The sequence below is a fragment of the Limnobacter sp. UBA3528 genome, from assembly GCF_002377005.1.
GTDB lineage: Bacteria > Pseudomonadota > Gammaproteobacteria > Burkholderiales > Burkholderiaceae_B > Limnobacter.
In genome coordinates, this window is sequence record NZ_DFOZ01000031.1 from 57672 (window position 1) to 173014 (window position 115343).

The 115343-nt window shown below is 52.0% G+C and carries 106 protein-coding genes and 1 tRNA gene (2 of these 107 cut by a window edge); 70 read left to right on the forward strand and 37 right to left on the reverse strand.

All coding sequences use genetic code 11. The features are described from left to right. The 7 genes from B4N58_RS08915 to B4N58_RS08945 form a co-directional block, all read right to left on the reverse strand. A protein-coding gene (locus B4N58_RS08915) for a cyclic nucleotide-binding domain-containing protein (protein WP_008251107.1) crosses the window boundary here: on the reverse strand, nt 1-2394 show its 5' portion. 69 nt of this gene lie to the left of the window's left edge; the window shows 2394 of its 2463 coding nt (coding positions 1-2394); its start codon is at nt 2392-2394; its stop codon lies off the left edge, out of view. 3 nt (nt 2395-2397) lie between these two features. Continuing rightward, a complete protein-coding gene (locus B4N58_RS08920; RefSeq protein WP_291748341.1) occupies nt 2398-3747 on the reverse strand; it encodes a multiheme c-type cytochrome in 1350 nt (449 codons plus the stop codon). Nucleotides 3748-3750: 3 nt separating this feature from the next. Beyond that, entirely contained in the window at nt 3751-7650 is a 3900-nt protein-coding gene (locus B4N58_RS08925) for a hypothetical protein (RefSeq protein ID WP_291748344.1), read from the reverse strand. Nucleotides 7651-7666: 16 nt separating this feature from the next. Beyond that, nucleotides 7667-9901, reverse strand: coding sequence for an SH3 domain-containing protein (locus B4N58_RS08930; protein WP_291748347.1), 2235 nt, complete (start codon nt 9899-9901; stop codon nt 7667-7669). Then, complete coding sequence (locus B4N58_RS08935) at nt 9898-11865, reverse strand: heme-binding protein (RefSeq protein ID WP_291748350.1); 1968 nt, start codon at nt 11863-11865, stop codon at nt 9898-9900. The genes B4N58_RS08930 and B4N58_RS08935 overlap by 4 nt, the downstream gene beginning before the upstream one ends. 104 nt (nt 11866-11969) lie before the next feature. Beyond that, nucleotides 11970-13436, reverse strand: coding sequence for a cytochrome c3 family protein (locus B4N58_RS08940; protein ID WP_291748353.1), 1467 nt, complete (start codon nt 13434-13436; stop codon nt 11970-11972). A gap of 6 nt (nt 13437-13442) precedes the next feature. Then, nucleotides 13443-14258, reverse strand: a complete 816-nt coding sequence (locus tag B4N58_RS08945) for a hypothetical protein (RefSeq protein ID WP_291748356.1) — start codon at nt 14256-14258, stop codon at nt 13443-13445. Nucleotides 14259-14387: 129 nt separating this feature from the next. On the opposite strand from B4N58_RS08945, the gene B4N58_RS08950 reads away from it, so the two are divergent. From B4N58_RS08950 to B4N58_RS08980, 7 genes are all read left to right on the forward strand, one after another. Continuing rightward, nucleotides 14388-15638, forward strand: coding sequence for a tetratricopeptide repeat protein (locus B4N58_RS08950; RefSeq protein ID WP_291748359.1), 1251 nt, complete (start codon nt 14388-14390; stop codon nt 15636-15638). After that, on the forward strand, nt 15635-16957 hold the full coding sequence (locus tag B4N58_RS08955) for a heme exporter protein CcmB (RefSeq protein WP_291748362.1): 1323 nt from the start codon (nt 15635-15637) through the stop codon (nt 16955-16957). Before B4N58_RS08950 ends, B4N58_RS08955 begins: the two co-directional genes overlap by 4 nt. Before the next feature lie 2 nt (nt 16958-16959). Next, nucleotides 16960-17652 (forward strand): heme ABC transporter permease CcmC, encoded by a 693-nt coding sequence (gene ccmC, locus B4N58_RS08960; protein ID WP_040513247.1) that lies wholly within the window; start codon nt 16960-16962, stop codon nt 17650-17652. A gap of 184 nt (nt 17653-17836) precedes the next feature. Beyond that, nucleotides 17837-18244 carry a cytochrome c maturation protein CcmE gene (gene ccmE, locus B4N58_RS08965; protein WP_291748367.1) on the forward strand — a complete coding sequence of 136 codons (408 nt, stop codon included), beginning with the start codon at nt 17837-17839 and terminating at the stop codon, nt 18242-18244. Further along, complete coding sequence (locus B4N58_RS08970) at nt 18241-20232, forward strand: heme lyase CcmF/NrfE family subunit (RefSeq protein ID WP_291748369.1); 1992 nt, start codon at nt 18241-18243, stop codon at nt 20230-20232. The genes ccmE and B4N58_RS08970 overlap by 4 nt, the downstream gene beginning before the upstream one ends. After that, the gene (locus B4N58_RS08975) at nt 20229-20798 is read left to right on the forward strand and encodes a DsbE family thiol:disulfide interchange protein (protein WP_291748371.1); all 570 of its coding nucleotides are present in this window, start codon (nt 20229-20231) and stop codon (nt 20796-20798) included. Before B4N58_RS08970 ends, B4N58_RS08975 begins: the two co-directional genes overlap by 4 nt. A gap of 2 nt (nt 20799-20800) precedes the next feature. Further along, nucleotides 20801-21211 carry a cytochrome c-type biogenesis protein gene (locus B4N58_RS08980; RefSeq protein WP_291748374.1) on the forward strand — a complete coding sequence of 137 codons (411 nt, stop codon included), beginning with the start codon at nt 20801-20803 and terminating at the stop codon, nt 21209-21211. A gap of 54 nt (nt 21212-21265) precedes the next feature. Here the strand turns inward: B4N58_RS08980 and ettA are convergent, their stop codons facing one another. Next, on the reverse strand, nt 21266-22927 hold the full coding sequence (ettA, locus tag B4N58_RS08985) for an energy-dependent translational throttle protein EttA (RefSeq protein ID WP_291748376.1): 1662 nt from the start codon (nt 22925-22927) through the stop codon (nt 21266-21268). 38 nt (nt 22928-22965) lie between these two features. Further along, complete coding sequence (locus tag B4N58_RS08990) at nt 22966-24108, reverse strand: NAD(P)/FAD-dependent oxidoreductase (protein ID WP_291748380.1); 1143 nt, start codon at nt 24106-24108, stop codon at nt 22966-22968. Nucleotides 24109-24369: 261 nt separating this feature from the next. Here B4N58_RS08990 and B4N58_RS08995 point away from each other — a divergent pair, with 261 nt between their 5' ends. Further along, a complete protein-coding gene (locus tag B4N58_RS08995; RefSeq protein WP_008251134.1) occupies nt 24370-25209 on the forward strand; it encodes an outer membrane protein assembly factor BamE in 840 nt (279 codons plus the stop codon). A gap of 76 nt (nt 25210-25285) precedes the next feature. Here the strand turns inward: B4N58_RS08995 and B4N58_RS09000 are convergent, their stop codons facing one another. Both B4N58_RS09000 and B4N58_RS09005 read right to left on the reverse strand, forming a co-directional pair. Beyond that, nucleotides 25286-26341: a saccharopine dehydrogenase family protein gene (locus tag B4N58_RS09000; RefSeq protein ID WP_040513248.1), complete on the reverse strand. Its 1056-nt coding sequence runs from the start codon at nt 26339-26341 to the stop codon at nt 25286-25288. Nucleotides 26342-26393: 52 nt separating this feature from the next. Beyond that, nucleotides 26394-26858, reverse strand: a complete 465-nt coding sequence (locus B4N58_RS09005; protein WP_008251138.1) for an SRPBCC family protein — start codon at nt 26856-26858, stop codon at nt 26394-26396. 387 nt (nt 26859-27245) lie between these two features. On the opposite strand from B4N58_RS09005, the gene B4N58_RS09010 reads away from it, so the two are divergent. The 6 genes from B4N58_RS09010 to B4N58_RS09035 all read left to right on the forward strand — a co-directional run bounded on the left by B4N58_RS09010 (nt 27246) and on the right by B4N58_RS09035 (nt 37548). Beyond that, complete coding sequence (locus B4N58_RS09010; RefSeq protein ID WP_008251140.1) at nt 27246-29741, forward strand: acyl-CoA dehydrogenase; 2496 nt, start codon at nt 27246-27248, stop codon at nt 29739-29741. 115 nt (nt 29742-29856) lie between these two features. Continuing rightward, nucleotides 29857-31656, forward strand: coding sequence for an MFS transporter (locus B4N58_RS09015; protein ID WP_291748393.1), 1800 nt, complete (start codon nt 29857-29859; stop codon nt 31654-31656). A gap of 199 nt (nt 31657-31855) precedes the next feature. Further along, nucleotides 31856-33820 carry a PrkA family serine protein kinase gene (locus B4N58_RS09020; protein WP_050771217.1) on the forward strand — a complete coding sequence of 655 codons (1965 nt, stop codon included), beginning with the start codon at nt 31856-31858 and terminating at the stop codon, nt 33818-33820. 27 nt (nt 33821-33847) lie between these two features. Further along, on the forward strand, nt 33848-35104 hold the full coding sequence (locus B4N58_RS09025) for a YeaH/YhbH family protein (protein ID WP_008251146.1): 1257 nt from the start codon (nt 33848-33850) through the stop codon (nt 35102-35104). A 10-nt stretch (nt 35105-35114) separates the two neighbouring features. Next, on the forward strand, nt 35115-36581 hold the full coding sequence (locus tag B4N58_RS09030; RefSeq protein WP_291748399.1) for a SpoVR family protein: 1467 nt from the start codon (nt 35115-35117) through the stop codon (nt 36579-36581). After that, nucleotides 36571-37548: an aminotransferase class I/II-fold pyridoxal phosphate-dependent enzyme gene (locus B4N58_RS09035; protein ID WP_008251151.1), complete on the forward strand. Its 978-nt coding sequence runs from the start codon at nt 36571-36573 to the stop codon at nt 37546-37548. Before B4N58_RS09030 ends, B4N58_RS09035 begins: the two co-directional genes overlap by 11 nt. Here B4N58_RS09035 and B4N58_RS09040 read toward each other — a convergent pair. The 5 genes from B4N58_RS09040 to B4N58_RS09060 all read right to left on the reverse strand — a co-directional run bounded on the left by B4N58_RS09040 (nt 37545) and on the right by B4N58_RS09060 (nt 39906). Continuing rightward, on the reverse strand, nt 37545-38012 hold the full coding sequence (locus B4N58_RS09040; RefSeq protein ID WP_040513249.1) for an RDD family protein: 468 nt from the start codon (nt 38010-38012) through the stop codon (nt 37545-37547). The genes B4N58_RS09035 and B4N58_RS09040 overlap by 4 nt on opposite strands. Before the next feature lie 49 nt (nt 38013-38061). Further along, complete coding sequence (locus B4N58_RS09045) at nt 38062-38472, reverse strand: DUF3106 domain-containing protein (RefSeq protein WP_198006844.1); 411 nt, start codon at nt 38470-38472, stop codon at nt 38062-38064. 26 nt (nt 38473-38498) lie between these two features. After that, entirely contained in the window at nt 38499-38999 is a 501-nt protein-coding gene (locus B4N58_RS09050) for a DUF3619 family protein (RefSeq protein ID WP_291748405.1), read from the reverse strand. Then, on the reverse strand, nt 38996-39556 hold the full coding sequence (locus B4N58_RS09055; RefSeq protein WP_008251156.1) for an RNA polymerase sigma factor: 561 nt from the start codon (nt 39554-39556) through the stop codon (nt 38996-38998). The genes B4N58_RS09050 and B4N58_RS09055 overlap by 4 nt, the downstream gene beginning before the upstream one ends. Nucleotides 39557-39774: 218 nt before the next feature. After that, nucleotides 39775-39906 carry a hypothetical protein gene (locus B4N58_RS09060; protein WP_291748408.1) on the reverse strand — a complete coding sequence of 44 codons (132 nt, stop codon included), beginning with the start codon at nt 39904-39906 and terminating at the stop codon, nt 39775-39777. A gap of 40 nt (nt 39907-39946) precedes the next feature. On the opposite strand from B4N58_RS09060, the gene B4N58_RS09065 reads away from it, so the two are divergent. The 28 genes from B4N58_RS09065 to B4N58_RS09200 all read left to right on the forward strand — a co-directional run bounded on the left by B4N58_RS09065 (nt 39947) and on the right by B4N58_RS09200 (nt 66900). Then, complete coding sequence (locus B4N58_RS09065; RefSeq protein ID WP_008251158.1) at nt 39947-41659, forward strand: acetolactate synthase 3 catalytic subunit; 1713 nt, start codon at nt 39947-39949, stop codon at nt 41657-41659. A gap of 14 nt (nt 41660-41673) precedes the next feature. Next, nucleotides 41674-42165, forward strand: a complete 492-nt coding sequence (ilvN, locus tag B4N58_RS09070) for an acetolactate synthase small subunit (RefSeq protein WP_008251159.1) — start codon at nt 41674-41676, stop codon at nt 42163-42165. A gap of 69 nt (nt 42166-42234) precedes the next feature. Continuing rightward, a complete protein-coding gene (gene ilvC, locus B4N58_RS09075; protein ID WP_008251161.1) occupies nt 42235-43251 on the forward strand; it encodes a ketol-acid reductoisomerase in 1017 nt (338 codons plus the stop codon). Nucleotides 43252-43426: 175 nt separating this feature from the next. Beyond that, the gene (locus B4N58_RS09080) at nt 43427-44071 is read left to right on the forward strand and encodes a phosphatidylserine decarboxylase (protein WP_291748415.1); all 645 of its coding nucleotides are present in this window, start codon (nt 43427-43429) and stop codon (nt 44069-44071) included. A gap of 2 nt (nt 44072-44073) precedes the next feature. Next, nucleotides 44074-44892, forward strand: coding sequence for a CDP-diacylglycerol--serine O-phosphatidyltransferase (gene pssA / locus B4N58_RS09085; RefSeq protein WP_291748418.1), 819 nt, complete (start codon nt 44074-44076; stop codon nt 44890-44892). Between the two features lie 69 nt (nt 44893-44961). Then, nucleotides 44962-46503, forward strand: a complete 1542-nt coding sequence (locus B4N58_RS09090; RefSeq protein WP_008251165.1) for a 2-isopropylmalate synthase — start codon at nt 44962-44964, stop codon at nt 46501-46503. A 134-nt stretch (nt 46504-46637) separates the two neighbouring features. Continuing rightward, nucleotides 46638-46901, forward strand: a complete 264-nt coding sequence (gene rpsO / locus B4N58_RS09095) for a 30S ribosomal protein S15 (protein WP_008251166.1) — start codon at nt 46638-46640, stop codon at nt 46899-46901. 132 nt (nt 46902-47033) lie between these two features. Then, the gene (gene pnp, locus B4N58_RS09100; RefSeq protein ID WP_008251168.1) at nt 47034-49178 is read left to right on the forward strand and encodes a polyribonucleotide nucleotidyltransferase; all 2145 of its coding nucleotides are present in this window, start codon (nt 47034-47036) and stop codon (nt 49176-49178) included. Further along, nucleotides 49178-50197 (forward strand): NAD(P)H-quinone oxidoreductase, encoded by a 1020-nt coding sequence (locus B4N58_RS09105; protein WP_291748424.1) that lies wholly within the window; start codon nt 49178-49180, stop codon nt 50195-50197. Before pnp ends, B4N58_RS09105 begins: the two co-directional genes overlap by 1 nt. 20 nt (nt 50198-50217) lie before the next feature. Continuing rightward, on the forward strand, nt 50218-51003 hold the full coding sequence (gene tpiA, locus B4N58_RS09110; protein WP_008251177.1) for a triose-phosphate isomerase: 786 nt from the start codon (nt 50218-50220) through the stop codon (nt 51001-51003). A gap of 8 nt (nt 51004-51011) precedes the next feature. Continuing rightward, nucleotides 51012-51374, forward strand: a complete 363-nt coding sequence (gene secG / locus B4N58_RS09115; protein WP_040513251.1) for a preprotein translocase subunit SecG — start codon at nt 51012-51014, stop codon at nt 51372-51374. A 34-nt stretch (nt 51375-51408) separates the two neighbouring features. Then, nucleotides 51409-51494, forward strand: a tRNA-Leu gene (locus B4N58_RS09120). A gap of 87 nt (nt 51495-51581) precedes the next feature. Beyond that, nucleotides 51582-51941 (forward strand): NADH-quinone oxidoreductase subunit A, encoded by a 360-nt coding sequence (locus tag B4N58_RS09125; protein ID WP_008251186.1) that lies wholly within the window; start codon nt 51582-51584, stop codon nt 51939-51941. A 75-nt stretch (nt 51942-52016) separates the two neighbouring features. Beyond that, nucleotides 52017-52493, forward strand: coding sequence for a NuoB/complex I 20 kDa subunit family protein (locus tag B4N58_RS09130; RefSeq protein ID WP_008251188.1), 477 nt, complete (start codon nt 52017-52019; stop codon nt 52491-52493). A 12-nt stretch (nt 52494-52505) separates the two neighbouring features. Beyond that, entirely contained in the window at nt 52506-53117 is a 612-nt protein-coding gene (locus tag B4N58_RS09135) for an NADH-quinone oxidoreductase subunit C (RefSeq protein WP_008251190.1), read from the forward strand. A 2-nt stretch (nt 53118-53119) separates the two neighbouring features. Next, nucleotides 53120-54373 (forward strand): NADH-quinone oxidoreductase subunit D, encoded by a 1254-nt coding sequence (locus tag B4N58_RS09140; RefSeq protein WP_008251193.1) that lies wholly within the window; start codon nt 53120-53122, stop codon nt 54371-54373. A 15-nt stretch (nt 54374-54388) separates the two neighbouring features. Next, nucleotides 54389-54868 carry an NADH-quinone oxidoreductase subunit NuoE gene (gene nuoE, locus B4N58_RS09145; RefSeq protein WP_008251195.1) on the forward strand — a complete coding sequence of 160 codons (480 nt, stop codon included), beginning with the start codon at nt 54389-54391 and terminating at the stop codon, nt 54866-54868. Next, nucleotides 54865-56160: an NADH-quinone oxidoreductase subunit NuoF gene (nuoF, locus tag B4N58_RS09150; RefSeq protein ID WP_040513254.1), complete on the forward strand. Its 1296-nt coding sequence runs from the start codon at nt 54865-54867 to the stop codon at nt 56158-56160. The genes nuoE and nuoF overlap by 4 nt, the downstream gene beginning before the upstream one ends. Before the next feature lie 20 nt (nt 56161-56180). After that, on the forward strand, nt 56181-58457 hold the full coding sequence (gene nuoG / locus B4N58_RS09155) for an NADH-quinone oxidoreductase subunit NuoG (RefSeq protein WP_291748435.1): 2277 nt from the start codon (nt 56181-56183) through the stop codon (nt 58455-58457). A 14-nt stretch (nt 58458-58471) separates the two neighbouring features. Next, the gene (gene nuoH / locus B4N58_RS09160; RefSeq protein ID WP_369746080.1) at nt 58472-59521 is read left to right on the forward strand and encodes an NADH-quinone oxidoreductase subunit NuoH; all 1050 of its coding nucleotides are present in this window, start codon (nt 58472-58474) and stop codon (nt 59519-59521) included. Nucleotides 59522-59534: 13 nt separating this feature from the next. Continuing rightward, the gene (nuoI, locus tag B4N58_RS09165) at nt 59535-60026 is read left to right on the forward strand and encodes an NADH-quinone oxidoreductase subunit NuoI (protein WP_008251211.1); all 492 of its coding nucleotides are present in this window, start codon (nt 59535-59537) and stop codon (nt 60024-60026) included. Between the two features lie 30 nt (nt 60027-60056). Next, nucleotides 60057-60689, forward strand: a complete 633-nt coding sequence (locus B4N58_RS09170) for an NADH-quinone oxidoreductase subunit J (protein WP_008251213.1) — start codon at nt 60057-60059, stop codon at nt 60687-60689. Nucleotides 60690-60705: 16 nt separating this feature from the next. Next, complete coding sequence (gene nuoK / locus B4N58_RS09175) at nt 60706-61011, forward strand: NADH-quinone oxidoreductase subunit NuoK (protein ID WP_008251215.1); 306 nt, start codon at nt 60706-60708, stop codon at nt 61009-61011. Between the two features lie 6 nt (nt 61012-61017). Beyond that, entirely contained in the window at nt 61018-63003 is a 1986-nt protein-coding gene (gene nuoL, locus B4N58_RS09180) for an NADH-quinone oxidoreductase subunit L (RefSeq protein WP_291748439.1), read from the forward strand. Nucleotides 63004-63042: 39 nt separating this feature from the next. Then, nucleotides 63043-64524 (forward strand): NADH-quinone oxidoreductase subunit M, encoded by a 1482-nt coding sequence (locus B4N58_RS09185; protein ID WP_008251220.1) that lies wholly within the window; start codon nt 63043-63045, stop codon nt 64522-64524. A 7-nt stretch (nt 64525-64531) separates the two neighbouring features. Next, nucleotides 64532-66028 carry an NADH-quinone oxidoreductase subunit NuoN gene (nuoN, locus tag B4N58_RS09190; protein ID WP_008251221.1) on the forward strand — a complete coding sequence of 499 codons (1497 nt, stop codon included), beginning with the start codon at nt 64532-64534 and terminating at the stop codon, nt 66026-66028. Between the two features lie 53 nt (nt 66029-66081). Beyond that, entirely contained in the window at nt 66082-66384 is a 303-nt protein-coding gene (locus B4N58_RS09195) for a DUF2818 family protein (RefSeq protein WP_040513257.1), read from the forward strand. Nucleotides 66385-66471: 87 nt separating this feature from the next. After that, nucleotides 66472-66900 (forward strand): hypothetical protein, encoded by a 429-nt coding sequence (locus B4N58_RS09200; RefSeq protein ID WP_291748443.1) that lies wholly within the window; start codon nt 66472-66474, stop codon nt 66898-66900. A 75-nt stretch (nt 66901-66975) separates the two neighbouring features. Here B4N58_RS09200 and B4N58_RS09205 read toward each other — a convergent pair whose 3' ends face one another. Beyond that, on the reverse strand, nt 66976-68628 hold the full coding sequence (locus tag B4N58_RS09205; protein WP_291748446.1) for an electron transfer flavoprotein-ubiquinone oxidoreductase: 1653 nt from the start codon (nt 68626-68628) through the stop codon (nt 66976-66978). A gap of 210 nt (nt 68629-68838) precedes the next feature. Here B4N58_RS09205 and B4N58_RS09210 point away from each other — a divergent pair, with 210 nt between their 5' ends. The 6 genes from B4N58_RS09210 (at nt 68839) to ftsB (ending at nt 74547) form a co-directional block, all read left to right on the forward strand. Further along, complete coding sequence (locus B4N58_RS09210; protein WP_291748702.1) at nt 68839-69543, forward strand: CoA transferase subunit A; 705 nt, start codon at nt 68839-68841, stop codon at nt 69541-69543. A gap of 12 nt (nt 69544-69555) precedes the next feature. After that, nucleotides 69556-70200 (forward strand): 3-oxoacid CoA-transferase subunit B, encoded by a 645-nt coding sequence (locus tag B4N58_RS09215; RefSeq protein WP_008253220.1) that lies wholly within the window; start codon nt 69556-69558, stop codon nt 70198-70200. A gap of 110 nt (nt 70201-70310) precedes the next feature. Continuing rightward, nucleotides 70311-71957 carry a CTP synthase gene (locus tag B4N58_RS09220; protein ID WP_008253221.1) on the forward strand — a complete coding sequence of 549 codons (1647 nt, stop codon included), beginning with the start codon at nt 70311-70313 and terminating at the stop codon, nt 71955-71957. Between the two features lie 25 nt (nt 71958-71982). After that, nucleotides 71983-72840 carry a 3-deoxy-8-phosphooctulonate synthase gene (gene kdsA, locus B4N58_RS09225; protein WP_008253223.1) on the forward strand — a complete coding sequence of 286 codons (858 nt, stop codon included), beginning with the start codon at nt 71983-71985 and terminating at the stop codon, nt 72838-72840. A 47-nt stretch (nt 72841-72887) separates the two neighbouring features. Beyond that, complete coding sequence (gene eno, locus B4N58_RS09230) at nt 72888-74171, forward strand: phosphopyruvate hydratase (protein WP_008253225.1); 1284 nt, start codon at nt 72888-72890, stop codon at nt 74169-74171. 46 nt (nt 74172-74217) lie between these two features. Further along, entirely contained in the window at nt 74218-74547 is a 330-nt protein-coding gene (ftsB, locus tag B4N58_RS09235) for a cell division protein FtsB (protein WP_008253228.1), read from the forward strand. On the opposite strand, the gene hslO is transcribed toward ftsB, so the two are convergent. Further along, nucleotides 74544-75473 (reverse strand): Hsp33 family molecular chaperone HslO, encoded by a 930-nt coding sequence (hslO, locus tag B4N58_RS09240; protein ID WP_291748458.1) that lies wholly within the window; start codon nt 75471-75473, stop codon nt 74544-74546. The genes ftsB and hslO overlap by 4 nt on opposite strands. Nucleotides 75474-75496: 23 nt before the next feature. Beyond that, nucleotides 75497-76021 carry a gamma carbonic anhydrase family protein gene (locus B4N58_RS09245; RefSeq protein WP_008253232.1) on the reverse strand — a complete coding sequence of 175 codons (525 nt, stop codon included), beginning with the start codon at nt 76019-76021 and terminating at the stop codon, nt 75497-75499. A gap of 79 nt (nt 76022-76100) precedes the next feature. On the opposite strand from B4N58_RS09245, the gene B4N58_RS09250 reads away from it, so the two are divergent. From B4N58_RS09250 to B4N58_RS09290, 9 genes are read left to right on the forward strand one after another with little or no spacing between them, the layout of a single operon-like run. Continuing rightward, entirely contained in the window at nt 76101-76910 is an 810-nt protein-coding gene (locus B4N58_RS09250) for a ferritin-like domain-containing protein (RefSeq protein WP_008253234.1), read from the forward strand. Nucleotides 76911-76925: 15 nt separating this feature from the next. Next, a complete protein-coding gene (locus tag B4N58_RS09255) occupies nt 76926-77825 on the forward strand; it encodes a 3',5'-nucleoside bisphosphate phosphatase (RefSeq protein WP_291748463.1) in 900 nt (299 codons plus the stop codon). Nucleotides 77826-77836: 11 nt separating this feature from the next. Then, nucleotides 77837-78493, forward strand: coding sequence for an L-threonylcarbamoyladenylate synthase (locus B4N58_RS09260; RefSeq protein WP_008253310.1), 657 nt, complete (start codon nt 77837-77839; stop codon nt 78491-78493). Then, nucleotides 78493-79149, forward strand: a complete 657-nt coding sequence (locus tag B4N58_RS09265; protein ID WP_008253312.1) for a site-2 protease family protein — start codon at nt 78493-78495, stop codon at nt 79147-79149. Before B4N58_RS09260 ends, B4N58_RS09265 begins: the two co-directional genes overlap by 1 nt. A gap of 6 nt (nt 79150-79155) precedes the next feature. After that, the gene (gene trpS, locus B4N58_RS09270) at nt 79156-80193 is read left to right on the forward strand and encodes a tryptophan--tRNA ligase (protein ID WP_008253314.1); all 1038 of its coding nucleotides are present in this window, start codon (nt 79156-79158) and stop codon (nt 80191-80193) included. A gap of 1 nt (nt 80194) precedes the next feature. Further along, entirely contained in the window at nt 80195-80782 is a 588-nt protein-coding gene (locus B4N58_RS09275) for a class I SAM-dependent methyltransferase (protein WP_083797237.1), read from the forward strand. After that, nucleotides 80783-81661 (forward strand): 4-hydroxy-tetrahydrodipicolinate synthase, encoded by an 879-nt coding sequence (dapA, locus tag B4N58_RS09280; RefSeq protein WP_291748471.1) that lies wholly within the window; start codon nt 80783-80785, stop codon nt 81659-81661. It abuts the gene before it with no gap. Between the two features lie 24 nt (nt 81662-81685). Then, nucleotides 81686-82843 carry an outer membrane protein assembly factor BamC gene (bamC, locus tag B4N58_RS09285; protein WP_291748474.1) on the forward strand — a complete coding sequence of 386 codons (1158 nt, stop codon included), beginning with the start codon at nt 81686-81688 and terminating at the stop codon, nt 82841-82843. 5 nt (nt 82844-82848) lie between these two features. After that, complete coding sequence (locus tag B4N58_RS09290; RefSeq protein ID WP_291748477.1) at nt 82849-83667, forward strand: MBL fold metallo-hydrolase; 819 nt, start codon at nt 82849-82851, stop codon at nt 83665-83667. 81 nt (nt 83668-83748) lie between these two features. On the opposite strand, the gene B4N58_RS09295 is transcribed toward B4N58_RS09290, so the two are convergent. Together B4N58_RS09295 and B4N58_RS09300 are read right to left on the reverse strand one after the other, a co-directional pair. Next, the gene (locus B4N58_RS09295; protein WP_008249814.1) at nt 83749-83973 is read right to left on the reverse strand and encodes a hypothetical protein; all 225 of its coding nucleotides are present in this window, start codon (nt 83971-83973) and stop codon (nt 83749-83751) included. A gap of 238 nt (nt 83974-84211) precedes the next feature. After that, nucleotides 84212-85363, reverse strand: coding sequence for a cupin domain-containing protein (locus B4N58_RS09300; protein ID WP_008249816.1), 1152 nt, complete (start codon nt 85361-85363; stop codon nt 84212-84214). A gap of 100 nt (nt 85364-85463) precedes the next feature. Between B4N58_RS09300 and B4N58_RS09305 the strand changes: the two genes are divergently transcribed. Then, nucleotides 85464-86012 carry an FKBP-type peptidyl-prolyl cis-trans isomerase gene (locus B4N58_RS09305; protein WP_008249819.1) on the forward strand — a complete coding sequence of 183 codons (549 nt, stop codon included), beginning with the start codon at nt 85464-85466 and terminating at the stop codon, nt 86010-86012. A 9-nt stretch (nt 86013-86021) separates the two neighbouring features. Here the strand turns inward: B4N58_RS09305 and B4N58_RS09310 are convergent, their stop codons facing one another. The 3 genes from B4N58_RS09310 to B4N58_RS09320 form a co-directional block, all read right to left on the reverse strand. Next, on the reverse strand, nt 86022-87029 hold the full coding sequence (locus tag B4N58_RS09310) for a metallophosphoesterase (RefSeq protein WP_291748484.1): 1008 nt from the start codon (nt 87027-87029) through the stop codon (nt 86022-86024). Then, nucleotides 87026-89602 carry a DNA mismatch repair protein MutS gene (gene mutS / locus B4N58_RS09315; protein WP_008249823.1) on the reverse strand — a complete coding sequence of 859 codons (2577 nt, stop codon included), beginning with the start codon at nt 89600-89602 and terminating at the stop codon, nt 87026-87028. Before mutS ends, B4N58_RS09310 begins: the two co-directional genes overlap by 4 nt. A 79-nt stretch (nt 89603-89681) precedes the next feature. Further along, entirely contained in the window at nt 89682-90449 is a 768-nt protein-coding gene (locus B4N58_RS09320; RefSeq protein ID WP_040512813.1) for an inositol monophosphatase family protein, read from the reverse strand. Between the two features lie 43 nt (nt 90450-90492). Between B4N58_RS09320 and B4N58_RS09325 the strand changes: the two genes are divergently transcribed. Next, entirely contained in the window at nt 90493-91302 is an 810-nt protein-coding gene (locus tag B4N58_RS09325) for an RNA methyltransferase (protein WP_008249827.1), read from the forward strand. Between the two features lie 70 nt (nt 91303-91372). Then, on the forward strand, nt 91373-92140 hold the full coding sequence (gene cysE, locus B4N58_RS09330; RefSeq protein ID WP_040512819.1) for a serine O-acetyltransferase: 768 nt from the start codon (nt 91373-91375) through the stop codon (nt 92138-92140). Between the two features lie 4 nt (nt 92141-92144). Here the strand turns inward: cysE and B4N58_RS09335 are convergent, their stop codons facing one another. From B4N58_RS09335 to B4N58_RS09350, 4 genes are all read right to left on the reverse strand, one after another. Beyond that, nucleotides 92145-92972 (reverse strand): UDP-2,3-diacylglucosamine diphosphatase, encoded by an 828-nt coding sequence (locus tag B4N58_RS09335; RefSeq protein WP_291748494.1) that lies wholly within the window; start codon nt 92970-92972, stop codon nt 92145-92147. Between the two features lie 66 nt (nt 92973-93038). Beyond that, nucleotides 93039-93530: a peptidylprolyl isomerase gene (locus B4N58_RS09340; protein WP_008249832.1), complete on the reverse strand. Its 492-nt coding sequence runs from the start codon at nt 93528-93530 to the stop codon at nt 93039-93041. A 122-nt stretch (nt 93531-93652) separates the two neighbouring features. After that, nucleotides 93653-94948, reverse strand: coding sequence for a L,D-transpeptidase family protein (locus B4N58_RS09345; RefSeq protein ID WP_291748499.1), 1296 nt, complete (start codon nt 94946-94948; stop codon nt 93653-93655). Further along, a complete protein-coding gene (locus B4N58_RS09350) occupies nt 94949-96046 on the reverse strand; it encodes a L,D-transpeptidase Cds6 family protein (RefSeq protein ID WP_291748502.1) in 1098 nt (365 codons plus the stop codon). Nucleotides 96047-96237: 191 nt separating this feature from the next. Here B4N58_RS09350 and cysS point away from each other — a divergent pair, with 191 nt between their 5' ends. Genes cysS through B4N58_RS09380 form a run of 6 tightly spaced genes read left to right on the forward strand, consistent with a single transcriptional unit; the run spans nt 96238 to nt 102843 of the window. After that, nucleotides 96238-97644, forward strand: a complete 1407-nt coding sequence (cysS, locus tag B4N58_RS09355) for a cysteine--tRNA ligase (protein WP_291748504.1) — start codon at nt 96238-96240, stop codon at nt 97642-97644. Continuing rightward, nucleotides 97629-98282, forward strand: a complete 654-nt coding sequence (locus B4N58_RS09360; protein ID WP_291748506.1) for a DNA-3-methyladenine glycosylase family protein — start codon at nt 97629-97631, stop codon at nt 98280-98282. Before cysS ends, B4N58_RS09360 begins: the two co-directional genes overlap by 16 nt. 9 nt (nt 98283-98291) lie before the next feature. Next, nucleotides 98292-99254: an acetyl-CoA carboxylase carboxyltransferase subunit alpha gene (locus tag B4N58_RS09365; protein ID WP_291748509.1), complete on the forward strand. Its 963-nt coding sequence runs from the start codon at nt 98292-98294 to the stop codon at nt 99252-99254. Further along, nucleotides 99255-100247 (forward strand): tRNA lysidine(34) synthetase TilS, encoded by a 993-nt coding sequence (tilS, locus tag B4N58_RS09370; protein ID WP_291748513.1) that lies wholly within the window; start codon nt 99255-99257, stop codon nt 100245-100247. After that, nucleotides 100234-101160 (forward strand): 3'-5' exonuclease, encoded by a 927-nt coding sequence (locus B4N58_RS09375; protein WP_291748516.1) that lies wholly within the window; start codon nt 100234-100236, stop codon nt 101158-101160. The genes tilS and B4N58_RS09375 overlap by 14 nt, the downstream gene beginning before the upstream one ends. Nucleotides 101161-101163: 3 nt before the next feature. Further along, nucleotides 101164-102843, forward strand: a complete 1680-nt coding sequence (locus B4N58_RS09380; protein WP_291748519.1) for an ATP-binding domain-containing protein — start codon at nt 101164-101166, stop codon at nt 102841-102843. Between the two features lie 2 nt (nt 102844-102845). On the opposite strand, the gene B4N58_RS09385 is transcribed toward B4N58_RS09380, so the two are convergent. After that, the gene (locus tag B4N58_RS09385; RefSeq protein ID WP_008249841.1) at nt 102846-103340 is read right to left on the reverse strand and encodes an acyl-CoA synthase; all 495 of its coding nucleotides are present in this window, start codon (nt 103338-103340) and stop codon (nt 102846-102848) included. A gap of 128 nt (nt 103341-103468) precedes the next feature. Here B4N58_RS09385 and B4N58_RS09390 point away from each other — a divergent pair, with 128 nt between their 5' ends. After that, on the forward strand, nt 103469-105238 hold the full coding sequence (locus B4N58_RS09390) for a long-chain-acyl-CoA synthetase (protein WP_291748524.1): 1770 nt from the start codon (nt 103469-103471) through the stop codon (nt 105236-105238). Here B4N58_RS09390 and B4N58_RS09395 read toward each other — a convergent pair. Both B4N58_RS09395 and B4N58_RS09400 read right to left on the reverse strand, forming a co-directional pair. After that, complete coding sequence (locus B4N58_RS09395; RefSeq protein ID WP_291748527.1) at nt 105230-106102, reverse strand: esterase/lipase family protein; 873 nt, start codon at nt 106100-106102, stop codon at nt 105230-105232. The genes B4N58_RS09390 and B4N58_RS09395 overlap by 9 nt on opposite strands. A gap of 34 nt (nt 106103-106136) precedes the next feature. Next, the gene (locus B4N58_RS09400) at nt 106137-106601 is read right to left on the reverse strand and encodes a hypothetical protein (protein WP_291748529.1); all 465 of its coding nucleotides are present in this window, start codon (nt 106599-106601) and stop codon (nt 106137-106139) included. A gap of 122 nt (nt 106602-106723) precedes the next feature. Here B4N58_RS09400 and B4N58_RS09405 point away from each other — a divergent pair, with 122 nt between their 5' ends. Continuing rightward, the gene (locus B4N58_RS09405; RefSeq protein WP_255411427.1) at nt 106724-106849 is read left to right on the forward strand and encodes a hypothetical protein; all 126 of its coding nucleotides are present in this window, start codon (nt 106724-106726) and stop codon (nt 106847-106849) included. A gap of 98 nt (nt 106850-106947) precedes the next feature. Here the strand turns inward: B4N58_RS09405 and B4N58_RS09410 are convergent, their stop codons facing one another. The 3 genes from B4N58_RS09410 to B4N58_RS09420 form a co-directional block, all read right to left on the reverse strand. Continuing rightward, on the reverse strand, nt 106948-107523 hold the full coding sequence (locus B4N58_RS09410) for a hypothetical protein (RefSeq protein WP_291748533.1): 576 nt from the start codon (nt 107521-107523) through the stop codon (nt 106948-106950). Between the two features lie 137 nt (nt 107524-107660). After that, entirely contained in the window at nt 107661-109850 is a 2190-nt protein-coding gene (locus B4N58_RS09415) for a TRAP transporter permease (protein WP_291748536.1), read from the reverse strand. A gap of 99 nt (nt 109851-109949) precedes the next feature. Continuing rightward, a complete protein-coding gene (locus B4N58_RS09420; protein ID WP_291748539.1) occupies nt 109950-110930 on the reverse strand; it encodes a TAXI family TRAP transporter solute-binding subunit in 981 nt (326 codons plus the stop codon). Nucleotides 110931-111185: 255 nt separating this feature from the next. Between B4N58_RS09420 and B4N58_RS09425 the strand changes: the two genes are divergently transcribed. Next, nucleotides 111186-112787 (forward strand): peptide chain release factor 3, encoded by a 1602-nt coding sequence (locus tag B4N58_RS09425; RefSeq protein WP_040512842.1) that lies wholly within the window; start codon nt 111186-111188, stop codon nt 112785-112787. A 66-nt stretch (nt 112788-112853) separates the two neighbouring features. Beyond that, the gene (locus B4N58_RS09430) at nt 112854-113198 is read left to right on the forward strand and encodes an ArsR/SmtB family transcription factor (RefSeq protein WP_171098628.1); all 345 of its coding nucleotides are present in this window, start codon (nt 112854-112856) and stop codon (nt 113196-113198) included. Nucleotides 113199-113248: 50 nt separating this feature from the next. On the opposite strand, the gene B4N58_RS09435 is transcribed toward B4N58_RS09430, so the two are convergent. The 3 genes from B4N58_RS09435 to B4N58_RS09445 all read right to left on the reverse strand — a co-directional run. Further along, nucleotides 113249-113503 (reverse strand): acyl-CoA-binding protein, encoded by a 255-nt coding sequence (locus B4N58_RS09435; RefSeq protein WP_008249852.1) that lies wholly within the window; start codon nt 113501-113503, stop codon nt 113249-113251. 18 nt (nt 113504-113521) lie between these two features. Beyond that, complete coding sequence (locus tag B4N58_RS09440) at nt 113522-114190, reverse strand: TetR/AcrR family transcriptional regulator (protein ID WP_040512784.1); 669 nt, start codon at nt 114188-114190, stop codon at nt 113522-113524. A 153-nt stretch (nt 114191-114343) separates the two neighbouring features. Next, nucleotides 114344-115343, reverse strand: partial view of a patatin family protein gene (locus B4N58_RS09445; protein WP_008249860.1) — the 3' portion only. 254 nt of this gene lie beyond the right edge of the window; only the last 1000 of its 1254 coding nucleotides appear in the window; its start codon lies beyond the right edge, outside the window; it ends in the stop codon at nt 114344-114346.

The following is a 115343-nucleotide window of genomic DNA, read 5'->3' on the forward strand; positions in this document are numbered from 1 at the left end:
TGCACGAACACAAGCTGGGCCGCCATCTTTGCCGTGGCATAAGTCACACTTGTAGGCTTTTTTGATGGAATTCGCGTCGTATTTCACTGGACGTTCACCCAGGGGACCGCCCGAGCCAAACAGCAACCAAGACAACAAGCCAGTTTTTCTGGGGGGTGGTTTTACCCGCAATTCAATGGCGTTGTAGGGGCAGTTTTTGGCGCAATTACCGCAGCCAATACAGGTGTCCGCAATCATCACCTCGCCCTTTTCATTGCGGCGAATGGCATCGGGTGGGCAGTCTTTCATGCAATGTGGTTGTTCACAATGTCGACAGGAATGCGCCAGGTGAATGTTCTGGAAGGTGGGGCCAGCGTCTCGATCCAGGCGAGGTATCCCGTCGTGTGTTTCTGCACATGCACGTTCGCAATTGTCACAATGCACACACAAATTCTCATCGATAATCAAGGCGTTGGTTGCATCTCCCAAGCCTTGCTTCATCAGAAAATGAATCAAATCGCTTTCACGTTTCGCTGTACTTTCCCGGAAAATCGCATCATGAACGCGTTTGCCAATCTTGGCTTGCAGGGCTTTTTTCCAGTTGCTGTTTTTGCTCAACACGTCGATGACCGCGTCTGCTTGAATCAACAGCACTTCGGTGAGTACCGTCGCGGTACATGTCGTTTGGCGATCCGTACCATTCACCAAATCAATTTCACCCACATAGCTGCCTGCGGATACATACGACAGTACGGAGTCTTGATCATCAATCAACTTGGATACAGACACTGACCCGCGCCGAATCAGGTGCAAGCCGTCAGTTTTGTCGCCTTCACTGAACAGTTTTTCACCTCGCACGTAGCGGGTCACACTGATGCCTGATGCGATCAGTTGTTCGATTTCCTGGGGTTCTAGCTGCGGGGCAAGGTGTGTAGACAAGGCTCTGCGCACAAACGTTTCGTCGATGGTTCGTCGCACTGCATCCACTGAGGCAATTAGCTTCAACATGGCTTTGCGAGGCGTTTCAATCAATACGCAGTTTTCTCCCGCGTAAACCGTGGCTGTGCGGCGTCGCCCGGAGATCAGACCCATCTCGCCAAAATAGTTGCCTTTGTCGAGATTAAGAATGAATGGTTTGCCTTCCTTGTTCACCAATTCAATGCCCACGCCACCCTGCACAATCGCAAAGAAAGTGCTGGTGTAGTCACCTTTGTGGAAAATGACAGAACCTTTCTTGGGTTGGTGAAGTGTTGATTCCAGCATGAATTCCCGCAGCTGAAGGCGAGTCATCTGGTTGAACAGAGGAACGTTTTCCAGAATCATGTCCAGCACGGTCGAGACTGAAACATCGCCCAAGGGTTTGAATTTCTCAGCCAGCAATGGTTCGTCTGCGGGAACCACCGGCAAGCCCATGATGGAGTCAACGACTTCATGGCCCTGGTTCATCGCCTGCTTGATCAAAGGGTAGCCGCCCAGCGCACCTACGATGAACAGGCCCGGCACATTGGACTCATAAGTTTCACTCAGTGCGGGCACTGCGTTTGGATCACTGTTGGGAAATGTCACCCCGAAGCTTTCTACCAGGCCGCGGGGTGGTGTCGCCCCCAAACGGGCAATAATTCGGTGAACTGGCATGGCCTGCTCACCTTCGGGGCCTTTATAGCGGTAGTTGAGCGAGGGCTCTCCCTCTTTGGCCTCTGGGATTTCTTCTACTGCACTCGTACTGGTGTTGTAGAAGATACGCAAATCTTCATTCCTGTCTGCCGCAAGAATCTGATTCAGATTGCCTTCTTTACAGCGGGCAAATTCATCTTTGCGGTTGATCAATACCACCTTGTTGTTCTTCATCAAGGCCAGGGCGTTTTCAATGGCGGCATCACCCGCGCCAATTACAATAATCGTTTCATTGTTGAATTCGTCAGGGTCAGCCAGGGTGTATTGAACATTCGGAAGGTCGTCACCAGCGGTTCCAATCTTTCGTATATTGCCCTGCAAACCAATCCCCAGAATCACAGTTCGGGCAGTGGTTGTGCTTCCGTCCTCACAGGTCAGCTCAAATGGCCCGGCGCCATCATTGAGTTTGATTATTTTGCTAACTGTTTTCTTGTACTGAATATTGATTTTTTGATTGAGCAACTGAGAATCCCAGGTACCCAAAATACTTTCCCGTTTTCCAGCTTCGAATGACATGCCACTGCGAAGGGGCAGAAAGCCGGGCTCGGCCATGACATGCTTGCCCTTTTGGTACTTGTAAATTGTGTCCGATGCGTGGTTCTCTGATTCAAACAACACATACTTACAACCCAGTTGCTGCGCCCGTGCAGCAGCGGATAAACCTGCCGGTCCGGAACCTACAATGGCGACATCAAGTTCTGCTTGTATTTCGGCGAACATGGGTTTGAGATTGTCTTGCATGGTTTACGCTCCCACCGCGGCTTTCAGGGCCAGCAGTTCGGATTGGAATGCTTCGCGATCGTAGGCCTCATCATTGCTGAGTAATTTCAGCAAACGGTCCATTTTTGAATTCACGGTTTGCGCAATGCGCGAATTTCCTTTGCGGGCCAGGCCGTTGGCCACGCTGCTGATCGACATGTAGGCTTGCTCGGCCCCTGCGAAATCAGCGTACTGATTGTTGGCTGCCATGTTCACCAGGTCCTTCAGGATTTTTTCCAGTACCTGCTCCGTAAACGGCACGGTGGCCACCACTTTGCGCACTGTGTTGAGTTGGGCGTGAAGTACATTCGCGGCACGTTCAACTTCGTTGAAGTTGGCGGCTGGCGATGTACTTGCAATGTGCAACTGGTTCACCAGTTTTCCGATATCGCTGCTGTGTTGTGGCGCAGCCGCACGAATAATTGCTTGAACCATGATGAGGCTTGAGTTGTTAATACGTGCTTGCCCGGGGCTGCGCGCCAGGTCTTTGGACCAGTCTTTTTTGCTCATGGGTGAATGGCAGGCGTGGCAGTCGAACATCATGAGCTCGGGCATGATGCCCTGGCGGTTCCGCTTGGTGTCTGCAATCAATTCCAGCAAATTGGCGCTGCTGGCGAATTGCCCCATTGCCCAAATTTTACCGGCATCGTAAACGCCTTTGCGCTGCACCCAATCGTTGTCAATTTTGTAGTGAGGTGGCTCCAGGGCCATGAAGGTTTCTACTTCAATGGAAATGCGTGGGTGACCCGCACCCATAATTTGGTGGGTAATGGGGCGGCTTGAATCACCCACATGGCAACTGGTGCACAGCTTGGCAGCAGCATAGGGATCACTGGTGGGGTACAAGCCATTTTCAATGTTTTTTGCATGGCTTGCTTTGGGTTCAATATGGGTTTTAATCCATTTTTCGGCTGGGCCATGGCAGGCCTCGCAGTTCACGCCGTCGCTTTTGTCAAACCGCGGGCCTTGCTTGCTGGCCGGCACATTGTGGCTGTGGCAATCAAGGCAAACTTTGGCTTCATGGGCTGGTTGGGCAAGCCCCAGGTTTTTTGCAATGCGTTGCGATTGTGCGTTTTTTAGTACGGCATAGGCTTGTGTGTGAGGGTCTTCACGTAGCCATGTGGTGTATTCGTTTTGCAAAACAGGTGTCGCCGTGCGTTCAGCAATGCTGCCGTGGCAGGTGCTGCTTGCACAGTTCACTGTGCCCACCGATTGGTGTTGCGACTGGTGTGGCATGGTTTGGGCCATACCGCCTGTGGGCGCAGCCAGCAGCACGCTTGTGCCCAGCGCAAGCAACAGGCGATTGAAGCATCGATTCAAGACGTTTGCTTTCATGGCTTAATCCTTTCTGAAAGCCACTGAATTGACTTTGGGCTTGGGCAAGTAGTTTTCCTTTTCAACCTTGTCGGTCACAGTCCACAATCTGCCATCGGGGCGCAGGTAAAACGCTTCCATTTCCTTGCGGGTAAATGGGCGCGAACCAATGCGGCCAAACACGGCAATTTGCCCACCTGTTTCATCCACGGCACGATCGCGGTCCAAACCTTTCGACACCGACAAAGCCGCGCTTGGGGTTTTACGCCATGCAATCAATTCCGGCATGGGCGCAGGCGAGAAGCCGTAAAATTTGGGCTGCGTGTCGGGCGATGTCAGTTGCAACACTTTCAAACCATTCACACCGTCGGCCACATACGCAAACAGCGATGCATTGGTAGAACCCACCACCACATCATGCGCGTCATTCAGTTGCCCGTCAGCAGTAAATTGTTGATACACCACGGGCTTGCGCGGGCGTTCGATGTCTACGATGACCAAGCCCTGTTTTTTTGCAGCCACGTAGGCGTAGGTACGCGCCAAATAAACCCGTTGCGCATCGGCCAATGGCACCACTGCGCCGGTGTGCTCGGGTTTCTCGGGGTGGGTAATGTCGATCACTTCCAGCCCTTTGGCCGTGGTGGCAAACAGGTAGCGGAATTGAACCGCTGTGGCGCGTGCATCCTGCAAGGGCAGGGTAGTGATGTGGCGCGGCTTCAAGGGGTTGTTGATGTCGACAAACACCAGGCCCTTGGGCGTGGTGATGTAGGCATAGTGTCCACCCAGGGTAATGTGGCTGGCGCCGTTCAATACGCCGTTTTCATTCCACGTTACAGCTCGCTCGAAAAAGTTGTTGCGTGGTTCACCGTCGGCCAGGGTGTTTACATTCACAGCAATCAAGCCCTCTTCGCTGTCGGTGATGAAGGCATAGTTGTAAATGGGGTGGAAGGGCTGTTCCATATTGGTGATGCGCATCAAGTCACCCTGGTTTTTCTCGGGGTTGATGGGCTGGTTGGTGGGCAAGGCCATGCAGGTGGCGTTTTTTGTGGCCACATGGGTGTCGTGACCTAGCGGGCTAAAGGGCGCAGTAATTACGCGCTGGCCAAAGCCTTTGTTGGCCACACTGGCTGCATCATAGGCGCGAAAGCCTCCTTTGCCTTCAGCCACAAACACATATTCGCCGCGCAGTTGCAGGCAGCTGGCAACGCCCTTGGTGGTGTGGTCCATCAGCGCTGGCACAACGGTATCGGCCAGTTCTCGGTTGCGATTCAAGTGGTTCTGGTAATAGTCGGGGTAGGCATACTTGTGCAGGTAACTGCCCAACACGGCCTGGGGTTCGTCCCACTCTGTCACAGTAACTGCGGCAATGTGTTCGCTGCCACCCAGCCAGGCATTGAAGCCAATGAAGTTCACGAAGTTGGTGCCCTGTAACAGCAACTGCGCCATGATGGCGTTGTTGTCATCTTCACGTGACAAATGGCAATCGCTGCAGGTTTTGGTTTCTTCCTTGCGCTCGGTGTGCGGGTAGTGTGGTGCAAAAGCCTGCGAGGAAAAACCACTGGCGGCAATCGGTGGCTGCTGAATGTATATACGCTCGCGGTTCGCGTTCATGGACGACAGAATCAAAGCCGAGCTTGAACGAATTGGCGCTATGCGGTTGCCTTTCACCGGGCCATGTACGCCCAGCTGGAACATGTCGTCGCGTGCCACTTGCGGGTTGTAGGTGGCGTAATTCCGGGTTTCTCCACCCTCATAGTGCAGGCGTTCAGTTTTCCAGTTGGCTTGAATGGGCAAGTGGCAACCCGCGCAGCTGGTGGTCCAGCTTAAGTGACAGGTAAAGCAGGTCATCTTGTCGTTGTCGTGCGCCAGTTCTTTTACGCCCGGGCCCCATTTGCCATCCTGACCCTCTGCGCCTGCACCCATTAATTTGGCGCGTGCTGCTTTGGCGTTGTACTCAGGGTGGGCCGGGTTCATGTTGTCTTTGACCAGGCTCATTTCCCATTCTTTGTTGGGGTCCAGTGCCGCGCGCTGGTATAGCTTTCCATCGCGCCACTCGAAACGCTTACGCCCGTCTTGCGTTCGCAATTGGGTCAAATCGCTGCCGCGGGGTGGTGCGGCCGGCCCGCTTGTGCGCAAGGTGGGGTATTTGGTGGCAGTGCCATGGCAATCGGCACAATCCACTTCAACTGCAGCAGCCACTTCGCCGTAAATGTGGCCATTGCCGTGCATGTCTTGCGCAAAGTGGCAGTCCACGCAGTGCATACCCACGTCCAGGTGAATGGAGCTTAGGTGTACTGCCTTGTCGAATTTTTTTGGGTCGTCGTCGGCAACAATATTGCCCTCGGCATCCAGCAAAGCACCTTTGCGGTTGCGCTTGAACACGGCGCGGAAGTTCCAGCCGTGGCCATGGTAATCAGCAAACTGGGTGTCTTTCAATTTGCTGTTCAGTGTGGACACGTTTTTAAGAAACTCAGGGTCGCTCCACTTGCCACGCACCGCCGCTTCTTCGGGGTTGCGGTCCAGAATTTCACGCATTTCCGAGTCGGTGGGGTAGCGTTGCTTTTCCGGCCACATGTGCGGCGCATCGCTTTCGTAGTCCCACATGATGTAGCCGTAATAGCTGTTCACAAACACGTTGGGCTGGTGCATGTGGCACACCATGCACTGCGAACTTGGAATGGCGCGGGTGAATTCATGTTTCACCGGGTGGCCGCTTTCATTTTTTGCAATGGTTGGGTCAATGGTTTGTGTGGTGCCATCGTGACCAAACTTGGCGTAGGGGCCTGCGTGCTTTGGGTCGCGGTCGTTGGTGTAAATGGTGTGGCAACCTGTACAGCCGGATGAACGGTAATCGCCCGGTTGCTCATTGGTACCCAAGAACCACAGGTGCGGGTCGTTCAAACGGGTTTTGGTCACGTTAATCAAAGGCACTGCAATTCGCTGGCCCGTACCAGGACCCCGGTTAGATTGTTTGATGTCGGGCCGCCCCGGTTCATCCAGGCGCTGAATTTGACCCAGCACGTTGGGCAAGCCCACTTCCGGGAATATGCTGTTGATTACTTTTCCGCCGCGTTCAAACACACGGAACACGTCGCCGGGGGGCGTGGTTTCCCAGGCGGGCAAGGGTGCCAGTTCATTCAGAATACCCTTGTGCACAAACAGGTCATTGCTCGCTTCCACCGGATTTTTCAGCAAACCAGGCTGGCCATCTTGCGTGTAAGCCTCGCCAAGAATGTAGCGCTTGTAAGGCAAGATTCCGTTGTTATAAGACGCACCGCCCCACAGCATGGCCGAGGTGCTCATCAGGCTTCGTTCCTGGGCTTGAATGACCGGCAAATGACATGCACCACAGGCCTCTCGTGCAACACGCAAATCGCCCGGGTTGATGAAACGAATGTAAGCAGGGTGCTCTTTGTTCAGCTTGGCATATGAACGTTTTGGGTTGGCCGAGGAAGGGTAGTTCCAGAATTTCTCGTTGCGTGGCGCAATGTGCGCTTTGTCCAGCGCAGCACGGTATTCGGGTGCAAAGCCTTTTTCACGCGCAGCGCGGGTGTGGTCGTATGCCAATGAGCCTTGCTTGTCTTCTTTGCCGTTCCATTTCACGGTGGCATCGCCACCATGGCAATCGGTGCAGCCCAATACCACGCCAGGGTTGGCATGCATGGTGTGTTCATCGGTTTGTGTGTGGCAGGTCATGCAGCCTTCGGTTTTTGCAAAGGCCTGTTGCGCCGTTTGGCGTTCAGGCGCTGCAGGCGCCATGGTGTAACTCTTTTCAGGCAGCTTTTCACTGGCGGCATGAGCCACCGGGGCGATACCCGGAGTGGAAACAGCAGCCACTGCGAAACCCAATGCAAACAGCCAGCCCTGCCAGCGATTGTTGCTGGCGGGCTTTGTTGGAGGAGCAATGGCGGTATTCAAATTCATCAACAAACAACCTGCTTTAGAAACTCAAAATCACGTTAAACAGAAAGGAGTAAGGGTCCTTGTCTTCCGGAAACAATTCTTTGTAGCCCTTACCCGGCAAGAGTTTGGCGAACGACCCGTTCACCACAATATTTTGTGAGAAGAATGGTCGGTACTGAAAACCCACTGACGCATCAATGCCCAGGTCGGTGGAGGGAGGGCGCTGTTGTCGCAATGTGCCCAGCACATTGGTGTTGTCGAACTCAAGCTTGTTCAGGTTGGCCACCAAACGCAACTCGGGCAATACATCAATATCGGCACCAATACCCACTAACAACAGCCCTGGGTTGATGAAATTCGATTGTCCCTGTTCTTTGCTTGAACGCAGGGAGGGCAACACGCCGTTTCGGCCTGACAAAGCCACTCCACCGCCGCCGATCAAAGGAATATTTTGACGGATGAAAAAGCTGGTGTCGGCCCCTGCAAATTGGGGGTTCTCAAAAATTGCATCGAAACCTTCGGCTTTGCCATCAAAGGGATCTTCATCACCCGATGCATACAGGAAACTGCCACGCAAGCGGAACCAGTCAAAGTCGCGCGACAATTCCGTGGCATGAAAGAATGCATCAATGTCTTGCTCGCGCTGGGCGAGCGGGTGTCGATCCGTTTTACCTGTGGCGTAATAAGTTGACGTGGTAATGTTCATGCGGCCGTAATGGCCGTCACCGCTGAAACCAAAATAGTCCACGTGGTAGCCAAACGGTTTTTGATCGCCAAGCGATGAAGGGCGCGCCAGAAATCCGTTCGCATCAAAGTAACGCTCACCGTCTTCATCATTGCGGTTGTGAATGTAGGAAACCTGGCTGGTGAAACCCAAAAACGGGAAGTCTTGCCGATACAGGTTGGCCACGAAAAAATCATCGTCGCGCAAGTCTTGCCGAATGTCGTTCAAACCGCTGTTGGTGTCTTTTTCAACCCGCTTGAAGTAGCCAATGTTGTACTGGTAAATGTTGTTGTTGCGGTTGCCGAACAGGCGGATACCCATGGGCAAATCCTGAAACAGGAAACCACGGAAATCGCTGATGAATGGCTGAATACCCACACGCAAACTGTCGAAATCGTAACGATCGGATACGTTGCGCAGGTGTACATCGACAAATGCTTCCTGAATGCCCACAAACCCTTCACGGCGAACATCGCCGGAAGAGGATGCAATTTTCAGCAAGCGGTCTTCATTCACCCGCACATCGGTGTAGTTGAATACCGGTGTTAAACGGAACTCGTAGTCTGGTGGTTTGAACGTGGTGTTGCCTTTGGTCAGCGACAAACTCACGATCAGGTTGTGGGCAAATATGGATTGTTCACCATCACCAAAAATATTGGCTTGCCCAGGGGTACTCGATGTGGCCGGTGGCACAGGCACCGGGAAGTTGCGTTGCTCGTACAGCGTGTCGGCAATAATACCCAGGTTGAAAAACCAGTCGGGGCCGAGTGTGTTTTGCAACACGGGCAGGTCGCCCTTGATCACGTTCTGGTTGTAAGGGTCAAACAAGGGAAACTTGAAACCCAGTGACTGCATGATGCGCCAGCGATCCGGCACTGCCACGGTTTCACGGGGCAGGTTGGGCAAAGGCGGGGGCACTTGGCTGGGGTCGATCACTGGTATTGCAATGTCGCGCGGCACGATTGGTGTGTCTCGGCCCGGAATGGCACGTTGTACCTGCGGTGTTTGAGGAACCAGGCCAGGTGTTGCAGTGCTCGAAGGGCGAATGCCAGTGCCTGGCTGGTCTTGCAGCACATCGGCGGAAAAAGCGCGGGGCGCGAATACGCCCAGGGATTGCTCGCCGAATTGGCCGGTACCCTGTTGAACCCAGCCGTCGGTGCTGCCTAAGAAGCCACCCAAGAGGCTGTCTTGAATACGAACCCGGTACCAGCCGTCTTTCTCTTCATACGCATCCACCAATTGGCCCTTGAAAAACTCGCCGATTGCGCGAGATTCCTTGTTGGGCTTTGCATGCACAATGCTGCGGTTGTCGAAAACCTGCAGTAACACCAGTGGGCGTTCGGCGTTTTCAAGTTCTGCCATGTCCGGTATGCCCGCTACTTTTCGGGTGACCTTCTCAACAGTGTCCGTGACCTGGGTAACCAAATTGGGCTTTGTTTCGCCTCGAATATCTGCCCGAATTTGTGCCATTGCGGGCAGGGGCAACAAACCGGCCAAGATAAGCCCCACGGCCAAGGGTTTCAAACGCATGATGTTGTTCTTGTTCATGGTGTTGGGCACACGTTTTGTTCACTGCTGTTGTTGAACGGAGTTTGCGGGCACTGCACATACTTCAAAAATTCGCCTGAATTGGACAATTCATTCGCGGTCAGCAAGGTTGAGGGGAACGGCCGCATGGTACTGCCCACAGCTGCTGCGCCATTGATCACGCCCAGGTAGCCCACCATGTCATCCTGGTCCACGCCATCACCGGATACGCCGACCGCACCCACCAGTGCATCGCCCTTGTAAATCGGGAAACCCCCCGGGAATATTTGCATGCCATTTGCAAAGCGGTTTTGTCGACCTGCCGGAATATTCGCGTCGTCTACACAGGTGAGCGCTGCTGGTGGTGAAAATTGATTGGCTGCGCGTGTAGTGGCGGTGAGGGTACCCAGCACCTTGTTGGTCACAATGTTCAGTTGAAAGCCAACGTTGAATGGGCTCCACTGTGCGATCGGGGAGGAGAGCGGTCCTGTTGGGGTACCCACTTCACCGTCTGGAAAGTAGGGGCGGTGCACGTTGCCAATTGCCCGCGCTGAGTAGGCCGCAGAGCCGTTCAAGGCTGTTGTCGTTTGCGTGAAAAACGTATTCATTGCGTTGGCAAATGCCGCATGGTTACCTGCATCAATTGCATTGAAGTCAGTCAATGCTTCAGCTGAACTGAATGTGAGCGCAGAGCGCGCTTTTTGTACTGACACATCGGTGCCAAATATCGGTGCATCGGATGAACGAACCAAACCCAAAACCTGACCAGTGGTGTCAACCACGCTGACGGTAACTTGTGCGGCGGCGCCTAGCGGTATGCGAATTTGTGCACGGGCCCGGTTGGCAATCTTCATGCCTTCAACCAGAATATTTTGAACCTCAGTTTGGGTCAGATTGCCGCCTGCACTTGGAGGAAAACGTACCGATGTGTTGTCCGCGGGGTTGGTGATCAGGGTAAATGTATCCAAGCCGTTGAAGGCCGGGGCGGTGGTTGCCACGTAGCCTGATTGACTGGTCCCGTAAGAGGTGCCCGCGATTACATCCGCAACTTCTTTGTAGCCGGTAACCGCTACAAAATTTCCATTCCCAGCCAGCGCCGCGGCGCCAGCCATTGCGGGTGTGGTGTTGGAAAACTGAAAGGTCTGACCGTTTGCAGTAATACGATTTGCGCGAATTTGAGCGGGCGCCCGGAAGGCCTCAGGCAATGCGGCAAACGCGATTTCTTCTTCCAGGTCGACTTCATTGGTGAGGATGTCACGGTCCAGGCCGTACACGCCTTGGGTACCGGCATCGGTTGATGCAATCACGCCAATGCCACCCACCACCCGGCCTTCCTGATAAATCGGGAATCCGCCCGGATCGGCCGACAATCCCAATGGCGATCGTTTCGGTCCAATAGTCGCATTCTGGGAAAGCCACACATTAAGGTCCGAGCAGGGCAGTTGGCTGAACTGCACGCCATAAAGTGGGCCGCTTGGCTGACCTGTTTCCCCTGGCTGAAAAAATTCCTGAACAATTTGGCTGGCCGTACGGGTGCTAAATGCATTGCCGGTCGAAGACAAGTAGGCTCCGGTAATTGCTTTCGCAATCGCAGCCAATTCGCTGGGCACGGGTGTGAATCCGTCGAGGCCTCTGCCATTGGCACCGCTCAATCCGCTAGTGATGATGACCGTCGGGCTGGAGTTTGTCATCCGATAGACAGCCAACACATTGCCAACCCGGTCTGTAATTGCAATGGTTGATTGCACGTCGCGGGAGATCGAAGCCTGCACCGCGCGGGCCACAATATCGTTCACCTCCGGGATGGACAGGCTTTGTGTTCCCAAAGGTTCGATATTGAAATTAGTCTCGGACGAGCTTCCACCGCCACCCCCGCCACCGCAAGACACCAAGATGAATGGTGTTGCAAGGCATACGGCCACTCCCATGGCCATTCTTTTTAATTGGGTTGCTGTGCCTGTCATGGCATTTGTGCGTTTGCGCATCGACTTCTAACTCGCTCATCTTTGTTTTTCAATGGACTTGCTTGCCTGCAAAGTCCCCAGTTCACTGCTGGTCTGTCTACTCAAGCTACTGCGTCGAATGGCGATTACTTCACTGCCACTTCTTTTTTATGTATATGGTATTCGTGGCACACGCCACAGTCTGACTGAACTTTGTTGAGCACGGGTTTACTGCCCGCATGACAAGTTTGACAACCTTCAATTGCGGGCATCAGTACATCACTGGCTTCTTCGGATTTGGCCGCTTTGTGACAACTGTCACAACTTTCAAAGGCGTGTGCCTGGTGGTCGAATTTGGCCATGGGCATCCACGGGTGGGCAGGATTGATCTCGGCAATCTCGTACTGTGGCATTCTGGAGCCAGAGGTTTTCGTATTGCCCAGACCATCCACGGCTTTTACTTCGTGACATACCGAACATGCGGTGTTCTCAAACAACTCCACTGTGGCAAAAGCAGCCTGCGCACGTGGGTTTCCGCTCAGGTTTCGCAGGTTGGATCGATTCGGGTCTTTCTCGCCAGGGCGCGCCCGTAAAACAGCGCGTTGCGCATTTACCCTGTTCCGTTCTTCAGGGTGAAGTGCCAGATAACTGTAAAACTCTTCAACGGTGCTCAGCACTGCATCGACTGGGCCGTGGGGAACCTGTCGATCAGGCAAAGCAGGCTCAAAACTCAGCTTGTGACATTCCTGGCAGTGGCTTTCCATGCTGAGTGTTTTAAACCCTGTAGCTGTGTCCGCTGGCTCGTGACAGTTGGCGCATTCCATCACAACCTTCTTGCTTGGGCTGTCAATGCCCTTGGGGTCGAGATGAATGTCGTGGGGGAATTTCAGGCTGGTTTTCTCGGTAATGGGTGTGTTTGCCACCATCCGAATTCGGCGCAAATCACTGGGTTCCGGACCAGTAGCCACTGTGATTCTGAATGCCGGGTGTTTGTCTGCGGCAAAGTCGTTGACTGCCAATGTTTCAGTTTTGGGTGCCACAGTTTTAATATCTGCATGGCAAGCCGCACAGTCGGTGCCCACAAAATGTTTGTTTTGTTCTGCAAGGCTTTCGCGCCCTTTGTGGTCTCGATGGCAGCTTGCGCAGCGGCCCTCCTCAAATGAGGTGTCGGGCAGCGTTTGCTCGGTCACATGCAGACCCATATTGCTGTGGCACACCAAGCAGCTTTCGTCTTTCACTCTTGAGAAATTACCGGTATGACAAGCTTGGCAGTCGCCTTCCAGATTCGAGTGCGCTGAGGCCAACGGGCCCGGGTTCCAGATTGAATCGAGTGCCAGTGCCGTCATGTTTCTCGTGCTTGAAACCTGGGTACTTTGAAGGCTTGGGTGCGCATTTACCGGCAATTGGTCGGCAGGCACAGTTTGCGTTTTTTCGTCAGAGCCTTTGGACTCAAAGCCAAACAGCTCAGGTGCTTGCATGGCCACTAAAGGCAAAACAAAGAACGCAAAGAGAATGGGTACGAAAAATATCCAGGACAGGGGGCGCTTTAGCCCCAAGGGTTTTTGTAATGCCTGTTGCTCACGTTGAAGCGGGCTTTTTTCTTGTTCGGCCATGTTCGCTTACCAGTAAATAAAAACAGACAGCACGTGCGTAATCAACGCCGCCAGAAGGCCAAATGACAATGGAACGTGGATGGATAGCCACAGCTCAAGCCAGTACCGTAAGTGGTAATAACGGCGCAATTGTTTCAAGGCGCGCAATCGCTGCACCTGGTTTCTGTACAGGTCAGAGAGGTTGTCAGCCTGCGTCATTTCCCGCTGCAGATAATTGACAGCATTCTCGGTGGCGCAGTCTTTAACATTCCCCCTGCGTTGGCTTTTGCGGTTGGGGTAAATGCTTTGTTTGTGTGAAGCAGCGATAACACGCCCGACCATATCAGCTACATTCTTAAGCTGTTTTTGTGCCTCGCGGTCGAGGGTTTGAATTTGTTCCACTATTTGTTCGGGACTTTGGCGATTCAGAACGTTCGACATTTCAGTGGGATAACGCAAATAAAAACTGAGTCCCCAAACACCTGTGCCAATGGTTGCCATGGTCAGCACATATGCCAACGAATGCACGTTCCAGCCAATCTGAAAGCCGGTGTGCAATGTTGCTACCACCGACAGAGCCAAGCCCAAATAAATATGTGCGGATACCCAGCCGCGTAGGTTGCCTGTTTCGTTGGCGTACTGGCGCTTGCGTACACCAAACCACATCAGCCAAACAATGAGTAGGGCACCAATGGTTCCCAGGGTATAGCCCAGCCAGGTTCCGCCATTGGCATTGATTCTTGGTTGATCGAAAAGGTAGGCAAACGATGAAATGAGCGTCAGCAGCAAGGCCCATTTCAGGAAAACAAATCGTTTGTAGTTGAACAGGTTGTCCTGAATCATGTGTTCAGCGCCTAGGCGAATGGTCAGAGGTAATGCTGCTCAGGGTTTACGCTTAATTCTGTATAGCCGTTAATGTTACGTGATCATTGGTGATGTTAGTATCCCTACTTCATGTCTGGGGGTTAACAATTGAGTCTTGACGTGGCCTTTGTCGGCTTTATCTTCCTGTTTTTCCTAGTATTTTGCCTGTATTTTGCGTGGAAAGGATTTTTTTTCTCCAATGATCAAAAAACCACGAATGAGGTAGGGTCTCTGGAAGAAAGCCCTGAGTGGCGGGCTTTTTTGAACCGGCGCCAGGAAATCGAAACAGACCCCACGCTCGACACTTCCAGTAAACAGGTATTGATCGACAATTGGCTAACCATGGCCAGCGAGAGCAAGCCGCACATGGCTTCGGCCGCAGTTGTTTCTCCCCTTCGTCCGTCTTGGGCGCGACCAAATACCATGTCATGGTTGATCGTGGCCAGTTTGGGGTTTGCGGTTTTGTTTACCTACCTCATTGGTGCAATACATCCCGGTGTGTTGAAATGGCCTGAAGCGAACTCTGTGAATGCGCTTGCGCCCAGTGTTGATCAATCAGTGGTTGCTTCCGCCGGGCATCCTGGCGATGGTGCCAGTCTCGAGGACCGGCTTGCGGGCTTGCAAGCAAGGCTTGCGCAGCAGCCTGATGATTTGCGTGGTTGGGTACTGCTGGCACGAACACATGCCTCCATGTCCAATTACCTTGAAAGTGCGAATGCTTTGAAAAAAGCGCTGGAATTAACGCCAGGGCATCCAGACATTCTTGCGGATCTTGCTGACATGACCGCGATGGCACAGGGCAGGCAACTGGCAGGTGAGCCTGAAACTTACATTGCAGCTGCGCTGCAAAGCGATCCCCGCCATGAAAAGGCGCTTGCCTTGGCTGCAAGTGCAGCGGAGCAAGCCGGTGACAATGACAAAGCGCAGGTGTACTGGCAATTGCTTAGCCAGGTTCAGCAAGCCAGTTTGAAAAATTCAAACCCAAGGCCCGAGGACATTCTCACTTCCGTGAACGTCACTATTCCCGAGGCAGCCTTAAGTAGATTGAAAGAAAACTCTGCACTGTTTGTTTTCTTAAAGGCGCAGCCTGGCCCTGGCATGCCCTTGGCTGTGGTTCGTGTACCCGCATCTCAATTGACGGTGGGTGAACAGGCTGTGCGAATAGGGCCAGGTGACTTTATCCAGGAGGGTGGCGTTGCAGCCATGCCCGACACGGTTCATATTCAAGCACGTTTGTCGATTCAAGGCATGGCCCAAACTGGTATGGGTGATATCGAGTCAAGTTGGCAAACGCTTTCCCGCAATCAACTCGCTTCAGGTGTGGATTTAAGTTTGCCGGAACTTACGGCCAATCGATGATGCATATTTCACTCTCCGCCACTCGCCTGCAAGTTAGAACGCAGGCACTGGAAGCAGCTGGTGTGGTGTTGTCTGGCCCAATCGGATTTGAATTAATGCCGGGTGAGATCAATGTGATTCGTGGTGGAAACGGCGTTGGAAAGTCGACCTTGCTGAGGTTGATGAGTAATGCGTTGCCGGGCCAGTGTGTTTTGTTCAAGCCCGAGTTTGGCCTGCGCGATGAATTGTTGGTCCACACACATCTGCAGATTGTGTTGGATCATTTGGGCGTTGACAGTGCCCAAATTGAACCGTTGCTTGACAGGGTAGGGTTGGCCAATTGGCAATACGAGCGAATTGGAACCCTGTCCTCAGGGCAACGTGCACGTTTGGGTCTGTGTACCTTGATGGCTGGGCAGTTCAGGGTGTGGTTGCTCGATGAGCCTTTGAATGCACTGGACCACCAAGGCGTTGCAACATTGGCCAGGGTGTTGGCCGCGCATTTACAGCGGGGTGGCATTGTACTGATGGCCACACATGTGGATGCATCGGTATTAACACAGCACTTGGCGGGCGTCTCCGTGAAAGAAGGCAGGATTGACCAGGGTGCCTTGATCGGAGATTTCTCAACGGATGCTGGCGTGGGTGATGCTCGTACTCAAGCAATCGAGCAGGCCGCAAAAGTCAATTTGCGTGCATTGCTCAAACGCGATTGGGCGGTGGCTTTGGGCAATCCACAAGCCCTGTTGTGGGGTGCTTTGTTTCACTGGATGGTGTTGAGTTTTTTTGGAATCGGGCTTGGAAAGCCAAGCGCCGAATTTGCACAGGTGGCCGTGTGGGTCAGCTTGTTGCTCGCATTGATGTTGGGTGCCAAAGACTGGTTTGCAGAAGATCACCGCACAGCTTGGCTTGGTTTTGTATCAGGCCTTAATCCCGATAATATCGCTTTGTATTGGTTGGTGAGGGTTATATTTTTGGTGCTGTGCCAAGTGACCGTGCTGGTACCTGTTACTGGTCTGGTGGCGTTACAACTGGGTTTGCACGCCACGCAAACCTTCGACTTGGCCTTGGCTTTGAGCCTGGGTATTTGGGCTGTGGCACCTGTATTGGGATTGATTGCCCTGTTGGTGATGTTGACCCGCGGTGGTGCAGTTCTGGTCTATTTGTTGGCTTTGCCATTGTTGGTCCCGGTTTTAATTTTTGGGCTTGAGGCCAGTCAGGCCAATGGCTTGGGTCGCAGTGCAATTGCGCCGCTCGCTGTGCTTGCGAGTGTGGGAATGTTGGGTTGTTTGCTGGGGCCATTCGTGGCCAAGCGCCTTGTTGGTTTAATACAGGAATAGTGATGTTTGCACAGTTGGCTTCACCCCCCAAATTCCACGCCCTGGCCAGTTGGCTTTGGGTGTGGCTGCTCGCAGCGGGCGTGCTGCTGCTGGGGTTTGGTTTGTACACGGGTTTGTTTCTGGCTCCTGTCGATGGGCAGCAAGGCGAGGTGTATCGGGCCATTTATGTGCATGTTCCAGCCGCCTGGATGTCGATGTTCCTGTATTTGGTGGCCTGTGCCTATGCAGGTTTGAATTGGGTGTATCGCAGTGATGTATCTGCAGTGATGATGCGGGCTTTGTTGCCTACCGGTGCTTGGATGACTGTGTTGGCCCTGGTCACTGGTGCGCTATGGGGCAAACCCACATGGGGTACCTACTGGGTTTGGGATGCCCGGATGACTTCCGAGCTTTTGCTGTTGTTCATTTATCTGGGTCTCATTGCTTTGGGCCAACTGACCACCAACCCGGCCAAGGCTGATCGTGTATTGGCTGTTGGGCTGTTGATTGGTGCTGTGAACATTCCCTTGATTTACCTCTCGGTGGTTTTCTGGAATACGCTTCATCAGGGTTACAGCGTGTCGATGAGTGGCAGCCGAATTCACCCTGACATTGCCATGGGCATGTGGCTCAGCGTGTTGGGGTTCTGGTTGATTTGTGCCAGCTCGGTGTTGAACCGAGCGCGGCGTTTGTTGGTACAAAGGCGTTGGGTGTAAAGGGCAGAAGGCAAAACAATGATTCTTGATGCATGGCAAACAATTTGGGCTTGCGTAGGTTTAAGCCTCTTGATTCTGGTTGTGGATGGTGTGTTGGCTGGCCGAGCAGGCCCCAGCAAAACCGATCTGGTTCGTCAAAAAAAGAGAGATGACCGAATGGTTGGGCTCGGTAAAGGGGTAGGCAATGAGTAATGCACGCGCGCATCGCGCGGCTTGGCTGGCAGCCATTGTTGTGGTGGCTTTGGGTTTTGGTATTGCCTTGGTTAAAGTGTTTAACGAGAACCTGGTTTTTTTCTACACCCCCACTCAAATACTGGGTGGCGAAGTGCCCACAGGTGAAAAAACCTATCGCCTGGGTGGCATGGTCGAGGTGGGCAGCGTTCAACGCGAGGCCGACTCATTGAAAGTTCGTTTCGTGGTCAGCGACCTGAACAACAAAGTGCCGGTTGAGTTCAATGGCATTGTTCCGGATTTATTCAAGGAAGGCACAGGCGTTGTCGCAGATGGCCAATGGGACGGCACCACATTCAAAGCCTCTGAGGTGTTGGCCAAACACGATGAGGACTACATGCCACCTGGAGTTCAAGAGTGATCGCTCTCATCTCGCAGTTTAGCCTGGCCCTGGCCACTGTCTTGGCCCTGTTTGGTGCGGTAGCGGGGTTCGCCGCAGTGCGCGGCGTGTACAACCATAATCCAGCAGTTCCTTTGTTGAAATCGATTCAACGCAATGTGTTGCTGGTCTCTGGGCTGGTCAGTATTGCCTTTGTTGGTTTGGTCTATTCCTTTGTGATCAGCGATTTTTCAGTTCGCAACGTGGCTGAAAATTCCAACCTGGCTCTGCCGGTTTTTTACAAAGTGGCCGCAAGCTGGGGTTCTCATGAAGGCTCATTTTTGCTTTGGGTGCTCATGTTTGCGGGTTGGACTCAAGCAGTGGCATGGGCCAAATTCGAGGTGTCTGCCTGTTTCAAAGTGCGCGTACTGGCCACCTTGCAATTGGTGCTGGTGGGTTTTCTGCTTTATTTGTTAATTGCCAGCAACCCCTTTGAATACCTGTACCCCACACCTGTAGATGGACGAGACCTTAACCCGCTGCTGCAAGACATTGGCATGATCATTCATCCGCCCCTGTTGTACATGGGTTATGTAGGTTTCGCAGTGACTTTTGCTTTCGCAGTGGCAGGTTTGCTCGAGGGGCGCTTCGACATGACCTGGGCACGCTGGAGCCGCCCCTGGACCAATGTGGCCTGGGCCTTTTTGACCATGGGTATTGCATTGGGCAGCTGGTGGGCTTATCGCGAACTGGGCTGGGGTGGTTGGTGGTTTTGGGACCCCGTTGAAAACGCATCCTTGATGCCATGGCTGGCGGGTACAGCATTGATCCACTCTTTGGCCGTGTCTGAAAAAAGGGGTGCCTTGCGCAGTTGGACTTTGCTGCTGGCGCTCACCACGTTTGCTCTGTCGCTGTTGGGTACATTTCTGGTTCGCTCGGGTGTGCTTACCTCGGTGCATGCTTTCGCAACAGACCCTGAACGTGGCGTGTTCATTCTTGCCTTGTTGTTTCTTGTGGTGGGTTCTTCCTACATTCTGTATGCCCTTAAAACAGGCGAGGTGGGGCAGGGTGGTAACTTCAAGGCCACTGGGCGCGAGTCGCTGCTGTTGTCCAACAACGTGCTGATGAGTGCTGCTTTGGTGGCTGTGATGTTGGGCACCCTTTACCCTTTGGTCGTCGAGGTGATTGGTGGTCGAAAAATGTCGGTGGGGCAACCTTACTTCGAGGCCATGTTTGCGCCTATTTTGTTGCCTGCGGTCTTACTGATGGCATTGGGCCCTGATTCACGCTGGCGCGAAACGCGTTTGGCGCAATATATCAAGCCGGGGGCGGTGGCTTTTGCTGTGGCTGTGCTGGTGTTGTTGGGCGCAGCGCTATTCAATGGTTATTTCAGCCTGTTGTGGGCTGTTGGTGTGGTGTGTGCGGTGTTCATGGCGGTGGCCACGCTGGCCCACGCAGCGGTGGCCACACGCAAAGCAGGGGCCAACATTCCCGAAAGCGGTTTGCTGTATCGCATACGCCGTTTGTCCTTGTCCTATTGGGGCATGGTGCTTGCGCATTTGGGAGTGGCGGTGTTTGTGGTGGGTGTCAGCTGGGTAAAAACCTTCGAGACTGAAACTGATTCTGTGCTTAAGCCAGGAGAAACCTCTGAAATTGGCCCATGGCGTGTCACTTTCATTGGCGTTGATTCCGTACAGAGGCAAAACCATGTGGCTGCTCTGGGCGTGTTCGAGTTAACGCGTGGCGATGGCACCTTGATCCACTTGCTGGAACCGGAGAAACGTCGCTATCAAAGTTCAGAGCAAATCATGACTGAAGCGGCCATTCACAGCGATTGGTTTTCCGACGTGTACATCGGCCTCGGCGATGCCGTTCAAAGCAGTGAAAACGCCGGGGCGTGGGGCGTGCGCCTGTATTACAAGCCATTGATCAACCTGATTTGGTGGGGTTGTGCTTTGATGGCACTGGGTGGTTTGCTTACCGTGTTTGATCGCCGTTACCGGCCCAGAAAGAATGCGGTGGCGGCATGATCAAGAAACGCTTGCGCCTGTATTTGCCAATTTTGGTCTTGTTGTTTTTGGGTGTGTTTTTGCTCCGTGGTTTGTGGCTTGACCCCAAGAAATTACCCTCCGCATTGATTGGTAAGCCCGCGCCTGCGGTAGTGCTTCCCGTGCTCAGCTTTAACGGGCCAGAGGCTGATGCAGTGCAAATTGCCGACATTCAAACCCTTCAAAACATCGATGAATTGAAAGGCCAGCCGTGGGTACTGAATGTGTTCGCATCGTGGTGCCAGGCTTGCTTGGTGGAGCACCCGCATTTCATTGCTTTGGCAAAACAGAACAAAATCAAGCTGGTGGGCTTGGCTTACAAAGACGACCTGGCCAACACCCGCCGTTGGCTGGCGCAATACGGTAATCCTTATGACTTGATCCTGGTAGACCAGCAAGGTCAGTACGGCATTGAATTGGGTGTGTATGGCGTGCCCGAAACTTTTTTAATGAGCGCCAACAACACGATCATTCACAAGCAGGTGGGGCCAATTCCCGCTGATTATTTCGACAGCATGGCACTGCCCGCAATAGAGGCTTCCCGATGAATATGAATGATCTAAATGCAGCTGAGAAAGAACAGTACAAGGAAGTGGCCAGTGAGTTGCGTTGCTTGGTGTGCCAGAACCAGTCGCTGGCTGATTCTCATGCTTCTTTGGCCGTCGATTTGAAAGACAAAATTGCCGAGCAAATTCGTGCTGGCAAAACCAACGAAGAAATTAAAAGCTATATGCAAGATCGCTATGGCGAGTTTGTGATCTACAAGCCCGCGTATAGCATGGAAAATGCGGTGTTGTGGTTGGGACCTTTTGTGGTGTTGGTAATTGCGGTGGTGTTGGCGCGCAAAGTGGGCAAGGGTTACAAAATACCAAAAGATGAAATGCCCCCCACCATGGCCGGCGACAGTGACTGGGCAGAAAAACTTTACGACGACGCAAAAAAACGCGAAGCGAAGAAATAAAAAAACCGAACCGTGATTGCTCAGGGTTCGGTTTTTTTGTATCAAACAACAGCTTTACTTCAATGGCTTATAGCGCACTCGCTTCGGGCGAGCACCTTCTTCACCAAGTCGCTTGATTTTGTCGGCTTCGTATTCCTGAAAGTTGCCATCAAAGAACACCCACTGGGAATCGCCTTCACAGGAAAGAATGTGTGTGGCAATGCGGTCCAGGAACCAGCGGTCGTGCGATGTCACCAGCACAGTGCCCGCAAATTCCAGCAGCGCGTCTTCCAGCGAACGCAGTGTTTCCACATCCAGATCGTTTGATGGTTCGTCCAGCAGCAACACGTTGCCGCCAGAAATCAAGGTTTTGGCCAAATGCAAACGGCCACGTTCACCACCGGACAAATTGCCGATCAATTTTTGCTGGTCGCCGCCCTTGAAGTTGAAGCGGCCCAGGTAAGCACGTGAAGGCATCTCGAACTTGCCCACTGTCAGAATGTCTGCGCCATCGGCCACGCCATCGAACACGGTTTTGTCGTTCGGCAAGGAATCACGCGTTTGGTCAACCACAGCCATGCGCACGGTTGAACCTATTTTGATGTTGCCGCTTGTGGGTTGTTCAGTGCCCGCCAGCATTTTGAACAGGGTAGATTTACCCGCACCGTTGGGGCCGATCACACCCACAATTGCGCCGGGTGGAATCTTGAAGCTCAGGTTGTCAATCAGCAAGCGATCGCCAAAGGCTTTGCTCACATTTTCAAATTCGATGACTTCATTGCCCAAACGCTCTGCCACAGGAATGAAAATTTCCTGTGTCTCGTTACGCTTCTGGTATTCATGGCTCGACAATTCCTCAAAGCGTGCAATACGCGCCTTTGACTTGGCTTGTCTGCCTTTTGGGTTTTGACGAACCCATTCCAATTCTTTCTTCAAGGCTTTCTGGCGAGCGCTTTCGCTGCTTTCTTCCTGCTTCAGGCGATCCTGTTTCTGGTCCAGCCAGGAACTGTAGTTGCCTTTCCATGGAATGCCAGATCCACGGTCCAGTTCCAGAATCCATTCCGCAGCGTTGTCCAGGAAGTAGCGGTCGTGGGTTACAGCAACCACAGTGCCGGGGAACTTGTGCAGGAACTGTTCAAGCCAGTGCACTGATTCAGCGTCCAGGTGGTTGGTGGGCTCGTCGAGCAGCAACATGTCCGGTTTGCTCATCAACAGGCGACACAAAGCCACCCGGCGTTTTTCACCACCGGACAAATTGGCCACATTGGCTTCCCAGGGTGGCAGGCGCAGTGAATCGGCTGCAATTTCCATCAAGTGTTCTGCATCATTGCCTGCGGCAGAAATGACCGCTTCCCACTTGGCTTGTTCTTCAGCCAGCTTGTCAAAGTCGGCTTCCGGGTCGGCATAGGCAGCGTAAATTTCTTCCAGTTTTTGCTGGGCCATGCCCAGTTCGCCCAGGCCTTCTTCAACAGCTTGGCGCACAGTGTGTTCCGGGTTCAGTTCAGGTTCCTGGCTCAAATACCCAATGTTCAAATTGGGCATGGGCACGGCTTCGCCTTCGATGTCTTTGTCCACACCCGCCATAATTTTCAGCAAGGTGGATTTGCCAGAGCCGTTCAAGCCCAGCACACCAATTTTCGCGCCGGGGAAAAAGCTCAGCGAAATGTTTTTCAAGATCTGGCGCTTGGGGGGAACAATTTTCCCCACGCGGTTCATGCTGTAGACGTACTGGGCCATTCGGTTTCCAATTCAATAGGTTTAACGTTGCCGCAATTTTAAATCATCGCAGGCAGTTGGGGGGTTAAAGCTTGGCGTTCTTTGCTGGCCTCACCCAGCAAGGCCATGCCAAGCAGGGCGCCGTCCTTGCCCTTGAACAAGGCTTTCACACCGTTCTCGTCCGCTGTAATTTCCCATTCGCCTTCATGTTCAGGCAAAGGTGGGTTGACCACTGCCGGGCAATCGGGCGTTTTGATGCTGACCGGCATGGCCGGGAATTTGATCTCGGTGGGCTTGCCTGCCAGTGTTTGCGCCATGGCGCGTGCGGCTTGCATCACTGGCATGATGTAGGGCAGAACGAACTTGCCCAGGTATTCTGCGCAATCACCCAAGGCATAAATGTTTTTGTTGCTGGTCTGTCCAAGGTTGTTCACCACGATGCCGCGCGACACATCAAGATTCGCATGTTTCGCAAGTTCAGTACGTGGCTTCAAGCCGACGGCTGATAACACCAAATCAGCTTGGGTTGTTTCGCCTGTGGAATCAGTGAGTGTGTAGCCTGCCCCGTTCTTTACAACGGAACTCACTGTGCGACCCAGTTTCCAGCTCACGCCTTTCTCGGCCAGTTTGTTTTGCATGAAGGAACTGGCTTGTTCGGGCAACAGTCGAGCCAAAGGACGATCGGCCAAGTCAAACACGGTGGTGTGAATGTCAGCTTTCAACAAATCGTTGGCAAATTCACAACCAATCAAACCCGCACCCAGCACTGCGACTTCTTTCTTGCCGTCCAGCAGTTTTCTGAATTCCGCATAATCATTCAGGTCGTTCACGCTCACCACATCGCCAGCACCAGCACCTTCAATCGGCAGTTTGATGGTGTCGGCACCCAGAGCCAATACCAGGTTGTCGTAGCTGAACTCGCCTGCGCTGCTGGCCAATTTGCGCGTTGATGCATCGATCGAGCTCACGTTTGTATTGGCGACCAGTTCAACTTTTTGCTGGTCTGCAAATTTGGCTGCTGGTGTCATCACCAGGCTTTCGGCTGTCTTGCCGCTGGCCAGTGCATTGCTCAACATAGGCTTGGAATAAAAGTCACCGCTGTCCGCGGTAATCAGGCGAATTTCCGCCTCGGGGTCTGCTTTGCGGAGTTCTCGTACCAAAGTCCAAGCGGCCACGCCGCTGCCAATGATGGTGGTGTTCATAGTTTTAATCCTGTGTGTTGCACTTGAATTTCAATAGTCAATTTCTATAGTTGGTGTTTACCAATCGCCAATCGCTATCGTAAACGCTGAGTACTGGCATTGTAAGCGCAATCCAAATGTATACGGGTGTTTACCAAACAGAGTGGCATTGGTTAAGATGCGCGTAGACATTCGGTTTTCAAGCCATATTCTCAGTTAGGCTTGCTACATTCCTTTATTATCAAACGACTTTTACACAATACACATCAAAGGGAGACAACTTTGAGTACATTTGATCGCGTCGGCACTTCTCGTTTTATCAAAACCGCAGCCTTGGCTTTGTCAGTGACTGTTTTGGCCGCTTGCGGATCAATTACAGGCATCAAAGACATTCCTGAGTATCTGGATTCCGATTTCGAACACGTGGGTCCGCGTGATTTCATCACGAATATCGATTTGGCCCGAATCAAGCTGGGCATGTCGCCGCTTCAGGTGCAAAACCGTTTGGGTATGCCCATGTTGAGCGCGAAAGATCAGGACGATCGCTGGGACTATGTGTTGAAAAAAGGACAGGGAGCCAGCGAAGAATTCGTACCCTATGCTGTTTACTTTAAAGACCAAAAAGTGGTGCGCTTGGCACCGTTAACCCCACCGCCAGCCCCTGTGGCTGAAGCCCCTGCCGAGGCGCCGGCAGTTGATGCGTCTGCTGTTGCAGCGCCCGAAGCCAGCGCAGGCGAAGTGATGGCTCCAGAACCCAGTTTGGCTGTTGGTGCCGATGTGGGCGATGCTGCGGCAATCAACGATATGTTGAGCAACTGGGCCGCAGCCTGGTCTTCCAAAGACGTTCAAGGCTATTTGGGTTTCTATGCAGATACTTTTGAACACGGTAAAAAGTCTCGCGCTGCATGGGAAGGTCAGCGTCGCGCACGCTTGTCTGACAAAGAAACCATTTCTGTCAGCGTGTCTGATGTACAAATTGATGTGCAGTCCGAGGCCTTGGCCACCGTCAAGTTCAAACAAGACTATTCATCGAATCGCTACAATGACTCAGGTATTAAGGTACTAACTTTGTCCAAGGCCAGTGGTGCCTGGAAAATTCAACGCGAAGAATTTCAGAAGTAATTCTTGGCCTGAATGAAAAACCCCTTGCTGAATCAAACAGCAAGGGGTTTTTTTTTATGGTGATTGCTTGGAGAATTTACTGTTCGAAAATCTGAATTTTTCCACAGCCATCGAGACGCTCAACCAGATCACTGCCCATCAGTTTTGATGGAGTGTATGCGCCACCTGCCACATTCTTCTCCATCAAAATAAAGCTGGCCACTGCCAGTGATCCCATCACTGTCAAAGAATATCCGTTGGCCGTTTTTACACGCGCCACCACTTTTTTGCCCTCGGCATTCGTTGCCTCACCCCACACATAAGCTGGCATCTTGGCACGTTGTTCTTCGTTGGGCCCTTCCACTTTCGCAGCCTGTTTTTTCAGAATGCCTTGAATCAGAGACATGCCTAGAATAGGGCGGGCCAGGTTTGCAGCGCGCATCATCCGTACCGATTTAGGTGAGGAAGGAATGTACACCTCAATATTCCGAATCCCAGTGCTGTGGAATGCCGTGGATACATCGCCCCAAGGAATCGTGACTGCAAATTTGGTGCCATTGCCAAAGTTGATTTCACGGGTACTGTAACCCAAGCCTACCGCCTTGATTTCACCATCTTCTCGCACCCGTCCACCCAGCTTCATGGCTTCGACTGTTGTTTTGGCGGTGCCAGCCGACAGTCCGCTTCGGGAATCAAATCCCAATGCCAGGTGTGTTGCATCAGGCAACAATTCATGCAGGCGGGAAGCCACGCAATCTGTGGGAATCACGTCGAACCCTACGCCAGGACACAGCACAATTTTTTGTTTGCGCGCCTTGCCGCTCAGTGACTGGGCCAACTCGAACACTGAAATTTCACCAGTGATGTCCAGGTAGTGTGTTTTGGTCTGCAGGCAAGCCATCATCATTGGCTCGGCTGTCTCTGAAAACGGGCCTGCACAATGCAAAACCAGATCAACCTCATTCAAACCTTCAAGCACCGCAGCTTCATCATTCAATGAAAAGACACGGCTAGGCAAACTCAATTTGTTGGCCAAGGCCGTCACTGCTGCCTCGTTGCGACCTGCCAGAATGGGGCGCATGCCGCGTTTGGCGGCTTCACGTGCAATCATTTCACCGGTGTAACCATTGGCACCGTAAATCATCCAGGGCATTGCGTCTCCTAAAGCGCTTTGGAGCCCGTGTAGGGCTCCCTTGTTGTTTTGTTCAAGATTCCAGTTTGGCTTTTACGCGATCGAGAAACGTACCGACCTGTGCGTCGAATTCAGATTTCACAATGCCTTCTGCAATTCCTTTCATCAGTCTGGGCACAGGCATTTCGAACTCGCCGGTGGAGCGGAACGAGATTGTACATGCCTTGGGGCTGTCTTCCTTAATCACCCAGCCGCCCGACACGGTGGCATTGCCTTCGCCAGGAACCGGATTCCAGTCGATTTTCGATTTGCCGTCGTTTGTGTATTTCACTGCGTACTTCACTTGATGAGAAATACCTGCTGCACCAATCTTCGCCATTTCCCAGCGCCACACCGCATCGCCAAGATCAACAATTTTGTCCAGTTTGGGAAACAGGGCCACGGTGTCTGCAACATCTGCCAACTGGTCGAATGCTTTCTTGGCACTGCATGCCACTTTGAACGATTTTTCGATTTTCACATTCACGTTAACTGCCATATGTCCCTCGCTTTTTATTGTGGATGTTGTACTGCATGGGTTGAAGTGTATCGGTTAATTGGCGCGCTTGTTAGCCCGATGAGGCAACTGGGTGGCGCTTGATCGGGGGCTTGTGAAATCTCGTGAAATACCGGGTTCAACCAAAAACAGCTGTGTTGCGGTGCACTCGAGTGATTGTGTGTTCAAACCGTTGCCCAGATTGATTCTCTTCTATTGAGCCGAGAGATTATGCTGCGCTGCAATGTAAATCATTGATTTTTTTCGAATTGAGGCTCTAGAAAAGTCGCTGTTTTTTTGGTGCAATGAGGTTGACAGTTGTTCACTGAAAGCGCATGTTACGCCTAAGTAACTTAGAAGTAACTTTGATGACATTCAAGGGGTATAAACATGTCAAATTCTCTTTTCGCCGTTTTCTCAGCAGTTGTGCTGATCGGCCTCGTCTACAGCGGTGCGAACCTGCTGACCTTCACCGCCGCAATCGGCGCGTCTGCTTTGGGCTTCTATGCTTTGGGTGGTCTCGGTGAGTTTGGCCTCATTGTTTTTGCTGCAATTTATCTGCCCATCGCCGTGGTGCTGAATGTATCCAGCCTGCGCCGCGGTGTGCTGACTGCACCAATTTTCAAGGCTTTCAGCAAGGCCCTGCCAGCCATGAGCCCCACTGAAAAGGACGCGCTTGAAGCAGGTGACACTTGGTGGGAAGCCGAAATGTTCGGTGGCAAGCCAGATTGGTCCAAGCTGATGAACGTGAAGTACACCGAGCTGACTGCCGATGAAAAGTCTTATCTCGAGAATGAGACCGAAGAGCTGTGCAAAATGCTCGACGACTGGAAGATCACTTTCGAATTGAAAGACCTGCCGCAAGAAGTGTGGGATTTCATGGGCAAGAAGAAATTCTTTGCCATGTTGATCGCCAAGGAACACGGCGGTTTGGGTTTCTCCCCTTACGCACAAAGCTGTGTGGTCGCGAAGATTGCAACGCGTTCGCTGACCGCGTCAGTGACCGTGATGGTTCCCAACTCCTTGGGCCCAGGCGAGCTGATCATGCACTATGGTACGCAAGAGCAGAAAGATTACTGGCTACCACGCTTGGTAGATGGTCGCGAAATTCCATGTTTCGGTTTGACCGGTCCTGAAGTGGGCTCCGATGCCTCAGCAATCCCTGACACTGGTGTTGTTGTGAAGCGCGTGGTGAATGGCAAAGAAGAACTGGGCATTGTGCTGAACTTCAGCAAACGTTATATCACCTTGGCCCCAGTGGCCACTGTGGTTGGTTTGGCATTCAAGTTGAAAGACCCTGAAGGGTTGCTGGGTGACAAAAACAAGGTCGACTACGGCATTACCTGTGCCTTGTTGCCTGCCGACACTCCCAATGTTCAAATTGGTCGCCGCCACTTCCCAGGTGCGGTGTTCATGAACGGCCCAATCATTGGTAACGACGTTTACATCCCACTGACCTCCATCATTGGTGGCCGCGAAATGGCTGGCAAAGGCTGGAGAATGCTGGTTGAGTGTTTGTCAGCAGGCCGTGGTATTTCATTGCCAGCTTTGTCTGCAGCCTCCGGTTGGGGCATGTACCTTGCCACCGGCGCTTACGCACGCATTCGTCGCCAGTTCAAAATGCCGATCGGCCGTTTTGAAGGTGTTCAGGAAGCAACCGGTAAAATCGGTGGCCTGACATACAAACTTGAAGCGTCGCGTGTATTGACCGCAACTGCCTGTGCAGAATGCGCACCTTCAGTAGTTACTGCCATGATGAAGTACCACATGACCGAAATGATGCGTGAAATCATTCTGCGCTCCATGGACGTACACGGTGGCCGCACCGTTATTCTTGGCCCACGCAACTACTTGGGTCAGGCTTACCAGGCCATGCCAGTTGCCATTACAGTTGAAGGCGCGAACATCATGACACGTAACCTGATCGTATTTGGTCAGGGTGCAATCCGTTGTCATCCTTGGGTCCTGAAAGAAATGCAGGCTGCCCAGAACCCCAACAAAGAAGAAGGTCTGCGTGATTTCGACACTGCATTCTTTGGTCACTTGGGTCATATTTTCAACCGCGCCATGCGTGCCTTGGTTCTGGGTTTGACAGGCAACCGCCTGGCGAAAAGCCCGGTCAGCGGCCCCATGGCCGACTATGCAAAAGCCATTGAGCGCCGTTCTGCTGCACTGGCATTCACCGCCGACGTGGCCATGGGCGTACTGGGTGGCGAACTGAAGCGCCGTGAACGCCTGTCCGCCCGCCTGGGTGACGTGTTGAGCCACCTGTACATGGCCACAGCGGTGCTGAAGTACTTTGAAACCAACGGTCGGTTGGCCGATGAGCTGCCACATGCACAATGGGCGATTGAAGACTCTTTGTTCGAAATCGACAAGGCATTCACCGAGTTCAACCGCAACTTCCCCAACAAGGCTGTTGGCAAGCTGCTGAGTTTCGTGGCTTACCCATTGGGCATGGGCAAAACCAAGGGTCCAAGCGACAAGGTGAATGCTGAAGTGGCTGAACTCTTGATGACTCGCAATGCTTTCGCCAATCGCTTGCTTGACAAGGTGTTCGTGGGTGAAGGTTTGTCTGACCCGACAGGGCGCATTCTGGAAGCTGCCGACAAGCTGTTGTCCATCGAGCCTGGTTACAGCAACTTCCTGAAAGCAGTGTCTTCAGGCAAGGTGGTGGGTGAAGGTCTGGAAGCCCAGTTGAAAGACGCTGTGGCCAAAAACGTCATCAGCCCAGATCTGGCCCAAGGCATCCGCGAGTACGAGCCAATTCGTTTCGATGCGATCCTGACAGACGACTTCAGCAAAGACTATTTGCGTACCAATGGTCAAATTCCTGACGAGATCATTGAAGCCAAGCCTGTCACTGAGTACAAGGCAGCTGCTTGATTTTAAAGGGCAAGTTTTTCGACAATATTTTGTTGTAGTGAAAACATCGAAAGGCCTCGCGAAAGCGGGGCCTTTTTTGTTACTCGTTCAGAATTTTTTGCGCTATGCTGAATACATGGCAATTGAATTGATTCGTGACAATCGTTTTGGTGCATTTTTCTGGACGCAGTTTCTTGGCGCGTTCAATGACAACCTTTTGAAGTTCGCGGTGACCCTCGCGGTGACCTACAACGATGCGCTTCGTGGCAGTTTTTCTCCTGGCCTGCTCATTAATCTGATCGCAGCACTGTTCATTCTTCCCTTCGTGATTTTTTCAGCCACCAGCGGGCAACTTGCCGACAAGTTCGACAAAACCAAGGTCATGCGTTTGGCCAAGTGGCTAGAGCCGCCTATTGTCTTGATTACCGCTGCTGGATTTCTCCTGAATTCAGTTGAACTACTTGTGCTTGGCGTATTTTTGCTGGGTACGCAATCTGCATTTTTCGGTCCTGCAAAATATGCCTATTTGCCTGAACAACTCAAGTCGAGCGAGTTGATGATGGGCAATGCTTTGGTCGAATCCGCAACCTTTATGGCAATTTTGTTGGGCACAATTGCCGCGGGTAGTTTGATGAGTCAAGAAACCGGCAATCTAGCGGTCTACATCGTTTGCGGGTTTGGATTTCTGGTGGCCCTGTTGGGTGTGTATCAAGCGCAGCGCATGCCGTTGACGCCCTCTCATTCGCCTGATCTGAAGGTGAATTGGAACCTGTTCACAGAAACATGGCGCAATGTTAGTCTGGCAACCAATTTGCCCAAGGTTTGGCCTGCTTTGCTCGGAATTTCCTGGCTTTGGTTTGTAGGGGCAACCTATTTGACCCAGTTTCCGCTGTTGTCTAAAACCTTACTCAATGCCAGCCCGGGCGTGGCCACCGTCTTGCTGTTTGCCTTTACCGTAGGTTTGGGTATTGGTGCGTTTTTGTGCGAGAAATGGTCGCGCAAGCGAATTGAAATGGGTTTGGTGCTGTGGGGCCTGCTTGTCATGATAGTGGCGGGTGTGTTGCTGCATTGGGTGTTGGTGACCTATCAAACCAATCCCGATCAACAAACTGTAGTCGAGTTTTTTAGTCAGTTGAATAATCTGGCTGTTCTAGGGCTTTTTGTGTTGATTAGCATTGGCGTTGGTTTGTACAGCGTGCCCCTATACGCCACCATGCAAGCTTTTGCACCCAAGGAGAGTCGCTCGCGGGTGGTGTCAGCCAACAACATTGTCAATTCTTTTTTCATGGTTGTTTCTGCCGGGTTTGCAATCGCTATTTTGCTGGCCATGAAAGGCGAGGTGTTGTGGGTGTTTACTGCAGTCACCGCAATCAATGTGGTGGTTTTGGTCCTGTGGTTGTTCAAGCAGCCTTATGTGGTGCTTCGCGCTCAACTGCTGCTTAAGGTGCCAGGTAAATACTTGCCACGTATTGAAAACATGGATCACCTCGGTGATTCGGGTGGCAACCTCATTGTGTTCCCAACTTTGCTTCATGAAAATTACCTTCAACGCATGGCGGGTTTGCCCATCGAGATGACAGTGGTGCTTTCGGGGCGGTTAAAACAATCCAGGTTTGTGAATCGCTTGCGCAAACACGGCTTTGTGCTCGAATTCAGCAAACTTTCTGAGACTGATACCCAAAAGGAATTAATCAAGGCGATCGCGTCACATATTCAGCAGAACCGGTCTATTGCTATTGATAAACCCATGTTTGAGCTTCTGCGTAAACAGTATCGTCTTGATGACATGCCCGGCGTGTTGGCCAAAAAGGGTGTAGTGATGAATGTGCTGGAATTTATGGAAGAGCAGGGACAACAAAAAGCTGAAAAAAATGCAATTTCTCAAACAGTCTGGCGTCTAAACAAAAGAGAAGCTCTAACCGTTTCAGGGGTTTGATACCCCACTTGGCAGGGAGATAGTGGTAACAGCATAGTTAATTCGAAAGTGTTGCAAGCACCAAAACAGCACAAAAATGTAAACAAACAAGCTGGCCTGTTTTTTGCAACTTTTTCGAGAGATGAAAGTGATTGCTTTGGGCGCGAAATAGGTTCACGGCCGAAGTAAAAGGCAAAGAAGCGTTGTGCAGGAGGACATCATGAACACAGAGCTTGAACCGCGTGATTTGAATTCCAGCGATTCTGACATTTTCGGTCAGTTTCAGTCTCGTTTTGCAGCTTTGCAGCAAACCGAGATGAGCCTCGAAGAATACCTCGACCTGTGCAAAGCCGACCCCCTCACATACGCCAGCGCGGCTGAGCGCATGCTTCATGCCATTGGCGAACCCGAAGTCATCAACACCCGGCACGATCCCCGTTTGTCTCGTATTTTTGCCAACCGTGTAGTGCGTCGTTACCCCTCATTCAAAGAGTTCTATGGCATGGAGGAGGTGATTGAAAACATTGTTGCCTATTTCCGCCACGCCGCGCAGGGTCTTGAGGAGCGTAAACAGGTGCTTTACCTGCTTGGGCCTGTCGGTAGCGCAAAGTCCTCATTGGCTGAACGTTTGAAAGCCTTGATGGAGCAGCAACCCATCTATGCCTTGAAGGGCTCACCTATTAACGAGTCGCCATTGGGCTTGTTCGATCCGGCCCAGTTTGGTGCTTCGCTTGAAGACAAATACGGCATTCCCCGCCGCTATTTGACGGGTATTGCCAGCCCCTGGGCCACCAAGCGTCTGGCTGAGTTTGGTGGTGACTTGCGCAAGTTCCGGGTGGTTCGCTTAATGCCTTCAACTTTGAATCAAATTGCGATTGCCAAAACCGAACCGGGTGACGAGAACAACCAGGATATTTCAGCCTTGGTGGGAAAGGTCGACATTCGCATGTTGAACCAGTTCAGCCAGGACGATCCCGATGCTTACAGCTTCAGCGGTGGCCTGTGCCTGGCCAACCAGGGTTTGCTCGAATTCGTGGAAATGTTCAAGGCACCCATCAAAATGCTGCATCCTTTGCTCACAGCCACCCAAGAACGCAACTTCAAGGGCACGGAAGGCTTTGGCTCCATTCCATTTGACGGCATTATTCTGGCGCACAGCAACGAGTCGGAATGGCAACAGTTCCGCAACAACAAAACCAATGAGGCGTTCCTGGACCGTGTGTACATCGTGAAGGTGCCTTACTGCCTGCGCGTGTCCGAAGAGGTAAAAATCTACGAGAAATTGCTTGAGCATTCATCATTAAACAAGGCGTCTTGCGCGCCTGGAACCCTGAACATGATGGCGCAGTTCAGTGTTCTGACCCGCTTGAAAGAACCGGCGAACAGCAATCTGTTTAGCAAAATGCGGGTGTACGACGGTGAAAACCTCAAGGATGTGGATCCCCATGCCAAGCCAATTCAGGAGTACCGTGACCAGTCCGGACCCGATGAGGGCATGAACGGTTCGTCCACACGTTGGGCCTACAAAGTATTGTCCAAAGTATTCAACTTCGACCACCATGAAGTGGCAGCCAACCCAGTGCATTTGTTGTATGTGCTTGAGCAGCAGGTGATTAAAGACAACCTGCCCGAGGAACAAACCCGGAAGTATCTTGATTTCATCAAGAGCTACCTGACGCCCAAGTACGCAGAATTCGTGGCCAAGGAAATTCAAACCGCTTACCTGGAAAGCTATAGCGAGTACGGTCAAAACCTGTTCGAGCGTTACATACAGTTTGCTGACAAATGGATTCAAAACGAGGAGTTCCGCGACCCCGCTACAGGGCAAATTTTTGATCGCGACTCGCTGAACGAGGAATTGAATCGGATTGAAAAACCCGCGGGTATTGCCAATCCAAAAGATTTCCGCAATGAAGTGGTTAACTTTGTGTTGCGTGCACAGGCCAGCAATTCCGGCACCATGCCTGCATGGACCAGCTACGAAAAGTTGCGCGAAGTCATCGAGCGCAGCATGTTCTCGAAAACCGAAGACCTGTTGCCTGTTATTTCTTTCGATCACAAAGGTTCGAAAGAAAGCCAGGAAAAGCACGAGAATTTTGTCGATCGCATGGTGGCCAAGGGCTACACCGAAAAACAGGTTCGTTTGTTGGTGGAATGGCATTTGCGCGTGAAAAAGGCGTCTTGATCACGCAAAACGCATAGGGAGTTTGCCATGGGCGATTCAACCATTATTGATCGCAGGCTCAACGGCAAAAACAGAAGCTTGCCCAACCGCGAGCGCTTTATTCGGCGTTACAAAACGCAATTGAAAAAAGCGGTCGCGGATGTGGCTGGTGAGTCGTCAATTTCTGATGTCAGCGGTGATGGGCGGGTGAAAGTGCGCATTCCCACCCGTGAAGTATCCGAGCCGACATTCATTTTTGGCCAGGGTGGTGATGTTGAGCATGTGGTTCCAGGTAACCGCGACTTTGTGCCGGGCGACCGAGTCCCACGTCCTGGCGGCGGTGGCGAAGGGCAGGGCGGAGGAAAGCCCGGTAAAGGCGAAGGTGAGGACGGATTTACCTTTGTGTTGTCGCGCGAAGAGTTCTTGAACCTTTATTTCGATGATCTTGAATTGCCAGAACTCCTGAAACGCGAAATTTCATCGGTGAAACGCATGAAAAGTCGCAACGCAGGTTATTCCCGCACCGGCGCGCCCACTTCGCTTTCTGTACTTAGAACCATGAAGGCTTCGCTCATGCGTCGCGTTGCACTCGAGCCTAGAGGCGAGGATGAAGACGATGATGAGGAAGAAAAGGGTCAACTTGATCTCCTTGACGATGTCAAAAAGAAGCCCTATGTGCCGTTTCTCGACGAAGTCGACCTGCGCTATCGCAACCGTGTCACTTATCCCGAGCCCTCCACCAACGCAGTTATCTTTTGCCTGATGGATGTCTCAGCTTCGATGGACGAAGCCAAAAAAGACTTGGCCAAACGTTTCTATACACTGCTTTATCTTTTCCTGACCCGCAAGTACGAGGAAGTCAAGCTGGTTTTTATTCGCCATACCGATGAAGCGGAAGAAGTGACCGAGGAGGATTTTTTCTACGGCAAAAAAAGTGGTGGCACAGAAATCATGCCAGCCATGGAGTTGATGCACCACATTATCGAGACCCGCTATCCTGGTAGTGCATGGAATGTGTATGTCGCACAGGCATCAGATGGCGATGCCACCTCGCGCGATGCGCGAGCCAGCGCGGAGTACCTCTCTTCCAAAATCATGCCGCATGTGCGTTACTACGCTTATGTGGAAACCATGCCCACACCCATGTTTGGCATGGCTCGTGCATCCGATTTGTGGGAAAGTTTTGAACGTCTGGAAGACAGCTTCGCGGGGCATTTTGCCATGCGCAAGCTGTTTAACCGCCGTGATATTTATCCGGTATTTCGTGGTTTGTTTGAGAAGAAAGAAGTCGCCTTTGGGCGCTAGGAGTAGCAACATGGCCCAGCAACTCGACCTGGCTGGCAATGAGTGGACGTTCGATCTGCTGCGTGACATTGACACGCAGCTTCACGACATTGCAGCCAACAAATTCAAACTCGATACTTTCCCCAATCAAATTGAAGTGATCAGCGCTGAGCAAATGCTGGACGCATACTCCAGCGGGGCGATGCCCGTCATGTATCCGCACTGGAGCTACGGCAAATCTTTTTCTGTCAACGAACATCTCTACGAGACGGGACAACAGAACCTGGCCTATGAGGTGGTGATCAATTCCAACCCCTGCATTTCCTACCTCATGGAAGAGAACACCATGACAATGCAGACACTCGTGATTGCGCACGCCTGTTACGGACACAATTCCTTTTTCAAAGGCAACTATCTGTTTCGGCAATGGACGCAGGCCGACGCAATTATCGATTACCTGGTTTTCGCCAAAAAGTACGTCATGGAATGTGAAGAAAAATATGGCATCGATGCGGTCGAGGAAGTACTCGATGCAGCCCATGCCATACAGCATTTCGGGGTTGATCGCTATAAAAGACGCTTCGAATCTGAAGCATCGTTGAAGGTGAAGCGTGATGATCTGGCTGAAGAGAAGCGACGTCAGTACGATGAAATCATGGCCAAGGTGTCACCAGTCGAGGCTGCTCAAATAGAGCGTCGTCAAGACAACTACCCCCGTGAGCCGGTTGAAAACATCCTTTACTTTATCGAAAAGGAAGCTCCAAAACTGCGAGATTGGGAACGAGAACTGGTGCGCATAGTTCGCAAAATGTCTCAGTACTTTTATCCTCAGGGGCAAACCAAGGTCATGAACGAAGGGTGGGCGAGTTTCTGGCATTACACCTTGCTCAATACCCTGTATGACGAGAAGCTGGTATCCGATGGTTTCATGCTTGAATTTCTGACTTCTCACACCAATGTCGTTTTCCAGCCAGATTCGCGCGATGGGCGGTTCCGGGCCTTGAATCCCTATGCTTTGGGCTTTGCCATATTCAGTGACATTCGCCGCATGTGTGAAAAACCCACTGAGGAAGACAAGCGTTGGTTTCCCGAACTTGCTGGAAGTGGTAACTGGTTGAAAGCCGTTGATTTTGCCATGCGCAATTTCAAGGACGAATCATTCATTCGTCAGTTTTTGTCACCCAAGGTCATTCGCGATTTCCGCTTGTTTGCAATCGCAGATCATAAAACGGAAAGCGAGTTGTTCATCGACAGTATCCACAATGACGAGGGCTACAAGCGCATTCGCACCCTGTTGGCCAACCAGTACTCTCGTGAAAGTATGGTGCCCGACATTCAGGTGACATCGTATGCTCGAATGACAGACCGCTCACTCACCCTGACTCACATGAGTCGTCGCGGCAGACCGCTGAATGTAGACGAAGCCGAGAAAACACTCGCCCAGGTCGAACGCTTGTGGGGCTTTCCGGTACATCTGGAAACATCGGATGCGCATTGAAACCCAAGTCATACAGCAGGCCAAACTAGATCTTTCCGGTTCGGTCGCGCCTTTTGAGTTGAGCCTGCCTGACATGCCCGCTTCGGTGTGGGCCAGCCCAGACCTGCTTCGTTCTCGCTTTCATCTCGAGGCAGCCCGTTTTTTCGAATGCGAATCCGTGTTGGCGGTCACTGGCATAGAAAGCGGTATTTCTGCGCTCGCACGTTTGTTTCAAACCTGGTACGGCTCAATGCGGGTTGTCCTGGCTGAGCCCAGTTTCGATCAGTGGGACAAACGGTTTCGAAGGGCCAATCACGTTGTGCTGGACTGGCCTGTGGAACTTATACTGGAGGGGGAAATTCCAGAGTGCGATGTAGTGGTGCTAGGTCGTCCGGTCAATCCCACTTGCCAAATGATCGGCATCCAGCAAATCAAGCCTCTGGCCCGAAAGCTTCGTGAGCAGGGGGGGTGGCTAATTCTCGACGAGGCTTATCTGGATTGGACTGGAGAGGAGTCTTACGCCTCTTTTATTGAAGCCGAGCCTGCCATTGTGCTTCGCTCCGTGGCGCCCTTTTGTGGTTTGGCTGGCGCGAATCTGGCCTTTGTCTGTGCCCCCAAGGCGGTTTGCACAGCATTGCTCAACGAAGTAGGTACACAAGCAGTTTCTTCACCGCAATGGTGGCTGGCGCTACAGTATTTTGCGGCAGAGCAATGGAGAGCCAAGCAGTTCGTCAGGCTTGAGGCGGTGTGTGAACGGCTTGCTTCACTTTGGCGCGTTCGACTGGGCGAGCATATTCCAATTCACAAAGGTGGTTACTTCATCAGCTTTGCTCACCCGAACAATGAACGGTGGGCTGTTGATCTGGAGAATATGGGTATTCTGGTGCGTGCCTATCCTGCGGAGTACATCATTTTGCGTTGTGGCGCGCCGAAGTCAGAGGCAGATTGGTTTCGCCTGCAGAATGCGGTTAATGCGCTGAGCGATTAATCGTGACGCATCACTTCTTCGATACCTCGTTCTCTTGGTTTGGTTGAAACCAGCAGGGTTTTTGCCAAACGGTCTTGAGGAAATTGCCCGTTTTTATCAAAAAAAGAGTAGATGAAGGCGATGCCAGTCAAATTGAAAAGCCAACAGAGCACATAACGCAGCAGCGCCTGAGTAAGTCCAACGCGCTCCCCGTTCTCTTTCACTAATCGAATATGCCAGGTTTTCATGGCAAGGGTTTGGCCTCCATGGCGCCAAAACCACACAAAATACAGCCCCAATACGGCAAAGAACCACCACTGGCGTGCCTCTCTAAGATATAGGGCATGTCGGCTTTGGGTGAGTGTGTCGAAAAAGTAGCCTGCAATGAACAAAACGCCGAACAGCAGCATACTTTCGTACAGCATGCTTGCAAATCGGCGTTTTCTGCTGGGACTGATGAGCCCGTTGTCTAGTAGTCGTTCCATTTCACTATTTTATCGCTGGCGCGCTTTCGAAATGGAGCGGGGAATTAATTCAGCGAAGGTTTGTTGCTTTTCCCTTGAATTCATCGCGTTGCTTTTGGTCAAGGCTTTGATAGCTGTTCCAGCTCGAATTTCGCTCGCCTTGACGCTTTTCTTTCAGGGCTTTGTAGTTTTCGCGGGCAGCAGCTTTCTCCCTTGGGCTTAATTCGCTCCAGGTACTCACGCGCTCACGCATGATCGCCTGACGTTCAGGGGGCTCGCTTTCGTATTTTCTACCCACTTTGAGCCAGCGTTCTTGCTGGGCATTGTTCATGGAGTTCCAGTCGTCTTTCAGTGGGGCAAGCAGTTCTTGCTGTTTGTCTGACAACTCTGACCAGTCGGTCGCGGCGAAAGCATTGTCACTCTGAATGCACAGCACCAGGACCAAGCCCAAAGTCATCAATCCGGAAAAGAGTCTAGTCATGATCATGCCCCTCAATCCTTAAAATACTAGATCGACGTGGTGAAGTCGGCGGGTAATGAGTCCATCCATTGCTCAATTCCGTCCTCAGCTGGAATTGCATTGTTTTTCTGCAACTCAGTGGCGTAATTGATAAATCCTGGATCCAGGTAAGCATCGGGTGGCAAATCGTCCGACAAAATGGCCGCATCAAGATCTGCTGTTTCAGAAATTCGTGCGTCTGAATTTTCCAGACCAAACTGCGCCACACCAAATGCTGCACCGGCAATGAACAGCGCACTCACAGCCATCGACAAGGCCGGGCGGTTGAACCACTCAGAAAATTGATGAAACAGGCCGCCTGTCGAGCCATGATTGGGCCCATCCTTGATGTGCTTCGTTTTGCCTTGAATGCTGTGTTTCTCAGCATGAAGTTGCACCGATTTGGCGATGGCGAGGTTAAGGCGATCTTGAATGTGGGGCGGAACTTGATCTGCCGACTCATCAAGTAGCCTTTTTACTACATTTGCGGTTAGCCGATCTTCATTCATTCCCGAAACCCCTGTTGCCTCAATACCTGTGCCAATGCCTTTGTTGCTCTGGAACAGTGCGTTTTTACACTGCCCTCTGAGCATCCCATGATCTCTGCTGTTTCTGCCAAGTCCATCTCTTCCCAATAACGCAAGATGAATGCCTGGCGTTGACGTTCTGGCAAATTTGCGATGGCCTCTTCGATGGCGGCCATGTTTTGTGACTGCTCAATTTCATCCTGGGCGCTCGCGTTCTGAGATTCATCTTGTGCGAGAAGGTTCTCAAGCACATCGTAATCTTCTTCATCTTTCTTCTGAAAACTTGAAAACAGCGTTGTCCAGGTGTTTCTAACCTTCTGACGGCGGTGGTAGTCCAAAATTGTGTTCTGCAAGATGCGTGTAAACAGCATCGGCAGTTCTTCTTTGGGTTTGTCGCCATATTTGTCAGAAAGCTTCATCATGCTTTCCTGCACCAGGTCCATGGCACTTTCTTCGTTCTTGACGGCAAAAAATGCTTGGCGATAAGCCCGGTGCGACACCTCTCTCAAAAAATCCTCTAATTCTCGCGTGCTGGCCATAAATGTATTTGTCGAGGTGGTGTCAGAGGGTTTTTGGGTCGAGGCGAGAATGATTCGCAATATTTAACAATACGGCATGATATCAAAGCCGCAAGCTTTTTTCTTGACCCACAGCGGGCTTCGCACTAAGATCTCGTTCTACCCTGTTTTTGTCTCTAGTTAATCAGCATACCCTTGTTGTTTTAGCGAAAGACGCGCTAGGGCGCTGAACCTGTGGTTCAGAAGCCCATGGCCAACCTGCCCGACATAATCGGGTTGCGATCGCCAGCGCTTTGCGACATGTCCACACCCACAAGGTTGTTCATTTTCAAAAAGCCTGAGCCCCACGGCAATGCGATCCAGGACGGCATCCGACCAATGTCCCGTGGATTTTGTCAGGATTTTTTTAAAATGGAATATACCGGCGCGGAAATCGTTGTCAAATGTCTGGAAGAAGAAGGCGTCAAGCACGTTTTCGGTTACCCAGGCGGAGCAGTTCTTTACATCTACGATGCCATCTTCAAGCAAGACGGTTTCGAACATATTCTGGTACGTCACGAACAAGCTGCAGTGCATGCGGCCGATGCCTACTCGCGTTCAAGCGACAAGGTGGGTGTCTGTCTCGTTACTTCAGGCCCAGGTTTGACCAATGCCGTTACCGGCATTGCAACTGCCTACATGGATTCAATTCCCATGGTGATTTTGTCTGGTCAGGTGCCCACGCACGCGATCGGTCAGGATGCATTCCAGGAATGCGACACCGTGGGTATTACACGCCCTTGCGTCAAGCACAACTTCCTCGTGAAAGATGTGAAAGACCTTGCGCGTGTCATGAAAGAAGCGTTTTACATCGCCCGCACAGGTCGTCCAGGCCCGGTGTTGGTCGATATCCCCAAAGACATCACCATTCACAAAACCACGTTTGATTACTCCGAGCCCGTGAAAATGCGCTCATACAATCCCGTGGTCAAAGGCCATCAGGGTCAAATCAAGAAAGCCGTGCAAATGATTCTGGAAGCCGAGCGCCCCATGATCTATTCCGGCGGTGGCGTGATCCTGGGCGATGCATCGGCTGAGTTGACCCGCTTGGTCGAATGGGTTGGTGCGCCTTGTACCAATACCCTGATGGGTTTGGGTGCATTCAAAGCCAGCGACAAGAAGTTCATGGGCATGCCTGGCATGCACGGCACTTACGAAGCCAACCTGGCGATGCAAAACTGCGACGTGCTGATTGCAGTGGGTGCCCGTTTCGACGACCGAGTGATCGGAAACCCGAAAGATTTCGCGTCCATTCCACGCAAAATCATTCACATTGATATCGATCCATCCTCTATTTCTAAGCGCGTGAAAGTGGATGTGCCCATTGTTGGCAACATCAAAGACGTGCTGGTTGATTTGATCCAGCTACTGGAAGAAAGCGGCAAGCGCGTTGATCAGGGCAAGCTGCAAGGCTGGTGGGAACAGGTTGAGAAATGGCGTGGCCGCAAGTGCCTCGATTACGCCAAGTCCGATGAATTGATCAAGCCCCAGTTTGTGGTTGAAAAGTTGTGGGAAGTCACCAACGGTGATGCATTCATTACCTCCGATGTTGGTCAGCACCAAATGTGGGCTGCCCAGTACTATCGGTTTGACAAACCACGCCGCTGGATCAACTCCGGTGGTTTGGGCACCATGGGCGTGGGCTTGCCTTATGCCATGGGTGTTCAAATGGCCAACCCTGACGCCCAAGTCGCCTGTATCACCGGTGAAGCATCCATCCAGATGAACATCCAGGAATTGTCGACCTGCTTCCAGTATCATTTCACGCCGAAAATCGTGAACTTGAACAATCGCTACCTCGGCATGGTTCGCCAGTGGCAACAGCTGGATTACGGCTCACGTTATTCCGAAAGTTACATGGATGCGCTGCCTGATTTCGTGAAGCTGGTGGAAGCCTACGGCCACATTGGCATGCAAATCACCAAGCCATCGGATGTAGAACCCGCATTGCGCGAAGCCTTCGGCAAGTACAAAGACCGCTTGGTGTTCATGGACTTCATCACTGATCGCACAGAAAACGTGTGGCCCATGGTGAAAGCTGGCAAGGGATTGTCTGAAATGCTGCTGGGTTCGGAAGAACTGTAAAGGAGATGGCAAATATGAGACACATTATTTCCGTTCTCCTTGAGAACGAACCGGGTGCCTTGTCCCGCGTGGTAGGCCTTTTTTCTGCCCGTGGTTACAACATCGAAACGCTGACAGTGGCCCCCACTGAAGATGAAACCATGTCCCGCATGACCATCGTCACTGTGGGTTCAGACGACATCATCGAGCAAATCACGAAACACCTCAATCGCTTGATTGAGGTGGTAAAAGTGGTTGATCTAAGTGATGGTGCGCATATTGAACGCGAACTGATGCTGGTAAAATTGCGCGCAGTGGGCAAAGAGCGTGAAGAGCTGAAGCGTACTGCGGACATTTTCCGTGGCCGCATCATTGATGTCACCGAGAAAAGCTACACCATTGAATTGACTGGCAACAAATCCAAGCTGGATGCATTTCTGGAGTCGATTGATCGCACAGCCATTCTGGAAACAGTCCGTACGGGCAGCTCTGGCATTGGTCGCGGCGAGCGTATTCTGCGCGTCTAAAAGGTGGGCCCGGTTTTGCAACCGGATTCCCGAAAATGAATTAAATACCTGAATCAAAAGGAAAATGACATGAAAGTTTATTACGACAAAGACGCGGATCTGTCCCTGATCCAGAAAAAGAAAGTATCCATTATCGGTTACGGTTCACAAGGCCATGCTCACGCGCAAAACCTGCGCGATTCTGGCGTTGAAGTCGTTGTTGGCTTGCGCAAGGGTGGTGCATCCTGGTCCAAAGCTGAAGGCGCTGGCCTGAAAGTAAAAGAAGTGGCGGACGCTGTAAAAGAAGCCGACGTGGTCATGATTTTGTTGCCCGACGAAAACATTCCCGACGTTTACAACAAAGAAGTAGCCCCCAATATCAAGGCTGGCGCTGCTTTGGCATTTGCCCATGGCTTTAACGTGCATTACAACCAGGTTGTTCCCCGCGCCGACATCGACGTCATCATGATCGCCCCCAAGGGTCCTGGCCACACAGTTCGTTCTGAATACCTGAAAGGTGGTGGTGTACCCTCACTGATCGCGATTTACCAAGATACAACTGGCAACGCCCACGACATCGCTTTGGCCTATGCTGCTGCAAACGGCGGTACAAAAGGTGGCGTGATCGAAACCAACTTCCGCGAAGAAACAGAAACAGACTTGTTCGGTGAGCAGGCTGTATTGTGCGGTGGTGCAGTTGAGCTGGTAAAAGCCGGTTTCGAGACATTGGTAGAAGCTGGCTACGCGCCAGAGATGGCTTACTTCGAATGCCTGCACGAGCTGAAGTTGATTGTTGACCTGATGTATGAAGGCGGCATTGCCAACATGAACTATTCCATTTCCAACAACGCGGAATATGGTGAGTACGTAACCGGCCAGCGTGTAATCGCCGACCAGGCTCGTGCTGCCATGAAAGAATGCCTGACCAACATCCAGAACGGTGAGTACGCCAAACGTTTCATCTTGGAAGGCAAAACCAACTATCCAGAAATGACAGCACGTCGCCGTTTGAACGCACAGCATCCCATCGAAATCGTGGGCGCCCAGCTGCGCGGCATGATGCCCTGGATCAGCAAAAACAAGCTGGTTGATCAGTCCAAGAATTAATCGACTGCTTTACCGCTTTATCAGAAACCCACAGTGCGAAAGTGCTGTGGGTTTTTGCTTTCTGCTCAATTGGGGGTACTCTTCGGATTCTTATTGAGCAATTCGCACGAAAGTTACCGCGCTTGACCTTTTTGGCTTATAAAATCGGTCTCATAATCATTCACAACACTGAACTATGAACTATCCACATCCCATCATTGCCCGCGAGGGTTGGCCTTTTCTTGCAATCGTCGCGATTCTTGCGCTTGCACTTCAGTCGTTTGGTCTCACATTCTTGTCGGTCCTGGCCTGGATTCTGTTCATTTTTGTATTGCAGTTTTTCCGTGATCCTCCCCGTTACATTCCCGCCCAGAAGAATGCGGTCGTGTCACCTGCCGACGGACGTATCGTGGCAGTAGAGCGCGTGGAAGATCCCTATGCCCAGCGTGAAGCGCTGAAAATTTCCGTGTTCATGAATGTATTCAATGTGCATTCCAATCGCATTCCAATCGGTGGCGAAATCAAGTCGGTGGATTATTTCCCCGGATTGTTTGTAAACGCCGATCTTGACAAAGCCAGCACCCAAAACGAGCGCAATGCGATTGTTATTCACACCGAAAGCGGCGCAACAGTAACTGCTGTGCAAGTGGCTGGTTTGATCGCACGCCGAATTCTCTGCTATGTGAAACCGAGCGAGATCGTTGAAAAGGGTCAACGCTATGGTTTCATTCGTTTTGGCTCACGTGTCGATGTGTATTTGCCAACTGACTCGGTTCCCAAAGTTGCAATCGGAGACAAAGTGTCTGCGTCCTCGACAGTATTGGCTGAGCTGGTGTCCTGATCATGCGATTCAAGCGGAACAAAAACCGTTTTGGCGCGCCCCGCTCATTTTCGGGTGGTGCAGCCCGTCCGGCGGGTAAGCCTCACAAGGGCGTTTATTTGTTGCCCAACCTGTTTACCACCGCGGCCTTGTTTTGCGGTTTTTACGGCATTGTGATGGCGATGGGGCAGCAGTTCACCACTGCGGCCGTGGCCATTTTCGCGGCCCTGGTGCTTGATAGCCTGGATGGCCGTGTTGCCCGAATGACCAACACTCAAAGTGCCTTTGGTGCTGAGTATGACAGTTTGGCCGATATGGTGTCCTTCGGTGCGGCACCGGCTCTTATCATTTACGAATGGTCGCTAAGTGGTATGGGCAAGCTGGGCTGGGTTGCCGCTTTCGTATACCTGGCAGGCGCAGCCCTGCGCCTGGCACGATTCAACACCAATGCAGCCGTGGTTGATAAAGCCTGGTTTCAGGGCTTGCCCAGCCCTGCAGCAGCGGCCTTGGTGACCGGGTTTGTGTGGGTAATGGACGATGCCAAAATGGCCGGAGCCGAACTGGACTGGCTGGCATGGGGCATTACCTTCTACGCCGGCATCACCATGGTGTCCAACGTTCCTTTTTTCAGCGGCAAAGATTTCCATTTTCGCCGAAGCGTCCCGTTTCTGGTGCTTGCCTTGATTCCTCTGGTATTCGCACTGGTCTCTCAAGATCCACCCAAAGTTCTTTTTGGGGTTTTTGTGTTGTATGGTCTGTCGGGATACGTGGTCTATGTTGTTCGCAAAGTACGCGGGCAGGGGTTGAAGGGGCTCGACATCGAAAGGGATGAACATTTCTAAGTCGGGTTCCCCGCAATACCGCTGCCAGCCTGCATTGCTGTATCCTTAGCGCATAATCAGGAGAACAGCATGTCAGACCGCCTCATCATATTCGACACCACCTTGCGCGACGGCGAGCAAAGCCCTGGCGCATCCATGACCCGCGAAGAGAAAATCCGCATCGCCAAGCAGCTGGAAAAGCTGAAGGTCGATGTGATCGAAGCTGGTTTCGCCGCTTCGAGCAATGGCGATTTCGAGGCCATCAAATCCATTGCGTCGGTCATCAAAGATTCCACGGTGTGCTCACTGGCCCGTGCCAACGACAAAGACATCACGCGAGCAGGTGATGCGCTCGCACCAGCCGAACGTCGCCGCATTCACACCTTTATTGCCACTTCGCCTCTTCACATGGAAGTCAAGCTTCGAATGACGCCCGATCAGGTTCTGGAGCAGGCGGTGAAAGCCGTGAAGCTGGCTTTGCAGTACACCGATGACGTGGAGTTCTCCGCTGAAGACGGTTATCGTTCTGAGTTGCCTTTCCTAGCCAAAGTCTGCGAGGCGGTCATCAAGGCGGGCGCCAAAACAATCAATATTCCCGACACGGTGGGGTACGCCGTGCCCTCGTTGTATGGCGAGTTCATGCGCGACTTGCGCACCCTGACGCCCAACAGTGACAAAGCCGTTTGGTCGGTACACTGCCACAACGATTTGGGTATGGCTGTGGCCAATTCCCTGGCTGGTGTGGCCATTGGTGGTGCGCGCCAGGTGGAATGCACAATCAACGGACTGGGTGAACGCGCAGGCAACTGTTCGCTCGAAGAGATTGTGATGGCGGTCAAGACCCGTCGGGATTTCTTCGACCTGGATGTCGGCATTGACACCACTCAAATCGTGTCTGCCAGCCGCCTGGTCAGCAACATTACCGGTTTTGTGGTTCAACCCAACAAGGCCATTGTCGGGGCCAATGCTTTTGCTCATGCCTCCGGTATTCACCAGGATGGTGTGCTGAAGGCGCGCCAAACCTATGAAATCATGACTGCTGAGGATGTAGGTTGGTCCGCCAATAAGATTGTTCTGGGCAAGTTGTCCGGTCGCAACGCTTTCAAGCAGCGTCTTGAGGCCCTGGGCATCGAGATGGAAAGCGAACAGGCCTTAAACGACACGTTTCAGCGATTCAAGGATTTGGCGGATCGAAAAGCCGAAATTTTTGATGAAGACATTCATGCCTTGGTCTCTGGTGATGGTTCGGGTGGCGAGTCCGAGCATTATCGTTATGTGTCTTTGGTTCAGCATTCGGAGACAGGCGAGCGTCCCAAGGCGCGCGTGGTGTTCTCGATCGATGGCCGCGAGGTGGTCTCTGAAAGTCAGGGCAACGGGCCTGTGGATGCAACCGTCAAGGCCATTGAAGCCGAAGTGCAAAGCGGCGCTGAATTGTTGCTGTTCTCGGTCAACGGCATTACGTCGGGCACTACTGAATCGCAAGGAGAGGTGACCATGCGCTTGCAAAAGGGTGGTCGAATCGTTAACGGTGTGGGTGCAGATCCAGATATTGTGGTCGCATCGGCCAAGGCCTACCTGTCTGCGTTGAACAAATTGCAGTCAAAACATGAAAAGTTGAATCCGCAGGTTTGATTTATTTTCAATTTCCCCTACAATAGCGGGTTCAGGTGATCGCCTTTTGAATCGAGGCGATCTTTTTACACGGAACTGCGGTCACCATTTGTTCAAAAATCGGGCTGCAAGTTCACGCAAGTGGAGTAATAAAGATGTCAGAAATCAATAAAGCGGCAATTCTTGCCGAATATCAACGCGCCAAGGGCGACACAGGTTCTCCCGAGGTTCAAGTGGCATTGTTGACAGCCCGAATCAACTCGTTGACCGATCACTTCAAGGCCAACGCCAAAGACCATCACTCACGCCGCGGTTTGCTGCGCATGGTGTCTCGTCGTCGTAAGCTGCTTGATTACCTCAAGCGCAAAAACGCAGATGCTTACCGCAACCTGATCAGCAGCTTGGGTCTACGCAAGTAATTGGTCGCTGCTACAAGCCGTTGATTTGACTCAAATGCCTGCAACCCCGGTTGTGGGCATTTGTGTTTTAAAACTGACGGGCTCTCGCATCCGGGTATTGGCCCGGCGAGATTACTAAAAGGAAAAGACAAAGTGTTTGAAATTCATAAAGAAACGTTCCAGTACGGTCAACACACAGTGACCCTGGAAACCGGTGAAATTGCCCGTCAAGCGGGTGGCTCTGTAATCGTTACTGTAGACGACACCGTTGTATTGGCCACTGTAGTGGCCGCCAAGTCGGCGAAGCCTGGGCAAGATTTTTTCCCGTTGACAGTTGATTACGTTGAAAAATTCTATGCTGCCGGCCGTATCCCCGGCGGCTTCTTCAAGCGCGAAGGCAAGGGCACTGAGCAAGAAACCCTGAATGCACGTTTGATTGACCGCCCACTGCGGCCCCTGTTTCCTGAAGGCTTCTTCAATGAAGTGCAGGTGACATTGACCGTCATGTCGATCAACCCAGAAGTCAATCCAGACATTCCAGCCATGCTGGGTGCATCTGCTGCGCTGTCAATCGCCGGCATTCCATTCAACGGCCCCGTGGGCGGTGCACGCGTGGGTTACATCAATGACCAGTACGTGTTGAACCCCACAGCCACGCAGCTCAAAGACAGCAAAATGGACCTGATTGTTGCAGGAACCGAAGCCGCTGTGCTGATGGTTGAATCCGAAGCCCATGAGCTGTCTGAAGAAATCATGTTGGGCGGCATCATGTTCGGTCACGAACAAATGCAAGCGGCAATCAATGCGATCCACGCGCTGACAGCCAAAGCTGGCAAGCCAGAATGGGACTGGAAGCCAGCCCCGGTGAACGAGCCCCTGTTGGCTGCAGTGACTGAATTGGCCGGTGAAAAGCTTGCCGCAGCTTACAAAATGACTGAAAAGCAGGCACGTAGCCAGCGTTTGAAGGAAATTTCAGCTGAAGTCGCAGCAGAACTGCCAGCCAAGTTGACTGAAGAGCAGCGTGCGGGCATTACCAATGCCGACGTTGGCGACATCATGTTTGGTCTGGAAGCGAAGATTGTTCGTGGCCAGATCCTGAATGGCGAACCTCGTATTGATGGTCGCGACACACGCACCGTTCGTCCAATTACCGTTCGCACTGGTGTTTTGCCACGCGCACACGGTTCAGCCCTTTTCACCCGCGGTGAAACACAGGCTTTGGTAGTTACCACCCTGGGTACCGGCCGTGACGAGCAAATGATTGATGCAGTCGCTGGTGAATACCGCGACCGTTTCATGTTCCACTACAACATGCCCCCGTACGCCACCGGCGAATGTGGCCGCATGGGAGCACCAAAGCGTCGCGAAATCGGCCATGGCCGCTTGGCACGCCGCGCAGTGGAAATGATGTTGCCCGCGCCTGAAGACTTCCAGTACACCATGCGCGTGGTGTCTGAAATTACCGAATCCAATGGTTCAAGCTCCATGGCCTCCGTGTGCGGTGGCGCATTGTCACTGATGGATGCCGGTGTTCCTCTGAAACAGCTGGTGGCCGGTATTGCCATGGGTCTGATCAAGGAAGAGAACAAGTTTGCGGTGCTGACCGATATTCTGGGTGACGAAGACCACCTGGGTGACATGGACTTCAAGGTCGCAGGTACTGAAAATGGTGTGACTGCGCTGCAGATGGACATCAAGATTCAGGGCATCACCAAAGAAATCATGCAGGTTGCACTGGCACAGGCCCGTGAAGGCCGCATGCACATTCTGGGTATCATGAAAGAAGCCACAGGCGGTAATGTGGGCGAATTGTCAGCCTACGCGCCACGCATGATCACCATGAAAATCAACCCGGAAAAAATCCGCGATGTAATTGGCAAGGGTGGTGCAACCATTCGCGGCATTACCGAGCAAACCGGTGCAAGCATCGACATCAAGGAAGATGGCTCCATTACCATCGCCTCTGTTGACGGTGATGCAGGCGAGCGAGCCAAGAAGCTGATCGAAGACATCACCGCTGAAGTTGAAGTGGGTGCGGTTTATGAAGGCACCGTGCTGAAGTTGCTTGATTTCGGCGCAATCGTTAGCGTATTGCCTGGTAAAGATGGTCTGTTGCACATCTCCCAAATTGCCAACGAACGCGTGAACACCGTGGGCGATTTCCTGAAAGAAGGCCAGGTTGTGAAAGTGAAAGTGTTGGAGGCCGATGAAAAAGGTCGTCTGCGCTTGTCCATGAAGGCCTTGTTGGCCCCCGAAGCGCCTGCCGAGCAGGCGTCTGAAGGTTCCAGCGAAGGCTGATGAGTACAGTGCTTGCACAACAGCTGCCTGTCACGATGAAGGCAGTGGGTGTGAAGGCTCCCGGTGGTGCAGATCAGCTTGAACTGATTGAGCTGCCGGTTCCCTTACCCAAGCCCGGTGAGGTACTTGTTCAGGTGAGGGCAGCAGGGGTTAATCGCCCCGATGTTCTTCAGCGCCTGGGTTTGTACCCGCCCCCTCCTGATGCCAATCCCAATCTTGGGTTGGAAGTGTCAGGAGTGGTCGTGGCCGTGGGGCAGGGTGTCTCTGAAAGCATGTTGGGTACTCCTGTCATGGCTTTGTGCAATGGTGGCGGGTACGCGGAATATGCGTGCGCGCCAGCAGGGCAATGCATGCAAATACCAGAAGGTTTGAGTTTCACCGAGGCGGCCAGTCTTCCTGAGGTGTACATGACCGTTTGGCAAAACCTGTTCATGAAGGGTGGCGCCAAATCGGGTCAAACAGTATTGATTCACGGTGGAAGCAGCGGCATTGGCACCGCTGCGATCCAGTTGTGCACAAAACACGGATTGCGCACTTTTGTCACCGTGGGCAATCAGGAAAAAGCTGACTTTTGTCTGGGTTTGGGTGCTGAAAAAGCCTACCTGTACAAAACCCAGGACTGGGAGCAGCTGGTATTGCAGGATACGCAGCAGCAGGGTGTCGATTTGATTCTCGACATGGTGGCAGGCGAATACCTGAACAAGGATTTAAGTTGTGTGAGACCGCAAGGCATGGTGATCGTAATCGCCTTGCTGGGTGGGCGCTTTGCAAATATTGATGCTGCAAAACTAATGACCAAGCAGGTAGTGCTCACTGGCACCACACTGCGCCCGCGCTCTGCTGAATTCAAGGCAGAATTGGCGCGGCAGGTTGGGCATGAATTAAAAGAGGGTTTTTCTTCTGGGGTGCTGAAATCGCTGGTTCAGGCCACTTTCGCACTTGATGATGTTGCCAAGGCGCACCTTTTGATGGAGTCGGGCAACTCATTGGGAAAAATTGTGCTCTGTATTGAGAATTAAGGAAGGGAATCAGGACAAACATGAGCGAGACAAACAAACAAAATCCAAGAAAAAAGTTGGTAGCAGGCAACTGGAAAATGAACGGTAACTTCGATTCGAATGAGGCCCTTATTCTGGGTTTTCTGACCGAAGTTGATGATCAGGTTGATGTGTCCGTATTTTGTCCTTTTCCCTACCTGTCTCAGGTTGGCAAACTATTGGAAGATCAAAGCGTTGTTTTCGGTGCGCAAGACGTATCGGCAAAAGCCAGTGGCGCCTACACCGGTGAAGTTTCGGTAGATATGTTGAAAGAGTTTGGTGTGAAGCAGGTGCTGGTGGGGCATTCCGAGCGTCGTCAGTACCATGCGGAAAGCAGTGTTACAGTGGCTGAAAAGGCTGTAGCAGCCATTCAGGGCGGTATTACCCCAATCGTTTGTGTGGGTGAAACGCTTGCAGAACGAGAGGCGGGGAAGGTTGAGGCGGTGATTGCCTCTCAGCTCGATCCGGTTATTGAGCGTTGTTCAAAGTTTGTCGAAAACGGCATCTGGAACCTCGTGATTGCCTACGAACCTGTCTGGGCGATCGGCACTGGCGTCACGGCCAGTCCGGAGCAGGCCCAAGAAGTGCACGCCATGATACGTGCCCGATTGAATGCCATGTTGGGGCCGGAAGTGGCTCAGAACACACGAATTTTGTACGGTGGAAGTGTAAAACCGGGCAATGCAAGCGAGATTTTTGCAAAAGTTGATATTGATGGTGGCCTAATTGGCGGTGCCGCTTTGTCTTCTGATGATTTCTCTGGAATAATACGCGCCGCGAGAGGTTAAATAAATTTATGAGCATTTTCAATACATTCTTAGTCGTGATGCAGATCATCTCTGCAATCGCTGTAATCGTTCTTGTTTTGCTGCAGCACGGCAAAGGCGCAGACATGGGCGCAGCCTTCGGTAGCGGCTCATCCGGTAGCCTGTTTGGTGCAACCGGATCGGCGAATTTCTTGAGCCGGGCCACTGGCTTTTGTGCTACAATCTTTCTGCTTTGCACACTGGGTTTGGCCTTTTATTCAAGGGCTGGCGTTGAAGCAGAATCTGGCGGTGTGATGGAGTCTATTCAGGCTAATCCTGCAGAGGGAACGGCAACCCCTGTTGAGACCAAGCCAGCCGAGCCAAAAACGCCGGTGCAAGACATTCCAAAATAATTTGTTGCCCGGCTTGATTGCCGGGTAGCAACACGCCGACGTGGTGGAATTGGTAGACACGCTATCTTGAGGGGGTAGTGGCCACAGGCTGTACGAGTTCGAGTCTCGTCGTCGGCACCAAGATATAAATTAAAGCCGGTCATATGCAAAACGACCGGCTTTTTTTCGGACTAATCGAAGGCTATTAGGGTTTACACGGGAGTCACAGTGAATTTAGAGTCTTACTTTCCAGTGTTGATGTTCATCCTTGTGGGGATCGGTGTAGGCGGTGGCGCCATGCTGGTCGGACGTGTGTTAGCCCCCCACCGCCCCGACGGGCAAAAACTTTCTCCATACGAGTGTGGTTTCGAGGCGTTCGAAGACGCCCGCATGCAATTTGACGTGCGCTACTACCTCGTTGCAATCCTCTTTATTTTGTTTGACCTGGAAATCGCCTTTCTTTTCCCATGGGCTGTGGCCTATCGTGAAATTGGTCCGGTGGGTTTCTGGGCCATGATGATTTTCCTGGGTGTGTTGGTTGTTGGTTTCATTTACGAATGGACCCGTGGTGCACTGGACTGGGAATAAATTGGCTGACAAGCGGGCTATTTATGGGCAATCGACCTGAAATGGTTTGCCCCACTTTCGTGAAGGTAGTAAGCAATGGGTATTGACGGCGTTTTAAACGAAGGCTTTATCACCACCACGGCTGATAAATTGATCAATTGGGGCCGCACCGGTTCGTTGTGGCCAATGACATTCGGCCTGGCGTGTTGCGCGGTTGAAATGATGCACGCAGGTGCCAGTCGTTATGATCTGGACCGTTTCGGTATTATTTTCCGACCAAGCCCGCGTCAATCCGACCTCATGATTGTGGCAGGTACGCTGTGCAACAAAATGGCTCCGGCATTGCGCAAGGTCTACGACCAAATGGCCGAGCCACGCTGGGTTTTGTCCATGGGTTCCTGCGCCAACGGCGGCGGCTACTATCACTATTCTTATTCGGTGGTTCGTGGTTGTGATCGCATCGTGCCGGTTGATGTGTACGTGCCCGGTTGCCCACCTACCGCAGAAGCGCTGATGTACGGTCTGCTCCAATTGCAGAACAAGATCAAAACCACTTCTACCATCGCTCGATAAGGGGTTCTATTCATGACGCAGAACCAATCATTGAGCTTGGAAAAGTTAAGCGCCGATCTGGTCGCAGCGCTTGGCGATCGCATTGTCGAATGCAAACTGGCCTTCGGTGAAGTCAATCTGACCGTGAAAGCTGATTCCTACATGGAATCCTGTCTGATTCTTCGTGATCATGAAGATCTGCAATTTGAGCAGTTGATCGACCTGTGTGGCCTTGACCGCAGCGAGTACGGCAATGAATTGAACGAATCCCAACGTTTCTGGGTGGTATGCCAATTGTTGTCGGTGTCCAAAAACATGCGCGTGCGCCTGAAGGTCTGTTGTCCCGATGACGATTTGCCCACAGTGGCTTCAGTCATCGACGTTTGGTCTTCAGCCAACTGGTACGAGCGTGAAGCGTTCGATCTGTACGGCATCGTGTTTGAAGGGCACCCTGATTTGCGTCGTATTTTGACCGACTACGGTTTTGTGGGTCATCCGTTCCGCAAAGACTTCCCCTTGTCGGGTCACGTTGAAATGCGTTACGACCCTGAATTGGGTCGTGTGGTGTACCAGCCGGTCACCATCGAGCCGCGTGAAATTACACCTCGCATCATTCGCGAACCTCAATACGGTGGAGCGAAATAATCATGGCTGAAATTAAAAATTACACCCTGAACTTTGGTCCCCAGCACCCCGCGGCACACGGCGTATTGCGCCTGGTGCTTGAACTGGATGGTGAGGTAGTACAACGGGCCGATCCGCACATTGGTTTGCTGCACCGTGGTACTGAAAAGCTGGCAGAGCACAAAACCTTTATTCAATCGCTGCCTTACATGGATCGTCTCGATTACGTGTCCATGATGTGCAACGAGCATGCCTACTGCATGGCCATCGAAAAGCTGTTGAACATCGAAGTGCCGGTTCGTGCTCAATACATTCGCGTGATGTTTGATGAAATCACCCGAATTCTGAACCACCTGCTGTGGCTCGGTGCGCACGGCCTTGATGTGGGTGCGATGGCGGTATTTCTGTACGCCTTCCGTGAACGTGAAGACCTGATGGACTGCTATGAGGCGGTTTCAGGTGCCCGTCTGCACGCTGCGTATTTCCGCCCTGGTGGTGTGTACCGTGACCTGCCAGACCGCATGCCCCAGTACAAGCCTTCCAAGGTTCGTTCTGCCAAAAAGGTAGACGCGTTGAACAAGAACCGGCAAGGTTCCCTGCTTGATTTTCTGGATGACTTCACACAGCGCTTCCCCAAGTACGTGGATGAATACGAAACGCTGCTGACTGACAACCGCATCTGGAAACAGCGCTTGGTGGGTGTTGGTGTGGTTACACCGGAGCGCGCCTTGTCCATGGGTTTCACTGGCCCAATGTTGCGTGGCTCTGGCATTGCCTGGGATTTGCGCAAGAAGCAGCCTTATGAAGTGTACGACCGTCTGGATTTCGACATTCCGGTGGGTAAGAACGGTGACTGCTACGACCGCTATTTGGTGCGCGTGGAAGAAATGCGCCAGTCGAACAAAATCATCAAGCAGTGTATTGACTGGTTGCGTGTCAACCCGGGTCCGGTGATGAGTGACAACCACAAGGTAACGCCACCGAAGCGCGTGGACATGAAAACCAATATGGAAGAACTGATCCACCACTTCAAATTGTTCACGGAAGGCATGCATGTGCCCGAAGGTGAATCGTATGCGGCGGTAGAGCACCCCAAGGGTGAATTCGGCATTTACCTGGTTGCAGACGGTGCAAACAAACCCTATCGCCTGAAGATTCGTGCGCCTGGTTTCGCGCACCTGCAAGGTTTGGACGAGATGTCCCGTGGCCACATGCTGGCCGACGTAGTGACCATTATTGGTACCCAAGACATTGTGTTCGGTGAAATTGATCGCTAAGGATTGAATTGAATCATGAAGTTGAGCGAAAACGCCTATCGTTTGATAGACAAAGAATTAACGAAGTACCCCGCCGACCAGAAAATCTCTGCCGTGATGGCGGCTCTTCGTATTGCGCAAGTTGAATTGGGTTGGCTTCCCAGTGAAGCCATCGAAGCTGTGGCCGAATATCTGGAAATCCAACCGATCGCAGCCTATGAAGTGGCCACGTTTTACAACATGTACGACACCAAGAAAGTGGGCAAGTCGAAAATTGTTGTTTGCACAAACCTGCCTTGCGCCTTGTCCGGTGGTACAGATGCCGCTGAATATTTGAAGAAAAAACTGGGTATCGATTACAACGAAACCACCAAGGACGGCCTGTTCACTCTGAAAGAAGGTGAGTGTATGGGCGCCTGTGGTGATTCCCCAGTCATGTTGGTGAACAATCACCGCATGTGCAGTTTCATGAGCAACGAGAAAATCGATGCGCTGGTAGAGGAGTTGAAGTCATGACTTGTTTGCACGGACGACATATTAACCCGGTGATTCTGGCTGGTCTCGATGGCAGCAACTGGGACCTGAAAGGTTACGAAGCACGTGGTGGTTACAAAGCCCTGCGCAAAATCCTGACTGAGGGTATTTCTCAAGAAGATGTGATTGCGGAAGTGAAGAAATCGGCGCTGCGCGGTCGCGGTGGTGCAGGTTTTCCAACTGGCTTGAAGTGGAGCTTCATGCCTCGCCAGTTTCCGGGTCAAAAGTATTTGGCCTGTAATTCCGATGAAGGTGAACCCGGTACATTCAAAGACCGTGACATTCTGCGTTACAACCCGCATTCCGTGATTGAAGGCATGGCGATTGCTGCCTACGCCATGGGCATTTCTGTGGGTTACAACTACATTCACGGCGAGATCTGGGAAACCTATGAACGCTTTGAAGAAGCATTGGAACAGGCTCGCGCTGCAGGTTACCTGGGCGATAACATCATGGGTTCGAAGTTCAGCTTCCAACTGCATGCGCACCAAGGTTATGGCGCTTACATTTGCGGTGAAGAAACCGCGCTGATTGAGTCGATCGAAGGCAAGAAGGGCCAGCCTCGTTTCAAGCCACCGTTTCCGGCTTCCTACGGCATTTACGGCAAGCCCACCACAATCAACAACACTGAAACATTTGCAGCGGTGCCGTTCATCATTCAAAACGGTGGCGACTGGTTCCTGGAATTGGGCAAGCCCAACAACGGCGGCACGAAGATTTTCTCGATTTCCGGCGATGTTGAGAAACCAGGGAACTACGAAATTCCATTGGGAACACCCTTCGCAACCTTGCTTGAAATGGCGGGTGGTATGAAGGGTGGCCGCAAGATCAAGGCTGTGATCCCTGGTGGTTCATCCATGCCTGTTTTGCCTGGCGATGTGATGATGGCCACTGACATGGACTACGACTCGATTGCGAAAGCAGGTTCCATGCTGGGCTCGGGCGCGGTGATTGTAATGGATGAAACCCGCTGCATGGTAAAAAGCCTGTTGCGCCTGTCTTACTTCTATTACGAGGAAAGCTGTGGTCAATGTACACCGTGCCGTGAAGGCACCGGCTGGTTGTATCGAATCATCAATCGCATTGAACACGGGGAAGGGCGTCCTGAAGATCTGGACATGTTGAACTCGATTGCAGACAACATTCAGGGTCGCACCATCTGCGCGCTGGGTGATGCTGCGGCCATGCCGGTTCGCGCTTTCCTGAAACATTTCCATGAAGAATTTGAGCATCACATCACACACAAGTCGTGCATCGTGCCGGCTTACGTTTGATTCCCTGCGGGTAGATACAAATGGTTGAACTAGAGATTGATGGCGTAAAAGTTGAAGTGGCCGAAGGCAGTATGCTGATGGATGCCGCTGAAAAAGCTGGCAGCTATGTGCCTCACTTTTGCTATCACAAAAAATTGTCGATTGCGGCCAATTGCCGCATGTGTCTGGTCGATGTGGAAAAGGCTCCCAAGCCTTTGCCTGCGTGTGCCACGCCTGTGTCGCCCGGCATGATTGTTCGCACAAAAAGCGAAAAAGCGGTGAACGCCCAAAAAAGCGTGATGGAGTTTTTGCTGATCAACCACCCATTGGATTGCCCGATTTGCGACCAAGGTGGCGAATGCCAGTTGCAAGACATTGCCGTGGGTTATGGCGGTGTGTCATCCCGCTACCAGGAAGAAAAGCGCGTGGTGTTCTTCAAGGACATCGGCCCGCTGGTTTCCGCTCAAGAGATGAGCCGTTGCATTCACTGCACACGTTGCGTGCGTTTTGGTCAGGAAGTGGCCGGCGTGATGGAACTGGGCATGGCTAATCGCGGTGAGCATTCGGAAATTCTGAGTTTTGTGGGCAATTCCGTTGATTCCGAACTGTCGGGCAACATGATCGATCTGTGCCCAGTGGGTGCACTAACATCCAAGCCTTTCCGTTACAACGCCCGAACTTGGGAAATGGCGCGGCGCAAGTCAGTTGCTGCACACGACAGCCTGGGTTCGAATGTGGTTGTGCAAGTGAAAGCCGACAAGGTGATGCGCATCGTTCCGCAAGAAAACGACAGCGTCAACGAGTGCTGGATTTCTGATCGCGACCGTTTCAGCTATGAAGGTTTGCAGGCTGCTGATCGTTTGACTGAACCAATGATCAAAAAGAATGGTCAGTGGGTCACAACGGATTGGCAAACCGCACTGAACGCGGCCTTTGAAGGATTGAAAAAGGCCCGCCGTGAATCGACGGACCTGAACAGTATTGCAATGCTGGTTTCACCGAACAGCACCTTCGAGGAAATGGCGCTGGCCAAAGCCTTGATGACAGGCATTGGTTCAACAAGTATTGATGCAGGTTTGCGCCACAGCGCAAACTTGAACCTGAGTGGTGCAACGCCTTGGTTGGGTGCTTCCGTTCAGGAATTGGCTGACGCTGAGTCCATCGTTGTTGTGGGCGCAGACCCCCGCAACGATCAGCCTTTGCTGACCCAGCGTATTCGCCAGGCCGCAAAGCAGGGTGCCCGCGTGGTGCTTGTGAATGCGGGTGGATTGGATCCCTTGATGCCCAAAGCCGTGTGGCTGAAGGTTGCACCATCGAAATGGGCTGACACTTTGGGCCATGATGCTGTAGCCAATGCGTTGAGTGCTCCAGAGGGCGGCAAATTCGTATTAATCGGCCAGCAGGTTTTGATGAGCCCGTTTGCAGGCCAGGTGTTGGCCAAGGCCGTCGAGTTGGCCAAGTCCACAGGCGCCACCCTGGGCTTCCTGGGTGATGGTGCCAACTGGCTGGGATCTTTCGTGGCCGGTATTCAAGCCGGTGCCCACGGTGGCAAGAACGCCCATGCCATGTTGGAAGGCAAGGCCAAAGCAGCCATTGTTTTCGGCGCTGAACCAGATCTGGACAGTGTACAAGGGCAAAAAATCGTTCGCGGTTTGATCGATGCCGAGTTTGTGGTGCAAGCCAGTGCTTTTGTTGGCAACGCCAAGCAGTATGCGGATGTATTGTTGCCCATCGCGCCAAGCACTGAAACATCAGGCACTTTCATCAACATTGCGGGTATGGCACAAACCTTCAAAGCGGCAGTTCGTCCTTTGGGTGAAACCCGTCCGGGCTGGAAGGTGTTGCGTGTATTGGGCAACCTGTTGGGCCTGGATGGTTTTGAGTTCAATAGTTCCGAAGAAGTGCTGAAGACATTCATGCCAGCCAATCTGGCTGCTTTGTTGAGCAACACCATTCCTGAACAAACGGTTGCTGGTGTGGCCTTGAGTGGTCAACTTGAACTGGCTGCCTTTGCGCCTATTTATGACACCGATGCATTGGTTCGCCGTGCAGATTCATTGCGCAAAACCAAGGCTGCTAAACCGGCACTGGTACAAATCAGTGTGCAAACAGCTGAGTCGTTGGGTGTGAAGTCCGGTGACAAAGTTCAATTGACAGACTCTGAGGGCGGCACGTTGCGGGCTGCAGTTCTAGTGAATAAAACAATTGCTGAAAATACCGTGTTGGTACCGATGGGTCGTGCTGATTCGCAGAGCCTGCGTGCTGTCTTCGGTGGTGTAACGGTTGAGGCGGTGGTGGCCAGCGAGGTGCAGGCATGAGTTCACCAGTTGAAATGATCACCACGTTTGGTTCTGATTTGCTGGGCCCAGCTTGGACGCCAGTCTGGACACTGATCAAAATTTTGTGTGTCACCTTGCCCCTGTTGGGTTGCGTTGCCTACCTAACCTATTGGGAACGCAAAATGATTGGTCGCATGCACATTCGCATGGGCCCAAGCTATGTTGGCCCCATGGGTTTGCTTCAGCCAATCGCTGATGCGGTCAAGATGATGTTCAAAGAAATCATCGTGCCGATGAACGCCAACAAAGGCTTGTTCATCATTGCGCCGATTATGACCATCATGCCGGCTTTGGCTGCATGGGCTGTGATTCCCTTCGGTCCGGAAACTGTTCTGGCCAATGTGAATGCGGGCTTGCTTTACCTCATGGCGATTACGTCGCTTGAAGTGTATGGCGTGATCATTGCCGGCTGGGCATCCAACTCCAAGTACGCCTTCCTTGCGGCCATGCGCGCCTCTGCGCAAATGGTTTCCTATGAACTGGCAATTGGTTTTGTGTTGGTCACTGTGCTGTTGGTGGCGGGTAGCCTGAACATGACAGACATCGTGATGACTCAAACCACTGGTCAGTTCGCTGACATGGGCTTGAATTTCCTGTCATGGAACTGGTTGCCTCTGTTGCCATTGCTGGTGATCTACATGATTTCAGCGGTTGCGGAAACCAACCGTCACCCATTCGATGTGGTGGAAGGCGAATCGGAAATTGTGGCTGGTCACATGGTGGAATATTCCGGCATGACATTCGCCATTTTCTTCCTGGCTGAATACGCCAACATGATTTTGCTGTCCTGTTTGGCCGCGATTATGTTCTTCGGCGGTTGGGATGCACCGGTTGCTTTCCTCAGCTTCATACCAGGCTGGATCTGGCTGGGCATTAAAACTTTCCTGCTGGTGTCCATGTTCATCTGGTTCCGCGCATCATTCCCGCGTTACCGCTATGACCAAATCATGCGTCTGGGCTGGAAGGTGTTCATTCCGCTGACCTTGGTGTGGCTGGTGGTCGTTGCTGCTTGGATGCAGACTCCCTGGAACATCTGGAATTAATTGAGAGCGAACCATGTTTCAAGTTGTTAAAGAGTTTTTGAACAGTTTGTTGTTGCGCGAAATGCTCAAGGGCATGGCATTGACAATGGGTTATATGTTCACCCAGCCGATCACCGTGCTGTATCCCATGGAGAAAACGCCGATGTCGCCGCGTTTTCGTGGATTGCACGCTTTGCGTCGCTATGAAAATGGCGAGGAGCGCTGTATTGCTTGCAAATTGTGTGAAGCCGTGTGTCCGGCCATGGCAATTACGATTGAATCCGAACAGCGCGAGGACGGCACACGCCGTACCAGCCGTTACGACATTGATTTGACCAAGTGTATTTTCTGCGGCTTCTGCGAAGAATCGTGTCCAGTTGATTCAATTGTAGAAACCCACATTCACGAATATCACGGTGAGAAGCGTGGTGATTTGTATTTCACCAAAGAAATGCTGCTGGCTGTGGGCGATCGCTATGAGGCTGAAATTGCAGCCAATCGCGAAGCCGACGCAGCCTACCGTTAAACCGATACAAAACTTAAAAGATTAAATGCAATGGATGCAATAACCGGTTTCTTTTATGTGTTCGCCGCCATTTTGGTGTTCGCCGCGGTGCGCGTAATCACAGCCAGCAATGCTGTACACGCAGCGTTGTACCTTGTGCTTTCGTTCTTTTCTGCATCTGCCCTGTGGATGTTGCTTGAAGCGGAATTCTTGGCCATTTCTCTGGTGCTGGTTTATGTGGGTGCGGTGATGGTGCTGTTCCTGTTCGTCGTGATGATGGTGGATGTGAACATGGACAAAGTACGTGCTGGTTTCTGGAAAAATCTGCCAGTGGCTGCAATCGTTGGCTCCTTGATCGCCTTCCAAATGTCAGTGGTCTTGTTGCGTGGTTTCTGGGACCCCAACCTGGAAACGCCCGAACAGGCTGCCAACAACACAGAAGCCCTTGGCAAGCTGCTTTACACCGAATACCTGTACCCATTTGAAGTGGCTGCCTTGATTTTGCTGGTGGCGATGGTTGCTGCGATCGCACTGACCCTGCGCAAGCGCAAGGACACGAAAGGTCAGGTGCCTTCAGACCAGGTTCGTGTGAAGTCCACCGACCGCGTGAAGCTGGTCAGCATGCCTGCAGATCTTGACCGCAAACAAACAAAAAGCGAGACCCCCAGTGGTCCCAAAGCCTGAACGGGAATAGACAACAATGATTTCTTTATCTCATTACCTCGTGCTGGGCGCGATTTTGTTTTCGATCAGCGTGATCGGCATATTTTTGAACCGCAAGAACCTGATCGTGATTTTGATGGCCATTGAACTGATGCTTCTGGCTGTGAACATGAACTTCGTCGCGTTTTCTCACTTCCTGGGCGATTTGTCCGGGCAGTTATTCGTTTTCTTCATTCTCACAGTGGCTGCCGCCGAGTCTGCAATTGGCCTGGCAATTTTGGTGGTCCTTTTCCGTAACATGAATTCAATCAATGTCGAAGACCTCGACCAGCTGAAGGGGTAAGCGCGAATGAATCCCTTGTATTTGATCGTTCCGTTCGCTCCGCTGGTCGGTGCCATTCTTGCCGGTTTCTTCGGCAAGCAGATTGGTCGCACGGGTGCGCACACAGTGACCATTGCTGGTGTTGCGATTTCCCTGATTGCCTCCATCATGGTGTTTATGGATGTCATGGAAGGCAACACTTTCAATGGCACCCTGTATGAATGGGCCGCTGTGGGCACCTTGGTCTTCGAGGTGGGTTTTCTGATTGACACGCTGACCGCCACAATGATGCTGGTGGTGACCAGTGTTTCATTGATGGTGCACATTTACACCATCGGATACATGGAAGAAGACGATGGTTATCAGCGTTTCTTCTCCTACATTTCCCTGTTTACCTTTTCCATGTTGATGCTCGTGATGAGCAACAACTTCCTGCAGCTGTTTTTCGGCTGGGAAGCGGTAGGCCTGGTGTCTTACTTGCTGATCGGTTTCTGGTACAAAAAGCAAAGCGCGATTTATGCAAACCTGAAAGCATTTTTGGTCAACCGTGTTGGTGACTTCGGTTTCATTTTGGGCATTGGTTTGGTCATGGCGGCGACTGGCTCCATGAATTACGCCGAAGTATTCGCGCAGGCGGACAGCCTGGTGGGGCAGACCATGCCTGGCACGGATTGGCCTTTGTTGGCTGTGGCTTGTATCTGCTTGTTTATCGGTGCAATGGGCAAGTCAGCCCAATTCCCTTTGCACGTGTGGCTGCCTGATTCCATGGAAGGTCCAACACCGATTTCCGCCCTGATTCACGCGGCGACCATGGTGACTGCTGGCATTTTCATGGTCAGTCGCATGTCGCCGCTGTTCGAACTCAGCAACATCGCCTTGAATTTCGTGTTGGTGATCGGTTCCATCACCGCCTTGTTCATGGGTTTTCTGGGCATCATTCAAAACGACATCAAACGCGTGGTTGCCTATTCAACCTTGTCGCAGTTGGGCTATATGACTGTTGCGCTGGGTGTGTCGGCCTATCCTGTGGCGATTTTCCACTTGATGACCCACGCGTTTTTCAAAGCCTTGTTGTTCCTTGGCGCGGGTTCCGTGATCATTGGTATGCATCACAATCAGGACATCCGCCACATGGGCGGCCTGTGGAAGTACATGCCAATTACCTGGATTACCTCACTGCTGGGATCACTGGCCTTGATCGGTACGCCGTTTTTCTCGGGCTTCTATTCGAAAGACAGCATCATCGAAGCAGTACATTTCAGCAATCTGCCCGCAGCCGATTTCGCGTATTTCGCAGTGGTGGCTGGTGTGTTCATCACCGCCTTCTACAGCTTCCGAATGTATTTCCTGGTGTTCCATGGCAAAGAGCGTTTCCATGATATTCAACACCATGACGACCATGGTGACGACGATCACCACGCGCACCACGGACCGGTACAGCCTCATGAGTCCCGTTGGGTGGTAACGCTGCCTTTGATCCTGTTGGCGATTCCATCGGTCATCATTGGTTACATTGCAGTGGAGCCCATGTTGCACGGTACTTTCTTTGAAGGTGTGATCACCATTAATCCTGAACACGGTGCCATGGCAGGTCTTAGCAGCATTTTCCACGGCGCTGCAGCCATGGGTGTGCATTCTTTGCAAACCGCACCTTTCTGGCTCGCCTTGGCTGGTGTGGTTGCTGCCGCGGTGTGCTACCTGTGGGTGCCTGCCATTCCGGCGGCCTTCATGAAAGCATTGAAGCCAGTGCACACATTGCTGGACAACAAGTACTACATGGACAAATTCAATGAAGTGGTTTTTGCAGGCGGCGCACGCGGCTTGGGTGAAGCACTTTGGAAGTTTGGCGACCGCATGTTGATCGATGGTTTGTTGGTCAATGGCAGCGCCAAACTGGTGGGTTTGATCTCGGGTGTGGTTCGATTTGCGCAAAGCGGTTTTATTTACCACTATGCGTTCGCGATGATCCTCGGCGTTTTGGCCATGATCATTACTTTCATCACACTCAAATAAACAGGGCGGAACCTCGGTTCTTACGATTGGAAAATATCAATGTCTAACAATATTCCTTATCTGAGTTTGGCGATCTGGCTGCCAATCGCCTTTGGTGTCTTGATCATGGCCCTGGGCAATGACAAGAACGCAGGTGCAGTTCGGGGTGCGTCCCTGATTGCTGCACTGATCAGTTTTGTCGTGACCCTGCCTTTGTATTTTGGTTTTGACACCAGCACAGCCCAACTGCAGTTTGTTGAGAAACTGCCCTGGATCGAGGCCTTCGGCGCGTCTTACGGCTTGGGTGTTGATGGCTTGTCTGTCTGGTTTGTTATTTTGACTGCCTTGATCACTGTTTTCGTGGTGGTCGCGGCTTGGGAAGTCATCACCGAGAAAGTGGCGCAATACATGGCCGCATTCTTGATTTTGTCAGGTTTGATGGTGGGCGTATTCACGGCGACAGATGGTTTGCTGTTTTACGTGTTCTTCGAAGCAACGCTGATCCCGATGTACATCATCGTGGGTGTGTGGGGTGGCCCAAACCGCATTTATGCAGCTTTCAAGTTCTTCTTGTACACGCTGTTGGGTTCGTTGCTCACGTTGGTCGCGATTATTTACCTACAGTTTCAATCAGGTACTTTCGAAATCGCGGCGTGGCACAAACTGCCTCTGGACATGACCGAGCAAATCCTGATTTTCCTGGCTTTCCTCATGGCCTTTGCTGTGAAAGTACCAATGTGGCCGGTACACACCTGGTTGCCAGATGCGCACGTGGAAGCACCCACTGGTGGCTCCGTGGTGTTGGCAGCAATCATGTTGAAGCTGGGCGCCTATGGTTTCCTGCGTTTCAGCATGCCGATTGCGCCGGATGCGAGCCACGAACTGGCCGGCTTCATGATTACCCTGTCGCTGATTGCGGTGGTGTATATCGGTGTTGTGGCTTTGGTTCAGAAAGACATGAAAAAGCTGGTGGCGTATTCATCAATCGCTCACATGGGTTTTGTCACCTTAGGCTTCTTCATGTTTCAGGACCTGGCAGTGCAGGGCGCCATCATCCAGATGATTTCTCATGGCTTCGTATCGGGTGCGATGTTCATTTGTATCGGCGTGCTTTACGACCGTGTTCACAGCCGTGAAATTGCCGCCTACGGTGGTGTGGTCAATACAATGCCGAAGTTCGCGGCATTTTTCCTGCTGTTCGCCATGGCCAACGCCGGCTTGCCTGCCACCAGCGGTTTTGTGGGTGAGTTCATGGTGATTCTGGGGGCCGTGAAGTACAACTTCTGGATCGGCTTGCTGGCCGCGACTACCTTGATCTTCGGTGCTGCTTATTCCCTGTGGATGTACAAGCGCGTGGTGTTTGGTGAAGTGGCCAACGACAACGTGAAGGAATTGACTGACGTAAACACCCGGGAATTCATGATGCTGGGTGCATTGGCAATTCTGGTCATGGCCATGGGCCTGTACCCCAAACCCTTTACTGATGTGTTGCAGGTGTCCGTAGATGCCCTGTTGCAACATGTGGCTCAGTCCAAGCTTTAATTGAGGAATGTTCGTGGATCAGATGAATCTCTCACTCGCTATTCCTGAAATTGCCCTGGCGCTATTCGCCTGTGCGTTTCTGATTGCAGACAGCGTGACCAAGGGCCGCATATTGCCAATGCTGCACAATATTGTGGTGTTGTTCTGTATCGGCCTTGGTGTGTATTGCCTTGCGCAGGTACCCACCGCTGGCACTGAACTGGCTTTCACCAATATGTACATTGCCGACAGCATGGCATTGGTATTGAAAGGCTTTTCCGCCCTGGCAATCGCATTCACCTTGATTGTGGGTGCGAACTACGCCAAAGACCGTGACATGTTCAAGGGCGAGCTGCACGCATTGGTGTTGTTTGCTTTGCTTGGTCAGATGATCATGATTTCCGCCAACAACCTGTTGTTGGTATACCTGGGCGTTGAATTGCTGTCGCTTAGCCTGTATGCCGCTGTGGCCATGCAGCGTGACAATGTGCGTGCAACTGAAGCGTCTATGAAGTATTTTGTTCTGGGCGCCTTGGCTTCAGGTTTCCTGTTGTACGGCATGTCGATGATTTACGGTGCTACTGGCTCCTTGAACCATTCGGATATCGCATTCGCTGCCACTGCCGCAGTATCGGGCCAGAAGTCGATCATTTTCGTATTCGGTATTGTATTTTTGGTGGCCGGTTTGGCCTTCAAGCTCGGTGTGGTGCCATTCCACATGTGGGTTCCTGATGTGTACCAGGGGTCGCCCTCCATTTCCACACTGCTGATCAGTGGAGCACCCAAGCTGGCTGCGTTTGCAATGATGATGCGACTGCTGGTGGATGGTCTTTTTGTGATGGCTTTTGATTGGCAAAACATGCTGATGGTGTTGGCGATTGCATCGCTGGCCATTGGTAACCTGACTGCCATTGCACAAACCAGTTTGAAACGCATGCTGGCATATTCGACCATTGCACAAATGGGCTTCATGTTGCTGGGTTTCCTCTCCGGAGTCAGTGGTCAAGGCGCAGGACAAGACACCGGCAATGCCGCGCAGGCTTACTCTTCGGCCATGTTCTACAGCATCACCTATGTGCTGACCACACTGGGCACCTTTGGTGTGATCATGGTGATGTCGCGCAAAGGCTTTGAAGTTGAAAACATTAGCGACCTGAAGGGCTTGAACAAGCGCGCACCTTGGTTGGCCTTGATCATGCTGTTGCTCATGTTCTCGCTGGCGGGAATTCCACCCATGGTGGGTTTTGCAGCGAAACTGTCGGTGTTGAAGGCTCTGCTGGCCACGGGCCAGGTTTGGTTGACTGTGTATGCCGTAATGTTCAGCCTGGTGGGTGCGTTCTATTACATCCGCATCGTGAAAACCATGTATTTCGAAGCGCCTGCGGATGAAACCGAAATCGTGATGGGCAATGATGCTCGCGCTGTGTTGGGTCTGAATGGTTTGGCTGTGATCGCACTGGGCTTGTTGCCAGCGCCTTTGATGGCGTATTGCATGACCGCAATTCAGCAGACACTGGCTGGGTAACTAACAAATTAGTTAACAACTTTAGTTTATTGAATATTTACAAGGGGTAGGTTTTGACGCAGACGATTGGGCATTGGTTGTTGTTTGGCTTGGCCTTGCTGTTTGCGAACCTGCCTTTTGTAAGCAACCGCATCATGGGCGTTCTGCCTGTGGCTAAAAAGGGCGGTTGGACTCGAGTGCTTGAAGTCATCGCCGGTTACTTCATTGTGGGCTTGATTGGCTTCGCTATCGAGGGTAGCTTGAGTCAGGTAACTCCCCAACGCTGGGAGTTTTACGCACTAACTGCGTGTCTGTTCTTGGTATTTGCTTTTCCCGGGTTTGTGTACCGCTTCCTGTGGCGTTCTCCAAAAGGCTGATTTCAGGTTTTCTCCCTCTGTTTTGTCTGTACTCCCGCAGCGATACTGTTGCGTTCAAAGTAAACGTCCTTTCAAGGAAAGCCAGTTATGAAACGTTTGCTGATTGGAGTCATCATTCCTGCTGCATTTTTACTCGCGGCATGTACAAATTCGCCTGAAGCCACAACCCGTAAACTGCAGTTTCTCGCGAAAACCGATTGCGAACTGGTTTACAAGTCAGCTGGAGCTCAGGTGGTCGAGAATTTCTGCGAAACGGAATGGAAACCAGTCACGGTTTATATTGACGACCAGAAGTATTCGGTGGACTGGATCAATGAAGAGACCAGTCGAAGGCTCTTTGAGCAAGGTTGTGGGCAAACAGCAGGGTGTTACTACGAGCTGACGCTAGAAGGTGTCACAGTCATTGGCAGATTTGCTTATGTGACTGATTTGCTCAAAGGGGAATATACTTTCGAGATTGATGCGAATGAGAACTCGACTTTGTTGGGCGAAACCACAACCGATTTGCCCTCATGATCTTTGTTTTTGAGGCCTGTGTGTCATCAACAAAAACGCCGACTTCAAGTCGGCGTTTTTGTTTGGTTTGCACAATTACATATTGGGGTAGTTGGGGCCACCACCACCTTCCGGTGTCACCCACACAATGTTCTGTGTCGGGTCTTTGATGTCACAGGTTTTGCAGTGTACGCAGTTCTGCGCATTGATCTGCAATTGGTCCTTTCCATCTTCTTTCTTCACGTACTCATACACACCAGCCGGGCAATAGCGCTGTTCCGGACCCGCATACGTGGTCAGGTTTGTGGCCACGGGTACGTCTGCATTCTTCAATGTCAGGTGTGCAGGCTGGTTTTCCTCGTGGTTGGTGTTGGAGATGAACACGGAGCTCAAACGATCAAACGTGATTTTCCCATCCGGTTTTGGGTAGTTGATCGGCTGAAATTCAGAAGCGGGGCGCAGGCATTCATGGTCTGCGTGCTTGTGGTGCAATGTCCAAGGCACCTTGCCTTTGAACAGCTTTTGCTCAATACCCACCATCATGGTGCCGGTGTACAGACCTTTGCTCATCCACTGTTTGAAGTTGCGTGCACGGTAGAGCTCATCAAACAGCCAGGAGTCGTGGAAGGCTTTTGGATAGGCTTCCAGTTCGTCGCCAGCGCGGTCTTGAGCCAAAGCGTCAGCAATGGCTTCGGCACACAGCACGCCGCTCTTGATTGCGGCATGGGAACCCTTGATTCGCGAAGCATTCAAAAAGCCCGCATCGCAACCCACCAGTGCACCGCCAGGGAATACCAGTTTGGGCAGGCTCATCAAGCCGCCTGCAGCGATGGCGCGCGCGCCGTAAGAAATCCGCTTGCCACCTTCAAAGTATTTGCGAATTTCAGGGTGTGTTTTGTAACGCTGGAATTCTTCAAACGGCGAGAGATAGGGATTCTCGTAGGCGAGGCCCACCACAAAACCCACCGCAACCTGGTTGTTTTCCAGGTGATACAGGAATGAACCGCCGTATGTGTTTGAATCGAGAGGCCAGCCACCGGAATGAATCACCAAACCAGGTTTGTGCTTGGCTGGGTCGATTTCCCACAGTTCTTTCAAGCCAATGCCGTAAACCTGTGGGTCACGGCCTTCGTTCAGATTGAATTTCTCAATGACACGTTTGCCCAAGTGGCCACGCACACCTTCCGCAAATACGGTGTACTTGGCATGCAGTTCCATGCCAGGCTGGTAAGCATGGGTGTGTTCACCATCTTTACCGATGCCCATGTCGCCGGTTTGAACGCCTTTCACAGCACCTTTCTCGTCGTACAGAATTTCCGCACCAGCGAAGCCGGGGAAAACTTCAACGCCCAAGGCCTCGGCCTGTTCTCCAAGCCAGCGCACAACATTGGCCAGGCTGATTACATAATTGCCGTGGTTCTGAAAACATTCGGGCAACAGGGCGTTGGGTACTTTCTTGGCGGAGGTTTCGGTCAGGAACAAAAACTGGTCTTCCGTCACTTCCGTGTTCAGTGGGGCGCCGCGCTCTTTCCAGTCAGGAAAAAGTTCGGTGATTGCGCGTGGGTCCATGACCGCGCCTGACAAAATATGGGCGCCAACTTCAGAGCCTTTCTCCAAAACGCACACATTGATTTCCTGGCCTTTTTCAGCGGCCACTTGTTTCAGGCGAATGGCTGTTGACAGGCCGGCAGGGCCTCCACCAACTACCAATACGTCGTATTCCATCATGTCTCTTTCAACAGCCGACATTGGGTGCGTCTCCTTAAAATTTGTCGCGGGTGCTACAGCTAGGTGCAGCTTTGATTTTAAGCCGAAAGCTTATTGCATATCGGGAAAAAATAGTTGACTTTGATCTCTAGTCTGAGAAACTTGATTTTGTGCGCTGCAGCAAGAAGTTTGCAGACGCTTAAACGTTAAACTATCGGCACAAATTAAAAGCATGAGGAAAAAAGAATGGGGATGAACAAGGTATCGGCCAGTGCCGCAGAGGCTTTGGCAGACAAGATCAAGGACGGAATGACGCTTGCTGTGGGTGGTTTTGGCTTGTGCGGCATTCCAGAGGCGCTGATTGAAGCGGTTCGTGCATCCGGCGCGAAAGACCTGACAGTGATTTCTAATAATGCAGGCGTGGACGGCTTCGGCTTGGGTCGCTTGCTGGAAACCAGACAGGTTCGCAAGATGATTTCATCGTATGTTGGCGAGAACAAGGAATTTGAGCGCCAGTACCTGAGTGGTGAGTTGGAGCTTGAATTCACGCCGCAAGGAACTTTGGCAGAGAAATTGCGCGCTGGTGGTGCGGGCATACCTGCCTTCTTCACGAAAACCGGTTTTGGAACTGTAATCGCCGAAGGCAAAGAAACCCGTGTGATCGATGGTGAAAACTATGTGCTGGAGCATAGCCTGAAAGCGGACATTTCCCTGGTGAAAGCCTGGAAAGCAGACACGTCAGGCAATTTGATATACCGCCTCACCGCGCGCAATTTCAACCCAGAGTGTGCGGCCGCCTCGAAATTCACCGTAGTTGAGGTTGAGGAAATTGTGGAAGTGGGCGCGCTCGATCCAAACTTTATTCATACCCCTGGTATCTACGTGCAGCGGGTTGTGTTGAATGCCAATCCTGAAAAGCGGATTGAAAAACGTACCCTGGCGACCCCGGCACAATAAGGAGAAGAACAAATGGCATGGAATCACGATGAAATGGCAGCACGCGCGGCGCGTGAGTTGCAAGACGGTTTTTATGTGAACCTGGGTATCGGTTTGCCCACTTTGGTCAGTAACCACATTCCTGAGGGCATGGATGTGATGCTGCAAAGCGAGAACGGCTTGTTGGGCATTGGACCATTTCCGACCGAGGCGCAAGTGGATGCCGATTTGATCAATGCGGGCAAGCAAACCGTGACCACACTGGATGGATCTGCATTCTTTTCGAGCTCGGAATCGTTCGCAATGATTCGAGGCGGGCACATCAATTTGGCAATTTTGGGTGCCATGCAGGTCAGTCAGCGCGGCGATTTGGCCAACTGGATGATTCCGGGCAAGCTGGTAAAGGGCATGGGCGGCGCCATGGATCTGGTCGCAGGTGTGTCGCGTGTTGTGGTGCTGATGGAGCATGTGGCCCGCAAGAAAGACGGGACCACAGACTTGAAAATTCTGCCCGAATGCACTCTGCCTTTAACAGGCAAGGGCGTGGTCAACCGCATCATCACTGACCTTGCGGTCATGGATGTGACTGCCGAAGGTTTGGAGGTACTGGAAATAGCACCGGGTGTTTCTAGAGAAGAACTCCAAGAAAAAACAGGCTGTGAACTGAAGTTTGCTTAAGTTCATTGGCATGGACCAAGCGGGCTCAGTTATAATTCTGCTTTCAAACAGTGCCTGATTCATTCAATCAGGCGCCCAACTGAGCGCCCAACTGAGCGCCGCCTGGCACTATGACCAAATATGTATTTGTTACTGGCGGGGTTGTCTCGTCCCTTGGCAAAGGTATTGCCGCAGCATCTTTGGCCGCGATTCTCGAAAGTCGTGGCCTGAAAGTCACCATGCTCAAACTGGACCCGTACATCAACGTGGATCCAGGCACGATGAGCCCGTTCCAGCACGGCGAGGTATTTGTCACCGAAGACGGTGCAGAAACCGATCTGGACTTGGGGCACTACGAGCGCTTCATTTCTACGAAAATGAAGAAGTCCAATAACTTCACCACAGGTCAGATTTACGAATCTGTGCTGCGCAAAGAGCGCCGTGGTGAATACCTTGGCAAAACAGTACAGGTGATCCCCCACATTACCAATGAAATTCAGGCTTTCATCGAGAAGGGCGCGCGCGCAGCCTGGGGTGGTGAAACTGATGTGGCCATTGTTGAGATTGGCGGAACGGTAGGCGACATCGAATCTTTGCCTTTCCTTGAAGCCGTTCGTCAAATGAGCCTGCGTCTCGGTCGCAACAGTGCCTGTTTTGTGCACCTGACATTGGTGCCGTTCATCGCGTCTGCAGGCGAGTTGAAAACCAAGCCCACCCAGCATAGCGTTCAAAAACTGCGCGAAATCGGCATTTTCCCAGATGCATTGCTGTGTCGCGCTGACCGTCGAATTCCTGACGATGAGCGCGCCAAAATTTCCATGTTTTCGAACGTTCAACTGGAAGCGGTGATCTCGGTTTGGGATGCAGACACGATTTACAAAATTCCGGCCATGCTGGAAGCCCAAAAGCTTGACGACATTGTGTTGGAAAAGCTGAACATTGAAGCACCTCGTGCCGATTTGTCGAAATGGGCTGAAATTGTGTATGCGCAAGAGAACCCTGCGCAGAACATTACGATTGGCATGGTAGGCAAGTATGTTGACCTGACAGAGTCCTACAAATCCTTGATTGAGGCCCTGAATCATGCGGGCTTGCACACCCGAACCAAGGTGAATATCAACTACATTGATTCAGAAGAAATCGAAGCCAATGGCACTGAAAGCCTGAAAAAGCTTGATGCGATTCTGGTTCCCGGTGGTTTCGGCAAGCGCGGCACAGAAGGCAAGATCAAAGCCATTCAATACGCCCGTGAAAACAAAGTGCCTTATTTGGGCATTTGCTTGGGCATGCAGTTGGCGGTGATTGAATTTGCGCGCCATTGTGCGGGTTTGCCAAAAGCCAATTCGACCGAATTTGACAGCCTTGCCGACACCCCAGTGGTTGCTTTAATCACCGAGTGGAAAGACAGCACGGGCAAAGTTGAATTGCGGACTGATCAAAGCGATTTGGGTGGCACCATGCGCCTTGGTTCACAGCGTTGCCCGATTAAGCCCGGTACTCTGGCCGAGTCCATTTACGGTCCTGAAGTGAATGAGCGCCATCGTCACCGTTATGAGGTGAACAACAATTACGTGCCTCAACTTGAAGAGGCTGGCTTGCGCATTTCTGCCCGTACGCCGACCGAGGATTTGCCGGAAATCATGGAATTGCCCGATCACCCGTGGTTTTTTGGCGTGCAGTTTCACCCCGAGTTCACCAGCACCCCACGAGACAGCCACCCCTTGTTTTTGGCGTACGTGAAGGCTGCTTTGACCCACAAATTGGCCAAAGCGTTATAAGCTGAACCCAACAGGAGGACACCACATGAAACTATGCAATTTTGAAGTGGGTTTGGACAAACCTTTTTTCCTGATCGCTGGCCCATGCGTGATAGAAAGTGAGCAGATGGCCATGGACACCGCAGGTCAGCTCAAGGAAATCTGCGAGTCACTGGGTGTGCCTTTCATTTACAAAAGCTCGTACGACAAAGCCAACCGCAGTTCAGGCAAAAGCTTCCGTGGTTTGGGTATGGACAAGGGGCTGGATATTCTGGCCAATGTCAAGAAAACCCTGAACGTCAACATTCTGACCGATGTGCACGCAATTGAAGAAATTGCCGCGGTGGCCAGTGTGGTCGACGTTTTGCAAACCCCAGCGTTTTTGTGCCGCCAAACTGATTTCATTGAAGCAGTGGCCACGTGTGGCAAGCCAGTGAACATCAAGAAGGGTCAGTTTTTGGCGCCGGGCGACATGGTGAACGTGGTGGACAAAGCCCGCGCGGCTGCCATAGAGGCAGGCGGTGATGGCAAGAACATCATGGTGTGCGAGCGCGGTGTCAGTTTTGGTTACAACAACCTTGTTTCTGACATGCGCAGCCTGGCCATTATGCGCAACACTGGGTGCCCGGTTGTATTTGATGCCACGCACAGTGTGCAGTTGCCTGGCGGGCAGGGCACAGCAAGTGGCGGTCAGCGCGAATTCGTGCCTGTGTTGGCGCGTGCCGCTGTGGCCGTGGGTGTGGCTGGTTTGTTCATGGAGAGTCACCCTGACCCAGCCAAAGCGATGTCTGACGGCCCGAATGCCTGGCCCTTGCCCCGAATGAAGGCCTTGTTGGCCACATTGCAGGAACTGGACCGTTTGGTGAAGTCTGGCCCATTGGCCGAAACAGACCTGATGAAATAAACAGGCTGAACGTTAAAAACAGAATTTAATCAATCCAAGAGGAAACTATGAGCGCAATTGTTGACGTGATTGGTCGTGAGGTTATTGATTCTCGCGGCAATCCCACTGTGGAATGTGACGTGTTGCTGGAAAGTGGTGCAATGGGCCGTGCGGCCGTACCCTCTGGCGCGTCCACAGGTACTCGCGAAGCGGTTGAGCTGCGCGACGGTGACAAGTCCCGTTACCTGGGCAAAGGCGTATTGCGCGCGGTTGAAAACATCAACACCGAGATTTCCGAAGCGATTCTGGGTCTGGATGCGCAAGAGCAGGTGTTTCTGGATCAGAACCTGATCGACCTGGACGGCACTGAAAACAAGAGCCGTTTGGGTGCCAACGCCACCTTGGCGGTTTCCATGGCGGTGGCCCGTGCTGCAGCTGAAGAAACAGGCTTGCCTTTGTACCGTTATTTTGGCGGCATGGGCGGCATGAGCCTGCCAGTGCCCATGATGAACGTGATCAACGGTGGCGCGCACGCCAACAACAATCTGGATCTGCAAGAGTTCATGATTTTGCCCGTGGGCGCACCTTCTTTCCGTGAAGCGATTCGCTACGGCGCTGAAGTGTTCCATGCGCTGAAGAAAATCATTCACGACAAAGGCATGTCGACTGCAGTGGGCGATGAAGGCGGTTTTGCGCCTTCTGTGGCCAACCATGAGGCGGCCATTCAAATGATTATTCAGGCCATTGAAACTGCAGGCTTTGAACCAGGTACCCAAATTGCTTTGGGTCTGGATTGCGCAGCCTCCGAGTTCTACAAAGGTGGCAAGTACAAGCTGGCCGGTGAAGGCATGGAGCTAAGCTCACAGGAATTCGCACACCTGCTGGAAAGCTGGTGCAACAAGTACCCAATCATTTCAATTGAAGATGGCATGGCTGAAGACGATTGGGACGGCTGGGCTTACCTGTCCAAAACCATGGGCCGCAAGGTACAACTGGTGGGCGACGACTTGTTCGTGACCAACACCAAAATTCTTGCGGAAGGCATTGAGAAAAAAATTGCCAATTCCATTCTGATCAAGATCAACCAGATTGGTACCTTGACCGAAACATTCGCTGCCATTGAAATGGCCAAGCGTGCACGTTACACAGCGGTGATTTCTCATCGTTCGGGCGAGACCGAAGACAGCACCATCGCTGACATTGCAGTGGGCACCAACGCCATGCAAATCAAGACTGGTTCCATGAGCCGATCAGACCGCATTGCGAAGTACAACCAGCTGTTGCGCATTGAAGAAGACTTGGGTGACATCGCTTATTACCCAGGCCGCTCAGCCTTCTACAACCTGGATTAATCGATATTAATCGAAGGTGGCCCCGCAGTGCGGGGCCTTCTTGTATATGAACCCCCGGCTGATTTCACTCGTCCTCTTTGCTTTGTTGATTTTGCTTCAATACCCTTTGTGGTTTGGCAAAGGCGGGATGCTGCGCGTCAGTGATCTCGAAGATCAGCTTGAGCAGCAAAAACAGGTGAACGAAGCATTGAGACTGCGCAATCAGCAGCTCGAGGGCGATGTGCGCAGTTTGACCGAAGGCGTTGAGGCAATTGAAGAGCGTGCCAGAAATGATTTTGGCATGATCAAGAAAGATGAAGTTTTTATTCAATTGATTGAGCCGCGCAGCCAGCCAGCGGCTACGCCACCAGCTGCGGCAACACAATCTTCAAATTAGTGCAGGGTGGGCGGAAGGGGATCTTGTGAACCTTCGTTGTCAGGGCTTTCTGTAAAAAGTGCGTTGCAATCGGCTCGGGTAAACGAGTAATTTGCATTGCAGAAGTCACACTGAATTTCCACTGTCGGGTTCTCTGACAGAGCATCATCAAGTTCGGCTTGACCCAAGGTCACCAGCATTTTTCCCACTTTTTCGCGTGAACAGGTGCATTCAAAGTGTGCTTGACGTTCGGCCAACCCGTCAGGATCTTCCTCCCAAAAAAGGCGTTTGGCCAATTCATCGGTCTCTGTGCTCAGGTGTTCTTCGGTTTGCAGCGTATTAATCAGGGCCGTCAACCTGTCCCAACCGTCGGCGTCGAATGCTTTACTTGAAACCACACCACCATGTTGTGGCATTTGTTGAAGCATCAGGCCTGCTGCAGTATTGTGGTCCGAATTCAATATGAGGCGTGTTTCCAGCTGTTCGCTGCTGTGCATGTAAGCTTCCAGCGAATCAGCCACCGAAGTACCTGCAAGTGGCACAATGCCTTGGTAGGGGGCCTGGCCAGGCAGTCGGTTGCGCGGATCCAGGATAATTGCGCATATACCTTTGCCTGTGGCGTTGACAAGGTCTTTGAAGTCGGCATTTTCGGGGATTTTTGCATCTTCTGCCAATTTCACTGTTGCACGCAAACCCAAACGGCTATTACATTCTGCCACCAGCAATCGAATAGGACCGTCGCCCTGAATTTGAATAATCAGCGATCCTTCGAACTTCAGTGAGGCTGACAGCATGGTGCTGGCTGCAACCAGTTCACCCAGTACTTTTTGAACTGGCTGAGGGTAGTTATTGTTGTTAACTACCTGTTGCCATGCCTTGGAAAGATGTACCAAGTGCGCTCGGCAACTGGATTGATCAAAGATCAGGGTGCGTAGTGTGTCGGTCATGGGTACAAAAATTTGGCAAAAAATTAATCGTCAATTCGTTCAAGCGTTTCTTTGAACAGCTTGGCTTTTTGCACGTAAAAGGCTGCGCCAATCAGGCGGGCCACCTCATCGTCATTGAGGGTTCGGATTACTTTTCCGGGAGAACCGACCACCAGCGAGCGGTCAGGTATTTCTTTACCTTCAGTAATTAACGCGCCGGCGCCGATAATACAGTTTTTTCCGATCTTTGCGCCGTTCAGGACCACCGAACGAATGCCGATCAAACTGCCTTCGCCGACAGTGCAGCCATGTAAACAGGCTTGGTGCCCGACCGTCACATTTTTCCCCACCACCATGGGGTAGCCGATGTCGGTGTGCAACACTGCTCCTTCTTGCACATTGCTGCCCTCCATAATATGGATCAGTTCGTTGTCGCCGCGAATGGCTGCGAAATCCCAAACCGAGGTATTTTCATCAAGCCGTACTTTTCCGATGATGCTTGCCATTTCTGCCACATAAGCGCTGGAGTGCACGGTCGGCGCTTCGCCGTTGATTTTGTATTTGGCCACGTTTGTCTCCTGTCCTAGGGTGTTGCTGAGGTGTGTTTGCCTTAAAATAACATGCATCGAACCCTAGTGCAGTGTGGTGATGGGCAGTGAACTTGAACAAACTTTGAGACATGCCGCCTTGCGGGCTTTGGAGTGTAAAAACTCCATTGAGAAAGTGCGCCTGGTGTTGGCGATTGACGACCAACTGCCCATAGGCAATCAAGTCGAATTCTCGCCAGGCGTTGGTCGCCCAGACAAACCGGAGCTGGTACACCCCGCGCGCGTGCCTACACGCAAAGTCAGCCAGTCTGTGGGGCGGGGCATGCTGTTGCATTCACTGGCCCATATTGAGTTCAATGCAATTAATCTGGCGCTTGATTTGCTGGTTCGTTTTCCCTCAATGCCACATCAGTTCTATCTGGATTGGTTGAAAGTGGCCAAAGAGGAGGCTTATCACCACACGTTGTTGTGTGGCCGCATGGCTGCCTACGGCCTGAAGTATGGCGATTACCCCGCGCACGACGGTCTTTGGCAAATGGCTGAGAAAACCAAAGCCAGCCTGTTGGCCAGGCTTGCCTTGGTGCCGCGGCTTTTGGAGGCACGTGGGCTGGATGTTTCACCGACGATACGCGACAAACTGGCAGCGGCTGGCGACACGGAAAGTGCCGAAGTGCTGGACGTTATTTTGTGCGATGAAATTGGGCATGTGGCCATAGGCAACCGCTGGTTCAATGAAGTGTGCAACAATGAAATGCGCGAACCTATTGAAGCATTTGAGTATTGCCTGCGGGAGTACACCGCCCCGCAGCCGCGCTCACCCTTCAATTTCAAGGCCCGCGCTCAAGCAGGGTTTTCTGAAGAAGAACTGGCTTGGTTGATGCAAGTTGAATTGGAGCAATCGGCCCAATAAGCGGATTGCAAAAGTATGAGTACAGCAGCACCACTTTCAGCGAACCAACTTGATTGGAGTGACCCTCACTTGATCAATGCGGATTTGCATTGCCACTCCACAGTGTCCGATGGCACCCTCGAGCCCGAGGAACTTGCTGCCAGAGCAGCGGCCAACGGTGTACAAATTTGGTCTTTGACTGACCATGACGAGGTTAGTGGCTTGGCCCGTGCTGCGAGAGCGGCAGCGGAGCACAATCTGATTTTCATTCCTGGCGTAGAAATCTCGGTGACCTGGTCCGCTGTAACTTTGCACATTGTTGGCTTGAATGTGCAGTATGAGAACTCTCCGCTGGAGAAGGGCTTGGCCAGCGTGCGCAACGGGCGAACCGAGAGAGCTATTGAAATGTCACGTCAGCTTGAAAAGGTTGGCATTGAAGGTGTCTACGAAGGTGCCTTGAAGTATGTGGGCAACCCCAACCTGATTAGTCGAACTCACTTTGCCCGCTGTTTGGTTGAGCGCAAGGTGTGTGCTGATATTCGCGAAGTTTTTGAACGATTCCTGACGCCGGGTAAGCCCGGTTATGTACCCCATGAGTGGGCCAGTCTGAAGCAGGCTGTCGACTGGATTCTGGATTCAAATGGATTGCCGGTGATTGCACACCCGGGGCGCTATGATTTGAAACCCATGCAGATGGATGAGCTGGTTGAGCAGTTTGTCAAAATGGGGGGTGTCGGAATTGAGGTGGTCACTGGCAGCCATACCACCGATCAATACGCCACCTATGCGCGTAAATCGGTTCGTTCTGGCTTGAAGGCGTCACGCGGATCGGACTTTCATGGCCCCACTGAATCCAGGGTTAATTTGGGTGAATTGCCCCGCTTGCCCGACGGTTGCGTGCCAATCTGGGATAATTGGGGCAAGTTGTTCAGCTAACAGGATCCCCATTGGCGCAGTTATTCAACGTACATCCTCAAAACCCGCAATCGCGTTTGTGCAAGCAGGCGGCAGACCTGATCAATTCGGGTGGAATTGCCGCTATCCCTACAGACAGCTGTTATGCCCTTGTTTGTCATCTAGACGATAAAAACGCGGTGGAGCGCTTGCGCAGGCTGAAAGGTATTTCAGAGAAACAGCACTTGGCCTTGTTGTGCAAGGATTTAAGTGAACTGGGAAGCTACGCGAAGGTAAATAATGTTCAATACCGTTTGCTGAAGTCGGTGTTTCCAGGGCCATACACCTTTATTCTTGAAGCCACCAAAGAAGTGCCCAAGCGGGTGTCGCATCCTTCTAAAAAATCGATTGGCTTACGTGTGCCCGCACACGCGGTGGTGCAGGGCCTGCTTGAACACATTGAAGGCGCGCTGATTGCTACAACGCTGCAGTTACCGGGCATGGAAGAACCGGCACGCAGCGGTTGGGAGGCCCAGGAGGCCGTGGGAAATGACGTGGATTTGATCGTGGATGATGGCGAGTACTGTGGCGCATTTCCAACCACCGTGATTGACTGGACCAGTGAAGAGCCATTGGTGGTGCGAATTGGGGCTGGACCACTGACAGGCCCGTTGGAGCCCGTGAACGTTGAAGAACAGGAAGAGCTGTGATGGACGCTGGCATTATTCAAACCATCGCGGTCTATGCCTTGCCCGTGTTGTTCGCCATTACTCTGCACGAAGCAGCCCACGGTTACGTGGCGCGAATGTACGGCGACAACACCGCCATGTATGCCGGTCGAATTACCTTGAACCCAATTAAGCATATTGACCCAGTCGGGACCATTCTCGTACCGATCGCAATTCTGGTGTCTTCAAGCCTGATGGGTATGGGTGCTTTTCTGTTTGGCTGGGCCAAACCAGTACCCGTGAATTTTGGCAATTTGCGCAATCCGAAGAAAGACATTCGTTTTGTAGCCTTTGCTGGCCCAGGGGCAAACTTCATCATGGCCCTGTTGTGGGCGCTTAGCCTGAAGTTACAGTTTGTCACTGGGCTGAACGAGCCTTTTTTTGCAGAGATGGCCAAGGCGGGCATCGTGGTGAACCTGGTGCTGGCCGCTTTGAACCTTCTGCCAATCTTACCGCTGGATGGAGGTCGCATTCTGTTCAGCTTCCTGCCCAGTTCTGCAGCCTACAGTTTCAGCCGCACCGAGCCCTATGGCATGATCGTGCTCATTGCACTCCTGATGTTGGGTATCTTGCCCATGTTCATCCAGCCCATAGTTAGCGCCGGGCTGAGTGTGCTAACCCTTTTGTTTAATTTTTAAGTCACCATGTTTCCTGAACGCGTATTGTCGGGCATGCGCCCAACCGGTTTGTTACACCTTGGTCATTACCACGGTGTGTTGAAAAACTGGGTGAAACTTCAGAACGAGTTTCCCTGTCTGTTTTTTGTGGCCGACTGGCATGCGCTGACCACGCATTACGAAACCCCGGAAGTGATCAAGGAAAACGTGTGGGATATGGTGGTCGACTGGTTGGCTGCGGGTGTTGATCCAGAGAAGGCGACTCTGTTTGTGCAGTCCAAAGTGCCAGAGCACGCTGAACTGCATTTGCTGCTGTCGATGAATACACCGTTGAGCTGGCTTGAGCGAGTGCCTACCTACAAGGATCAACAGGAAAAACTCAGTGACAAAGACCTCGCCACCTATGGTTTTTTGGGTTATCCGCTGCTGCAGTCCGCTGACATTCTGATTTACCGCGCTACACAAGTACCCGTGGGTGAAGACCAGGTGCCACACATTGAGCTGACCCGTGAAATTGCACGGCGCTTCAATCATTTTTACAGCAAGGAAAAGCTGCTGGATGCCAAGGGCGCTGAAATTGGCCGCAAGCCGATTTTGCTGGAGCCTAAGGCTTTGCTCACCGAGGCTAGCAAGATGCCGGGTCTTGATGGCATGAAGATGTCCAAGAGCTATCAAAACACCTTGGCCCTGCGGGAAACACCCGAGAACATTTCCCAGAAAGTGCGCAAAATGCCCACTGATCCTGCCCGTGTGCGCCGCACAGATCCAGGTGATCCTGCCAAGTGCCCGGTTTGGCAGTTGCACGAAGTGTATTCCGACACCAGTACAAAGCAATGGGTGCAGGAAGGTTGTAAATCAGCGGGCATCGGTTGCATTCAATGTAAAGAGCCAATTATTCAGGCCGTGACCGACGAGCTGGCGCCTATGCGCGAACGCGCGGCCATGTACACCGAGAATCCAGCTCTGGTACGAAAGATAATCAGTGAGGGTTGTGAGCGCGCACGCGCGATGGCCAACGACACGATGAAAGATGTGCGTAAGCACATGGGCCTGGATTATTCCTGATATGGTCTTTGCTCACGCCAATCCCGCCATGGCGCCCTCGCCATGGGTCCGTCAATGTCTGGAAAGTCTGTTGCGTTCAGGCGCTATCAAGGCTGGTTCAAGAGCGCTTGATCTTGCTTGCGGGGGTGGCCGTCATGCCTTGTATTTGGCAAGTCTGGGTTATTCGGTGCATGCAGTTGATAAAACCACGCCCGATACCCTTTGGCCAGAAAATGTACATTTTGAGGCGATGGATTTAGAGCAGGCTGACTGGCCTTTGGTTGGGCAGCAATATGACTTGATCGTAGTGACCAACTACTTGCACCGTCCCCATTTCGAGAACCTTTTGGCCAACCTGAAGTCTGAAAATGCAGTGTTGGTTTACGAAACCTTTATGGACGGCAATGCCCAATTTGGCTCACCTCGCAGCCCCCAGTTTTTACTTCAACCGGGTGAATTGCTGTCTCGTATGTCTGAATTGAATGTGCTGCGTTTTGAACAAGGATTACGAAGCGTTCCAAGCCCAGCAATGATTCAACGGGCCATGGGCATTACAGGCGCTTGGTCTGGGATACAATCTGGAACAATAACACTCACTCAAAGGGACTAAATGATCACTGGCAGCATTGTCGCGATTGTTTCGCCGATGTTTGAAGACGGCTCGCTGGACTATGACAGCTATCGTCAGCTCATTGATTGGCATATTGAACAAGGCACCGACTCGATTGTAGCGGTAGGGACCACCGGCGAATCGCCTACTGTGGATGTGGAAGAACACGGTGAATTGATTCGTGTGGCTGTTGAACAGGCTGCTGGCCGTATACCTATCATTGCGGGTACGGGTGGCAATTCCACCACTGAGGCCATCGAGTTGACCGAATTTGCACGCAAGGTGGGCGCTGCTGCCAGTTTGCAAGTGGTGCCGTACTACAACAAACCGACCCAGGAAGGCATTTACCTGCACATGCGCAAGGTTGCCGAGGCTGTCGATTTGCCGGTGATTTTGTACAACGTACCGGGCCGCACAGTGGCCGATATGGCGCATTCCACTGTGGTTCGCTTGAGCCAAGTGGATGGCATCGTGGGTATCAAGGAAGCCACGGGCAATCTTGAGCGTGGGGCTTGGTTGATTCGCGATACCTCGGACCAATTTGCTGTGTACAGTGGAGACGACCCTACTGCAGTGAACTTGATGCTGATGGGTGGAAAAGGCAATATTTCTGTGACCGCCAACGTGGCCCCGAAGCTGATGCACGAACTTTGCGCTGCTGCCATTGCTGGCGACGCGAAAACTGCGCATGCACTGAATTTGAGTTTGCTTGATTTGCACCAGGCCATGTTTGTGCAAGCCAACCCAATTCCCGTGAAGTACGCATTGAGCAAGATGGGCAAGATGGCGCCGGGCGTGCGTTTGCCGCTGACCCGATTGGAATCCAATTTTCACCAAACCGTGGACGCCGCCCTGCGTGCGCACCGGTTGATCGACTAAAGACGACTTAAGGCTGTGAAACACATGGAATTGAACAAGACGACCCCTTTCAAGCTGTTGCTGATCGCAGCGGCAGTATCCACCGCCGCGGGCTGTGCTTCCTACAAAGAAGCTGTGGAAGGACAGAAGACGGCATACCGCACCGCTGAAAAGCGTGAGCAGGGCCTTGAAGTCCCGCCGGACCTGACTGCGCAGTCGGCTGATGAGCAATTCCTGATTCCTGGTGAGTCTGGTTCTGGTTCGGTGTCGGCCTCGTCGTTCTACAGCGGAGGCGGTGCCCGCCCTGCAAGTGCGCGCGCACAAGCCCAGGCTGAGCCGGTTTTGGTGTCTTCCGATGACGTCAAAATCAAACGTGTCGGCAATCTGCGTTCCCTGGAGGTAAAAATGCCTCCAGAGCAACTGTGGCCCAAGTTACGTGAGTTTTGGAAAGACACTGGGTTTGAGCTGGCAGTGGACGATCCCAAAATTGGTTTGATGGAAACCAACTGGGCTGAAAACCGGGCGAATATTCCTTTAGACGGGATTCGCAAAGTGATCGGCACCGTGTTTGATGGTATTTATTCCAGCAACACCCGGGACCGTTACCGTACACGCGTGGAGCCAATTGAGGGCGGTGTTGAAATCTTCGTGACTCACCGCGGCATGGAAGAAAACTACACAGATCAGTCGCAATCCAACCTGGTTTGGATGAATCGCCCCTCTGACCCTGAACTCGAAGCCGAAATGTTGAATCGTTTGATGGCGAAGCTGACTGGTGATGAAAAGGCGGCTGCGGCGGCAGGTCGACCTGTGACCCAAGAGCTTATTTCGGTTCAGAAAAAGCCGGAAGGCACAGCCATCATTCTGGCGGAAGACTTCCCATTGGCCTGGCGCCGTGTCGGTTTTGGTTTGGACCGGGCTGGCTTTATCGTCGAAGATCGTGACCGTTCCAACGGCGTGTATTACGTGAAGTACATTCCTGATTCAGCCTCGGCTGAAGGTGAAAAAACAGGTTTCTTCGGAAAAATTTTCGGTGGTGCCTCTGATGATAAATCCTTGAAAGCAGATCAACGCTTTCAGGTTGTTGTTGCGCCAGAAGGAAACAAGTCCACTTCGGTCAAGTTCACTTCTGAGCGTGGTGCGGCTGTTGACGCTGCAATCTCCGAGGAAGCCGCCACCAAGCTGGCCGGAAAACTCCGGTAATTGGTGTGCGTTTTGCAAGTTTGGGCAGTGGCAGTGAAGGTAACAGTTGGCTGTTTGAATGCACGCTAACTGAGACACCGACGCGCTTGATGGTGGATTGTGGTTTTGCGGTCAAGGAAACCGTGGGCCGCTTAGAGCGCGTGGGGCTTACTGCCCATGAAATAGATGCCATTGTGGTGACTCACGAGCATGGGGATCACATTGGAGGCGTGTTCAAATTCAGCCGGAAGTTTGGCACGCCTGTGTACCTGACGCATGGCACCTGGCGTGCGGCCTTGCGGTCCAAATTGACCGATGAAGATTACTTGCAGTCGGGAAGGGTGGTGCTGATTGACAGCCACTCGCCATTCAGCGTGAAGAATCTGACTCTGCACCCTTTTCCTGTGCCGCACGACGCGGCTGAGCCCATTCAAATGTTGATTGAGTCACGGTCTGGTTTTGTGACGGGCATTCTGACTGATTGTGGAAGTTCTACACCGCATTTGGTGACTATGCTGAACCGTGCGCATGCTTTAATTCTCGAATCCAATCACTGCCCAGAAATGTTGTCGAATTCCCCTTATCCACCAAGTCTTAAGAAGAGGGTGGGAGGCGATTATGGTCACCTTAGTAATCAGGTGGCTTGCGATATTCTTCGAAAACTGGATTCTGGAAATTTGCAGTTTGTGGTGGCCGCTCATCTGAGCCAAACTACAAATTGTCCCAATGTGGTTCAGCAAATGTGGGCAGAGGTGTTGACCCCACGAGGAATCACGTTTGACATTGCCTGCCAGGCGGAAGGTTTTGCGTGGACAAACCTTGATACGCGACAATTGGCCGCTTGATTTTTATCTAGTTCAATAAAAAAGCCCCGGATTTTCATCTGGGGCTTTTTGTTTTCAATCGCTTTTACAAGCGAGTTGAATTTACTTCTTTTCTTCTTCAGCTGGAGCGGCTGCTGGCTCAGTAGCTGCTGGCTCAGTAGCTGCTGGCTCAGTAGCTGCTGGTTCAGCGGCCATTGGCTCAGCTGCAGCAGGAGCTTGTTCAGTAACTGCAGGAGCTGCTGGTTCAACAGGAGCTGCTTCTTCTTTTTTGCCACAAGCGGCCAAAGCAACTGCAAACAAAGATGCGATCAAAATTGAGTTTTTCATGTTTATTCCTTTTGGGGTCACGAACTAGACGCCGATTCAAGCGTCTTTTTTAGAGCAAATAGGCTCACAAGAGAACCCAGAATCACCCATTTTCCTGCCGGGTGTTCAAGCACTCAAGCGGAAAACTCTGCAAATTCTATCGAATAGCCTGTCAAATTCAAGTCATTGTTTCGACCTTATTTTCGAAGCAAAATTCTATTGACTTTGCCGAGTCGTTTCAAATTCTAAATGAAATTAATCATATTAGGGTTTCTACCCAACCGGCTTTTGCAAAACCAACTAAAAAATACTGAAACTCAGGATTATTTAAAGCTTCTGCAGCGTCGATTGGCTCCATTTCGCGCTGGTTTGCGAGCATTTGCAGCTGTTTAACGGTAAGCGCACTGGTCGGGTTGACAGCGTCGCCATTGATGTAGAAAACCGCATCTTTGAACAACATTTTAGTTTTCATGCTTAATGCGATGCCACGCTCTCCGAGAACACTAATAATTTCATGTATTTCTTGGTCTTCTGTGTTGTTTACAAAATACACATGAGATTTGGGTTCTGTGAGCAAAATCCCCATGCTGCGCTGGATTTGAGGCGATTGTGCTGAAAATTGCTGAATCAAATTAATTCCAAAATTCAGCAAATCGTCAGGAATCTCTGCGGGGTTTTTCTGTAACCCGCGAGCTGGGTCAGAAAACAGTGTTTGAGTCTTGGTGGGGTCTTGATCGATTTGGTCAGCCATGTCCCGAAGTATGCCGCTGAGAACCTCTGCTTGCGTGGGTGCCCTAAAGCCGATGCTCAGGGTTGAGCAGCTGCCTTCCGCAATGCCATCGTGCCCATAGTTCGGGGGAAGGTACAGCATGTCGCCTGGCTCGAGAACAAACTCTTCGGTCGGCTCAAAGTTTTTCAGAATCTTCAGTGGGAGCCCTTCTTCAAGTTCTTTGTCGAGCAAGGGACCAATTTTCCAGCGCCGTTTGCCGTGCATTTGCAGCAAAAAGACATCGTAGGAGTCATAGTGTGGGCCTACGCCGCCACCGTCGCTTGCCAGGCTCAACATGACATCGTCAAGGCGTGCATCAGGAATAAACCGGAACAGTTGCAACAGGTCATAGGCCTCTGGCAGGTGATGATCGATGCCCTGAATCAGTACTGTCCAGGCTTTCTTTTTCATGGATGGCAGTTCATCAAAGGGGCCGTGCTCAAGAGTCCAACCTGTTTTGCTGTGTTGGATCAGGCGGCTTTCAATGTCCTCATCGGATGCCATTTCGGCAATGGTGTCAAAATCGCACAGTGGTTCAAAATTTGGAAAGGCCTGACGAAACAAATATGGCTTGATGTGCCAATGTTCGGTCATGAACTTTTCCACGGACAGGTTTGCAATGTGGGTGAGGGGCTTGATCATCTGAAGGGACTTTATTTGGGTGATTTATCGATTACGGGTATCATAGGCCACCTTAAAAGACTGCCCACTGTTCGGGCGCTGATTTCTGGAGTTATGTACGATGATTGTTGAGCACGGCACGGTGGTTACCCTTGATTTTGAGCTGCGTGATGCGCAGGGTGAACTGATTCAGGAACACGGTGGCGAGCCGATCATTTATCTGCAAGGCAGCGAGAATGAGGTGTTCCCGAAGCTGCAAGAGGCAGTCGAAGGCAAGGCCATTGGCGATGAGGTATTTGTTCAACTCGAGCCAGAGGATGCTTTCGGAGATTTTGATCCCGAATTGATGCGGGTAGAAGACGCTGACAGTTTTGCTGAAGATCTTGAAATCGGTATGCAACTGGAAGAAGTGCCTGTTGAAGATGAAAATGAACCCGACTTGCAGGCCGATGAGGAAAACACTGGATTTGGCCGGGTTTGGACAGTAACTGACATTGCCGAAGGCAAGGTGGTGCTGGATGGTAACCACCCATTCGCGGGTATGGCTTTGCGCTACCATTTGAAGGTACTGGATATTCGTGCTGCAAACGACGAAGAGAAAGCGCAGGGGGCTGCGGCGCAATCGCTGTTCAGCGTTGCCCCAAACCCTGGAGCAGGCAAGCTCAATTAATTGACTTGTTTAGTTGGCTGAAGTGGGGGCTGGCAGCGATACGCTGCTGGCCTCAAATGGCACCACGCTTCCCGGCATTACCTTTACCCGTACCCAAGTATTCATGAAAGGGTGCCCCCAGCCTTCCACCCGGTAAAACAGTGCATCTGTATCGTTTGTTCCCCCGAATTCTTTCATACTGGGCCTGTCCCATTTAAACCGGTGTGTATCACCATGGGCCAGTAACACCGGCCGTTTGGTGGTGTTGATGTATTTCACCAGTCTTGTCATGAAGCCGGCATAGCCATTTTTCTCGGGGTTGGTACTGCGGCCACCCGAGCCATCAATTGGATTGCCCTGAATGGCGATCACGGTCTCCGTGGGACGGGTATTGTTATCCACAAACACGGCCTCAGCTTCGCTCAACCATGCGTCGACTGCTTGATCACGCGCTTGCAGCAGTTGCTTTGCTTTTCTTTGGCTCGTTTTTCTGGACTTTGGATTGAGCAAGTCGTTGTTACTGCCCGGTATGTTCAAGCTCACAAAGAGCGTGCTGCCTTGAATCCACATCAGGTTTTCAGGATAAGGATGACTGGTTTGTTGTCGAATCGGAAAATTTGCTTTGCCCAGTGAGCGGGGCTGCGAAAATACTAGCTGACGCAAGAAATTCAGGCGTTCCTGGCTGTCGAAATTTCCGTTGGATGGTCTGTGGCAATCCGTCCATTCATTGTCGCCGGGCACATAGACCAACGGTATTTCGCTTCGCTGCAATTGAGCGATGCGACGTTGTATCAATTCGTCGGCGCAAGGCTCATTCCCGCCCTTGATGTCGCCAACATGTAATATCCAGTGAACACCGGGCTCCTGTGCAATGTGTTGAATCAGGCTGCTGGTGGCGGGCTCGAAGAAGTCGTTGTAGGGTTGGTCGCCGATGAGCGCAAAGCTGAACGTGTTTTGATTCGGGCTTGCATGCGCGACCGCAATAAAACAGACCAAGGTCGCCGCACAGACTTGGGTGACTGCACGGCGCAGGTTCATGTTTGTAGACCCTTGAGCTGAAAAATCAACTGCAGCGCCTCGCGCGGGCTGAGTTCATCGGGATCTATCTCGTTGAGCTTTTCAAGAATCAGGTTCACATGCTGAGCATTGGGTGCTTGTTCAACCGTGTCCTGGGTTGGAATGTCGAACAAATCGACCTGGGAAGTCATGGCCCGCTTTTCAGCTTCAAGCTGGTCGAGTCTTTTTTGTGCATTTTTCACAACCAGGGCTGGCAAGCCCGCAAGCTTGGCCACTTGCAGGCCATAACTTTGGCTTGCCGGGCCCGCTTCAATGCGGTGCAAGAACACCAGTTTGCCTTGGTGCTCGGTGGCCGACAAATGGACATTGAATACACTGTCCAATTCATGGCCCAGTGCTGTGATCTCAAAATAATGTGTAGCGAACAGTGTTAAACATCTGTTGGTGTTGGCCAAGCGTTTTGCGATTTCCCAGGCGAGGGACAAACCATCGAAAGTCGAGGTTCCCCGTCCAATTTCATCCATGATGACCAAGCTGCTCGGTGTGGCTTGTCGAACAATCGTAGCGGCCTCGGTCATTTCCACCATGAAAGTAGAGCGCCCACCGGCGATATCATCGGAGGCGCCGATGCGGGTGAAAATTCGATCGAGTACGCCAATTTGAGCACTGGCCGCCGGCACGAAGCTACCCATGTGCGCCAGCAGCGCAATGAGCGCGGTTTGGCGCATGTAGGTGCTTTTGCCGCCCATGTTGGGGCCGGTGATCAATGCCATGTGCTTGCCTGGGTGCAAGGCGCAATCGTTCGGTGTGAATTGCTCCACTTGCACTTCCAGCACCGGGTGTCGGCCTTGCTGAATGTTCAGCAGAGCATGGGGTACCATGTGCGGGCGCACCCAATTGGCCTCAAAAGCTACAATGGCGAGCGCTGCCATGGCATCGAGCTCCGACAACTCGCGCGCGCAACGTTGAAGAAACGGGGTGAACTGCCCCAGCCACGCCATCAGGTTTTCGTAAATGACTTTTTCAAGGTTCAGGGCTTTGTCTTTCGCGGAAAGTGCTTTTTCCTCGAAAGCTTTCAGTTCTTCGGTGATGTAGCGCTCGGCGTTCTTCATGGTTTGCCGACGAATATAGTGCGCGGGTACCTTGTCAGCCTGCGCACTACTGACTTCGATGTAAAAACCATGCACGCGGTTGAACTCGACTTTCAGGTTGGCAATGCCGGTGGCCTCACGCTCCTGTTTTTCCAGTTCAATCAAGAACTGCCCGCTGCCGGTTTGGATATTTCGCAGTTCGTCCAGTTCAGCGTGGTAGCCATCGGCAATCACGCCGCCGTCCCGAATCAGCACTGGTGGGTTTTCAGCCAGGGCTTGCATCAATTCAGCAAGCAATTCGGGCGGTGCCTGAAATGCGTGCTGTGCAGTTTCAAATGCACTGTCGCCAAAGTGGCTGATGAGTTCTGCGACTTGCGGCAGCGCCTGTAGGCTTTCTCGCAGCGCCAGCAAATCCCGAGGCTTTGCGGTTTGCATGGCCACGCGGCTGCTAATGCGTTCAATGTCGGCCATTGCACGCAGTGTTTTAACCAGGTTGAAACAGACGGGTTCGGGTGCCTGGCCCAGGGTAGAAAGCAGGTGTTGTATTTTTTTTTGCCGGGCTTCAATGGTGGCGATGTCGCGCAGGGGCTCCAAAAGCCATTGGCGCAAGCGCCGCGCACCCATACCGCTGCCCGTGCGGTTTAGGCGTGAGAAGAGGGTGGGTGCTGATTCGCCCCGCAGGGTTTCAGTCAACTCCAGATTGCGACGCGCGGCCTCGTCAAGTACCAGAAAGTCTTGCTCGTGCTCAACCTGAATATCGGATACGTGCTTAAAGGTTTCAATACTAAGGTGCGTTTCCTTGGCATACTGCAGGGCCGCACCCATGGCTGGTATGGCCAATTTGGCGTTGTGCAGCTCGAGGCTTTCCAGGTTGGCGGCCTGCAGAACGGATTGCAAATGTGATTGGGCAAAGCCTGCATCGAAGTGCCAAGCAGGACGCTCGATGCATTGATTGCTACCGCCCGTGATTTGGCTTTGTTGCGCAAACGTACGGTTATTCACCAGCACTTCAGCTGCATTGAAACGACTTAAATGCGCCGCCAGTGAACCTGAGTCACATTCCAGCAACCGAATTGAGCCTGCAGACAGCGCTAAACAGGCCACTCCCCAGTATTTGCCATCCTCGGAGTACAGGCTGAGCAGGGTCTTGTTTTCCTGATCAGGCAATAAGGTGGATTCCGTGAGTGTGCCTGGTGTAACCACTCGCGCAACTTTGCGTTCCATCGGGCCTTTGGTAAGGCCCGGGGTTCCTACTTGTTCACAAATGGCCACTGAATGGCCCAGTGCCACCAATTTGGCGAGGTATTGATCGGCCGCGTGGAATGGCACACCCGCCATGGGAATGGGTTGGCCTGCCGATTGTCCACGGTGGGTGAGGGTAATTCGTAACAGTTGCGCAGCCAGTTGTGCGTCGTCGAAAAACAGCTCGTAGAAATCGCCCATGCGATAAAAGAGCAGCTTGTCGGGGTACTCGGATTTCAGCGTGAGGTACTGCTGCATCATTGGCGTATGGCTTTCAAACGCCTGTGATGCAGCTTGGTGATTTGTACTCGCTTGTTTGCTCAACTGGGTCTCTGTTTGATTATTTGAAGCTCAGGAGGTATTGAAGGGCTTTGGGGTTACCCGCCACTGCATCACCAGTGGTCATGAATGTGTCGTTGCCTTGGGGATCGGTGATCAAGCCGCCAGCCTCGGAAACGAGCAAAACGCCCGTTGCCAAATCCCAGGGCTTTAGGCCAAAGCACATGTAGCCATCCAGGCGGCCACAAGCGACATAAGCCAAATCGAGGACGGCTGAACCAGATTTCCGGATGCCGGCTGTGCTTTCAGTCAGCGCCAGCATTTTGCGTTTGACGCCCAGGGAGCCTTCATTCTGGCCGCTTGGGAATGCAAAACCTACCAAAAATTCATTCGGTTTACTGCGTTTGGAAACTCGAATGCGACGGTTGTTTAAAAACGCACCTTCGCCCTTGGAGGCAGTGAACAGATCGTTGGTGGCGGGGTTGTATACCACTGCCTGTTGCACATGGCCGTTGACACGCAACGCAATTGAAATGGCGTAATGCGGGTAGCCGTGTATGAAGTTGGCGGTGCCATCGATCGGATCGATGACCCACTCGTAGTCGGATTTGCCAGATGCGCCGCTTTCCTCGGCTAGAATGGCGTGGTCAGGAAAGGCTTGCTTGAGTACTTCGATAATGGCGCTTTCAGCGGCTTGGTCGGTTTCGGTAACGAAATCGTTGGGCCCTTTGACACCGATTTTTACCTGATCGAGGTCTAGCTCCGCTCGGTTGATGATTTTTCCCGCAGCGCGAGCGGCTTTCACCGCCACGTTCAACATCGGATGCATGGCCTTTCCTTTCAATTTGAATACGTTTAACCCAACATTATAAATGACCGCAGCCATTTCCCTCGAATCCATTTCAATAGTTCTCGTAAAAACAAGCCATCCGGGCAATGTTGGTTCGGTGGCACGCGCCATGAAAACCATGGGTTTGAATGATTTGCGCCTGGTTGAACCAAAAACGAAAGATATTTGCAGCACCGAGGAAGCCATTTCCCTGGCCAGTGGTGCGAGTGATGTGCTTGAGCAGGCCCGTATTTACAACACCTTGCCAGAGGCGCTTGCGGATCGAAGCGTTGCGTTTGCTTTGTCTGCGCGTATGCGCGATTTGGGCCCAAGTTTGCAAAGCCCACAGGAGGCCGCAAGAGAGGCTTTGAATTTGACACAAAGCGGTATAGGTGCGGCTTTTGTGTTTGGTGCAGAGCGCACGGGCTTGAGCAACGATGAGTTACTGGTGTGCAATCGGCAGGTGACGATTGCCGCCAACCCGGTTTATAGCTCGCTGAACTTGTCACAAGCCGTACAAATTGTTGCTTACGCCTTGCGTACCGAATGGGCTGCTGGTGAATTCGCCGTGACTGACCAAGGCTCCCTTGCTGACAGTGTAAGGCAAGGCGGCAAGTTGGCGACTGTGAAGGCAGTGGCCGATTTACAGGCCCATTGGCTTGAAGCGATGGAAGCCGTTGATTTTCTCAATCCTGATAAGCCAAAAAAAGTGGTGCAGCGTTTGGCGAGAATGTTGGCCAAAACTCCTTTGGAGCAAGAAGAGGTGGACATGCTTCGAGGCTTTTTTTCCGACGTGATACGGGTGGTCGACAATCGCCTTTATCCGCACGAATTTGAGCGCAAGAAGCCATGATTCAGCCGTGATACACTGCGGCGACTGGCGTTTCACGCATCAATAACGATTGATTCAGGGTTTTCCGCGCATGTGGATTCGACTACAAGAAGACATTGACACAATTTTGAGAAAGGACCCGGCCGCCCGAGGGCGTCTGGAGGTTTTTCTGTGCTATCCCGGTTTGCATGCCCTGATTTGGCACCGCTTGGCGCACCGGGCGTGGGTGGCGGGTTTAACCACCCTGGCGCGTTTTTTGTCGCATTTGGGTCGTTTTTTCACTGGTATTGAAATTCATCCTGGTGCAAGTATTGGTCGACGTGTTTTCATCGACCACGGTATGGGCGTGGTCATTGGCGAAACGGCAGAGATTCACGACGATGTCACCATCTATCAGGGCGTTACTTTGGGCGGCACCTCGCTGGCCAAGGGTAAGAGACACCCCACGCTGGAGAAGGGCGTGGTGGTGGGAGCAGGTGCACAGGTTTTGGGGCCTTTTACCGTGGGAGAGGGCGCCAAGATTGGTTCGAATGCCGTGGTGACCAAACCTGTGCCCGCGGGTGCAACGGCGGTGGGCAACCCCGCACGCATGATTTTGAAAGCTGAAGAACGCGTGGCCGCCGAAGAATTGACAGGAGCGGCCAAGACTAAAGAAGAGTTTTCCGCCTACGGAGTGTCAAAAAATGGCGATGATCCACTGATCAAAGCGATGCATGGTTTGATCGACCAGGCCATCGCCCAGCAGCAGCGGATTGAACAGCTTGAAAAACAACTGAGTCAAGGGAAATCGGAGCCCGATTGTGGTGACTCCGTGGATTGTGAAGAGTTGAAAGCCTTGAACAAGCTGGTGGACAACTAGCCACTTAGTTAAACAGGGTCAGGCTGAATTCCCCGCTGCTTTGTAGCTTCAAGAAACCGCCTTTTGGGCGGTTTTTTTCTGGTTCGTCAAAGTTCCAGTCGGGCAATACAATGCGCTGACCTAGCTGCAGTTGCCCTTGGGCCGATTCTGGTGCCACTGGCGCCGAGCTATTCAATGTGTGGTGTATGGCACAGCGGTGGGTATGTCCGTGCAAAATCGCATCGCTTTTGCCAATGAAATAGCCATCGGGCCAGTTGCCCTTGAATGTTTCAGTCACAGCTTGCAGGTTGGCGTCCATGATGCTCATTGCACTGTTGGCTTTGTGCATTTTGCTTTCACTGCGAATGGCTTTGGCCATATCGATTCGTTGCGGCAAGGGCAGTGCAAGAAAGTTTTTTTGCCATTTTTCGTCTCTGCTTTGAAGTCGGAATTTTTGATAGGCTTTGTCGTCTGTGCAAAGTTGATCGCCATGTGTAATCAGCACCACATGGTGGTTGACGAGTAAAAATTCCGGATCTGGAAGAATCTCGAAGCCCGCTTCTTCGGCAAATTCATCGCCCAGCAGAAAGTCACGGTTACCATGCATGAAATACAATGTGGCACCGGCAGATTTTGCGCTTTGAACGGCTTGGGTCACTCGCTCGCTGGTGCTGTCCCTGTAGTCGTCTCCATACCAAACCTCGAACAGGTCGCCGAGCAGAAAGATGAGCGTATTGTCCTGAGCCACACTGGCCAGCCAATTTTCGAATGCATCCAGTGTTTTGGGAGTGTCTTCTGACAGGTGCAGGTCGGAGGCAAAGAATGCAGCACCTTGTTGCGGAATTTCAATCAACTTGTTACCTGATTAAAAAGTCATAAAAAAAGCCCTTGAAAAAGGGCTTTTTTGATCGGGGCAAACTTAAAGTACTTCAACACCCTGAATCACCACATCTTCAAGTGGTACGTCTTGGTGAAAGCCTTTCGAGCCTGTCTTGACGCCTACAATTTTGTCCACGACTTCTTTGCCTTCGGTAACTTTGCCGAATACGCAGTAGCCCCAGCCTTGCGGTGTTGGGCTTTTGAAGTTCAGGAATTCATTGTTTTCCACATTGATGAAAAACTGCGCAGTGGCCGAGTGTGGGTCGTTGGTACGGGCCATGGCAACGGTGTACTTCTCGTTTTTCAAGCCATTGTCAGCCTCGTTCTTTACTGGATCTTTGGTGGGCTTTTGTTTCATGCCCGGCTCGAAACCGCCGCCTTGAACCATGAAGCCGCTGATGACGCGGTGAAAAATAGTGTTGGTATAGAAGCCGCTTTTCGCGTATTCCAGAAAGTTCGCCACAGTGGCCGGTGCTTTTTCAGCGTCCAGGGCGATTGTAATGTCGCCAAAATTTGTTTTAAGTTTAACCATGGTTCGTTTTTTCGCTTTTGCAAACGCAGAGGAGATTGAAGAATTACCGATGCTAACAGCAATCGCCGAGAACATCGACCACTTGAGAAAAACACGTTTGCCTTGAGTCACAGACTTGTTCCTTACAGTTTAGAAGTGTCTTCCTGGACAATTTGCCATCGGGTGCCAACCTTCATCCAGTATTGTTGCTTGCGTATTTCGCCCGACAATTTGTCTTCTTGCCTGAATGACACGAGCATCATGTCTTTGTCGCTGGGGTATCGCATCACAGTGAGGTCGTCGATGGAAATTTTTCCAAATGACTTGTTACCGATTTGTTGATTTTGTTGCCACTCAATCAGGCCTTGTCCGTCAATTTTTACATCGCTTGCGTAGTGGTAAATACCTTTAGAGAAACCTTTCTCGAGATCTTTCTTCCAGGTGTCCACCATTCGCAGGGCCGCTTTGCGGTGGCTTTGCCACACGTCGATTGGTACGAAGTCAAGCCTTTCACTAATCACGACCTGTGTGGTGCCAATATCGACAAACTTTTTCAAGGCGAGCAAGTCTTGATTGGCCAGCACTACACAGCCATCACTGGCTTTGGGGGGGCGGCTTACATAGTGCTTGGGCATGCCATGCAGCCAAATACCGTAGCCGGTTTTCCCAAGGCGCTTGTCCCAAGCGTTTGGATAATCGATCGGCAGGGCAATTGGACCATAAAAGTCGGTCAACTTTTCCTTGGGCAGCAGCTCGGTAATGGTGTACACACCGATTGGCGTGCGTTTGTCACCCTCGCGTACTTTCACTGCCCCCATTTTTCCCTGTGACACGTAAAAGTCGGTGACAAGGCGGGGTTGCGGAAATGAATTTTCGTACAGGAAAAGTCTGGAACGGGTGGTGTCCACCAAAATAACGTAGCGTTGATCGTCGTTCAACTCAACCAGTTCTGCGGGTAGCAAATCACGCTGAGGGCGATCTTTCACTGCCTTGAATCGAGCGATTGCTTCTTCGCGCAGTTCCGTCAGTTCTTCTTGTTTACCTTTGGGAACATCGGGCATGTCACCAATTTTGGTCAGGGGGCGCCCCGCTTTCAGCGACAGAATATCGCCCCTGAGCATGTGACCCAGGTAAAAATTGGGAAATTCACTCAACAAGCGATCCGTCAATTCAAGCGCTTTGTTCAACTCATGATTACTGAGCGCCAAGTAAATTTCTTCAACCGCAGTGTCAATCACCGGTTCGTAGCTTGCAGATTCAAACAACTTGCTGGCCAGTGAGCCCTTTTTCGGCTCCGGGCTGCTGTAGGCCGCCAGGTCAAAGGATTCTTCAGAGCCAGGATTCACAAAAGTGGGGGCCGCCGTGAATGCCCAAAACATCAGGGGTGCGGCCAGGCGCAAACCTTTGAACATGCCACGAGGCCCGGTTCTAAACCACATTTAGCCGCCCACCCTCTCGCTGGTGATTTTCCAGGTGCCGCCTTCTTGTTTCATGGTCAGCGTTTTGCTGGATACGTTGTTCAGGCGGTTGGAGAAGTAGCTCTGCTTGAATTTCACCACAGCCTCGTTGCCAGTAATGGTGATCAAGGGGTTTTCAACCACCACGCGAATGGTTTCCTTGCCAACAATGCGTTGCTCACGCATTTTTTCCCAATTGGAGCGGTTCATTTTGCCAGGTGTTTCAAAGTCTTGGCTGTAGGCGCCCAGGTAGCCAGCCATGTCTTGGTCGGTCCATGCCTTGGCCCAGGCTTCAACGGCCGCCAACACTTGGCTGTCCATGCCGATGGTATTGGGTTTTGATTCAGCAGGCTTGCTGGCTGTAATAGCAGGTTCTGCTGGAGCAGGTTTGCTGGGTGCCACGTCAACTGCGGGTGGCGTGGCAGCAACCACTGGCGGGGTAGGCACTACCGCTTGCGCAGTTTTGGCAGGAGCTGGCTTGCTGGCTTGCGCTGCTGCAGGTGCTGCGGCCACAGCCACTGTCTCGGGTTTGCCTGCAATCAGGTTGCGCACCAATGACAGTTTGGTTTGTGCTGTGGAGTTGCGGCCGTCTAGCTGGAGGGCTTTGTCGTAGGACTGGCTGGCAAGCTTGGCATACACGTCGCCCAGATTTTCATGCGCAGTGGCATAGCTTGGATGCGTGCGAATGGCCATTTCCAGAGATTCTCGGGCCTTTTCATATTCACCACGGCCCGCGTACAACACAGCCAGGTTGTTGTAGGGTTCGGGCAACTCGGGAAAATCCTCAGTCAGCTTGGTGAAAACTGTAATGGCCTCGGCAGTTTTATTGCGCTCAGTCAGGATCAAGCCCTTCAGGAAACGCATTTGAGCGTCGTTGGGCCGGTTGGCCAGGTAAGCGTCTGCGCGTGCCTGTGCCTGTTCAAATTGACCGCTCTGGATAAGTTTTGAAACTTCATCTGACTCGTCGGCATAGCCGGGAGCTCCGGCAAATGCCAAGCCCATGAGAGCGATGAGCAATGCGTATTTGCTTTTCTTGTATTTGCCACTGATTGACGACGTGATTGTTTTTTTAGCCTGCATTCGGTTGCGCCTTTGCGGGGTTACCCGTTTCATCTGATTGGTAGGGAAAAACTCGATCATGCGTAATGATATACTCGACCGCTATTGTAGCAAGCCCTAGAGCGGGTTGGCTTCTGAGCTGGGTTTCCTGAGGGTTCCAGTATCAGATTGTACCGTTTTGGCAAGCTGGGTCCGCTTTTTTTCTGAGTCCAATGAAATCGTCTCTCCAAATTTACAATTCAATTCTAAGGAAAAAGCAGGCATTTTCACCGCTTGATCCACAGAACGTTCGAATGTACGTGTGTGGCATGACAGTCTATGACTTCTGCCACTTGGGCCATGCCCGTGTCATGGTGGTGTTCGATTTGCTCAAACGCTGGTTGCGTGCATCCGGCTACCCGGTCACTTATGTACGCAATATCACTGACATTGACGACAAAATTATTCGTCGCGCAGTTGAAAACGGAGAAAGTATCCGTTCGTTGACTGACCGTTTCATTGCCGCTATGCATGAAGACGCTGATGCTCTGGGTATCGAAAGACCCGACCACGAGCCCCGCGCCACTGAATATGTCGCAGAAATGCAGGACATGATTCAAACTTTGATGAACAAAAGGCTCGCTTACCGTGATGATTCAGGTGATGTGAACTTTGCCGTGCGCGCGTTTCCCGAATACGGTCGCTTGTCGGGTAAAAGCCTAGATGAATTGCGGGCTGGTGAACGTGTGGGGGTTTCAGGCAGCAAGAACGACCCACTGGACTTTGTTCTGTGGAAAAGTGCAAAGGCCGATGAGCCCGCGGATGCAAAATGGGACTCTGATTTCGGTGTGGGCCGTCCGGGTTGGCATATTGAGTGTTCAGCCATGAGCTGCAAGTTATTGGGTAATACATTCGACATTCATGGTGGCGGCGCTGACCTGCAGTTTCCGCACCATGAAAACGAAATTGCTCAAAGCGTGGGTGCCACTGGCGAGGGTTTTGCCCAGTATTGGATGCACAACGGTTTTGTGCGCGTTGAAACCAACGGACAATCCGAGAAAATGTCGAAATCGCTGAATAACTTCTTCACGATTCGGGACATATTGAAAGTGTATGACGCGGAAGTGGTCCGCTTTTTCATATTGCGTGCTCAGTACCGCAGTCAACTGACTTACTCAGAGGCGCATGTACAGGATGCAAAAGCGGCCTTGGGTCGACTGTATACGGCTGTGGGCGATGTTCAGGTTGCGCAATTAATTGATTGGACCCAAGAATTTGAGGCTCGTTTTGCTGAGGCCATGAACGACGACATGAACACGCCAATTGCAGTGTCTGTGCTGTTTGAAATGGCCAACGAGGTGAACCGCACCGCTGACCTGGCTTTGGCTGCACGTCTGAAAGCTTTGGCACAGGTGCTGGGTTTGTTGGGACGTACAGCTGAAGCTTTCCAGAAAGCCGAGGTGGGCGACCAGACAGGTGCCTTGGACGAGGCTGAAATACAAGCTTTGATAGATGCCCGAACCCAGGCCAAGGCGGATCGGGATTTCTCAAAAGCCGATGCTATACGCCAGCAGTTGCTCGATATGGGTGTAGTACTGGAAGACAAACGGGGCGGTGCCACCGAATGGCGGCGAGCCTGAGATTGAACCACGATCCTGATGCGCCTGCCTATTGGCAAGAGGCATGCGAAGCCTTGGCTTTTCAAAGCCCGGTGTGGGTTGAATTGCTGGCTCGACATTCGGACCGGGCCTTGCGTTCGCGTGGTGCGCCTTATGAAACCATGCTGCGCTCGCTGGTGGGTCAACAAATTTCGGTTAAAGCAGCTGACGCCGTGTGGGCCCGAGTGGTCGATGCCCTGAATGGAAAAATTACAAGTCGAGCCTTGCTCGCTCTAAGTGATGACACTTTGAAAGCCACAGGCCTGTCTCGCCAGAAAATTGCGTACTCACGAGCCTTGAGTGAATTTGAGCAGCAAGGTGGGCTTGAATTGGCAGTGCTGGAAGGTATGGACGACGAAGCCTGTACCCGCCACCTGTGTGCAATCAAGGGAGTGGGGTGTTGGACTGCCCAAATGTTTTTGATGTTTTGTTTGCGCAGGCCCGATGTTTGGCCTGTGGATGACATTGGTGTGCAGCGCGGTATCTCGCGCCAATTTTTCGAGGGTGAACCCATCGGACCGAAAGAAGCACTACAATTCGGGGAAAAATTAAAACCTTGGCGGACTGTGGCGGCGTGGTATTTGTGGCGCAGCCTGGACCCAGCTGTGGTGGACTATTAAGAGAACCTCATGAAGCAAACATTTCTAGATTTTGAAGCGCCCATTGCCGAATTGAAAGGCAAAATCGAGGAGCTACGCCTGGTACAAGATGGCTCGGCTGTTGATTTGTCTGAAGAAATTCGCCGCCTGGAAGGCAAAAGTGATGTGCTGACCAAAGAGCTGTACAGCAAGCTGACGCCCTGGCAGGTCTCGCAGGTGGCGCGTCACCCCCAGCGCCCCTACACCCTGGATTACATTGCTCACGCATTCACAGACTTTCACGAGTTGCATGGCGACAGGCATTTTGCAGACGACCCTTCGATTGTGGGTGGCTTGGCCCGCCTTGATGGTGAAAGCGTCATGGTGATTGGTCACCAAAAAGGCCGTGATGTGAAAGAGCGTACTTTGCGTAACTTCGGCATGCCTCGCCCGGAGGGCTATCGCAAAGCGCTTCGCTTGATGAAAACTGCTGAAAAGTTTGGTATTCCGATTGTTACCCTTGTTGACACCCCAGGGGCATATCCCGGTATTGATGCTGAGGAACGTGGGCAATCCGAGGCAATCGGCAGAAACTTGATTGAAATGGCACAAATCCAGGTGCCGATTGTGAGTGCAATTATTGGTGAGGGCGGTTCTGGCGGTGCTTTGGCTTTGGCTGTGGCCGACCACGTCATCATGTTGGAAAATGCCACTTATTCCGTGATCTCGCCGGAAGGATGTGCCTCCATTTTGTGGCGCAGCGCCGAAAGGGCATCGGATGCCGCAGAGGCTTTGGGCATTACCGCCAAACGCCTGCGCGATTTGGGTCTGATTCAGGAAATCGTGAAAGAAAGTTTTGGTGGAGCGCACCGTGATCACGCGCAAACAGCCAACAATTTGAAAACAGCCATCAAGGCAGCCTTAAACATGCTTGTCACCTACAAGCCAAAAACCCTATTGGATGCTCGCCATGACCGGCTGATGAGTTATGGCCACTTCAAGGTGAGCAAGTAATTGAAGCGGTCGCTTGAAACCTTTTTAAGCGACTTCAACCGCCACGCTCCAACCCCGGCCTTTTTTGTGGTGGCCTACTCTGGCGGCGTCGACTCAACAGTGTTGCTTCACGCATTGCATGTGATGGGCTTGCCCCTGCATGCGGTGCATGTAAACCATCAAATTCAGATGCAAGCCGACGCGTGGGAAGCGCACTGTAAAAGCCAGTGCGAACAATGGGGTGTGCCTTTCACTGCATTGAGGGTGAAAGTTGAACCCAGCGATTCAGGCCTTGAAGGCCAGGCCCGTGTAGAGCGTTACCGTGCCATTTTCAACTGGATGAAGGCCAATCAACACCACGTTTTACTGTGTGCCCACCACCGGGACGATCAATTGGAAACAGTGCTATTGCAACTTCTGCGTGGTTCAGGCTTGAGGGGGGTTGGCGGAATGCGTGCGGTGGGCCCAGTGGGCGTAGACCGTCACCTGCACCCTGAGTTGCTGTTGTGCCGCCCCTTGTTGAATTGCAGCAAACCGAGTCTGCTGGATTATGCGCGTGAGAATCGCCTGCAACACATTGAAGACCCCAGCAACCATGACACTGCGTTGCGCCGCAACTGGGTGCGCCATGAATTATTGCCTAGCCTCGAAGAACACTTTCCACAAAGCCCGAAGGCCTTGTTGCAACTGGCTGAATTTTTTCAGGCACACTATTCTGCAGAAGATTCTGACACGAAAGCCATGGCACCGCAGGTGATCTCTGACACTGGCGGTTTACAACTGATTCAATGGCGGGTAATGGATGACTCAGCCCAGCTTAATTCACTGAGACATTGGTTGCTAAGCCAGGGCGTGCGTTGTGGCAAACTGAAATTGATTGAGTTGGCTCGTCAATTGCGAATTAATAAAGGTGGAATTCGCGAAGTCAAAAAAGGCTGGCAGGTGAAAGTAAGCCGACAGCAGGCCCACTTGGTGCACTCTGACCCAAAGGACAAATCGATTGAACCACGATGAACTAAGCAACATTGACCCGGAAACAGTGGCCCGGTGGCTGGAAAGCAGTGGCAACTACAAGGTGCTACGTCGCATTCAGATGCGCAGCAGTTTTGGTGGGCAAATTAACAGCCCGGTGAAGGTGTTGGTGGTAGACACTGAGACCACAGGTCTTGATTATGCGACCTGTGAAGTCATCGAAGTGGGCGCTGTGTTGATTGAAGTGGACCAGGACACCGGAGCCATCGGCGCAGTGTTGGGTACTTTCGGCGGACTTGAAGAACCCAAAGTGGCAATTACACCCGAGAACTCAGCCATTCACGGGATCACCAATGAGATGGTCAAAGGCCAGCGGTTTGATGAAGCAGCCCTGAAGGCCCTGTGCAGTGAGGCCGCTTTGTTTGTGGCTCACAACGCCGCCTTCGACAAGCCTTTCATGCTGCGCCGTTTCCCGTGGCTTGAAAAGTCAATTTGGGCCTGTACGTTTCGGGAGTTGCCCTGGACCCAGGAAAACTATTCAGGACGCAAACTGGAATATCTTTTGTCAGATTGCGGTTACTTTCACGGCGCTCACCGGGCGGTTGAAGATTGCAATGCACTGGTTCATGTGTTGGCTCAACCCATGAAAACATCTCAGCGAATGCCGTTTCAGGTGCTGTTTGACAGTGCTAACGAATCGATTTATCAAATCGCTGCACTGAAAGCACCCTTCGAGAAAAAAGATTTTCTGAAATCCAAAGGCTTTCGCTGGAATGCGGAGGACCGAGTTTGGGAATTCGAGGCAGTGGGTTTTTCGGAAGGAAAAGAAGTCATCGAATGGCTGCGGGAGCAGGTGTATTGCACCACCGGGAAAATCATGTTGGGCTTTCGCATTCAGACCGGGGTTGATCGTTACTCTGGCACTGCGCTGAAGCAACAATTCAAAGAGGTGTAAGGCGTGCCCGCCAAGGTTTATCCTTCAGACACCAGTGCACTCGCACTAGACGGTGCACAAGCCCGTGAAAGGGATGTGTTGCTTCAATTGCAGGCGCAGTTGCCCGACAACTACACCATTTATCACGGTATACATTGGTCACGAATCGAGCATGGGTTGACAGTCACTGGACGGATCCAGTTCCTGGTGCTGGGCCCCAGCGGTATTGTTTACAGCATCTTGATGAAAACCGGTTTGATGAAAGTGGACCAAGGCCGGGTGATCAAGCAGTTGGGTGAACAGCGTCAGGATGTATTCAACGCACTGGCTGAACAAAGTGCTTTGCTGAACCAGAAGTTCAGGTTGCAACACCAGGGTACCCTTCGGGTAGAACCTATTTTTTACTGTCCTGACTTCACTGTGCCCGATCCAGGCGGACTGACTGTGAATGCTGAGCGTGTACTGGATGCCCGCCATAAAGATGAATTGGCTGCCCTGATACAAACGATCGATATCACAGCAGACCTGTTCAGCAGCCACTCGAATCCCAAAGCCATCCACTCATTTTTGTGCAATGAATTAAATCTGGTTCCTGAAGTCGGGGCTTTGTCACAAGCTGCCGAAACTTTGGTAACGCGCTTGTCGCACGGTCTCGAACAATGGGTTTCAAGACTGAGCTTCGAGCCTTTTCGTTTGCGTGTTACGGGTACTGCTGGCAGTGGAAAGTCGCAACTGGCTTTCAGCGAACTGCAGCGCAACCATGGTTTAAAAGCCCGAACCATGTATGTGTGTTACAACCGGCCGCTTTCCTCACACATGGCACAGCAGGTTCGTGAAGCAGGTTTGATGGGCGCTGTGGTTTTTAATTTTCATGCATTGTGCGACCGCATGCTCCGCGATGCGGGCCTTGATGTGGACTACGCTTCGCCCGGGGTCTTTGGTCGGCTGGCCGAGCAAGTTCTGGCCACACCTCTGGACAAAAGGTGGGTGTTCGACTCAATTGTGGTGGATGAAGGCCAGGACTTCGACCAGAGTTGGCTGCCGGTACTTCAGCGATGCTCGCATTCTGGCACTCGGTGGCTGTGGCTGGAGGATCCGATACAGAATCTGTATGCCAAACCAACAGTTAGCTTGCCCGGTTGGGTCAGCCTGCATACGCCCATGAATTATCGAAATCCAAAACGCGTAGTGCAGGCAGTGCAGCTGGTTCAACATGAATTCAAGTTTGAATCGCCTTTGCCGCTGGACGTTGAAGCCGCTTGCCCGCTGGAAGGTTTGCCACTTGAGTTTTTTGAGTATGACAATGATGAGTCGTTATTTAGTCAAACTGCCAAGGCGATTACGGCGTGTTTGCGGCACGGTTTTACCCGAGACAAAATTGCGGTGCTCAGCATGCGTGGGCACGAAAAATCAAAAGTATTGGCGCAAGCCAGTCTGGGGCCGCATACCTTGAGACACTTTACCGGTCGATATGATGACAATGGCAGCCAGGTTTTCACCGAGGGCAATGTACATGCGGAGTCGGTTTACCGTTTTAAAGGGCAGGCAGCACAAGCTGTGGTGGTGACCGAGTTGGCTTTTGTGGAGTTTAATGAAGCTGATTTTCGCAAGTTGTTCGTGGCGATGACCCGGGCCAAATTGCTGTTGGTTCTGGTTGGTCATTCGGATACCCTTCAGCGTTTGCGAAGGGCAGTGTTTTGCTGAGATTACTGCTGAATTTGCCAGGCACCTTTGCTGGGCGAGCATACTTCGCCCCTGAACTTTGTTTTTTCACCGTTGACAATCGTGACGCCCAAGTAGGTTCGGCAAGTGTCTGATTTGGCACCTGGCGACAGGTAAACTCCAACCCCGTTCACTGGGTTTAGCCAGCGTACCGCTTGCCCCGAGGGCACTAGCTCCATGGTGTGTCCGAAGCAATGGGAGTCGACTGCGAATGCATCAACCAGCTGGGTTTCCGTGAAAATTGCTTTGAAAGCGTCGGTCGATTCCACATAGGCCATTTGATCTGTCAGGGTGCCTTTAAGTGCCTCGCTTTGAACCAATTTGGCATCGCATTGCCCGCGAAGTACGCCAAAGTCGTTGTTCCAGCCTTTGCCTGTGTAACCAATGAAGTTTTTGGCGTTGGCCACATGAAACGGAAGCGCCGTCACAAGCACAAGCAGGCAAAGAACAGTTTTAGAGCGTACTTTGGCTATGGGCATGGAAGAATACTTAACTGGGCAGCCTGATGACATTGATAAAAACGGTGTGTACGCGAATTTCGTTGACCCGAAGAGTGTATCTTTTTCTGTATAAAAAAACACGAGACAGCAGCCGGAGACCGCACAAAATGACAGTTCAGGGCAAAACAGTATCCGCAATTGACATTGCCAAAGGAGCCTTGGGTTTTCTGCCTGACGTACCGCATATTCTTCCTTCGCTGGCCAGTCTGGCACTTCTCCGGCCACATTCCCGCCGTTCGCTGGGTTTGTTGTTTCAAGAAACTGCGCGCAAGTATGCAAAATCGGCATTCCTGAAAAGCGAGCAGCAGTCTTGGACCTATGGGCAGGCCAATTCCATTTGTAACCAAATGGCGCGAGGTTTGCTGTCCATGGGAGTGAAGCCTGGTGACACCGTGGGTTTGTTGTCGGCCAACCGCCCGGAAACCCTGCTCGCTGTGATTGCCTGCGCCAAGTTGGGCGCGGTTGCTGCGTTGCTGAATATCAATCAGCAAGGTGCCGTGCAGGCGCACAGCTTGAAGCTGGTGAAGCCGCGAATTATTTTGGCTTGTGATCGTGGCCTGGATATTCTCAAGCAATTGGAAGCGGAAGACAGCGCCTTACTCAAAGGCATTGAATTGCTGTCATTGCAAACCGGCAGTACTCATTTAAGGGTGAGCGATTTTCGCAGCGCCTGGTGCACGCAGCCCGTGCACAACCTGGCGCAAACAGCACAAATTACTGCCAGCTCTCCCTGTTTCTATATTTTTACCTCTGGTACTACCGGCTTGCCCAAAGCCTCCGTGATGAGCCATTACCGCTGGTTGCAAGCGGCCTCGGGTATGAGTACAGCAGTGCGTTTGACGGCTACCGATGTGTTTTACTGCTGCCTGCCGCTGTATCACAACAATGCACTTACCGTGTCATTGGGGGTAGTGTTGGCCTCTGGCGCTTGTTTTGCCCTGGATGAGAAATTCAGTGCCAGTCAGTTCTGGCGCCGTATTTCACATTACCGGGCAACGGCCTTTTGTTACATTGGGGAATTGTTGAGATACCTCTTGAATCAAGCGCCCCACATGGACGACCAAAACCATGAAATCCGTTTGATTTTGGGCAATGGCCTGCGCCCTGAAATATGGGATGACTTTGAAAACCGGTTCGGCATTCATCAAATCTTTGAGTTTTATGGTGCGAGCGAATCCAACCTTGGATTCATGAATGCTTTTGGCCTCAAAGAGACTGTTGGCTTTTGTCCCATGCCGTTTGAAGTGATTGCTTGCGATGCAGACTCGGAACAGGTGGTGCGAAACTCGCATGGTTTTTGTGAAACAGTGGGGCGCGGTGAAGTGGGTTTGTTGATCAGCGAAGTGACTGAGCTACGCCCCTTCGATGGTTACACCGATCCGAAAGCCAATGAAGGCAAGTTGCTGCGCAATGTATTCAAGCGCGGCGATTGTTGGTTCAACTCAGGCGACTTGGTGCGCCGGCAAGGGTGGCAACACATTCAGTTTGTCGACCGTCTGGGCGACACATTTCGATGGAAAGGCGAGAACGTTGCAACTTCAGAAGTTGAAGGCGTTTTGGCCAAGCTGCCATTTCTTGAGCATGCCGTGGTTTACGGTGTGAAACTGGAGGGGTTCGACGGCCGCGCTGGCATGGCGGCAGTGGCTGTAAAACCCGGAGCCAAGCTGGACTTGAAAGCGCTGGCCGCGCATGTAACAAGTCATTTACCCAGCTACGCAGTGCCGATGTATGTGCGGGTACTGCAAGCTGTAGAAACCACGGGTACTTTCAAATACCAAAAGACGCAGCTGAAAAAAGAGGGCATTGACCGAAATGTTGTCGACGATCCTCTGTACTGTTTCAATGCCACAACCCGAAGTTATGTTGCCTTAGTTTGAGGCTGTTCGTATTGATTGACCCTGAACCAGCTTGACAATCAAATCAAGCGTTTCGGTGTCGTAAAGCATGCCACTGTGCGACACCCGTTTGCCTGGAAGCAGATCTTGAATGTAGATGTTTTGCACGCCAGGCTCTTTGACAAATTGGTTTTCAACAGGCACTACCACTTTGTCATTTTTGGTCACTAAAACACTGTATTGCACACCTGGCATTGTGATGGCCCCAGTTTTCAATTCGCGCAGCAAGGCGGAACGGGGGTGCTGGTCGGCACAAGCCAGGCAATATTCCACCAGGTCCCGATTGGGGGTTTTTGCAATCGAGGTACCGTTGACACTTGGGGCCAAAGCCACAAAGCGGTCGACGTGGGCAGCACCTTGCAACATTTTCAGGTAATAAAAGCCAATAAGACCACCTTGGGAATGACCCACGAGGGTCACTTTGTTCCGACCTGTTGTTGTCTTCACAAACTTTACAAAGTCGGCGATCCGCTGTGCTGATTCGTCCACCGGGCCCACACCTTTGAACCAGTCGCCAGACTCGGCTGCGCCATAATCGATTGAGTAGACGCAAAGGTTCTGGTTGGCAAGTGCCGGGCCCAAGGCTCCGAATGAATACATGCTGGAAGAAAAGGTGCCGTGAATCAGTACGACCGGGTTTTGGTTCTCTGCTGGGCGGCATGCCCAGTTGTTCACACCGTCGGGCATGGTTTGACCACCCAACACCTGACTTAAAAATGAACTGGTCCAGTTCGCCTTGGCTTGGTACTGACCGGACAAACTGGCTGGGTTTGTGGTGCTACATGCTGCAAGGGTTAATAGAGCGGATGCGGCAAGTATCCAACGACGGGTGAACTGTATAGCCATTGTGCGGTTTTCCTGGGGTAGGTCTGTTTGGAATTTAAGACCAGAATTGCAGCAAAGGGTTCTGTAAAGCGCCAACAAACAAATAGAGCGTGCCTCCAATTTCTGCAAACACCAGCGCCACCATAAATATGGCCAAACCTGCTCGAGGCATGGGGTGTTTTCCCAGTTTGTGAGGTTGCCGCAACTGATTGTCGGGGCCGTTCAGCGCCGCCTGTATCAAATAACCCGCTACAGCCAAGGCAAAAAATGCAATTACGATGGCTGCCGCGAACAAGTTGTAGTCCGGGTTGAACATGCTGAAATGTGCCAACACGGCCAGGGTGATACAGGCAAAACCGTAGAGCAGGCTGGCTCTGTGGGCGATGTCTACATATGGATGCGCTAAACCGTGTTCACTGCGCCACATCTGCAAGAACTTCCACAATCCGCTGAAAAGACCAATGAGCAAAAATACTCCCGCAGAAACAATTGCAAAGGCGCTGGCAGAACTGATGGTCATTGTGGTTACCTCTTGGGGGTAGTCGAATAAGGTGGCCCCCTTTGTGGGAAAGACTCACCTGTGTTTTTGCACTTAAATAGAGGCATCAACACACATGTGCATTATGCACCGGGAGTATTGCCATGGACGATTTCGCAAACAAGAGCTTTGACGTGACCATGCTGGGCGAGTTGGAGGCCAAAAGAGAGTGGTTTGTTGGCGTTCTGGGCGCCAGTGTGTGCTATGGCCTGATTTTGTGGTTGCTGTGAAGTTTCATTGATGTTTCACTGCGCCCATAAAAAAACCCTCGAATTCTCGAGGGTTTTTTTATTTAGTCAAAGCTCAGCTCAAGCTGGGCCTTGTCTATTCAGACTGAAGCCTTCGGGGCCGCTGCAGCGCGCTTGGCGCGTGGAGCAGCAGCTTTCTTGGCGGCAGGCTTCTTGGCAGCTTTCTTCGCGCCAGCTTCACCTTTTACACCAATTTTTTCGAACAACTGGGCAGCAATTTGCTCAGCTTGTTCAATGGCTGGCTTCAGTGTTTCGTTTTTTTTGGCTTGTTCCAAAGCGCTTACACCCATGGTGATCGCGTTTTCGGTCAAAGACTCAGCTTGTGACAAAGCCAAGGCTGCGTAAGAGAAGCCTTTGTCGATCACAACTGGCAGTTGCTGTTCGAACAGCTCAACTCCCTTCTGTGTGTAAACCTGGCTTACGCCAACTACTTTTTCCAAGCCTTGCTTGATCTCGGTACGTGCGTTAACAACCACAGGCTTGTCGGCCAAAGGCAGCTTTTCAGCAGCGGTGAATGCGTTGCCCAAACCTTGTGACAACAAACCAAATTGCGCTTGTACCAAGCTGTTCAGGGCTTTGGAAGCCGCTTGGTGCTGGTTCTTCAATTCTGTGTTGGTTTTGGTCAGCAGTTCAGCTGTCTTTTCGAATGCGTACATGTGAGATCTCCTTGGGGTAGCGGGTAGTCAAATTTCGTGACACTTCGCACTATAGGGAAATCGATTACGCAATGAAAGGGTTTGAACCTGAGGCTCTACACTAAAAAAGGGTGTAGAAGCCTCAAGGCACTGCGTTTTTAATCCATTCCCTTGGCCTGAACCATGGGTTCCGGCGTCGGTTTTCCTTTAAAGAACTTATTAAGAATAATTGCTACAACAGCCAGAATTGCACCTCCGATATCGGTGTATAAACCGCCCTCAATCATGCAGAGCGCTGCGATCAGCAAAATACCGCGTACTACCCAATTTGAATGTGCTCCCCAGAACCAGCCCTGAATTGCAGCCGCCAGGAAAAACACGCCAATGCACGCTGTAACAAATGCACGCAAGATCACAAACCATTCACCTTCCATTAGGAGCGCAGCGTTGTAAAAAAACATAAACGGCACGATAAACGCAGTCAGACCGATCTTGAAGGAGGTGAAAGAGGTCGCCATTGGGTTCGCGCCGGAAATACCCGCAGCAGCATAAGAGGCCAGCGCGACTGGCGGCGTAATGGCCGAGATGACCGCGAAGTAGAACACAAAGAAGTGAGCCACCAATGGCTGAATGCCCAGTTCAATCAAGCCGGGGGCAACAACCGATGCTGCAACTGCATAGGCGGCTGTGGTTGGCATGCCCATACCCAGCAGAATTGCAATGCACATCGCAAAGAACAAGGCGATTAGCTGTGAGTTTTCTGCAATATCCAACAAAATGGAGGAGAACCTGGCACCTACACCAGTCAGTGCAATGACGCCGACGATGATGCCCGCACAGGCGCACACCGTGATGATTTGAATAGACATCACCCCCGCTAGATCGAAGGCTTTGAATATACTCTTAGGTCCCATTTTGAATGGCGACAGCCAGCTAACCACGGCCGCCGCTGCGGTGGCCAAAGTGCCTGCACGAATCACGGAGTAACCCATGAACAGGGCCACAATCAAAATGATGATGGGGATGAACAGGTAGACCTGTTTCACCATTTTAGAGAACTGTGGTAACTCATCGGAGCGCATGCCGCGCATGCCCAGTTTGGCGGCTTCGAAGTCCACCATGAGATAAGTAGACAGGAAGTAAAGCACCGCTGGAATAATGGCTGCAATAGCGATTTCCGAGTAAGGGATGCCTGTAATTTCCGCCATGATGAATGCACCTGCACCCATGATCGGCGGCATGATTTGTCCGCCAGTGGATGCGGCAGCTTCAATAGCGCCGGCAGTTTTCCCGTTGTAACCCACTTTTTTCATCAATGGAATGGTCAGAGAACCAGTGGCAACCACATTGCCCGCACTGGTCCCGTTGATCATGCCCATCAGGCCCGATGCAAACACAGCCACTTTGGCTGGGCCACCGCGAGCGCGGCCAGCGGCCGCAAAAGCAAAGTTAACGAAGTAATCGCCTACTTTGGAAGCCTGTAGAAAAGCGGCGAAAACGATGAACAAAATGATGTAAGTGGATGACACTGCGGTGGTGGCGCCCAAAATGCCCGCGTCAGTGTAGATGTAGGAGAAAAAGCGGCTGAAATCGAAACCGTCGTGCGTCAAAAAGCCGGGCAGGTAAGGGCCAACAAATGAATACACCACGAAAATTATCGAGATGATGACCAAGGCACTACCCGCCACGCGGCGCGTTAGTTCAAGGATTAGCGCCAAGCCTACCATGGCAGCCCAAGCGTTGCCGGGGGACGCGAAGGGCGTTCCGGCTCGCATGCGCAATGCGGTGCCATCCAGGTGAACCATGAGGTAGGCGGTGCTGGCGATCACGGTTAAAACCAGAGTGCCGTCAAGCCAATTGAATTTTGAGCCTTCTGGTCGCAAGAACCAGGTGGCAACAATCGCGCTCAAGGCTGCTATTGCCAATGGAATACCAAATTGGTTGACTTCCATTTCCGGGGTAATCATCTCACCGGCGGCGATGATCTGTTGCATATCGTACACCGTGTACAGGGCATAGATTGCCGGCAGAGCCAGCAGTAATGCAAGCGCCTTGATCAAGCCTTGATTGCCGCGTTGGGGTTGATCAACATTGGCAGATGAATAGGCAATGAAGCCGATGATCAGTGCGCCAGCCACGTGAAGAATGCGAAAAGCCCAGGTTTCTATGGGGGCCACATTCAACGAAAAAACATGCCAAAAGGCATAGCCTGCGGACAGAATGGAAACGAGCAAAGCCGCTTGCTGGGTGAATGTGCGCTGATTATTCGCAGGGGGTTCATCGTCAACGCCTTGGGCGATGAGTCTATCCTCTGCTGCCGTGCTGCGTGCGCTATTGGGTGTGGACATGATGGAGCCGATTCAAGATTAATAGGACTGTTTGCGGAGGCGCATCGGGTATCAGATGCGATACCCGATGCTCATCGGATCAAATGGTTTGATCAGTATTTACTTGAGTTTCAAATTTGCTGGGATCTTGAAACCTTTTTCCTCGTAGTACTTGGCAGCACCGGGATGGAAAGGGATGAAGGTGTTTTTATCCCAGTTCTGCGCCAGGGTAGTTCGCGCGCCTTTGTGAATGGTCAACATTTTTTCATTGTTGTCCAGCACAGCCTTGGTGGCCTCGTACACAAAGCTTTCAGGCAGATCACAATTGGCGATGGCGTAATTCCACATCGATACAGCCCGTGCGTCTTGCTTCAGGGTTTTGTAAGTGCTGGCCTTGATCGGGAAAGCAGACACAGGGTAGGTGTCCATAATCTTTTTCTGTTCAGCCTCCGTAAATTCAAGAATGTTGATCTCGGTTTGAACTTCAAGCTGGGTTACGGCCGGAATGGGTACGCCGGCGGCAAAGGCAACTACATCGATCAAGCCGTCTTGCAACTGACCACCCAAGTCGCTCCAGCCACCGTTGCGACGCTCGAACTTCACACCCAGTGTTTCCAGCATTTTGGGAAAGTAGGTGTCTGAGGTAGAGCCGGCCGGACCAAAGCCGATTTTTGAACCGGGCGGAATGTCTTTGATCGACTTGATGCCGCTGGAGGAGAGTACTGTGACCGAGAAAGGAGTTTCGTACATCGGGAACATGGCACAAACCTTGTTCATCTTGAGACCTGGGGCCAATGGGCTTTTCCCATCCAGAGCCTCGCGAGCAGGGCCCATGGTGGTCATTCCAAATGCCAGCTTTCCGGTGTGCACCAGTGCCAGGTTCTGTGTAGGGCCACCGGTCACTTCTGCGCCACCTGTGATACCTACAGTTTCTGCCACCAGGTTAGCCCAGCCAGCGCCGTAGGCGTAGTAAGTTCCGCCTTGCGAGGCTGTGCCTACTGTAAAGCTTTTGGGCCACTTGGATTTGTCGGCGTGAGCTGCACCCATGGCCATTGCGGCCAGGCTGATTGCAACGGCGGATTTTGCCAGAATTGCTTTCATTGGTATCCCCTATGATTTGATAAAACTGCGCCCATTGGGTTTGGGCTTTGTGATTGTTATCGTTCTTTAAATGAACGAGTCGAGTGTGCAAAAACACCGTCCTAATGTCTTATTTATAATAAAAATGAGCAATAAGGGATGTCCGCAACAGGGTTTCCATTAGGTTATTGATTCATATATCGATATGAAAATGAAAGGGGGTGAATTTAACCCCTTGGGCGTGTAAAATCACGGCTTTTGCGCCAAAGGGCTGCTGTGTCGATTGAATCTGAAGTCAAGCGTCGCCGAACGTTTGCAATTATTTCCCACCCCGATGCGGGCAAAACAACGCTGACCGAGAAGCTGTTGCTGTTTGCGGGTGCCATTCAAATTGCGGGTAGCGTGAAGGCACGTAAGGCGAGTCGCCACGCCACCTCTGACTGGATGGAAATTGAAAAGCAGCGCGGCATTTCTGTGGCCAGTTCAGTGATGCAGATGGAGTATCGCGATCAGGTAATCAACCTGCTCGACACGCCCGGTCACCAAGACTTTTCTGAAGATACTTATCGAGTGCTGACGGCGGTGGACGCCGCATTGATGGTGATCGATGCTGCCAACGGTGTTGAACCTCAAACGCTGCGCTTGATCGAGGTGTGTCGCGCACGCAATACGCCAATTATTACCTTCGTCAACAAGATGGACCGCGAGGTTCGCGATCCGCTTGAGTTGATGGACGAGATTGAAAGCACCTTGGGTATTCCCTGTGTGCCATTTGCCTGGCCAGTGGGGCAGGGCAAGTTATTCCACGGTATTTTCGACATTCGCAAGAACCACATGCGTGTGTTTACTCCGGGCGCTGACCGTCGCCGCGAGGACGACGAGGTGGTGGACGGTGACAACCGCGATTTGCTGAGAAGCCGGTTCGGTGCCGAATTCAAACAGGCCGAGCAAGAAATTGAATTGGTCACTGGTGCTGCGCCCAGTTTTGATGAGAAAGAGTTTCTGGCCGGCAAGCAAACCCCGATGTTCTTTGGGTCAGCGGTGAATAACTTCGGCGTTCAGGAGGTGCTGGACGCCTTGGTCGATGTGGCACCACACCCGGGCCCGCGCAAAGCGATTGAGCGTGAGGTAGCGCCAACGGAAAGCAAATTCAGTGGGGTGGTGTTCAAAATTCAGGCCAATATGGATCCTTCCCACCGCGATCGTATTGCCTTTGTGCGGGTGTTGTCCGGGCGGTTCGAGCATGGCATGAAGTTCAAGGTACTTCGTACCGGAAAAGACTTCCGCCCCACCAGTGTCGTGACTTTTCTTTCCCAGCGTCGTGATCGGGTGGATGAAGCCTACGCTGGCGACATTATTGGCCTGACCACGCATGGTGGTTTGCAATTGGGTGATTCCTTGAGTGAAGGCGAAGGCTTGCAATTTACGGGATTGCCGTTTTTTGCGCCGGAACTGTTTGCATCCGTTGAATTGAAAGACCCCATGCGCAGCAAGCAACTGCAAAAAGGCTTGATGGAGCTGGGCCAGGAAGGTGCGATTCAGGTGTTCAAGCCATTGCTGGGTTCAGAAATGTTGTTGGGTGCCATTGGGCAGCTTCAATTTGAGGTGGTGCAGGCGCGTTTGAAGGGCGAATACGGTGTTGAGGTGCGTTTGGCACCAAGCCGTTACAGTTGCGCCCGTTGGGTGACCAGTAAAAATGCCAACGACTTGCGCCGGTTTATGGATGCCAATGTGGGTCGTATGGTGACTGATGCTGCTGACACTCATGCTTTTTTGGCAACATCGAGGTTCGATCTGGATGTAATGCAGAAGCGCTGGGAAACAATCGAGTTTCACCCGATGCGTGAACATGCCGGGCTTTTGTTGGCCAATCACTAAGCCTCTACCCCCGTGTAAAAACGGGGGTACAATCGACTCAATATAAAAAAACACATCGGTCATGCTATGAGTGAACTGGATTCCCTGCTGGAACAAGTGTCTGGCTACTTCGCAGTGCTGTCTGAACCCACGCGATTGAAAATTATCCATGCCTTGTGCAATGGAGAAAAATCTGTCAACGACATCGTGGAAGAAGTGGATTCCACCCAATCGAATATTTCTCGCCACCTGAATTTGATGTACCGAGCCGGTGTTCTCCAGCGCCGCAAAGAAGGAACTTTGGTGTTGTATCAGGTGAAAGAGCCCACAGTGGTGGAGCTTTGCCGCACTGTGTGCGTGCACGTGGCGGCCAAGCTGGATTCTGTGCCAGTTGATTCAAGGCAGCTGCCTGATTTTTTCAAACAACCATAAAAAAAACCGGCCTCTACGGCCGGTTTTTTTATTTCCAGACAGTTTTTGGTTTACTTCAACGACTCGATCAGGTCGATGTAGTTTTGCATGGCTTGATCGTTGCTGGTGCCTTCCAGGCCTTTCCATGCATCGTATTTTGCACGCCCGACAATGTCAGTAAATCCAGGCCGTTTGCCGGTATTGTCACCTTCCGTAGATTGTTTGAACAGGGCGTAAATTTTCAACAGAGTTTGGTTGTCAGGGCGGGCGGGCAGTGATTTTGATTCCGCAACAGCCTTTTCAAAACGGGCTTTCAAGTCGCTCATAAGTTCTCCTAAGTCTTGTTATGTGTTTTCTTCAGTAATAAAAGATTGGGCCAGGCTTTCGAACAGCTCTTTGGCATTGCCCTGCAAATAGGGGGCAAGCAGGCACATCACCTGGTACACGCCATTGGCCAAGGCCGCGCTCATGGTGGCTTCGTCATTAAAATGCCGGGGGTCACGCACATACTCAAACGACAGCCAGTAGGTGGCAACTACTACCATGTTGGTGGCCAGTGCATTGATTTGCGCTTGCGAGGCCATCATGTCGCCAGACTCAACCAGACCCTGGCACAGGCGTCGTGCAACATCTACTTTGTGTTTCAGAATGCGTTTGAAGTGAATTTCAAGGGTACGGTTGCGAGACAGCAAATCATTCAGGTCGCGGTACAAAAAACGATAGCGCCAAATCAGTTCGAATGACACTTGAAGATACAGCCATGCATCTTCAATGTTGGCCTGGCGGTTACCAGGCACGTCGAGCAGGCCATCAATTTCTTTCTCGAAACTGGCAAAAATACTGTTGACGATGTCGTCTTTGTTGCGGAAGTGATAATACAGATTACCGGGGCTGATGTTCATCTCATCGGCGATCACGGTGGTCGTAATATTCGGCTCCCCGAATTCATTGAATAGCCTTAGCGACAAATCAAGAATTCGTTCTCTTGTTCTTCTTGGAGGCTTGCGTTCCATGTTCTGGTCGTCTCCTGTCTGGCCAAAGTCCTGATCAAGCTAAAGACTTCATGCAGCAAGTCTGTTATTGGTATTTTTAATACCATTAGTCTACGTTGTTTTGACAAGTATTTGGGGCTTCACTGCCCTTGTTACCAGTGAGTAATGGCGTCATTAAGCGGCATTTCTGGTTTTTGCAATCCGTATGTAACGATCAAGTTCATTCAGCGAGTCCTCAAGCTGATCAAATTTGGACACCATTGATCCCGCACGGGCCGGTTTTTTACTGACCTTGTTACTCAAATGCAGGGTAGGATCTTTTAAAACATCGAGATTCAATTCCAGTCCGTGCCTTGAAAGCCGCTCGGCCAGATCGTACCGACGTGCCCACAATTCCTCACGGGTGCGTTGGTAAGCATGCTCGCACAAACGGCGCCGGCTGGCGTAACTGAACGGGTTGGTGAAAAAAAACTCACCATCACCATGTTGGGGTTCAAACAATACAATATCGGCGTTGGGGTAGAGGTGCCCGTAGCGTTCCATGCCGATGTCCATGCGTGAATGGATAATAGATCTGAATGTTTGTGACAGCACCAAGGGCAAACCACCTTCATACAGGCGCGAACCGGGCTGGAAAGCCTTGCCCTTGGCGCGGCGGCGATGGTTTTTGGGGTTCAGCCTGTCATCGTAAGGTACTAGCGGATTCAGACAAATCAGCAGTTCTACGCCTTCCTTCAAAGCGGTGGACGCATGCAGGGTTTTTTTCAGCGCACCGTCCACATAATGCCGGTTGGCAATACGTGTCGGTGGGAACAGGCCTGGCAGCGATGCGGAGGCCTGAACCGCTTTGGAGATTGGAACATCATCAAACCCGGGCATGCCAAAAGGAATCGAATCGCCCGAATCCAGATCAGTGGCCACCAGAATAAGACGGTTGCGCAGGCTTCTGAAATCGTTCGTGCCGCCACCTTTGGCAATCAGGTCGGCCATCCATTCATGTAATTCGTCACCATTGAACAAACCTGTGGGAATTGCAGCCCCCAAGCGTTCAATGCAACTGACCCATGTGGCGTCATCGCGCAAAAAATAATCAGAAACAGCGGTGCCCAGTAAACTAGGTACCTTGCGAAGGCGCATCCAGTACTCTTTCCAGGCTGGGCGCAACAAAATGGAA

What these genes read in the sequence shown, in the direction of transcription:
- B4N58_RS09320 (WP_040512813.1), bottom strand. Translation starts at nt 90,449, where the DNA reads ATGCATCCGATGTTGAACGTGGCGGTGAAAGCCGCTCGCGCTGCGGGA.
- B4N58_RS09020 (WP_050771217.1), top strand. Translation starts at nt 31,856, where the DNA reads ATGAACACAGAGCTTGAACCGCGTGATTTGAATTCCAGCGATTCTGAC.
- B4N58_RS09005 (WP_008251138.1), bottom strand. Translation starts at nt 26,858, where the DNA reads ATGGCAGTTAACGTGAATGTGAAAATCGAAAAATCGTTCAAAGTGGCA.
- B4N58_RS09030 (WP_291748399.1), top strand. Translation starts at nt 35,115, where the DNA reads ATGGCCCAGCAACTCGACCTGGCTGGCAATGAGTGGACGTTCGATCTG.
- B4N58_RS09395 (WP_291748527.1), bottom strand. Translation starts at nt 106,102, where the DNA reads ATGGCTATACAGTTCACCCGTCGTTGGATACTTGCCGCATCCGCTCTA.
- B4N58_RS09400 (WP_291748529.1), bottom strand. Translation starts at nt 106,601, where the DNA reads ATGACCATCAGTTCTGCCAGCGCCTTTGCAATTGTTTCTGCGGGAGTA.
- B4N58_RS09250 (WP_008253234.1), top strand. Translation starts at nt 76,101, where the DNA reads ATGGGCAGTGAACTTGAACAAACTTTGAGACATGCCGCCTTGCGGGCT.
- B4N58_RS09345 (WP_291748499.1), bottom strand. Translation starts at nt 94,948, where the DNA reads ATGTGGTTTAGAACCGGGCCTCGTGGCATGTTCAAAGGTTTGCGCCTG.
- B4N58_RS09310 (WP_291748484.1), bottom strand. Translation starts at nt 87,029, where the DNA reads ATGAACCTGCGCCGTGCAGTCACCCAAGTCTGTGCGGCGACCTTGGTC.
- tpiA (WP_008251177.1), top strand. Translation starts at nt 50,218, where the DNA reads ATGAGCGAGACAAACAAACAAAATCCAAGAAAAAAGTTGGTAGCAGGC.
- B4N58_RS09050 (WP_291748405.1), bottom strand. Translation starts at nt 38,999, where the DNA reads ATGAATGAAGATCGGCTAACCGCAAATGTAGTAAAAAGGCTACTTGAT.
- B4N58_RS09410 (WP_291748533.1), bottom strand. Translation starts at nt 107,523, where the DNA reads ATGTACGCATTCGAAAAGACAGCTGAACTGCTGACCAAAACCAACACA.
- B4N58_RS08980 (WP_291748374.1), top strand. Translation starts at nt 20,801, where the DNA reads ATGAATGATCTAAATGCAGCTGAGAAAGAACAGTACAAGGAAGTGGCC.
- kdsA (WP_008253223.1), top strand. Translation starts at nt 71,983, where the DNA reads ATGAAACTATGCAATTTTGAAGTGGGTTTGGACAAACCTTTTTTCCTG.
- B4N58_RS09215 (WP_008253220.1), top strand. Translation starts at nt 69,556, where the DNA reads ATGGCATGGAATCACGATGAAATGGCAGCACGCGCGGCGCGTGAGTTG.
- B4N58_RS09415 (WP_291748536.1), bottom strand. Translation starts at nt 109,850, where the DNA reads ATGTCCACACCCAATAGCGCACGCAGCACGGCAGCAGAGGATAGACTC.
- B4N58_RS09325 (WP_008249827.1), top strand. Translation starts at nt 90,493, where the DNA reads ATGACCGCAGCCATTTCCCTCGAATCCATTTCAATAGTTCTCGTAAAA.
- eno (WP_008253225.1), top strand. Translation starts at nt 72,888, where the DNA reads ATGAGCGCAATTGTTGACGTGATTGGTCGTGAGGTTATTGATTCTCGC.
- B4N58_RS08930 (WP_291748347.1), bottom strand. Translation starts at nt 9,901, where the DNA reads ATGAACAAGAACAACATCATGCGTTTGAAACCCTTGGCCGTGGGGCTT.
- B4N58_RS09390 (WP_291748524.1), top strand. Translation starts at nt 103,469, where the DNA reads ATGACAGTTCAGGGCAAAACAGTATCCGCAATTGACATTGCCAAAGGA.
- B4N58_RS09060 (WP_291748408.1), bottom strand. Translation starts at nt 39,906, where the DNA reads ATGCCGTCCTGGATCGCATTGCCGTGGGGCTCAGGCTTTTTGAAAATG.
- nuoL (WP_291748439.1), top strand. Translation starts at nt 61,018, where the DNA reads ATGAATCCCTTGTATTTGATCGTTCCGTTCGCTCCGCTGGTCGGTGCC.
- B4N58_RS09275 (WP_083797237.1), top strand. Translation starts at nt 80,195, where the DNA reads ATGGTCTTTGCTCACGCCAATCCCGCCATGGCGCCCTCGCCATGGGTC.
- cysE (WP_040512819.1), top strand. Translation starts at nt 91,373, where the DNA reads ATGTGGATTCGACTACAAGAAGACATTGACACAATTTTGAGAAAGGAC.
- nuoK (WP_008251215.1), top strand. Translation starts at nt 60,706, where the DNA reads ATGATTTCTTTATCTCATTACCTCGTGCTGGGCGCGATTTTGTTTTCG.
- B4N58_RS09420 (WP_291748539.1), bottom strand. Translation starts at nt 110,930, where the DNA reads ATGAAAGCAATTCTGGCAAAATCCGCCGTTGCAATCAGCCTGGCCGCA.
- B4N58_RS09135 (WP_008251190.1), top strand. Translation starts at nt 52,506, where the DNA reads ATGACGCAGAACCAATCATTGAGCTTGGAAAAGTTAAGCGCCGATCTG.
- B4N58_RS09435 (WP_008249852.1), bottom strand. Translation starts at nt 113,503, where the DNA reads ATGAGCGACTTGAAAGCCCGTTTTGAAAAGGCTGTTGCGGAATCAAAA.
- secG (WP_040513251.1), top strand. Translation starts at nt 51,012, where the DNA reads ATGAGCATTTTCAATACATTCTTAGTCGTGATGCAGATCATCTCTGCA.
- B4N58_RS09140 (WP_008251193.1), top strand. Translation starts at nt 53,120, where the DNA reads ATGGCTGAAATTAAAAATTACACCCTGAACTTTGGTCCCCAGCACCCC.
- B4N58_RS09295 (WP_008249814.1), bottom strand. Translation starts at nt 83,973, where the DNA reads ATGAAAAACTCAATTTTGATCGCATCTTTGTTTGCAGTTGCTTTGGCC.
- rpsO (WP_008251166.1), top strand. Translation starts at nt 46,638, where the DNA reads ATGTCAGAAATCAATAAAGCGGCAATTCTTGCCGAATATCAACGCGCC.
- B4N58_RS09130 (WP_008251188.1), top strand. Translation starts at nt 52,017, where the DNA reads ATGGGTATTGACGGCGTTTTAAACGAAGGCTTTATCACCACCACGGCT.
- B4N58_RS09010 (WP_008251140.1), top strand. Translation starts at nt 27,246, where the DNA reads ATGTCAAATTCTCTTTTCGCCGTTTTCTCAGCAGTTGTGCTGATCGGC.
- B4N58_RS09220 (WP_008253221.1), top strand. Translation starts at nt 70,311, where the DNA reads ATGACCAAATATGTATTTGTTACTGGCGGGGTTGTCTCGTCCCTTGGC.
- B4N58_RS09170 (WP_008251213.1), top strand. Translation starts at nt 60,057, where the DNA reads ATGGATGCAATAACCGGTTTCTTTTATGTGTTCGCCGCCATTTTGGTG.
- B4N58_RS09210 (WP_291748702.1), top strand. Translation starts at nt 68,839, where the DNA reads ATGAACAAGGTATCGGCCAGTGCCGCAGAGGCTTTGGCAGACAAGATC.
- B4N58_RS08935 (WP_291748350.1), bottom strand. Translation starts at nt 11,865, where the DNA reads ATGCGCAAACGCACAAATGCCATGACAGGCACAGCAACCCAATTAAAA.
- B4N58_RS09205 (WP_291748446.1), bottom strand. Translation starts at nt 68,628, where the DNA reads ATGTCGGCTGTTGAAAGAGACATGATGGAATACGACGTATTGGTAGTT.
- ettA (WP_291748376.1), bottom strand. Translation starts at nt 22,927, where the DNA reads ATGGCCCAGTACGTCTACAGCATGAACCGCGTGGGGAAAATTGTTCCC.
- hslO (WP_291748458.1), bottom strand. Translation starts at nt 75,473, where the DNA reads ATGACCGACACACTACGCACCCTGATCTTTGATCAATCCAGTTGCCGA.
- dapA (WP_291748471.1), top strand. Translation starts at nt 80,783, where the DNA reads ATGATCACTGGCAGCATTGTCGCGATTGTTTCGCCGATGTTTGAAGAC.
- B4N58_RS09035 (WP_008251151.1), top strand. Translation starts at nt 36,571, where the DNA reads ATGCGCATTGAAACCCAAGTCATACAGCAGGCCAAACTAGATCTTTCC.
- nuoE (WP_008251195.1), top strand. Translation starts at nt 54,389, where the DNA reads ATGAAGTTGAGCGAAAACGCCTATCGTTTGATAGACAAAGAATTAACG.
- B4N58_RS09055 (WP_008251156.1), bottom strand. Translation starts at nt 39,556, where the DNA reads ATGGCCAGCACGCGAGAATTAGAGGATTTTTTGAGAGAGGTGTCGCAC.
- B4N58_RS09405 (WP_255411427.1), top strand. Translation starts at nt 106,724, where the DNA reads ATGGACGATTTCGCAAACAAGAGCTTTGACGTGACCATGCTGGGCGAG.
- ilvN (WP_008251159.1), top strand. Translation starts at nt 41,674, where the DNA reads ATGAGACACATTATTTCCGTTCTCCTTGAGAACGAACCGGGTGCCTTG.
- B4N58_RS09045 (WP_198006844.1), bottom strand. Translation starts at nt 38,472, where the DNA reads ATGACTAGACTCTTTTCCGGATTGATGACTTTGGGCTTGGTCCTGGTG.
- B4N58_RS09185 (WP_008251220.1), top strand. Translation starts at nt 63,043, where the DNA reads ATGTCTAACAATATTCCTTATCTGAGTTTGGCGATCTGGCTGCCAATC.
- B4N58_RS09360 (WP_291748506.1), top strand. Translation starts at nt 97,629, where the DNA reads ATGGCGGCGAGCCTGAGATTGAACCACGATCCTGATGCGCCTGCCTAT.
- pssA (WP_291748418.1), top strand. Translation starts at nt 44,074, where the DNA reads ATGCGATTCAAGCGGAACAAAAACCGTTTTGGCGCGCCCCGCTCATTT.
- bamC (WP_291748474.1), top strand. Translation starts at nt 81,686, where the DNA reads ATGGAATTGAACAAGACGACCCCTTTCAAGCTGTTGCTGATCGCAGCG.
- B4N58_RS08925 (WP_291748344.1), bottom strand. Translation starts at nt 7,650, where the DNA reads ATGAATTTGAATACCGCCATTGCTCCTCCAACAAAGCCCGCCAGCAAC.
- B4N58_RS09090 (WP_008251165.1), top strand. Translation starts at nt 44,962, where the DNA reads ATGTCAGACCGCCTCATCATATTCGACACCACCTTGCGCGACGGCGAG.
- nuoH (WP_369746080.1), top strand. Translation starts at nt 58,472, where the DNA reads ATGATCACCACGTTTGGTTCTGATTTGCTGGGCCCAGCTTGGACGCCA.
- B4N58_RS09430 (WP_171098628.1), top strand. Translation starts at nt 112,854, where the DNA reads ATGAGTGAACTGGATTCCCTGCTGGAACAAGTGTCTGGCTACTTCGCA.
- nuoG (WP_291748435.1), top strand. Translation starts at nt 56,181, where the DNA reads ATGGTTGAACTAGAGATTGATGGCGTAAAAGTTGAAGTGGCCGAAGGC.
- B4N58_RS09255 (WP_291748463.1), top strand. Translation starts at nt 76,926, where the DNA reads ATGAGTACAGCAGCACCACTTTCAGCGAACCAACTTGATTGGAGTGAC.
- ccmC (WP_040513247.1), top strand. Translation starts at nt 16,960, where the DNA reads ATGTTTGCACAGTTGGCTTCACCCCCCAAATTCCACGCCCTGGCCAGT.
- cysS (WP_291748504.1), top strand. Translation starts at nt 96,238, where the DNA reads ATGAAATCGTCTCTCCAAATTTACAATTCAATTCTAAGGAAAAAGCAG.
- B4N58_RS08920 (WP_291748341.1), bottom strand. Translation starts at nt 3,747, where the DNA reads ATGAAAGCAAACGTCTTGAATCGATGCTTCAATCGCCTGTTGCTTGCG.
- nuoI (WP_008251211.1), top strand. Translation starts at nt 59,535, where the DNA reads ATGTTTCAAGTTGTTAAAGAGTTTTTGAACAGTTTGTTGTTGCGCGAA.
- B4N58_RS08945 (WP_291748356.1), bottom strand. Translation starts at nt 14,258, where the DNA reads ATGATTCAGGACAACCTGTTCAACTACAAACGATTTGTTTTCCTGAAA.
- B4N58_RS09200 (WP_291748443.1), top strand. Translation starts at nt 66,472, where the DNA reads ATGAAACGTTTGCTGATTGGAGTCATCATTCCTGCTGCATTTTTACTC.
- B4N58_RS08955 (WP_291748362.1), top strand. Translation starts at nt 15,635, where the DNA reads ATGATGCATATTTCACTCTCCGCCACTCGCCTGCAAGTTAGAACGCAG.
- B4N58_RS09350 (WP_291748502.1), bottom strand. Translation starts at nt 96,046, where the DNA reads ATGCAGGCTAAAAAAACAATCACGTCGTCAATCAGTGGCAAATACAAG.
- B4N58_RS08975 (WP_291748371.1), top strand. Translation starts at nt 20,229, where the DNA reads ATGATCAAGAAACGCTTGCGCCTGTATTTGCCAATTTTGGTCTTGTTG.
- B4N58_RS09015 (WP_291748393.1), top strand. Translation starts at nt 29,857, where the DNA reads ATGGCAATTGAATTGATTCGTGACAATCGTTTTGGTGCATTTTTCTGG.
- ftsB (WP_008253228.1), top strand. Translation starts at nt 74,218, where the DNA reads ATGAACCCCCGGCTGATTTCACTCGTCCTCTTTGCTTTGTTGATTTTG.
- B4N58_RS09340 (WP_008249832.1), bottom strand. Translation starts at nt 93,530, where the DNA reads ATGGTTAAACTTAAAACAAATTTTGGCGACATTACAATCGCCCTGGAC.
- ccmE (WP_291748367.1), top strand. Translation starts at nt 17,837, where the DNA reads ATGAGTAATGCACGCGCGCATCGCGCGGCTTGGCTGGCAGCCATTGTT.
- B4N58_RS09105 (WP_291748424.1), top strand. Translation starts at nt 49,178, where the DNA reads ATGAGTACAGTGCTTGCACAACAGCTGCCTGTCACGATGAAGGCAGTG.
- B4N58_RS09040 (WP_040513249.1), bottom strand. Translation starts at nt 38,012, where the DNA reads ATGGAACGACTACTAGACAACGGGCTCATCAGTCCCAGCAGAAAACGC.
- B4N58_RS08940 (WP_291748353.1), bottom strand. Translation starts at nt 13,436, where the DNA reads ATGGCCGAACAAGAAAAAAGCCCGCTTCAACGTGAGCAACAGGCATTA.
- B4N58_RS09385 (WP_008249841.1), bottom strand. Translation starts at nt 103,340, where the DNA reads ATGCCCATAGCCAAAGTACGCTCTAAAACTGTTCTTTGCCTGCTTGTG.
- B4N58_RS09025 (WP_008251146.1), top strand. Translation starts at nt 33,848, where the DNA reads ATGGGCGATTCAACCATTATTGATCGCAGGCTCAACGGCAAAAACAGA.
- B4N58_RS09065 (WP_008251158.1), top strand. Translation starts at nt 39,947, where the DNA reads ATGGAATATACCGGCGCGGAAATCGTTGTCAAATGTCTGGAAGAAGAA.
- B4N58_RS09365 (WP_291748509.1), top strand. Translation starts at nt 98,292, where the DNA reads ATGAAGCAAACATTTCTAGATTTTGAAGCGCCCATTGCCGAATTGAAA.
- B4N58_RS09440 (WP_040512784.1), bottom strand. Translation starts at nt 114,190, where the DNA reads ATGGAACGCAAGCCTCCAAGAAGAACAAGAGAACGAATTCTTGATTTG.
- ilvC (WP_008251161.1), top strand. Translation starts at nt 42,235, where the DNA reads ATGAAAGTTTATTACGACAAAGACGCGGATCTGTCCCTGATCCAGAAA.
- mutS (WP_008249823.1), bottom strand. Translation starts at nt 89,602, where the DNA reads ATGATGCAGCAGTACCTCACGCTGAAATCCGAGTACCCCGACAAGCTG.
- trpS (WP_008253314.1), top strand. Translation starts at nt 79,156, where the DNA reads ATGTTTCCTGAACGCGTATTGTCGGGCATGCGCCCAACCGGTTTGTTA.
- nuoN (WP_008251221.1), top strand. Translation starts at nt 64,532, where the DNA reads ATGTTCGTGGATCAGATGAATCTCTCACTCGCTATTCCTGAAATTGCC.
- B4N58_RS09000 (WP_040513248.1), bottom strand. Translation starts at nt 26,341, where the DNA reads ATGCCCTGGATGATTTACGGTGCCAATGGTTACACCGGTGAAATGATT.
- nuoF (WP_040513254.1), top strand. Translation starts at nt 54,865, where the DNA reads ATGACTTGTTTGCACGGACGACATATTAACCCGGTGATTCTGGCTGGT.
- B4N58_RS08990 (WP_291748380.1), bottom strand. Translation starts at nt 24,108, where the DNA reads ATGAACACCACCATCATTGGCAGCGGCGTGGCCGCTTGGACTTTGGTA.
- B4N58_RS09305 (WP_008249819.1), top strand. Translation starts at nt 85,464, where the DNA reads ATGATTGTTGAGCACGGCACGGTGGTTACCCTTGATTTTGAGCTGCGT.
- B4N58_RS09265 (WP_008253312.1), top strand. Translation starts at nt 78,493, where the DNA reads ATGGACGCTGGCATTATTCAAACCATCGCGGTCTATGCCTTGCCCGTG.
- B4N58_RS09080 (WP_291748415.1), top strand. Translation starts at nt 43,427, where the DNA reads ATGAACTATCCACATCCCATCATTGCCCGCGAGGGTTGGCCTTTTCTT.
- B4N58_RS09300 (WP_008249816.1), bottom strand. Translation starts at nt 85,363, where the DNA reads ATGATCAAGCCCCTCACCCACATTGCAAACCTGTCCGTGGAAAAGTTC.